The organism is Terribacillus aidingensis (assembly GCF_040703035.1).
GTDB lineage: Bacteria > Bacillota > Bacilli > Bacillales > Amphibacillaceae > Terribacillus.
Map to the genome: position 1 here is coordinate 1,493,521 of NZ_CP159996.1, position 115,343 is coordinate 1,608,863.

The 115,343-nt window shown below is 44.0% G+C and carries 110 protein-coding genes and 1 pseudogene (2 of these 111 only partly in view); 100 read left to right on the plus strand and 11 right to left on the minus strand.

Translation table 11 applies throughout. The features are described 5' to 3' along the window. From rseP to ABXS78_RS08300, 60 genes and pseudogenes are all read left to right on the plus strand, one after another. Positions 1-255: the final stretch of an RIP metalloprotease RseP gene (gene rseP, locus ABXS78_RS08005; protein WP_366249622.1), read on the plus strand. 1,002 nt of this gene lie to the left of the window's left edge; the window shows 255 of its 1,257 coding nt (coding positions 1,003-1,257); the start codon falls outside the window, past its left edge; the stop codon is at positions 253-255. A 15-nt stretch (positions 256-270) separates the two neighbouring features. Further along, complete coding sequence (locus ABXS78_RS08010; RefSeq protein ID WP_366249623.1) at positions 271-1,968, plus strand: proline--tRNA ligase; 1,698 nt, start codon at positions 271-273, stop codon at positions 1,966-1,968. A gap of 80 nt (positions 1,969-2,048) precedes the next feature. Continuing rightward, positions 2,049-6,341, plus strand: coding sequence for a PolC-type DNA polymerase III (locus tag ABXS78_RS08015; protein ID WP_366249624.1), 4,293 nt, complete (start codon positions 2,049-2,051; stop codon positions 6,339-6,341). Positions 6,342-6,619: 278 nt separating this feature from the next. Further along, positions 6,620-7,093, plus strand: coding sequence for a ribosome maturation factor RimP (gene rimP, locus ABXS78_RS08020; RefSeq protein ID WP_095223151.1), 474 nt, complete (start codon positions 6,620-6,622; stop codon positions 7,091-7,093). Positions 7,094-7,107: 14 nt separating this feature from the next. Then, positions 7,108-8,214 (plus strand): transcription termination factor NusA, encoded by a 1,107-nt coding sequence (gene nusA / locus ABXS78_RS08025; protein ID WP_095223152.1) that lies wholly within the window; start codon positions 7,108-7,110, stop codon positions 8,212-8,214. 15 nt (positions 8,215-8,229) lie between these two features. Further along, positions 8,230-8,502 (plus strand): YlxR family protein, encoded by a 273-nt coding sequence (locus ABXS78_RS08030; protein ID WP_095223153.1) that lies wholly within the window; start codon positions 8,230-8,232, stop codon positions 8,500-8,502. Beyond that, the gene (locus ABXS78_RS08035; protein WP_095223154.1) at positions 8,499-8,816 is read left to right on the plus strand and encodes a ribosomal L7Ae/L30e/S12e/Gadd45 family protein; all 318 of its coding nucleotides are present in this window, start codon (positions 8,499-8,501) and stop codon (positions 8,814-8,816) included. Before ABXS78_RS08030 ends, ABXS78_RS08035 begins: the two co-directional genes overlap by 4 nt. Before the next feature lie 4 nt (positions 8,817-8,820). Then, positions 8,821-10,977 carry a translation initiation factor IF-2 gene (infB, locus tag ABXS78_RS08040; RefSeq protein ID WP_366249625.1) on the plus strand — a complete coding sequence of 719 codons (2,157 nt, stop codon included), beginning with the start codon at positions 8,821-8,823 and terminating at the stop codon, positions 10,975-10,977. Continuing rightward, on the plus strand, positions 10,974-11,252 hold the full coding sequence (locus tag ABXS78_RS08045; RefSeq protein WP_095223156.1) for a DUF503 family protein: 279 nt from the start codon (positions 10,974-10,976) through the stop codon (positions 11,250-11,252). The genes infB and ABXS78_RS08045 overlap by 4 nt, the downstream gene beginning before the upstream one ends. A 30-nt stretch (positions 11,253-11,282) precedes the next feature. Then, on the plus strand, positions 11,283-11,633 hold the full coding sequence (gene rbfA, locus ABXS78_RS08050; protein ID WP_095223157.1) for a 30S ribosome-binding factor RbfA: 351 nt from the start codon (positions 11,283-11,285) through the stop codon (positions 11,631-11,633). A gap of 68 nt (positions 11,634-11,701) precedes the next feature. Beyond that, positions 11,702-12,631 (plus strand): tRNA pseudouridine(55) synthase TruB, encoded by a 930-nt coding sequence (gene truB, locus ABXS78_RS08055; RefSeq protein ID WP_366249626.1) that lies wholly within the window; start codon positions 11,702-11,704, stop codon positions 12,629-12,631. After that, complete coding sequence (locus tag ABXS78_RS08060; protein ID WP_366249627.1) at positions 12,618-13,556, plus strand: bifunctional riboflavin kinase/FAD synthetase; 939 nt, start codon at positions 12,618-12,620, stop codon at positions 13,554-13,556. The genes truB and ABXS78_RS08060 overlap by 14 nt, the downstream gene beginning before the upstream one ends. Before the next feature lie 138 nt (positions 13,557-13,694). Next, positions 13,695-13,964, plus strand: a complete 270-nt coding sequence (gene rpsO, locus ABXS78_RS08065; RefSeq protein WP_366249628.1) for a 30S ribosomal protein S15 — start codon at positions 13,695-13,697, stop codon at positions 13,962-13,964. 138 nt (positions 13,965-14,102) lie between these two features. Then, a complete protein-coding gene (gene pnp / locus ABXS78_RS08070) occupies positions 14,103-16,229 on the plus strand; it encodes a polyribonucleotide nucleotidyltransferase (protein WP_095223161.1) in 2,127 nt (708 codons plus the stop codon). 115 nt (positions 16,230-16,344) lie between these two features. Continuing rightward, positions 16,345-17,298, plus strand: coding sequence for a polysaccharide deacetylase family protein (locus ABXS78_RS08075; RefSeq protein ID WP_366249629.1), 954 nt, complete (start codon positions 16,345-16,347; stop codon positions 17,296-17,298). Positions 17,299-17,338: 40 nt separating this feature from the next. Next, positions 17,339-18,553, plus strand: coding sequence for a pitrilysin family protein (locus ABXS78_RS08080; RefSeq protein WP_366249900.1), 1,215 nt, complete (start codon positions 17,339-17,341; stop codon positions 18,551-18,553). 16 nt (positions 18,554-18,569) lie between these two features. Continuing rightward, positions 18,570-18,800: a YlmC/YmxH family sporulation protein gene (locus tag ABXS78_RS08085; protein ID WP_038560328.1), complete on the plus strand. Its 231-nt coding sequence runs from the start codon at positions 18,570-18,572 to the stop codon at positions 18,798-18,800. 149 nt (positions 18,801-18,949) lie between these two features. After that, on the plus strand, positions 18,950-19,828 hold the full coding sequence (gene dpaA / locus ABXS78_RS08090; protein WP_366249630.1) for a dipicolinic acid synthetase subunit A: 879 nt from the start codon (positions 18,950-18,952) through the stop codon (positions 19,826-19,828). Positions 19,829-19,842: 14 nt separating this feature from the next. After that, positions 19,843-20,433, plus strand: a complete 591-nt coding sequence (locus ABXS78_RS08095; RefSeq protein ID WP_095223164.1) for a dipicolinate synthase subunit B — start codon at positions 19,843-19,845, stop codon at positions 20,431-20,433. Between the two features lie 118 nt (positions 20,434-20,551). Further along, on the plus strand, positions 20,552-21,601 hold the full coding sequence (locus ABXS78_RS08100; protein ID WP_095223165.1) for an aspartate-semialdehyde dehydrogenase: 1,050 nt from the start codon (positions 20,552-20,554) through the stop codon (positions 21,599-21,601). A 9-nt stretch (positions 21,602-21,610) separates the two neighbouring features. Beyond that, positions 21,611-22,822, plus strand: a complete 1,212-nt coding sequence (dapG, locus tag ABXS78_RS08105; RefSeq protein ID WP_366249631.1) for an aspartate kinase — start codon at positions 21,611-21,613, stop codon at positions 22,820-22,822. 35 nt (positions 22,823-22,857) lie between these two features. Next, positions 22,858-23,721, plus strand: a complete 864-nt coding sequence (gene dapA, locus ABXS78_RS08110; RefSeq protein WP_366249632.1) for a 4-hydroxy-tetrahydrodipicolinate synthase — start codon at positions 22,858-22,860, stop codon at positions 23,719-23,721. Positions 23,722-23,821: 100 nt separating this feature from the next. Continuing rightward, entirely contained in the window at positions 23,822-24,553 is a 732-nt protein-coding gene (locus ABXS78_RS08115) for an ATP-dependent Clp protease proteolytic subunit (RefSeq protein ID WP_095223168.1), read from the plus strand. Next, on the plus strand, positions 24,550-24,759 hold the full coding sequence (locus ABXS78_RS08120; protein ID WP_366249633.1) for a YlzJ-like family protein: 210 nt from the start codon (positions 24,550-24,552) through the stop codon (positions 24,757-24,759). The genes ABXS78_RS08115 and ABXS78_RS08120 overlap by 4 nt, the downstream gene beginning before the upstream one ends. Before the next feature lie 152 nt (positions 24,760-24,911). Further along, positions 24,912-27,218 (plus strand): DNA translocase FtsK, encoded by a 2,307-nt coding sequence (locus ABXS78_RS08125; RefSeq protein WP_366249634.1) that lies wholly within the window; start codon positions 24,912-24,914, stop codon positions 27,216-27,218. 214 nt (positions 27,219-27,432) lie between these two features. Then, a complete protein-coding gene (locus ABXS78_RS08130; protein WP_366249635.1) occupies positions 27,433-28,512 on the plus strand; it encodes a BMP family protein in 1,080 nt (359 codons plus the stop codon). Between the two features lie 150 nt (positions 28,513-28,662). Then, a complete protein-coding gene (locus ABXS78_RS08135) occupies positions 28,663-30,195 on the plus strand; it encodes an ABC transporter ATP-binding protein (protein WP_366249636.1) in 1,533 nt (510 codons plus the stop codon). Further along, positions 30,195-31,238 carry an ABC transporter permease gene (locus ABXS78_RS08140; RefSeq protein WP_366249637.1) on the plus strand — a complete coding sequence of 348 codons (1,044 nt, stop codon included), beginning with the start codon at positions 30,195-30,197 and terminating at the stop codon, positions 31,236-31,238. Before ABXS78_RS08135 ends, ABXS78_RS08140 begins: the two co-directional genes overlap by 1 nt. Before the next feature lies 1 nt (position 31,239). Next, positions 31,240-32,193, plus strand: coding sequence for an ABC transporter permease (locus ABXS78_RS08145; protein WP_366249638.1), 954 nt, complete (start codon positions 31,240-31,242; stop codon positions 32,191-32,193). A 164-nt stretch (positions 32,194-32,357) separates the two neighbouring features. Further along, on the plus strand, positions 32,358-33,644 hold the full coding sequence (locus ABXS78_RS08150) for a pitrilysin family protein (RefSeq protein WP_366249639.1): 1,287 nt from the start codon (positions 32,358-32,360) through the stop codon (positions 33,642-33,644). Then, complete coding sequence (locus ABXS78_RS08155) at positions 33,637-34,926, plus strand: pitrilysin family protein (RefSeq protein ID WP_366249640.1); 1,290 nt, start codon at positions 33,637-33,639, stop codon at positions 34,924-34,926. Before ABXS78_RS08150 ends, ABXS78_RS08155 begins: the two co-directional genes overlap by 8 nt. A gap of 2 nt (positions 34,927-34,928) precedes the next feature. Further along, positions 34,929-35,642, plus strand: a complete 714-nt coding sequence (locus tag ABXS78_RS08160; protein ID WP_366249641.1) for an SDR family oxidoreductase — start codon at positions 34,929-34,931, stop codon at positions 35,640-35,642. Positions 35,643-35,720: 78 nt separating this feature from the next. Continuing rightward, a complete protein-coding gene (locus ABXS78_RS08165) occupies positions 35,721-35,981 on the plus strand; it encodes a DUF3243 domain-containing protein (RefSeq protein WP_095223178.1) in 261 nt (86 codons plus the stop codon). Positions 35,982-36,144: 163 nt separating this feature from the next. Further along, positions 36,145-36,900: a DUF3388 domain-containing protein gene (locus ABXS78_RS08170; protein WP_095223179.1), complete on the plus strand. Its 756-nt coding sequence runs from the start codon at positions 36,145-36,147 to the stop codon at positions 36,898-36,900. Positions 36,901-36,928: 28 nt separating this feature from the next. Further along, entirely contained in the window at positions 36,929-37,855 is a 927-nt protein-coding gene (locus tag ABXS78_RS08175) for a RodZ domain-containing protein (RefSeq protein WP_366249642.1), read from the plus strand. Between the two features lie 74 nt (positions 37,856-37,929). Beyond that, entirely contained in the window at positions 37,930-38,508 is a 579-nt protein-coding gene (gene pgsA / locus ABXS78_RS08180) for a CDP-diacylglycerol--glycerol-3-phosphate 3-phosphatidyltransferase (protein WP_095223181.1), read from the plus strand. Position 38,509: 1 nt separating this feature from the next. Then, a complete protein-coding gene (locus tag ABXS78_RS08185; RefSeq protein WP_366249643.1) occupies positions 38,510-39,757 on the plus strand; it encodes a competence/damage-inducible protein A in 1,248 nt (415 codons plus the stop codon). Between the two features lie 166 nt (positions 39,758-39,923). Continuing rightward, entirely contained in the window at positions 39,924-40,967 is a 1,044-nt protein-coding gene (gene recA / locus ABXS78_RS08190) for a recombinase RecA (protein ID WP_366249644.1), read from the plus strand. Positions 40,968-41,184: 217 nt separating this feature from the next. Then, on the plus strand, positions 41,185-42,747 hold the full coding sequence (gene rny, locus ABXS78_RS08195; protein ID WP_095223184.1) for a ribonuclease Y: 1,563 nt from the start codon (positions 41,185-41,187) through the stop codon (positions 42,745-42,747). 76 nt (positions 42,748-42,823) lie between these two features. After that, positions 42,824-43,621, plus strand: coding sequence for a TIGR00282 family metallophosphoesterase (locus ABXS78_RS08200; protein WP_366249645.1), 798 nt, complete (start codon positions 42,824-42,826; stop codon positions 43,619-43,621). A 155-nt stretch (positions 43,622-43,776) separates the two neighbouring features. Further along, on the plus strand, positions 43,777-44,037 hold the full coding sequence (locus ABXS78_RS08205; RefSeq protein WP_093726526.1) for a stage V sporulation protein S: 261 nt from the start codon (positions 43,777-43,779) through the stop codon (positions 44,035-44,037). A 104-nt stretch (positions 44,038-44,141) separates the two neighbouring features. Then, the gene (gene miaB / locus ABXS78_RS08210; protein WP_366249646.1) at positions 44,142-45,701 is read left to right on the plus strand and encodes a tRNA (N6-isopentenyl adenosine(37)-C2)-methylthiotransferase MiaB; all 1,560 of its coding nucleotides are present in this window, start codon (positions 44,142-44,144) and stop codon (positions 45,699-45,701) included. Further along, the gene (locus ABXS78_RS08215) at positions 45,701-46,063 is read left to right on the plus strand and encodes a YlbF family regulator (RefSeq protein ID WP_366249647.1); all 363 of its coding nucleotides are present in this window, start codon (positions 45,701-45,703) and stop codon (positions 46,061-46,063) included. Before miaB ends, ABXS78_RS08215 begins: the two co-directional genes overlap by 1 nt. Before the next feature lie 183 nt (positions 46,064-46,246). Continuing rightward, a complete protein-coding gene (locus ABXS78_RS08220; protein ID WP_366249648.1) occupies positions 46,247-46,822 on the plus strand; it encodes an outer spore coat protein CotE in 576 nt (191 codons plus the stop codon). Positions 46,823-46,939: 117 nt separating this feature from the next. Then, the gene (gene mutS, locus ABXS78_RS08225; RefSeq protein ID WP_366249649.1) at positions 46,940-49,534 is read left to right on the plus strand and encodes a DNA mismatch repair protein MutS; all 2,595 of its coding nucleotides are present in this window, start codon (positions 46,940-46,942) and stop codon (positions 49,532-49,534) included. Positions 49,535-49,546: 12 nt separating this feature from the next. After that, positions 49,547-51,379, plus strand: coding sequence for a DNA mismatch repair endonuclease MutL (gene mutL, locus ABXS78_RS08230; protein WP_366249650.1), 1,833 nt, complete (start codon positions 49,547-49,549; stop codon positions 51,377-51,379). A 109-nt stretch (positions 51,380-51,488) separates the two neighbouring features. Then, a pseudogene (locus tag ABXS78_RS08235) lies at positions 51,489-51,884 on the plus strand (M23 family metallopeptidase); the annotation flags it as partial. Positions 51,885-51,938: 54 nt separating this feature from the next. Next, positions 51,939-52,112: a peptidoglycan-binding domain-containing protein gene (locus tag ABXS78_RS08240; protein ID WP_366249901.1), complete on the plus strand. Its 174-nt coding sequence runs from the start codon at positions 51,939-51,941 to the stop codon at positions 52,110-52,112. Between the two features lie 36 nt (positions 52,113-52,148). Continuing rightward, complete coding sequence (locus tag ABXS78_RS08245) at positions 52,149-52,604, plus strand: ferritin-like domain-containing protein (protein WP_366249651.1); 456 nt, start codon at positions 52,149-52,151, stop codon at positions 52,602-52,604. Between the two features lie 64 nt (positions 52,605-52,668). Continuing rightward, positions 52,669-53,619 (plus strand): tRNA (adenosine(37)-N6)-dimethylallyltransferase MiaA, encoded by a 951-nt coding sequence (gene miaA, locus ABXS78_RS08250; RefSeq protein ID WP_366249652.1) that lies wholly within the window; start codon positions 52,669-52,671, stop codon positions 53,617-53,619. 41 nt (positions 53,620-53,660) lie between these two features. After that, positions 53,661-53,894, plus strand: a complete 234-nt coding sequence (gene hfq, locus ABXS78_RS08255; RefSeq protein WP_038560416.1) for an RNA chaperone Hfq — start codon at positions 53,661-53,663, stop codon at positions 53,892-53,894. A gap of 142 nt (positions 53,895-54,036) precedes the next feature. After that, entirely contained in the window at positions 54,037-54,957 is a 921-nt protein-coding gene (locus ABXS78_RS08260) for an AAA family ATPase (protein WP_141234149.1), read from the plus strand. 112 nt (positions 54,958-55,069) lie between these two features. After that, a complete protein-coding gene (locus tag ABXS78_RS08265; protein ID WP_366249653.1) occupies positions 55,070-56,710 on the plus strand; it encodes a spore germination protein in 1,641 nt (546 codons plus the stop codon). Between the two features lie 12 nt (positions 56,711-56,722). Next, positions 56,723-57,835, plus strand: a complete 1,113-nt coding sequence (locus ABXS78_RS08270) for a GerAB/ArcD/ProY family transporter (RefSeq protein WP_366249654.1) — start codon at positions 56,723-56,725, stop codon at positions 57,833-57,835. After that, positions 57,807-58,952 carry a Ger(x)C family spore germination protein gene (locus ABXS78_RS08275; RefSeq protein ID WP_366249655.1) on the plus strand — a complete coding sequence of 382 codons (1,146 nt, stop codon included), beginning with the start codon at positions 57,807-57,809 and terminating at the stop codon, positions 58,950-58,952. Before ABXS78_RS08270 ends, ABXS78_RS08275 begins: the two co-directional genes overlap by 29 nt. Positions 58,953-59,095: 143 nt before the next feature. Then, entirely contained in the window at positions 59,096-60,337 is a 1,242-nt protein-coding gene (hflX, locus tag ABXS78_RS08280) for a GTPase HflX (RefSeq protein ID WP_366249656.1), read from the plus strand. Continuing rightward, a complete protein-coding gene (locus ABXS78_RS08285) occupies positions 60,334-61,587 on the plus strand; it encodes a methionine gamma-lyase family protein (protein ID WP_366249657.1) in 1,254 nt (417 codons plus the stop codon). Before hflX ends, ABXS78_RS08285 begins: the two co-directional genes overlap by 4 nt. A gap of 97 nt (positions 61,588-61,684) precedes the next feature. Next, positions 61,685-62,077, plus strand: a complete 393-nt coding sequence (locus ABXS78_RS08290; protein WP_095223197.1) for a MerR family transcriptional regulator — start codon at positions 61,685-61,687, stop codon at positions 62,075-62,077. A gap of 16 nt (positions 62,078-62,093) precedes the next feature. After that, positions 62,094-63,428, plus strand: coding sequence for a type I glutamate--ammonia ligase (gene glnA, locus ABXS78_RS08295; RefSeq protein WP_095223198.1), 1,335 nt, complete (start codon positions 62,094-62,096; stop codon positions 63,426-63,428). Positions 63,429-63,782: 354 nt separating this feature from the next. Further along, positions 63,783-65,354, plus strand: coding sequence for a polysaccharide deacetylase family protein (locus ABXS78_RS08300; protein WP_366249658.1), 1,572 nt, complete (start codon positions 63,783-63,785; stop codon positions 65,352-65,354). A gap of 272 nt (positions 65,355-65,626) precedes the next feature. On the opposite strand, the gene arr is transcribed toward ABXS78_RS08300, so the two are convergent. Beyond that, positions 65,627-66,043 (minus strand): NAD(+)--rifampin ADP-ribosyltransferase, encoded by a 417-nt coding sequence (gene arr, locus ABXS78_RS08305; protein WP_366249659.1) that lies wholly within the window; start codon positions 66,041-66,043, stop codon positions 65,627-65,629. A gap of 582 nt (positions 66,044-66,625) precedes the next feature. Here arr and ABXS78_RS08310 point away from each other — a divergent pair. Next, positions 66,626-66,898, plus strand: a complete 273-nt coding sequence (locus ABXS78_RS08310; protein WP_095223207.1) for a holin — start codon at positions 66,626-66,628, stop codon at positions 66,896-66,898. A 266-nt stretch (positions 66,899-67,164) separates the two neighbouring features. On the opposite strand, the gene ABXS78_RS08315 is transcribed toward ABXS78_RS08310, so the two are convergent. Continuing rightward, on the minus strand, positions 67,165-67,716 hold the full coding sequence (locus ABXS78_RS08315; protein WP_366249660.1) for a TetR-like C-terminal domain-containing protein: 552 nt from the start codon (positions 67,714-67,716) through the stop codon (positions 67,165-67,167). Positions 67,717-67,859: 143 nt separating this feature from the next. Between ABXS78_RS08315 and ABXS78_RS08320 the strand changes: the two genes are divergently transcribed. Beyond that, positions 67,860-68,618: an SDR family oxidoreductase gene (locus tag ABXS78_RS08320; RefSeq protein WP_095223209.1), complete on the plus strand. Its 759-nt coding sequence runs from the start codon at positions 67,860-67,862 to the stop codon at positions 68,616-68,618. 99 nt (positions 68,619-68,717) lie between these two features. On the opposite strand, the gene ABXS78_RS08325 is transcribed toward ABXS78_RS08320, so the two are convergent. Then, a complete protein-coding gene (locus ABXS78_RS08325) occupies positions 68,718-68,939 on the minus strand; it encodes a DUF2188 domain-containing protein (RefSeq protein ID WP_366249661.1) in 222 nt (73 codons plus the stop codon). A 180-nt stretch (positions 68,940-69,119) separates the two neighbouring features. Between ABXS78_RS08325 and ABXS78_RS08330 the strand changes: the two genes are divergently transcribed. Next, positions 69,120-69,500, plus strand: coding sequence for a hypothetical protein (locus ABXS78_RS08330; protein ID WP_366249662.1), 381 nt, complete (start codon positions 69,120-69,122; stop codon positions 69,498-69,500). A gap of 288 nt (positions 69,501-69,788) precedes the next feature. Here the strand turns inward: ABXS78_RS08330 and lexA are convergent, their stop codons facing one another. Beyond that, a complete protein-coding gene (gene lexA, locus ABXS78_RS08335) occupies positions 69,789-70,418 on the minus strand; it encodes a transcriptional repressor LexA (protein ID WP_095223212.1) in 630 nt (209 codons plus the stop codon). Positions 70,419-70,702: 284 nt separating this feature from the next. Here lexA and ABXS78_RS08340 point away from each other — a divergent pair, with 284 nt between their 5' ends. From ABXS78_RS08340 to ABXS78_RS08395, 12 genes are all read left to right on the plus strand, one after another. After that, positions 70,703-71,362: a recombinase family protein gene (locus ABXS78_RS08340; protein WP_366249663.1), complete on the plus strand. Its 660-nt coding sequence runs from the start codon at positions 70,703-70,705 to the stop codon at positions 71,360-71,362. A gap of 42 nt (positions 71,363-71,404) precedes the next feature. After that, a complete protein-coding gene (locus ABXS78_RS08345) occupies positions 71,405-71,629 on the plus strand; it encodes a DUF896 domain-containing protein (protein WP_366249664.1) in 225 nt (74 codons plus the stop codon). Between the two features lie 126 nt (positions 71,630-71,755). Further along, entirely contained in the window at positions 71,756-73,759 is a 2,004-nt protein-coding gene (gene tkt / locus ABXS78_RS08350; protein ID WP_366249665.1) for a transketolase, read from the plus strand. 159 nt (positions 73,760-73,918) lie between these two features. Beyond that, on the plus strand, positions 73,919-74,317 hold the full coding sequence (gene sirA / locus ABXS78_RS08355; RefSeq protein ID WP_366249666.1) for a sporulation inhibitor of replication protein SirA: 399 nt from the start codon (positions 73,919-73,921) through the stop codon (positions 74,315-74,317). A gap of 43 nt (positions 74,318-74,360) precedes the next feature. Beyond that, positions 74,361-74,582: a YneF family protein gene (locus ABXS78_RS08360; RefSeq protein WP_095223217.1), complete on the plus strand. Its 222-nt coding sequence runs from the start codon at positions 74,361-74,363 to the stop codon at positions 74,580-74,582. Positions 74,583-74,856: 274 nt separating this feature from the next. Continuing rightward, positions 74,857-75,603 (plus strand): nucleotidyltransferase domain-containing protein, encoded by a 747-nt coding sequence (locus tag ABXS78_RS08365; protein ID WP_366249667.1) that lies wholly within the window; start codon positions 74,857-74,859, stop codon positions 75,601-75,603. Between the two features lie 264 nt (positions 75,604-75,867). Next, positions 75,868-76,281, plus strand: coding sequence for a YndM family protein (locus tag ABXS78_RS08370; RefSeq protein ID WP_366249668.1), 414 nt, complete (start codon positions 75,868-75,870; stop codon positions 76,279-76,281). 86 nt (positions 76,282-76,367) lie between these two features. Continuing rightward, positions 76,368-77,063 (plus strand): cytochrome c biogenesis CcdA family protein, encoded by a 696-nt coding sequence (locus tag ABXS78_RS08375; protein ID WP_366249669.1) that lies wholly within the window; start codon positions 76,368-76,370, stop codon positions 77,061-77,063. 54 nt (positions 77,064-77,117) lie between these two features. Beyond that, the gene (locus tag ABXS78_RS08380) at positions 77,118-77,591 is read left to right on the plus strand and encodes a Na(+)/H(+) antiporter subunit B (protein ID WP_366249670.1); all 474 of its coding nucleotides are present in this window, start codon (positions 77,118-77,120) and stop codon (positions 77,589-77,591) included. Continuing rightward, positions 77,560-77,925, plus strand: coding sequence for a response regulator (locus ABXS78_RS08385; protein ID WP_366249671.1), 366 nt, complete (start codon positions 77,560-77,562; stop codon positions 77,923-77,925). Before ABXS78_RS08380 ends, ABXS78_RS08385 begins: the two co-directional genes overlap by 32 nt. Before the next feature lie 27 nt (positions 77,926-77,952). Then, a complete protein-coding gene (locus ABXS78_RS08390) occupies positions 77,953-78,426 on the plus strand; it encodes a cytochrome c biogenesis protein CcdC (protein ID WP_095223222.1) in 474 nt (157 codons plus the stop codon). A 187-nt stretch (positions 78,427-78,613) separates the two neighbouring features. Further along, a complete protein-coding gene (locus tag ABXS78_RS08395) occupies positions 78,614-79,720 on the plus strand; it encodes an ATP-binding protein (RefSeq protein ID WP_366249672.1) in 1,107 nt (368 codons plus the stop codon). A gap of 40 nt (positions 79,721-79,760) precedes the next feature. Here the strand turns inward: ABXS78_RS08395 and ABXS78_RS08400 are convergent, their stop codons facing one another. Then, entirely contained in the window at positions 79,761-79,886 is a 126-nt protein-coding gene (locus tag ABXS78_RS08400) for a small acid-soluble spore protein P (protein ID WP_095217759.1), read from the minus strand. Positions 79,887-80,131: 245 nt separating this feature from the next. Between ABXS78_RS08400 and acnA the strand changes: the two genes are divergently transcribed. From acnA to ABXS78_RS08425, 5 genes are all read left to right on the plus strand, one after another. Continuing rightward, positions 80,132-82,840 carry an aconitate hydratase AcnA gene (gene acnA / locus ABXS78_RS08405; RefSeq protein ID WP_366249673.1) on the plus strand — a complete coding sequence of 903 codons (2,709 nt, stop codon included), beginning with the start codon at positions 80,132-80,134 and terminating at the stop codon, positions 82,838-82,840. Between the two features lie 92 nt (positions 82,841-82,932). Then, complete coding sequence (locus ABXS78_RS08410; RefSeq protein ID WP_366249674.1) at positions 82,933-83,376, plus strand: TlpA disulfide reductase family protein; 444 nt, start codon at positions 82,933-82,935, stop codon at positions 83,374-83,376. A 65-nt stretch (positions 83,377-83,441) separates the two neighbouring features. After that, entirely contained in the window at positions 83,442-85,694 is a 2,253-nt protein-coding gene (locus ABXS78_RS08415; RefSeq protein ID WP_366249675.1) for an AAA family ATPase, read from the plus strand. Next, on the plus strand, positions 85,691-86,110 hold the full coding sequence (locus tag ABXS78_RS08420; protein ID WP_095223225.1) for a thioesterase family protein: 420 nt from the start codon (positions 85,691-85,693) through the stop codon (positions 86,108-86,110). Before ABXS78_RS08415 ends, ABXS78_RS08420 begins: the two co-directional genes overlap by 4 nt. A gap of 2 nt (positions 86,111-86,112) precedes the next feature. Continuing rightward, the gene (locus ABXS78_RS08425) at positions 86,113-86,430 is read left to right on the plus strand and encodes a hypothetical protein (protein WP_366249676.1); all 318 of its coding nucleotides are present in this window, start codon (positions 86,113-86,115) and stop codon (positions 86,428-86,430) included. An 11-nt stretch (positions 86,431-86,441) separates the two neighbouring features. Here the strand turns inward: ABXS78_RS08425 and yidD are convergent, their stop codons facing one another. The 3 genes from yidD to plsY all read right to left on the minus strand — a co-directional run bounded on the left by yidD (position 86,442) and on the right by plsY (position 88,341). Continuing rightward, positions 86,442-86,687 (minus strand): membrane protein insertion efficiency factor YidD, encoded by a 246-nt coding sequence (gene yidD, locus ABXS78_RS08430; RefSeq protein WP_038560509.1) that lies wholly within the window; start codon positions 86,685-86,687, stop codon positions 86,442-86,444. Positions 86,688-86,691: 4 nt separating this feature from the next. Next, positions 86,692-87,624 carry a GTP cyclohydrolase FolE2 gene (gene folE2 / locus ABXS78_RS08435; RefSeq protein ID WP_366249677.1) on the minus strand — a complete coding sequence of 311 codons (933 nt, stop codon included), beginning with the start codon at positions 87,622-87,624 and terminating at the stop codon, positions 86,692-86,694. 114 nt (positions 87,625-87,738) lie between these two features. Next, positions 87,739-88,341: a glycerol-3-phosphate 1-O-acyltransferase PlsY gene (gene plsY / locus ABXS78_RS08440; protein ID WP_095223228.1), complete on the minus strand. Its 603-nt coding sequence runs from the start codon at positions 88,339-88,341 to the stop codon at positions 87,739-87,741. A 153-nt stretch (positions 88,342-88,494) separates the two neighbouring features. Here plsY and ABXS78_RS08445 point away from each other — a divergent pair, with 153 nt between their 5' ends. From ABXS78_RS08445 to ABXS78_RS08520, 16 genes are all read left to right on the plus strand, one after another. After that, positions 88,495-89,562: an ABC transporter ATP-binding protein gene (locus tag ABXS78_RS08445; RefSeq protein ID WP_366249678.1), complete on the plus strand. Its 1,068-nt coding sequence runs from the start codon at positions 88,495-88,497 to the stop codon at positions 89,560-89,562. Then, on the plus strand, positions 89,559-91,079 hold the full coding sequence (locus ABXS78_RS08450; RefSeq protein ID WP_366249679.1) for an ABC transporter permease/substrate-binding protein: 1,521 nt from the start codon (positions 89,559-89,561) through the stop codon (positions 91,077-91,079). Before ABXS78_RS08445 ends, ABXS78_RS08450 begins: the two co-directional genes overlap by 4 nt. Positions 91,080-91,096: 17 nt before the next feature. Continuing rightward, on the plus strand, positions 91,097-91,525 hold the full coding sequence (locus tag ABXS78_RS08455) for a CoA-binding protein (protein WP_366249680.1): 429 nt from the start codon (positions 91,097-91,099) through the stop codon (positions 91,523-91,525). Between the two features lie 87 nt (positions 91,526-91,612). Then, on the plus strand, positions 91,613-93,037 hold the full coding sequence (locus tag ABXS78_RS08460; RefSeq protein ID WP_366249681.1) for a protein adenylyltransferase SelO: 1,425 nt from the start codon (positions 91,613-91,615) through the stop codon (positions 93,035-93,037). 417 nt (positions 93,038-93,454) lie between these two features. Then, positions 93,455-95,407: a DNA topoisomerase IV subunit B gene (gene parE / locus ABXS78_RS08465; protein ID WP_366249902.1), complete on the plus strand. Its 1,953-nt coding sequence runs from the start codon at positions 93,455-93,457 to the stop codon at positions 95,405-95,407. 12 nt (positions 95,408-95,419) lie between these two features. After that, positions 95,420-97,861 carry a DNA topoisomerase IV subunit A gene (gene parC / locus ABXS78_RS08470; protein ID WP_366249682.1) on the plus strand — a complete coding sequence of 814 codons (2,442 nt, stop codon included), beginning with the start codon at positions 95,420-95,422 and terminating at the stop codon, positions 97,859-97,861. Between the two features lie 158 nt (positions 97,862-98,019). Next, positions 98,020-98,484 carry a flavin reductase family protein gene (locus ABXS78_RS08475; protein WP_366249683.1) on the plus strand — a complete coding sequence of 155 codons (465 nt, stop codon included), beginning with the start codon at positions 98,020-98,022 and terminating at the stop codon, positions 98,482-98,484. Positions 98,485-98,502: 18 nt separating this feature from the next. After that, on the plus strand, positions 98,503-99,198 hold the full coding sequence (locus tag ABXS78_RS08480; protein WP_366249684.1) for a response regulator transcription factor: 696 nt from the start codon (positions 98,503-98,505) through the stop codon (positions 99,196-99,198). After that, positions 99,195-100,532 (plus strand): ATP-binding protein, encoded by a 1,338-nt coding sequence (locus ABXS78_RS08485; protein ID WP_366249685.1) that lies wholly within the window; start codon positions 99,195-99,197, stop codon positions 100,530-100,532. The genes ABXS78_RS08480 and ABXS78_RS08485 overlap by 4 nt, the downstream gene beginning before the upstream one ends. A gap of 88 nt (positions 100,533-100,620) precedes the next feature. Further along, entirely contained in the window at positions 100,621-101,256 is a 636-nt protein-coding gene (locus ABXS78_RS08490; protein WP_366249686.1) for a PepSY domain-containing protein, read from the plus strand. Positions 101,257-101,646: 390 nt separating this feature from the next. Then, the gene (locus ABXS78_RS08495; RefSeq protein ID WP_366249687.1) at positions 101,647-101,814 is read left to right on the plus strand and encodes a hypothetical protein; all 168 of its coding nucleotides are present in this window, start codon (positions 101,647-101,649) and stop codon (positions 101,812-101,814) included. A 2-nt stretch (positions 101,815-101,816) separates the two neighbouring features. Then, on the plus strand, positions 101,817-102,038 hold the full coding sequence (locus ABXS78_RS08500; protein ID WP_366249688.1) for a hypothetical protein: 222 nt from the start codon (positions 101,817-101,819) through the stop codon (positions 102,036-102,038). Between the two features lie 121 nt (positions 102,039-102,159). Continuing rightward, positions 102,160-103,206 carry a C45 family peptidase gene (locus ABXS78_RS08505; protein ID WP_366249689.1) on the plus strand — a complete coding sequence of 349 codons (1,047 nt, stop codon included), beginning with the start codon at positions 102,160-102,162 and terminating at the stop codon, positions 103,204-103,206. A gap of 89 nt (positions 103,207-103,295) precedes the next feature. Next, a complete protein-coding gene (locus tag ABXS78_RS08510) occupies positions 103,296-106,859 on the plus strand; it encodes a dynamin family protein (RefSeq protein WP_366249690.1) in 3,564 nt (1,187 codons plus the stop codon). A 58-nt stretch (positions 106,860-106,917) separates the two neighbouring features. Next, positions 106,918-108,420, plus strand: coding sequence for an FAD-dependent oxidoreductase (locus ABXS78_RS08515; protein WP_366249691.1), 1,503 nt, complete (start codon positions 106,918-106,920; stop codon positions 108,418-108,420). A 225-nt stretch (positions 108,421-108,645) separates the two neighbouring features. Continuing rightward, positions 108,646-109,041 (plus strand): VOC family protein, encoded by a 396-nt coding sequence (locus tag ABXS78_RS08520; protein ID WP_366249692.1) that lies wholly within the window; start codon positions 108,646-108,648, stop codon positions 109,039-109,041. A 316-nt stretch (positions 109,042-109,357) separates the two neighbouring features. Here the strand turns inward: ABXS78_RS08520 and ABXS78_RS08525 are convergent, their stop codons facing one another. Continuing rightward, complete coding sequence (locus tag ABXS78_RS08525; protein ID WP_366249903.1) at positions 109,358-109,873, minus strand: DUF6141 family protein; 516 nt, start codon at positions 109,871-109,873, stop codon at positions 109,358-109,360. 84 nt (positions 109,874-109,957) lie between these two features. Beyond that, positions 109,958-110,710 (minus strand): hypothetical protein, encoded by a 753-nt coding sequence (locus tag ABXS78_RS08530; RefSeq protein WP_366249693.1) that lies wholly within the window; start codon positions 110,708-110,710, stop codon positions 109,958-109,960. 477 nt (positions 110,711-111,187) lie between these two features. Between ABXS78_RS08530 and ABXS78_RS08535 the strand changes: the two genes are divergently transcribed. Continuing rightward, positions 111,188-112,363: a nucleoside transporter C-terminal domain-containing protein gene (locus ABXS78_RS08535; protein ID WP_366249694.1), complete on the plus strand. Its 1,176-nt coding sequence runs from the start codon at positions 111,188-111,190 to the stop codon at positions 112,361-112,363. Between the two features lie 132 nt (positions 112,364-112,495). Here the strand turns inward: ABXS78_RS08535 and ABXS78_RS08540 are convergent, their stop codons facing one another. Continuing rightward, positions 112,496-113,806, minus strand: coding sequence for a citrate:proton symporter (locus tag ABXS78_RS08540; protein ID WP_366249695.1), 1,311 nt, complete (start codon positions 113,804-113,806; stop codon positions 112,496-112,498). A 196-nt stretch (positions 113,807-114,002) separates the two neighbouring features. Here ABXS78_RS08540 and ABXS78_RS08545 point away from each other — a divergent pair, with 196 nt between their 5' ends. The 3 genes from ABXS78_RS08545 to ABXS78_RS08555 all read left to right on the plus strand — a co-directional run. Next, positions 114,003-114,869 (plus strand): LysR family transcriptional regulator, encoded by an 867-nt coding sequence (locus ABXS78_RS08545; protein ID WP_366249696.1) that lies wholly within the window; start codon positions 114,003-114,005, stop codon positions 114,867-114,869. 104 nt (positions 114,870-114,973) lie between these two features. Beyond that, a complete protein-coding gene (locus tag ABXS78_RS08550) occupies positions 114,974-115,222 on the plus strand; it encodes an HPr family phosphocarrier protein (RefSeq protein WP_366249697.1) in 249 nt (82 codons plus the stop codon). Positions 115,223-115,241: 19 nt separating this feature from the next. After that, positions 115,242-115,343 carry the beginning of a class I SAM-dependent methyltransferase gene (locus tag ABXS78_RS08555; protein ID WP_366249698.1) on the plus strand. Its footprint extends 669 nt past the window's final position, so 102 of the gene's 771 nt are visible here — the first part of the coding sequence; the start codon lies at positions 115,242-115,244; its stop codon lies beyond the right edge, outside the window.

Here is a 115,343-nt window from a genome sequence, read left to right on the forward strand (position 1 = left end):
GATCAAGTAGTAAAAACGGGATTGATCAATTTGATCCAGTGGACAGCACTGCTCAGTGTCAATCTTGGTATCGTTAACCTCGTCCCGCTACCCGCACTTGACGGAGGACGTTTGTTGTTCATCGGTGTGGAAGCATTGAGAGGTAAGCCAGTTGAACCACAAAAAGAGGCAGTGGTCCATTTCATTGGGTTCGCTCTGCTTATGCTTTTGATGATCGTGGTCACCTGGAATGATATACAGCGGCTATTTTTATGATGCAGAGGTGGAAGAATGCGACAAAGTAAAACATTTATACCAACATTAAGAGAAGTTCCAGCAGATGCAGAGGCGATCAGCCATCAGCTGCTAGTCAAAGGCGGATATATCCGCCAGACTGCTTCTGGAATCTATAGCTATCTGCCGCTCGGCACAAGAGTGCTGCGAAAAGTGGAAGCGATCATCCGTGAGGAGTTGGATCGCACCGGAGCGAGCGAGATGCTCATGCCGGCACTTCAGCCTGCAGAGCTATGGAAAGAGACAGGCCGCTGGAAGGTTTACGGACCTGAACTGATGCGTATGCATGACCGAAACAATCGGGAATTCGCACTAGGTCCTACTCATGAGGAAGTAACGACTAGCTTAGTACGTGATGAATTGAACAGCTACAAGAAATTACCGCTTACGGTATATCAGATCCAGACGAAGTACCGGGATGAACAGCGTCCTCGTTTCGGTCTATTGCGCGGCCGGGAATTTATCATGAAAGATGCATATAGTTTCCATGCGGACTACGAAAGTTTGGATGAAGCCTATGAGACTATCTCTGACGCTTATCATCGCATCTTTAAACGGGTAGGGTTGAATTTCCGAGCAGTAGTGGCTGACTCCGGTGCAATGGGTGGTAAGGATACGCACGAATTCATGGCACTTGCTTCTGTTGGAGAAGATACGATCGCCTTTAGTGATGTATCGGACTATGCTGCCAATATTGAAATGGCAGAAGTAATCGATCAAGGCCAAAAGCCTGATGCCGAACCACTTGCCCTTGAGAAGATCGAGACTCCTAACGTGAAGACAATGCAGCAAGTGGCTGATTATCTTGGTCACACGCTTGAAGAAGGTCTAAAAGCAGTTGTATTCAAAGTGGATGATCGTCTTGTTATGGTTATTTCACGCGGTGATCATGAAATTAACGACATTAAGGTAAAAAACCTTTACCAAGCACAGATTGTCGAACTTGCCGATGAAGCAGAAGTAAAAGAACTGCTTGGCGCCGGGTTTGGTTCTCTAGGTCCAATCAATGTGCATGAAGATATCGACGTTATTGCAGATAACGCTGTTAAATATGTAGCTAATGTAACTTGCGGAGCGAACGAAGATGGCTTCCATTTTAAAAATGTGAACCCAGAACGTGATTTCCAAGTGAAGCAATATGCTGATCTGCGTTTCATCCAAGCAGGTGATCCGTCTCCTGATGGCCAAGGCACAATCCAATTTGCTGAGGGTATCGAAGTAGGACAAGTATTTAAGCTTGGTGAATTCTATGCGGAAAAAATGCAGGCTAAATTCCTTGATGAACAAGGAAAAGCGCAGAACCTAATTATGGGATGTTATGGAATTGGTGTTTCGCGTACACTTGCAGCGGCTGTCGAACAGCATAGCAGGGAAGGTGCGATTGTATGGCCTAAATCCATCAGTCCATTCCAAGTACATCTGATCAGCCTTAACCCGAAAAAAGACGAACAGCGTGAATTGGCTGATCGACTATATGAAAGATTACTTGAAGCGGGCGTCGATGTGTTGTACGATGATCGTAAGGAACGAGCCGGTGTCAAATTCGCAGATAGCGATTTGATTGGTATTCCAGTTCGCGTCACAGTAGGTAAACTTGCCGCTGATGGCCAAGTGGAAGTGAAGTTCCGTGATACAGAACAAGAAGCAGTTTCACATGAGAATGATTTGCTTGATCAAATAGCTGCTTACCTATAAAAATGTACAAGCCCTTGTCAATCCATTGACAGGGGCTTTCGCAAGACCGCAGTAGCAGTAGCGGGGGAGGAGAAGTCACAATGAGTTTAAGCCGTAATGAGAAAATGGACATGCTCCTTGAGCAGATTCAGCTTGATACAGAAACTATCGAAGCTCATTTTAAAGAGAGTCAGCTGGAGAAACTGGAAGTCGATCCGAAAGAAAAGTCCTGGCACTTTCATTTTCAATTGGCAAATCTGCTGCCTCCAACCATATATAAAATATTCACTGCTAAGCTGACAGAAGCCTTCGCGCACATTGCAGCTGTGAATTGGTCGATCCGATGTGTTACGAATACAGTGGAAGCTGAACACATCCAGGATTATTGGAAGGATTTTGTACTAACTTATCCAAAACTGTCACCTGCTTATAAGGATCTTGTCCAAACACAGGTCCCAATAGTTAACGGTAATAAGATTATGTTAACTGCCAGGAATGAAGCAGAAGCTAGTGCCCTGAAAAAAAGACTTGAACCCGCCTTTCAAACGTATTGTGAGAAAATCGGTGCAGGCCTTTATATGCTTACTGTTACCGTTCAAGAACAGAACATGGAAGAACTGACGAAATTCCGTGAGCAGAAAGCAATTGAAGATAGCCTTCTCGTTCAAAAGGCTATCAAGGATTCAGAAGACCGTGCGAAGAAGCAGGATGAGACTCCTCAAGGTCCTGTTATGATTGGTTATGCTATCAATGACGAAATCACACTCATGCGGGATATTCAGGATGAAGAACGTCGTATGGCAGTTCAAGGGTATGTTTTTGATGTGGACATACGTGAATTGCGCTCTGGCCGTCACTTGCTCATCGCCAAAGTAACGGACTACACAGACAGTTTCCAAATCAAAATGTTCTCTAAAGGCAATGAAGATGCTGATAAATTCAAGCAGCTCAAAAAAGGCATGTGGATAAAAGCGCGCGGAAGCATCCAGACAGACAACTTCACAAATGAACTGACGATGATGGCAAATGACATCAACCAGATCACTGTCACGCTTCGCCGTGATGAAGCAGAAGAAGGGGAGAAGCGTGTCGAATTGCATGCGCACACGCTTATGAGTCAGATGGATGCTGTTACATCGGCCAGTCGTTTGATTGAAACAGCCGCCAGATTCGGACATGAAAGCATAGCGATCACGGATCACGCTGTCGTACAGAGTTATCCGGAAGCCTTTGCTGCTGGTAAGAAAAACAATGTAAAAGTTATCTATGGCTTGGAAGCCAACCTTGTTGACGATGGCGTTCCGATTGCATACAACAGCAAGGATATCAATTTGGAAAAAGCCACTTATATCGTATTCGACGTGGAGACGACAGGTCTTTCTGCTTCCTATGATAAGATAATCGAATTGGCTGCAGTGAAGTTCCATGATGGAGAAATTGTCGACCGCTTTGAACGGTTTGCTAATCCGCACCAAAAGCTAAGTCAGACGATTATCGACCTGACAGGCATAACGGATGATATGCTCGTTGATGCACCTGAAATCGAGGATGTACTGAATGATTTCAACGCCTGGATGGGCGACGATGTTTTAGTTGCCCATAACGCCAGCTTTGATATGGGATTTTTGAATCAAGGGTTCAAGCGAATTGGTTTGGAGAAGGCGTCGAATGCGGTTATTGATACATTGGAACTTGCCAGGTTCCTGTTTCCGCAGCTGAAGAACCACCGTTTGAATACGCTATGTAAGTTCCTCGATATCGAACTGACACAGCATCACCGGGCAATTTACGATACGGAAGCTACTAGTTATCTGCTTTGGCGATTATTAAAAGAAGCATTCAATAAAGAAATCATGAATCATAATCAGCTTAACAACTATATGGGGGAAGGAAATGCGTACCAGCGTTCCCGTCCCTACCACTGTACAATTTATGTTCAAAATGAAATCGGCTTAAAGAATATGTATAAGCTTGTCAGCATGTCGCATGTTGATTACTTCTACCGTGTTCCGAGAATTCCTCGTTCGAAGCTTGAACAGCATCGGGAGGGCTTGATCATCAGCTCTGGCTGTGACAAAGGTGAAGTGTTCGAGGCGATGATGCAAAAATCGAAGGAAGATGCAGCAGAAGCCGCAGCTTTCTATGATGTGATTGAAGTGCAGCCCCCAGCTAACTATTACCATCTGATCGAGAAAGAGCTGGTGCAGAATGAAGCACATCTATTTGACATTCTACGCAATCTTGTAGAGTTAGGCGAGGATCTGGATAAACCAGTTGTTGCGACAGGTAACGTGCACTATATCGAAGAGCATGAAAAGCAGTACCGAAACATTCTGATCAAGACACAAAATGGTAACCCGCTCAGCAGGCAGACATTGCCGGATGTCCATTTCCGTACGACAGCTGAGATGTTGGCTTGCTTCGATTTCCTGCCTTCTGAAAAAGCGAAAGAGATCGTTGTGACGAACACGAAAAAAGTGTCTGACATGATGGAAGATGTGAAACCGGTAAAAGAAGATCTGTACACACCTAACATCGATGGTGCAGAGGACGAGATGCGCCAGATGAGCTATGATCGTGCCCGCAGCATCTATGGCGATACATTACCGGAAATAGTCGAGAAACGAATCGAAAAGGAACTGAAAAGTATAATCGGCCACGGATTTGCCGTTATTTATCTTATTTCACACAAGCTAGTGAAGAAGTCTCTGGAAGACGGATACTTGGTAGGATCACGTGGATCCGTCGGTTCGTCATTGATCGCGACGCTCACCGATATTACCGAAGTTAACCCGCTGCCGCCGCATTATGTATGCCCAAGCTGCAAGTATAACGAGTTCTTCAATGATGGGTCTGTCGCCAGCGGTTACGATTTGCCTGAGAAGAATTGTCCGTCATGCGGTGAATCTTTGAAGCGGGATGGACAGGATATTCCTTTCGAAACCTTCCTTGGTTTCAAAGGAGATAAAGTTCCCGATATCGATTTGAACTTCTCCGGTGCTTACCAGCCGCAAGCCCATAACTATACGAAAGTACTGTTTGGGGAAGACAAGGTATATCGTGCTGGTACAATTGGTACTGTAGCAGAAAAAACAGCCTATGGTTATGTGAAAGGCTATGCCAGCGATAATCAGCTTCATATCCGAAATGCGGAAGTGGACCGTCTCGTTCAAGGCTGTACTGGAGTGAAAAGGACAACCGGTCAGCATCCAGGTGGTATAATTGTTGTGCCGGATGACCAAGATATATATGACTTCACACCTATCCAGTTCCCTGCAGATGACCGCAATTCAGAATGGAAAACGACCCACTTCGACTTCCACTCGATTCATGATAATCTGCTGAAACTGGATATACTCGGACACGATGATCCGACCGTCATCCGTATGCTTCAGGATTTGTCCGGTATCGATCCAAAAACTATTCCGACAAATGATCCGGAAGTAATGAAGATCTTTTCCGGACCAGAAGCATTAGGTGTGACGGCAGAACAAATTATGTGTAAAACAGGTACACTCGGCGTGCCAGAGTTCGGAACGCGTTTTGTCCGACAGATGCTGGAGGATACGAATCCATCCACTTTTGCCGAGCTTGTCCAGATTTCCGGACTATCCCATGGTACAGATGTATGGCTAGGCAATGCCCAGGAATTGATCAACAGCGGCATTTGCACATTACCTGAAGTAATTGGCTGTCGTGATGACATCATGGTTTATCTGATGCACCGGGGTCTTGATTCATCGCTTGCGTTCAAGATCATGGAGTCTGTCCGAAAAGGGAAAGGGCTTCAGGATGAATGGATCGAAGAGATGAAGAAGAACAATGTACCGGATTGGTATATCGATTCATGTCTGAAAATCAAGTACATGTTCCCAAAAGCCCACGCAGCTGCATATGTTCTTATGGCTGTACGGATTGCCTACTTCAAGGTGCATCATCCGATTCTCTTCTATGCTGCGTACTTCAGTGTACGTGCTAGTGATTTCGAGCTTGATACGATGATCAAAGGACCAGAAGCAATCCGCCAGCGTATAAACGAAATCAACCAAAAGGGTCATGATGCTTCTCCAAAAGAGAAGAACCTTGTGACTGTACTGGAGCTATCCCTTGAAATGTGTGAGCGAGGCTTCCATTTCCAGCGGGTTGATTTGTACAAATCCAGTGCTACTGACTTTCTTGTTGACGGAGACAGCTTGATTCCGCCGTTCAATGCAATTGACGGACTAGGTACCAATGCTGCGCTCAATATCGTGAAAGTACGGGAAGATGGAGAGTTTCTGTCAAAAGAGGATTTGCGTGAACGAAGCAGGATAAGTAAAACGGTATTGGAGTATATGGATCAGCATGGCTGTCTGGAAGGAATGGCTGACCAGAACCAGCTTTCGCTATTCTAACAGGATTCTTGCCTAAATAAGAAACTTGTGGTATATTATCCAATAGCGGTATTGATACGAACCAGATCAAGAGTGGGATTACCCACTCTTTTTCATACCCATGGATTCGGCATCAAGTTTGTAAGGGGAGCGCCTCTTCGTTTTTTGTAGCAAAAAGCACATGATAAACATTGTTCCCTTGCTTCCATTTCGGGCAAGGGTTTTCTATTGAGAGGCTACACCCTTACCCATTTAAAAGTAATATTCGCCTGAAAGCGTGCAGTAAAGGAGGAAGCATTTTGGCAGCCAATATAACGGAAGTTACGGAAAGCTATCTACAACCGATCGTGGAAGAGCTGCAGCTTGAGTTGGTTGATGTAGAATTCGTCAAGGAAGGCAAGAATTGGTTCCTGCGTGTTTATGTCGACAAAACGGAAGGCATTGATATCGAGGAATGCGCCATCGTCTCTGAAAAGTTGAGTGAAATCCTAGATGAGAATGACCCGGTTGATTTTCCGTACTTTCTGGAGGTTTCTTCGCCAGGAGCGGAAAGACCACTGAAAACGAAACAAGCAATCACAAAAAGCATCGGTAAGACAGTACATGTAAAGCTATATGAGCCGATCGATAACGAGAAAGAGTATCAAGGTACATTGAAGGCGTTCGAAGACGATGTATTGACATTGGAAGTCATGATCAAAGCGAGGAAAAAGGAAGTGTCCCTTCCATATGAGAAAATCGCGAAGGCACGTCTGGCTGTAACGTTTAACTAAAGGGGGATATACGAGTGAGCAGCGAGCTTTTTGATGCCATTACTTATTTGGAGAAAGAGAAAGGGATTAACAAAGACGTCCTGATCGAAGCGCTGGAAGCAGCCTTGATCTCCGCTTATAAAAAGAACTTCAAGTCTGCAACGAATGTTCGTGTTGATTTGAATGAAACAACTGGGTCCATGAAAGTTTTCGCCCGTAAAGATGTTGTCGAGGAAGTCGAGGACAGCCAGCAGCAAATGACACTGGATGAAGCTCGTGCTATTTCTGGTACGTACGATATCGGCGATGTCGTTGAAATTGAAGTGACACCGAAGGACTTCGGCCGTATTGCAGCACAAGCAGCGAAGCAAGTCGTTACACAGCGTGTGCGTGAGGCAGAGCGCGGCGTCATCTTCAGCGAATATGCAGATCGGGAAGAAGATGTCATGACTGGTATCGTCTCCCGTAATGATCCAAGATTCATTTATGTGGACCTTGGAAAAATCGAAGCGAAATTGCCGGAAAGCGAACAGATGTCTACGGAAAAATATGAAATCCATGACCGCTTGAAGGTATACGTGACGAAAGTGGAGAACACGAACAAAGGACCGAGCATCTTCGTTTCCAGGACTCACCCAGGTCTTTTGAAGCGATTATTTGAAATGGAAGTGCCAGAAATTTATGATGGTACTGTAGAGATTCGTTCTGTGGCACGTGAGGCTGGAGATCGTTCTAAGATTTCTGTCTATGCATCCCAAGCGGAAGTCGATCCTGTCGGTTCCTGTGTTGGTCAGCGCGGTCAGCGTGTCCAAGCAATCGTGAATGAATTGAAAGGTGAAAAAATTGATATCGTAGAGTGGTCGGAAGATCCCGTTGAATACGTATCAAATGCGCTTAGTCCTTCCAAGGTCATCTCTGTACTTGTCGATGAGGAAGAAAAAGCGACAACGGTCATCGTACCTGATTACCAGCTTAGCCTTGCAATCGGGAAACGTGGTCAAAATGCCCGCCTGGCAGCGAAATTGACAGGCTGGAAAATCGATATTAAATCTGAGACTGAAGCACGCGAGCTTGGCATATTGACTAAGCAGGATGCAGAAGCTGACGACTTCGACGATTTTGACGACGAAGACACATATTGATAAGGGGCGCTGTATATGAAACAAAAGAAAGTTCCGCTTCGAAAATGTGTGGTTTCCAATGAAATGAAGCCAAAACAGGATTTGATCCGGGTTGTCCGCAGCAAAGAAGGCGATGTCTTTGTGGATGAAACCGGTAAAAAGAACGGTCGCGGTGCGTACGTCTCGAAGGATGCGGCTATCATAGAAAAAGCAAAAAAACAAGATACGCTGGCGCGGCACTTGAATACACAGATCGATGATTCTATTTATGAAGAACTTGCGCGATTAGCGAAAGGTCAGCACTCATGAGTAAAAATTATTTGAATTTGTTAGGCTTAGCTGTACGTGCCGGGCAGTGCACCTTCGGAGAAGATGCCATTGTCCGGGATGTCCAGCGGCAGAAAGCAAAGCTAGTAATAGCTGCCAGTGATGTCGGTCCCCAAACCCTGAAGAAACTTCGCAACAAGACCGATTACTACAACATTGCCTTTCTGCAGGTAGAGGAGGACCGGGATCAATTATCACAAGCGATTGGTAAATCCGGCAGAGTCGCAATTGCCATTTTGGATCAAGGCTTTGCAGACAAATTGAAATCTTTGCTCACTGAATCCACTCGGAGGTGAACGTATGTCAAAGATTCGTGTTTATGAATACGCAAAAGAGAAGAACGTTTCCAGTAAGGAAATCATTACTAAACTTAAAAGTATGAATATCGAAGTATCCAATCATATGTCCATGATTAATGAAACGGCAAAAGACAAATTGGATAAGAGCTTCACAGCAAAAAGCGCGGGTAGCGAGAAAGTAGCGATTAAAACGGGGAACTCAACAAACACAACCAACTCAGCAAATAATAGCGGACAGAACAATAAGCCGAAAAGCAAGAGTGGCGGCGGTCCACAGAACCGCAACCAGCAGCAGCGTAATGGTAATAAAAAACCAGGCAAAGGCGGACAGAACAACAATAGACGCGGCGGCCGGAACAATAACCGGGGTAAAGCACCGCAGCAGAAGCGTCCTGAGATGCCGACTCCAGATAAAATTACCTTCAAAGAGTCTTTGACTGTTAGTGAATTGGCAGCAAAGCTTCATAGGGAGTCCACTGAAATCATCAAAAAGCTCTTCCTTCAAGGTGTCATGGCAACAAAGAACCAGGACTTGGACAAAGATGCTATTGAAATGATCTGTGCAGAATACGATGTTGAAGTAGAAGAAGAAGTAGATGTTGATGTAACAGATTTGGATAACTACAAAATCGAAGATAAAGCTGATGAACTGCAGGAACGTCCTGCCGTTGTTACAATCATGGGACACGTTGACCATGGTAAAACAACTTTGCTTGATTCTATCCGAGATACGAAAGTGACCGAAGGAGAAGCTGGCGGAATTACGCAGCATATCGGTGCATATCAAGTTGAAGAAAATGGCAAGAAGATTACCTTCCTTGATACTCCTGGACACGCAGCTTTCACAAGCATGCGTTCCCGTGGTGCACAAGTAACAGATATCGCGATTCTAGTTGTAGCTGCAGATGACGGTGTTATGCCGCAGACAGTCGAAGCGATCAACCATGCGAAAGCTGCGGAAGTGCCGATCATCGTAGCGGTTAACAAAATCGACTTGGAAGGCGCTAATCCAGACCGAGTGATGCAGGAGCTTACTGAGCATAACCTGATCCCTGAGGATTGGGGCGGTGATACAATCTTCGTTCAGCTTTCTGCGAAAAAACGTGAGGGTATCGACGATTTGCTTGAAATGATCTTGCTTGTAACCGAAGTTGAAGAATTAAAAGCAAACCCGAACCGTTCTGCAGAGGGTACTGTAATCGAAGCACAATTGGATAAAGGTCGCGGTCCTGTAGCAACATTGCTTGTACAGAATGGTACGCTTAATATCGGCGACAGCATTGTTGTCGGTAATACATTCGGCCGTGTGCGTGCAATGGTGAATGATTTGGGACGCCGTGTGAAAACAGCTCCTCCATCCACACCGGTTGAGATCACTGGCTTGAACAGTGTACCGAATGCAGGTGACCAGTTCATGGTATTCGAAGACGAGAAACAAGCTCGTCAAGTAGGGGAAGCAAGACAGCAGAAGCAAGTAGAAGAGAATCGTTCCAGCGGGGCACGTGTCAGCCTTGAGGATCTGTTTAACCAGATCAAGCAAGGGGAAGTGAAAGATATCAACTTAATCGTGAAAGCGGACGTGCACGGTTCCGTAGAAGCGATGGCTGCATCCCTGGAGAAAATCGAAGTGGAAGGCGTTAAAGTCCGCATCATCCACACAGGTGTAGGCGCAATAACGGAATCTGATGTTATATTGGCATCTGCTTCAAATGCGATTATCATCGGTTTCAACGTTCGTCCGGATACCAATGCGAAAAAAGCTGCAGAATCTGAAAATGTCGATATCCGCCAGCATCGCATCATCTATAAAGTAATTGAAGAAATTGAATCCGCAATGAAAGGGATGCTTGATCCTGAGTTCGAAGAGAAAGTCATCGGACAAGCGGAAGTTCGTCAAATTATCAAGGTATCCCGTATCGGTACGATTGCGGGAAGCTATGTAACAGAAGGTAAAATCACACGTGATGCTTCCATCCGTGTCATCCGTGATGGTATTGTAATCGTTGAGGATGAAATTGATTCCTTGAAACGTTTCAAGGATGATGTACGTGAAGTTGCTACAAACTATGAGTGTGGAATCACATTGCAGAACTTCCACGATCTTAAAGAGGGCGACACATTCGAAGCGTATGTAATGGAAGAAATCGAAAGAAAATGATTCTGGCTGCCGTTGTAGAATGTATGATCTATGACGCGCATTCTCTCAAGGATAAGCGTTCGGTCGTAAAACGAATCACTTCACGAATCGGTGGATCCTTCAATATCGCTATCAGCGAAGCAGACTACCATGATTTATGGCAGCGCACTTGCTTTGAACTGGTAACGACTTCTCCTGATCGTGTTCGTGCTGAACGTGTAATGGACCAAGCGCTTGCTTTGATTGATTCTTTTCCGGAGATCGAGAGAACAGCTACTGATAAGCAGTGGCTTTAGCATCCCTCCGAATGATGATGAGGTGATAATATGAGTGAACTACGTGCAAATCGTGTCGCAGAGCAAATGAAAAAAGAACTAGGCGACATCATTTCAAGAAAGATAAAAGATCCGCGAGTAGGCTTTGTCACGGTGACGGATGTCGAAGTGACTGGAGACCTGCAGCAGGCGAAAGTCTACATCTCCGTCCTTGGCGAGGAGAAGCAGAAGCATAATACACTTCTTGGGCTTTCAAAAGCGAAAGGATTCATTCGTTCCGAAATCGGCAAACGCATCCGTTTGCGTAAAACACCGGAACTGGCATTTGAATTCGATGAAGCGGTCGATCAAGGTAATCGGATTGAGCATCTTCTAAAAGAGCTTAATGATACCGACAGATAAGATACAACAGAGAATCCCTTCGCCCTTCATGGGAGGAAGGGATTCTTTTTTTACATAGCAAAAAAGGGGTGCTGACATTGGATGGGATCCTAGCATTATGGAAACCAAAAGGGATGACCTCCCACGATTGTGTGTTCAAAGCACGCAAGATATTACAGACGAAGAAGATCGGGCACACAGGTACGCTGGACCCTGATGTAGAGGGTGTATTGCCACTATGTATCGGCCAGGCGACAAAGATCGTACCTTATTTGACGGATACCTCCAAAACCTATGTAGCTGAGATAACACTGGGTTCTTCAACTGAGACAGAAGATAAAAGCGGTGAGGTAATAGAGGAGAAACCAGTCTCTGAACCGATTTCTTTGCAAGATATCGAGAAGGTACTCGAATCATTCACCGGTGAAATCGAACAGATACCGCCAATGTACTCTGCAGTTAAGGTAAACGGCCGTAAGCTATATGAATACGCGCGGAAAGGAGAGCGCGTGGAGCGACCGATACGGCATGTGACGATTCATGAAATTGTACTGGACCATGCATCTGTAAACGAAGATGGAAGTGTGTTCCGGTTCACAGTAAGCTGTTCGAAAGGCACCTATATCCGTACCCTTTGTGTAGATATAGGAAAAGCACTAGGCTATCCAGCTCATATGAGCGACCTGGTACGGATCCAGGCTGGAGCATTTCGTACACAGGATACAGTCACTTTTGCTAAAATGGAAGAGGCGATGCTTACAGGGAATATGGAACAATTGCTGCAGCCTGTCACGAAAGCGATTGAATTCATGCCGCTGATTGAGGCAGATGATGCAATTGAACTAAAGGTCAGGTACGGCCAGCGACTCTCTCGGCCGGCAGAAGCAAGTCTATACCGGGTGCAAAGAGCTGATCAGCTTCTCGGTATTTACGAGACACATCCTGACTATCCACATTTACTGAAGCCAAAACGAGTATTCGTATCAGGGAAAGCAGGTGGCACAGATGCAAACGATTAAACTGGATTATTCAGAAACAATGAAACTACATGATATGCCTGCTGTAAGCGCAGCAATTGGCTTTTTCGATGGCATTCACCGCGGGCATCAAGAAGTCATCAAGCATGCGATAGATGCTGCTCAGGAAAAACAGCTGAAAAGTGCGGTCATCACCTTTCATCCGCATCCATCCGTTGTGTTGGGTAAAGCGGATACGAGAGAAGATTATCTGACTCCGCTCCATGAAAAAGAAGCAATTCTGGAAAGCATGGGCATCGATTATCTTTATTTGATTGGCTTCACGAAAGAATTAGCTGGTCTTAGTCCCGAGAACTTCATCGAGTGCTTTATCGACGGATTAGCAGTGCGTCACTTAGTATCGGGTTTTGATTTCACATACGGAAAAAAAGGTGCAGGTAATGCGGATACTCTTCAGAAAGCTGCCGAGCAACATGCATTTACGTATGAGGCAGTAGCGAAAGTGGAAAATGCGAAAGAGAAAATCAGTTCCACAAAAATCCGTCAGCTCGTAGCCAAAGGAAATATCGAAGATGCTCTGTATTTGCTTGGTCATCCGCTTACATTGACTGGAGAAGTCATCACTGGTGATCAGCGCGGACGAACAATCGGCTATCCGACGGCGAATATCCGAATCGCAGACGAGTATTTTCTGCCAAAAGTGGGTGTTTATGCTGTAGAAGTGCTTGTAAATGGGGAGACATATGCGGGCATGGCAAACCTCGGCTTCAAACCTACCTTCCAGCAGGACGCAGTCGTGCCGAATCTGGAAGTACACATCCTTGACTTCGATGAGCAGATCTACGGTGAAGATGTGACGGTCTCTTGGCGTAAATTCATTCGGGAAGAAGTCAAATTCAATGGAATTGATGCACTTGTTGCGCAGCTTGATCGAGATAAAGAGCAGATTAGCGCATATTTTGCATAGAATCTTGTCCGGGAGACTTGCAATCTGTCTGTAAAAAGTGTAATCTGGACTATGGAAAACCTTCGCTTGGCAATTTGCTGCTCCGGCGATTGCTCGGGGAATGGGGTTTACAAATAGAATTTTCAGGAGGAATAACAAATGGCAATTACTAAAGAACGTAAGAATCAACTTATCGCAGAATACAAAACACACGACACTGACACTGGTTCACCAGAAGTACAGATCGCTGTATTGACGGAGGAAATCACTACACTTAATGATCACCTTCGTACACACAAAAAAGATCACCATTCACGTCGTGGCCTATTGAAAATGGTTGGTCGCCGTCGTAACTTGTTGAACTATCTTCGCGATAAAGATGTTACACGTTACCGTGAACTAATTCAAAAACTTGGCCTACGCCGATAAGATTGACTAAGAAGCGGGAATTATTCCCGCTTTTTCTATAGGAGAAAACCTATTTTACATAGTGTGATAAACGTTGCCTGGACTGGAGCATAATACAGACAGGGACATGATGCAAGATAAATGAGAGGGGCTTTATTCATGGCAGACCAAAAACAAGTGTTCTCCACTGAAATTTCCGGACAGACTTTCTCTGTTGAAATTGGAGAACTTGCCAAGCAAGCGAACGGCGCTTGTCTCATCCAGTACGGCGATACGTCCGTACTATCGACTGTCACTGGTTCGAAGGAACCGAAGGACCTACCGTTCTTCCCGCTGACAGTGAACTACGAGGAAAGACTTTATGCAGTAGGTAAGATACCAGGCGGTTTCATTAAGCGGGAAGGTCGTCCGAGTGAAAAAGCAGTACTTGCTTCACGTCTGATTGACCGTCCGATTCGTCCTTTATTCCCGGATGGATTCCGTAATGATGTACAAGTAATCAGCATGGTCATGAGTGTGGATCAGGATTATTCTTCTGAAATTGCTGCAATGATCGGTTCTTCCATTGCTATCAGCATTTCTGATATCCCATTCCATGGTCCGATCGCTGGTGTAGTAGTCGGTCGTGTTGATGGTGAATTCGTCATCAATCCAACGAAAGAACAGCAAGAAAAAAGTGACATCGATTTAACTGTAGCTGGAACAAAAGATGCAATCAACATGGTTGAAGCAGGTGCGCAGGAAGTGCCGGAAGACATCATGCTGGAAGCAATCATGTTCGGTCATGAAGAGATCAAACGACTTGTCGCTTTCCAGGAAGAAATCGTTGCTGCTGTGGGCAAAGAGAAGATGGAAGTGAAACTCTTCGATTTGGACAAGGAATTGACAGAAGATGTGAAAAGCCGCTGCTACGATCAGCTGAAAGCTGCAATCGAGGTGCATGAGAAAAAAGCACGCGAAGCTGCAATCACTGAAGTGAAGAACGAAATGGTTGCGTTCTATGAAGAACAAGAAACCGACGAAGATACAATCAAGCAAGTGAAGGGTATCCTTGATAAACTTGTGAAGGAAGAAGTTCGTCGTGCCATCACGAAGGACAAGATCCGTCCTGATGGACGCGGAGTGGATGAAATCCGTCCATTGTCTTCCCGTATCGGAGTACTTCCTCGTACACACGGGTCTGCTTTATTCACACGCGGCCAAACGCAGGCACTAAGTGTTTGTACGTTGGGCGCACTTGGTGATGTACAGATTCTGGATGGTCTTGATACAGAAGAAACGAAGCGTTTCATGCATCACTACAACTTCCCGCATTTCAGCGTCGGAGAGACTGGACCAATCAGAGGACCAGGACGCCGCGAAATCGGTCATGGTGCACTTGGTGAGCGTGCTTTGGAGAAAGTTATTCCAGATGAGAAGGATTTCCCTTATACAATTCGACTTGTATCTGAGATCCTTGAATCGAATGGTTCAACATCACAGGCTAGTATCTGTGCCAGCACAATGGCTATGATGGATGCAGGTGTACCAATCAAAGCACCAGTTGCCGGAATCGCAATGGGTCTGGTAGCTTCTGGTGATGATTATACAATCCTTACCGATATCCAAGGCATGGAAGATGCACTAGGCGATATGGACTTCAAAGTTGCCGGAACTGAAAAAGGTGTAACAGCACTGCAAATGGATATTAAAATCGAAGGCTTAAGCCGTGAAATCCTGGAAGAGGCACTTACACAAGCTCGTAAGGGCCGTCTGGAGATCCTTGGTCATATGATGTCTACAATCAGCGAACCGAAGCAAGAGCTTTCCGCTTATGCTCCTAAGATCCTGACGATGACTATTAATCCGGATAAGATCCGTGATGTAATCGGACCAAGTGGTAAACAGATTAATAAGATCATTGAAGAAACTGGCGTTAAGATCGATATCGAACAAGACGGTACTGTATTCATTTCTTCTACTGAATCTGAGAAGAACGAACAAGCGAAGCAGATTATCAGTGACATCGTGCGCGAAGTTGAAGTTGGCGAAGTTTACGATGGTACAGTGAAGCGAATCGAGAAATTCGGTGCTTTCGTTGAATTGTTCAAAGGAAAAGATGGTTTGGTTCATATCTCTGAACTTGCAGAAGAACGTGTAGGCAAGGTTGAGGATGTCGTCAAGATCGGCGACAAACTGAAAGTGAAAGTCAAGGAAATCGACCGTCAAGGCCGAGTTAACCTTTCTCACAAACAGTTATTGATCGAAGCTAAGAAAGAAAAAGAAGAGCAGGAAACTGCTGAATAATATGTAAGAGAGAAGAAACTGGTTTAGCCAGTTTCTTTTTTTTAGCGGATAAACATGCTATGCTTGTTCTTCCTTGTCCTACCCCCTCATAAGCTAGACTAGAGGAGGGATGGGAATGCACCGGATTATCATTCACCTGGTCGTATTTATCACACTGCTGTTTCTGCTCATCGATAGCGGGCATATGCCTTTTCAGGCAGCGTCTGTCAACCATCATCCAGTTTTTTCTGATATAGCAGTACGAGCAGATGAACAGGAACTGCGGCAGGAAATCGAAGCGGTGCGCGAAGAAGTCGAACAGCCGGCTGAAAACGCGCGAATCGATAAGATATGGAAAAAGGTGCCTGGAAAGGCTGGCATCAAAGTAGATGTCGACGCTTCTTTGGAAAAGATGAAGAAGGCAGGTATATTCGATCGGGAACTGCTTGTAGTGGAAGAAGTCGAACCTGAAATCACACTTGATGAGCTGCCGGCATCGCCAATATACCGTGCCAGGGAGGATCAGGAACAGGTCGCCTTATTGATCAATGTTTCCTGGGGGGAAGACCATATTCCTGCAATTCTGCAGACATTGAAGGATGCAAATGCCAAGGCCAATTTCTTTATCGAAGGTAAATGGGCGAAAGAGCATAACCAGCTAGTCGAGATGATTAAAGAAGAAGGACATGTAATCGGGAACCATGCATATAACCATCCTGATATGAGTCGAATGAGCGAGACTGATTCGGCAGAACAGATAAGCCAAACAAATGAAATCATTCACGCGATAACAGGTGACAAACCAGTCTATTTTGCACCGCCAAGCGGGAGCTTTAATGATGGGACAATACAGGCTGCCAATGAACAGGGGATGGAGACGATTCTATGGTCTGTCGATACCATTGATTGGCAAAAACCGACAGTTCCTGTTATGATGAAACGCGTGACCGAAAAACTGCATCCTGGAGCTTTCATCTTGATGCATCCTACTCCTGTTGTGGAGGCTGGATTAGCTGATATGTTAAAAGCCATTAATGAAAAAGGGTACAGTGTATCGACTTTGGATACGATATTGAATGAAGGAAGATAATGGTACAGCGAGATATACTGCTGATTGGGAGGATTTGAATTTGCTGCAGACGCACACTTGCAAAAATGGACTACGAGTTGTAGTAGAAAACATGCCATCGGTACGTTCCGTTACGATCGGCATTTGGATTTTGACTGGTTCACGAAATGAAGAAGAGAAGAATAACGGTTTGTCACACTTTTTAGAGCATATGTTTTTCAAAGGAACGAAAAATCGATCCGCCAAAGAACTAGCGGAAGCTTTCGATGCCATCGGAGGCATGGTCAATGCTTTCACCTCTAAAGAGTATACATGCTATTATGCGAAAGTGTTGGATACACATAAGGAATACGCACTGGAAGTCCTAGCTGACATGTTCTTTGAATCACAATTTGCACAAGAGGAAATTGTGAAAGAGCAGAAAGTTGTTTTAGAAGAGATCAAAATGGCAGAAGATACGCCGGATGATATTATCCACGACTGGCTGGCAGAAGCTGCTTACGGAAAACATCCGCTTGGATTGCCTATACTCGGTACAGAAAGCACACTAATGAGTTTTACAAGTGAGTCAGTAAGGAATTACAAAGAGTCTCATTATGTGCCGGAGAAGATGGTTATTTCTGTAGCTGGAAATGTGGATGAATCTTTCATCAAGACTGTAGAAGACCAGTTTGGAACATTCCAAGCTGAATCTGCCCATAAAGCGCTTGATGTACCGCCATTTACACCAAATACGATCAGCCGATCCAAGGAAACCGAACAAGCTCATTTAACGATTGGGTATCAAGGTTTGGAACTGGACGATCCGGCTAGCTATAGTCTGATGGTTGTGAACAATGTACTGGGCGGCAGCATGAGCTCAAGATTATTCCAGGATGTGCGAGAAGAGAAAGGTTTGGCTTATTCGGTGTATTCCTACCATAGTACGTACCTGGACAGCGGCATGCTGACTATCTATGCTGGAACGGGTAAAGAACAGCTGGATGAGCTTCAGGAAACGATCCGTTTGACGTTGGAAAAACTGAAGGCTGACGGCATCACTGACAAAGAGTTCCGCAATACGAAAGAGCAGCTGAAAGGGAATTATATGCTTGGGCTGGAAAGTACGAACAGCAGAATGAGCCGAAATGGCCGTAATGAATTGCTGCTCGGCAAGCACCCTTCCTTGAATGAATTGATTGAGAAAATCGATAATGTGACGATGGATGATGTCAATGCTGTCATCCAGAAGATATTCGGCAAGGAACAAGCAAGAGCGATTGTTGCACCAAAATAAAAGGAGCTGATCTGCTTTGCGTTTCAAGGACATAGGTGATAAAGAGATCATTGATGTGAACAACGGCGAGCGTTTAGGTGTGCTTGGTCAGACTGATATAGAGTTCAACCCTGTCACAGGAAAAATCGATGCATTTCTCATACCGAATTACAAATGGTTCGGGTTGCGCAAGGAAGGCAGCGATAATCGCATTGCCTGGGAGGAAATCCAGACAATCGGAAAACATATGATTTTAATACGGACGTAAATGGCCAGTGCATAACGCACTGGCTTTTTTTGTGTTTGCACTATGCCCCAATTCAATCACTCCTTACGGTAATCCTCATATGATAACTCGAAAGCAACTAATCTCTTGATGAAGATCTAATAAAATACGCTGCAGAGCGAGGTGAGAGTTTGACCACTGAATTGACTATCGCTGTTCTTGGCGGTGATGCCCGCTACTTGGAGATGATTCGCAGCTTACAATGCAGTGCGAATGCATCTGTATTTGCGGTGGGCTTCGAACAAATCAGTCAAAGCTTCACCGGCGGTATCCAGCGGGAGTTAGAGGACATAGATCCGCATAGTCTAAATGCGGTTATTCTTCCGATTCCCGGAGTTGGCTCTAATGGACAGATCGAAACAGTATTCTCCGATAAGAATATTCAGCTGACTGAAAGCTGGGTAGATCAACTGCCTAAGGATTGTGTCATTTTTACGGGTATTACAAATGACTATCTGACAGAATTATGCGAGAAACGGAATTTGCGTCTTATTTCCTTGTTCGACAGAGATGACGTCGCAATTTATAATTCGATCCCGACTGCCGAGGGAGCTATCATGACTGCAATCAAACATACTGATTTCACCATCCATGGCTCCAAGGTCGTTGTACTTGGATTCGGTCGTGTAGGTATAAGTGTGGCAAGCAAATTCGATGCACTTGGCGCCAATGTGCAAGTCGGATCAATCCACGATGCTGATATAGCACGGATCAGTGAAATGGGAATGCGTGCCTTTTTCCTCGATCGCCTTCCGGAAATGGTAAAGGATACTGATATCCTGATCAATACAATACCAGCCCTTGTCGTAAAGAAAGCAATCATCGAACAGCTGCCTGCCCAGACACTGATCATCGATCTTGCTTCCAAGCCTGGCGGAGTAGACTTCGACTATGCGAAAAAGCGAGGAATCGAAGCGATCCATGCATTAAGCCTGCCTGGTATCGTCGCGCCTAAAACTGCTGGAAATATTTTGTCCGTCGTCATTAAACAGATTTTAACCAACAGCTGAAGGAGGATTAACTTATGAGTTTAGCAGGAAAACGGATCGGCTTCGGTATTACAGGCTCCCATTGTACGTACAGTGAGATATTTCCACAGATCGAACAGCTGGTGAAACTTGGAGCGGAAGTGGTGCCGGTTGTCAGCAACACGGTTCAATTTACTGATACGTATTTCGGAGATGCGAAGGATCATTTGCAGAAAATAAGCGATCTGACACAAACGAAGATAATCAAAACGATTCCGGAAGCCGAGCCATTAGGTCCGCGGGAACCACTGGATTGCATGGTCATAGCCCCGCTTACAGGCAACAGTATGTCGAAGCTGGCCAATGCACTCACGGATAGTCCGGTTTTGATGGCGACAAAAGCAACCTTGCGCAATGAGAAACCAATCGTACTGGGAATCAGTACAAATGATGCCCTTGGTTTGAATGGAGTTAACCTGATGCGCCTGATGGCAGCAAAATATATGTATTTCGTACCATTCGGACAAGACGACCCGTATAAGAAGCCAAACTCCCTTGTTGCCGATATGACAAAACTTCCGGAAACGATTGAAGCCGCATTGCAATACAAGCAGCTGCAGCCCGTGCTGGTCCAACGTTTTTCCTAAACTCCCTAAACGGTAACCTATGATAGAAAAATTGTGATAGAATAGTGCTAGCGTTAAAATCAAATAGCGTACCAACCAGTATACGTATCCATTTAGATAGACAGGGAGAGGGTTATTCATGACACAGCAAGGTTATCATATCGCAGTAGTAGGCGCGACAGGCGCTGTAGGCCAAAAAATGCTGGAAACTCTCGCAGAACGCAATTTTCCGATCAGCGAGCTATCCTTATTATCATCCAGCAGATCTGCTGGACAGCAAATAGATTACAAAGGCAAAAGCTATACAGTAAAGGAAGCCAAACCGGAAAGCTTTGAAGGTGTGGATATCGCATTATTCTCTGCTGGCGGATCTGTATCCAAAGCATTGGCACCGGAAGCAGCAAAACGAGGAGCGGTAGTTGTCGATAATACAAGTGCATTCCGTATGGATCCGGATGTGCCTCTAGTAGTACCTGAAGTTAATGAAGGTGATTTGAAGCTTCATAAAGGAATCATTGCTAACCCGAATTGCTCCACTATCCAGATGGTGGCGGCGCTTGAGCCGTTGAAAGAAGCTTATGGTCTTTCCCGAATCATCGTCTCTACTTACCAAGCTGTATCCGGAGCTGGAGCAGTGGCAATTGACGAATTAAAAGATCAGGCACAGCAATTCCTGAATGGCGAGGACATGGAAGCAAGCGTCCTTCCAGTCAAAGGAGATAAACGCCACTTCCCTGTAGCATTCAATGCGCTGCCGCAAATCGATGTCTTTCAAGACAATGGCTACACATATGAAGAAATGAAAATGATCAATGAAACGAAAAAAATAATGCATGCAGAGGATCTTCACGTTTCGGCGACTTGTGTACGACTGCCGGTCTTCACTTCCCATGCAGAAAGCGTTTATGTCGAGCTTGGCCAGAACGGTCTCACTGTTAAAGAAATTCAGGAGAAACTGGCTGCAGCTGAAGGGATCGTGCTAGAGGATGATCCAAGTACACAGACTTACCCAACACCGCTTTCTGCAGCTGGCAAGAAAGAAGTATTTGTAGGAAGAGTACGCAAGGATCCGGATCATGACAATGGATTCCACCTTTGGATCGTTTCCGATAACCTTTTGAAGGGTGCAGCGTGGAATAGTGTCCAAATCGCAGAACGCTTGATCCAACATAACTTGCTTACAGTCTGAGGTGTAGAAATGAAAGTGTTAGTCCAGAAGTTTGGCGGTACGTCTGTTAGGGATAATCAGACAGAAGCCATCCAGCATATTGAAAAGGCGCTCCAGGAAGGGAATAAAGTAGTGGTCGTTGTATCTGCGATTGGGCGATATCCTGATCCCTATGCAACTGATTCCTTACTGCAATTGGTCGGTATTCCAGGTGAGACGCATATATCAAAACGTGAGAAGGACTTGCTGCTATCATGCGGTGAGGTCATCTCATCAGTCGTCTTCTCGAATGCGCTTAATGCTAAAGGAATCCGCGCTGCTGCTTTGACTGGGGCACAAGCTGGCTTTATTACCAATGAAGAATTCACAGCTGCCAAGATCAAAGAAATGCGAGTTGAACGTATTTGGGAAGAGCTAGAGACACATGATGTCGTTGTCGTAGCTGGCTTCCAAGGTATGACAGAGGATGGAGAAATCACTACAATCGGCCGGGGCGGAAGCGATACTTCCGCAGCTGCACTCGGCGCTGCTTTACAAGCAGAGTATGTCGATATCTTCACGGATGTAGAAGGAATCATGACAGCTGATCCGCGTGTCGTTGAAGAAGCACGTATGCTGGATGTTGTCACGTATACGGAAATATGTAATCTAGCTTATCAAGGTGCAAAAGTGGTACATCCGCGTGCAGTTGAAATTGCGATGCAGGCAAAGGTTCCGATGCGTGTCAGATCTACAGGTTCGCTATCAGAAGGAACGCTTGTTACATCGTCCAGGGACAATTTTGCAGGCAAGGATATTCCTGACCGGCTGATTACCGGTATCGCGCATCTTGCCGGTATTTCTCAAATCAAGATCGAAACGGATACGGATGCTTATAAAACACAGTCCCGTGTTTTCAAAGCGATGGCCGAAGCAAATATTTCTGTTGACTTTATCAATATTTCGCCAAATGGTGTTGTATATACGATTGCTGCCGAGCAGGTGATGCTTGCGCAGGATATCCTTGGTGAGCTTGGACTTGAGCCGAAAGTTATTAACAACTGTGCGAAAGTATCTCTAGTCGGTGCTGGTATGACAGGTATACCTGGAGTGACGGCGAAAATTGTCCAAACATTGACGGATAAAGAAATCGATATCCTGCAATCTGCGGATAGCCATACAACTATTTGGGTACTGATTAACGAAAAGGATCTTATAGCAGCAGTGAATGCGCTGCATGCGACATTCGAGCTTAGTCTATAAGACATGATAATTGTTGAAGGCAGAGGGGTTTTACGATGAAATTCGGTAAAGTTATTACAGCAATGGTAACTCCATTCGATAATCAAGGTCAGATTGATTTTGATGCAACTACTCGTTTACTCGACTATTTGATTGAGAATGGAACAGAGGCCGTCGTGGTAGCTGGTACAACCGGCGAATCGCCAACGCTTTCCCATAAAGAAAAGCTTTCTTTATTCCGCCATACAGTGAAAACAGTCGATGGACGGATTCCGATCATAGCTGGAACAGGAAGTAACAACACGCAAGCAAGTATCGATCTTACAAAAGAAGCAGAAGAAATTGGTGTCGATGCGGCGTTGATCGTTGCGCCGTATTACAATAAACCAAACCAGCGAGGATTATATGCGCATTTTAAAGCAGTTGCAGATAGTACGAAGCTGCCTATAATGCTTTATAATATTCCAGGTCGCTCTGTTGTAAAGATCGAACCGGAAACTGTTATGGAACTATCCAAAATTTCGAATATCGTTTCTGTGAAAGATTCCACTGGCGACTTGAGCAGTATGACGAAGGTCATTACTGGTACGCCTGATGATTTTAGTCTGTACAGCGGTGATGATGATTTGACTCTGCCAGTAGCTGCTATCGGCGGTAATGGAATCGTATCCGTATCTTCCCACATTGTCGGTAACGAGATGCAGGCTATGCTGCAGGCGTATGAAGCTGGCAACGTCGAAGAAGCTGCACGCATTCATCAGCAGATTCTGCCGGTAATGCAAGGATTGTTCCAAGCACCGAACCCGGCACCAGTGAAAGAAGCGCTGAATCAGAAAGGTATCACAGTAGGCGGTGTCCGTTTGCCGCTAGTCGAACTATCTGAAGAAGAAAAAGAGAATATCAGTAAGCTATTGAAATAAATGACCAAAGAAGCAGGAGGAGTCCTCCTGCTTCTTTGTTTATGTATGTTGCCTCGCTCACTGTCCATACTAAAAGCAAGTATGGAAAGGAGCTAGGACTATGGCAAAGGAACGTAATGATAACCAAGAGAATGAAAACGAAGAATCCGGCGGGAAATCCATCCTAGAAAAAATCCAGCAGCTCGGCCAGACATCGGTTGCCCAGGCACCTGATTCCCGTGTTCACGTGCTGTCTATCATCGGTCAGATAGAAGGACATATGCAGCTGCCGCCACAAAATAAAACAACGAAATACGAGCATGTCATTCCCCAATTGATTGCAATCGAACAGAATCCGAAAATAGAGGGGTTGATTGTACTGATGAATACGGTCGGAGGAGATGTCGAAGCGGGTCTCGCACTTTCAGAGATGATTGCATCCCTCTCCAAACCGTCCGTATCAATCGTTCTCGGGGGCGGACATAGCATCGGGGCGCCTATAGCCGTAAGTACGGACTATAGCTTTATCGTACCAACAGCGACGATGACAATCCATCCAATCAGACTGACAGGCCTGGTCATAGGTGTTCCTCAAACTTTTGAATACTTGGATAAGATGCAGGACCGCGTCATCAGCTTTGTCACTTCTCATTCTTCGATAACCGAAGATAAATTCAAGGAGCTTATGTTTGCGAAAGGGAACCTGACACGTGACATCGGTACGAACGTTGTCGGAACAGATGCAGTTTCCTACGGGCTGATCCATGAAGTCGGGGGAGTACAGCATGCGATGAAAAAGCTGAATGAATTGATGGAGCAGCGAAAAGCATCCCTGAACGGGGAATTGCAATGATTTTGTACACGCCGCTCGCACCGGAAGATATTTTCCCTGTAGAGACAACCCAATTTGAGGCTCACCAAATTATTCAATACAATGGAAAAACAGTTCAAGCTGAACATTTGGGAAACGGTATGTACCGTGTTCACCAGCTTATGTCGACAGATCCTGCCGATTTTCTTGATGAAAACTGTGCACCAGGAAAATTGTTCTCCTTATAAATGAATACGTACGTTCGTCTTTTTGTCAGCTATGTTATACTGAATTCAGATGGCAAATTGACGTACAAAGTAGAAAACCCTTGTCGTTGGCAGGGGTTTTCTTTACATCTAAAGAAGTACATAAGCAATGCAAAACAAGGAGATTCCCTAAAATGGCTAAACGAAAAACAAAAAAACGACAAACTAAGTTCAAGCAAGTAATGAGCTTTGAAGTAATTGGGTTATTATTAGTATTTCTTGCTGTATTCGGCAGCGGCGCAGGTGCAATCAGTGACGGGGCAATACCGAACGCACTTGAGCATTTGTTCCGCTTCTTCTTTGGAAGCTGGTATTTCCTGCTTGCAGTATTTATGGGTGGGGTCGGCATCTACTTGATGGCCAGATGTAAAAGACCGAATCTGCTTCATAAGAAACTGATCGGATTATATGCCATCACCGCTGGTATTTTACTATTCACGCATATCCAGGCGTTTGAGGATAAGCTGAGTCAAGTGGAGCAGCCATCGATCATCAAGACAAGCTGGAATTATTATTTAGCTTATGTGCAGGATACGATCGATCCAGCGGCTCTAGGCGGAGGTATGATAGGAGCAATCCTTTTCGCATTAAGTTATTATCTGCTTTCTGCAACAGGTGCTAAGATCATCGCTTTCTTTCTGGTAGTAATCGGAATTCTGATTTTAACCAATACGTCCCTCAGTTCCTTAGTTCAAAAGCTGTTTGCGCTTCTGAGAAAAGGAGCAAATGCTACATCAGGTAAAATGAAAGACAAGCTCTCGGAAACAAAGGAGCGTAAAAAAACGGAACGACCGAAGAGGAAGCAAAAACGCCAGCAGGTATTAGCAGAAAAGGAAGAAGCAGCAGAGGCAGAACCAGAGCCTATTCATGAGGAACCAATCATCCAGGATTTCACGAATATTGCCTACGCAGATCCTGAGCCAGAAATCATCGAACCAAAACAAGAGAAACCGAAAGAGATAGAAGAAGAATCTACCGATGAGAAAGAGGCACTGCCGGCGTCTGAGCTGGAAAACAGGGATTATCAGCTACCTAGCATCACGTTGCTGAAACAGCCCAAGAAGAATAGCCAAAAACAGGAACGCTCGCAGATTCAGGCTGTTGCACGGAAGCTCGAGCAGACGTTCCAAAGCTTTGGAGTCAAGGCAAAAGTAAGCAAGGTACATGTGGGTCCAGCAGTGACGAAATATGAAGTATATCCGGATACCGGTGTGAAAGTAAGCAAGATCGTCAACCTGCACGATGATTTAGCGCTTGCTCTGGCAGCGAAGGATATCCGGATTGAAGCGCCGATACCAGGCAAATCAGCTGTTGGAATCGAAGTGCCGAATAAAGAAGTGGCAAGTGTATCGCTGCGTGAGGTTTTGGATAACAGTCAAGTGAAAGCCGGATCCAAGCTGAGCTTTGCCCTTGGTCGTGACATATCTGGAGAATCAGTGGTGGCAGAGCTTAACAAGATGCCCCATTTGCTTGTAGCTGGTGCTACTGGAAGCGGGAAAAGTGTATGTATCAACGGCATCATTACCAGTATCCTGATGCGGGCCAAACCGCATGAAGTGAAAATGATGATGATTGATCCGAAAAAAGTGGAGCTGAATGTATATAATGGAATTCCCCACTTGCTGACACCGGTCGTGACGGATCCGAAAAAAGCATCCAGGGCATTGAAGAAAGTTGTAGCCGAGATGGAGCGCAGATATGATCTGTTCTCTGATTCTGGTACTAGAAATATCGAAGGGTATAATGCGTACATCCAAAAGCAGAATGAATTGAATGATGAAGAGCAGCCTTTCCTGCCATTCATTGTCGTACTGGTTGATGAGCTTGCCGATTTGATGATGGTCGCTTCCAGCGAGGTGGAGGATGCTATTACCAGACTCGCACAGATGGCACGTGCTGCGGGGATACATTTGATTATCGCAACCCAGCGTCCGTCTGTTGACGTTATTACTGGCGTCATCAAGGCCAACATCCCGTCACGTATCGCTTTTAGCGTAAGTTCCCAAATCGATTCCCGGACAATCCTGGACGGCGGCGGAGCTGAAAAGCTCCTTGGACGAGGAGATATGCTGTTCATACCAGTCGGTTCTTCAAAGCCGACCCGTATTCAAGGGGCCTTCCTTTCCGATGAGGAAGTGGAGAATGTCGTAAATCATTGTATTGAACAGCAAAAAGCACAATATCAAACAGATATGATTCCAGAAGAAGAACAGGAAGTACAGTCAGAGGTGGAGGATGAACTTTACCATGATGCTGTCTTCTTAGTAACAGATATGCAAAGTGCCAGTGTTTCCATGCTGCAGCGCAGATTCCGCATCGGTTATACGAGAGCGGCTAGGTTGATAGATGCAATGGAAGAGCGGGGAGTAGTAGGACCTTATGAGGGGAGTAAGCCACGGCAGGTGTTGGTTTCCAAGTCGGCGGAGGACAAACTATCGTAGGACACATTTTTCAAGAAAAGTATCAAAAAGTAGGTGAATCAACCCAAAAAAATCGACAATATTCGTGTTTTTGTAAAATAAGTATTTATTTTATGTAAAAAGCATGTTATATTATGTTCGAGTGAAGCGGATTGTAGTAATTATGTCCTATTAATCTACTAATTATGTATCAGGCTTCAACTTAGTTATTAATCTATATTTGGGGGTTACTATCTTGAAAATGCGTCGTTATGCAGTACTTTTAGGTTTGCTTCTTGTCGTAGGTGTCGTGCTTAGTGCATGTGGATCCGGCGGCAGCTCCGAGCAGGGCGGAAGCGAGAGCAACAGCTTTAAAACAGCTATGGTTACAGATACTGGCGGTATTGATGATAAATCATTTAACCAGTCTGCTTGGGAAGGTCTTACACAATTCGGTGCAGACAACAACCTAAAAGAGAAAGAAGGCTATGACTACCTTCAATCTAACAGTGCATCTGATTATGCAACCAACTTGAATCGCCTTGTGCAATCTAATACGGATCTAATCTTCGGTGTTGGATTCAAGCTTGCAGAGGATATCACTAAAGTTGCTGATCAAAACAAAGAAACGCATTTTGCCATCATTGATTCCGTCGTAGAAAAAGATAATGTAGCAAGCATCGTATTCGAAGAGCAGCAGGGCTCATTCCTAGCAGGTGTAGCTGCAGCGACGAAATCTGAATCCGGTAAAATCGGATTCGTTGGTGGAGAAGAAAGTGAATTGATTAAGAAGTTCGAAGCAGGATACGTAGCTGGTGCGAAATCAGTCAATAAGGATATCGAAGTGGATGTACAGTATGCTGGTTCCTTCGGTGCTCCTGACAAAGGTAAATTGATTGCATCCAACATGTACAACTCTGGCGTAGATGTAATCTATCATTCTGCTGGTGGTACAGGTAACGGTGTATTCGCACAAGCAAAAGATTTGAAAAACAATGATCCAGAAGGAAACTACTGGGTAATCGGTGTTGACCGTGACCAGTATGATGAAGGCCAAATTGGGGATAACAACGTGACTCTTACAAGCATGCTGAAAGCTGTTGACGTTGCAGTAGCTGATGTTGCGCAGAAATCCAAAGATGGCAATTTCCCTGGTGGAGAAATCGTATCTTACGGTTTGAAAGATGATGGAATCGGTATTGCAGAAACAAACACAGAAGCATACACAGACGATATCAAAACAGCTGTAGACGAATGGAAGCAAAAGATCATCGATGGTGATGTAACTGCTCCAACTACGGATGACGAACTGAAAGCATATGTAGATTCTCTATAAGAAACCAGAAGGGCTAGAGTACGCACTCTAGCCCTTTATAAAAAAATCTTCAACTGAAGCGTCTATATTAGACAATTCCCCGCTTCATTTGACGATTTTTTTTTGAACAGAATCAAAGAAAGTTCGTAATTCCGAGAAGGAGTGTAAAATATGGAAAATTATGTAATTGAAATGCTGAACATTCGCAAAGAATTTCCCGGAATTGTCGCCAATGACAACATCACGCTTCAAGTGAAAAAAGGAGAAATCCATGCGCTGCTAGGAGAAAATGGCGCAGGAAAGTCCACATTGATGAACGTCCTGTTCGGTCTTTATCAGCCGGAAAAGGGAGAGATCCGCGTTGACGGAAAGAAAGTCGAAATCAATGATCCGAATGTTGCCAATAGATTAGGTATCGGAATGGTGCACCAGCACTTCATGCTTATCGACACCTTCACAGTTGCACAAAATATCGTTCTTGGCAGTGAACCGAAAAAAGGGCTTAAGATTGATATGAAAAAAGCGGTTCGTGAAGTGCAGCAACTTTCAGATCGTTACGGTCTGCAAGTGGATGCCACAGCGAAAATCAGCGATATTTCCGTTGGTATGCAGCAGCGTGTGGAAATCCTGAAAACTTTGTACCGCGGTGCAAATGTGGTCATCCTGGATGAGCCTACCGCTGTATTGACACCACAGGAAATCAAAGAGCTTATCGTTATTTTGCGGACGCTGATCAAAGAAGGCAAGTCTATCATTTTGATCACACATAAACTGAAAGAAATCATGGAAGTTTGTGATCGCTGTACGGTAATCAGGAAAGGGCAGGGTATCGGAACAGTTGTTGTATCCGAAACGAACCCGAATGAACTGGCTTCCTTGATGGTAGGCCGTGAAATACGCTTCTCAACGGAGAAGAAACCAGCCGAACCAAAAGAAACAATTCTTTCCATTGAAGGCCTGACAGTACAGGATTCCCGGCATGTGGACATGGTGAAACAACTGGATCTTGATATCAGAGCAGGCGAAATTGTCGGAATTGCCGGAGTAGACGGAAATGGTCAAACAGAATTAATTGAGGCAATAACCGGACTTCGTAAGAAATCAGCAGGCAAAGTCACATTGAAAAATCAGGATATTACCAATATGCCAGTTCGCGCCATTACGGAAAGCGGAGTAGGTCATATCCCCCAGGATCGCCACAAGCTTGGTCTCGTGCTTGATTATTCTATCGGAGAAAACATAGTACTGCAAACATATTACCAAAAGCCTTTTTCAACTGGCGGCTTCCTGTCCTTCAAACGGATCTTCGATAAAGCAAAAGCCCTGATTGCGGAATACGACGTTCGTACTCCTAGTCATTTATCGAAAGCGCGCACTCTATCCGGGGGTAACCAGCAAAAAGCAATCATTGGTCGTGAAATTGACCGTAACCCGGATTTGTTGATCGCAGCTCAGCCGACACGCGGTCTGGATGTAGGGGCTATTGAATTCATCCATAAGCGTCTGATCGAACAGCGTGACCAAGGAAAAGCTGTCCTGCTCGTTTCGTTCGAACTAGATGAGATTTTGAATGTAAGTGATCGTATTGCTGTTATGTTCGATGGGAAAATCATTGCAACAGTAAATCCGAAGGAAACAAATGAACAGGAGCTCGGATTATTGATGGCAGGTTCGAAGCTTGAGAAAGAAGGGGCGCAAAACTAATGTTTTCCAGCACAAAGTTCAATTTCATCATACCAATCATTTCGGTCATCCTTGGTTTGGTTGCCGGTGCAATCATCATGCTTATATTCGGTTATAATCCGATTCTCGGCTATCAGGCACTATGGAATGGCGTTTTTGACAGCCCGTTCTTCATGTCCGAAACTGTTAACCGTATCACACCATATATACTGACCGGTTTGGCAATCGCTTTTGCTTTCCGTACCGGATTGTTCAATATCGGTGCTGAAGGTCAGGTGCTAGTCGGCTGGGTTGCAGCTGTATGGGTAGGTACTGCTGTTGATGCACCAGCCTTTATCCATCTGCCACTAGCACTTCTTGCAGCAGCTGCTGCAGGAGCACTTTGGGCTTTTGTTCCGGGTATCTTGAAAGCGAAGCTCGGTGTCCATGAAGTTATCGTCAGCATCATGATGAACTATATCGCACTTCATATTACGAACTATCTGATCCGTTCTGTGCTGACAGATAACCAGGAGACAACAGAGCCAGTTAAACAAACTGCCTCTTTGACAAATGATTTCCTGATCGGATTAACAGGATCCCGCTTGCACCTTGGTTTCATCGTTGCACTATTGATGGTGCTGGTTATGTGGGTCATTCTTGAACGCACGAAGCTCGGGTATGAGTTGAAAGCCGTAGGTTACAACCAGCATGCCTCCAATTATGCAGGTATGAAAGTGGAACGAAACATTGTCATCTCAATGCTGATTTCGGGTCTTTTCGCAGGACTTGCTGGGGCAATGCAAGGTCTTGGAAGCTTCGGTAATGCATTCACGAATACAGCATTCTCAAACCTTGGTTTTGATGGTATCGCGGTAGCGCTTCTAGGCGGAAACAACCCGTTCGGCGTCGTATTATCAGCTAGCTTGTTCGGATTTCTTAAAGTGGGATCGCTTAATATGTCCACAGCTGGTGTACCAAATGAAATCATCGAAATTGTCATTGCATTGATCATTCTTTTTGTTGCTTCCGGCTTCATCATCCGCTGGGCACTGCTGCAATTGAAAAAAGGGGAGAAAAAATAAAATGCTGGATATACTTTATTCCATTATTCCGCAAACGCTGTTCTTTGCCGCTCCTCTTATTTTCACCGCATTGGGCGGTGTGTATAGTGAGCGTTCTGGCGTTGTCAATATCGGTTTGGAAGGTCTCATGGTCATAGGGGCTTTCTCTTCGGTAACGTTCAATTTGATGTATGCTGATGCTTTAGGAACGGCCACACCATGGATTTCCATATTGGTTGCTATGGTTGCCGGTATGCTATTCTCCTTGATCCATGCGGTTGCTACGATCACTTTCCGTGCAGATCAGACGGTTACAGGGGTAGCGATCAACATGCTGGCACTTGGATTTGGTGTTTTCATGATCAAACAGATATTCGGAAAAGGCCAAACGGATTTCATATCACAGCCGATTTATACAACGGACGTTCCATTATTGGTCGACATTCCTGTGATCGGTAATATGTTCTTTAACAATATGTATGTTACATCGTATGTTGCTATTGTTCTTTCCTTCCTTGCATGGTATGTGCTTTATAAGACTCCATTTGGTCTTCGTATCCGTGCAGTTGGGGAGCATCCAATGGCAGCAGACACGAATGGTATCAAAGTATATACGACAAGATATATCGGCGTAATCATATCTGGTGCACTCGCCGGAATCGGTGGTGCAGTGTTCGCGATGACTATATCTCAGAACTTCTCTGTATCTACAATTGCTGGTCAAGGATTCATGGCGATTGCAGCAGTTATCTTCGGAAAGTGGAACCCGCTTGGGGCAATGGGAGCAGCTTTGTTCTTCGGCTTTGCCCAGTCTTTAAGCGTTGTTGGTTCATCCATTCCATTGCTTGAAAATGTACCGCAAGTTTACTTGCTGATTGCGCCTTATGTACTGACCATTCTTGCTTTGGTAGGATTCATTGGCCGTTCGGTAGCGCCAAAAGCAAGCGGTGTTCCTTATATAAAAGGAAGCCGCTAAGACGAAAGACCCGATGCTTTTTAGACATCGGGTCTTTTTTGTGCAAACCGATTCGTTTACTTCTGGGCTTTTTTTCATTAATATGGTAATCATAGCGAGGATTGTCGGATATATATAAGCAAAACTAGAGAAGCTATACATAACAGAAGTCAGGGAGGTTCCTTATGAAAATCGCAGGAGAAGAAATCATCACAGGAAAAGGTGCGACGCTGCACCTTATACCGACTAAAAAATATAAGACAATCAGTATAGCCGTTAAGCTACAGGCGCCGCTTGAGCGGGAGACTATCACAGCAAGAGCACTGCTTCCATATGTACTGCAGCAGGGTACAGCCAATCTAACGGATGCGCGTGCATTACGTCTCAAACTCGACGACTTGTATGGTGCTATCCTGTCTATTACTGGTACGAAAAAGGGCGAGAAGCATATCATCACCCTTCGTCTCGATGTTGCCAATGAGAATTATCTGAGCGACCGGACTCCGCTATTCGAAAAAGCAGTTGATCTGCTCCGTGAAATCTTGTTTGAACCAAAAACGGAGAATGAAGCCTTCACAGAGTCTATCGTTTCACGCGAAATGCAAACGCTGAAACAAAAGATGGTTGCTTTGAAGGATGATAAGATGAGCTATGCGAATATGCGTCTTATCGATGAAATGTGCAAAGGCGAACCGTACAGCCTTCATGTGCACGGGTATGAAGAGGAACTGAAAGACATGGATGGCCGCAAGCTGTATGGTTTTTATGAAAAAATGCTGAAGCAGGACAAAATGGATATTTACATTCTTGGAGATGTAGAGAGAGAACTTGCCGAAAAGGCCGTGGAGCCATTCCTGGAAAGAGATATCGCTTCCCATGAAGAAGGAACAGCTTCTGTACATCCAGCTTCTGCTGATGTAAAGGAAGTAATCGAGGTGCAGGATGTACAGCAAGCCAAGCTTCACCTTGGTTATCGGACGAATATCCGTTACGACGATCCTGATTATGCAGCGCTGCAGGTGTTTAATGGATTATTCGGCGGCTTCCCAAGCTCGAAACTGTTCCGGAATGTCAGGGAAAAACACAGCCTCGCTTATTATGCTGCTTCACGATTTGAGAGTCACAAAGGCCTATTATTTGTTTTCTCCGGTATTGATCCGAAAGATTATCAGAAAGCAAAGGAAATCATCGATGCCCAGCTTGCAGCCATGCAAGCTGGAGAATTTGAAGAATCAGAAGTTGAAGAAATAAAAGATTTAATCATCAGTCAAATATTAGAGACAATCGACAACCCGGCAGGTCATATTGAAACGTTATACCAGCAAGTAATGGGGAACAAAAATATTACGATCGAGCAGATGCTGGATACCATCCGACTAGTAAGCCTGGACGATGTACTTCAAGTTGCGAAAAAAGTCCAATTGGATACTGTATACTTGCTGACGAATAAGGAGGCTGAGAAGAATGCATAAGAAACACTACGAACAATTACAGGAATCCATCTACGCAGAAACGCTGCCTAACGGTCTGAAGGTGTTCTTGCAGCCGAAGCCGGAGATGGCGAAAACATATGCGATCTTCTCAACGAATTATGGATCTATCGATCAGACCTTCGTTCCGCTTGATGGCAAAGAGAAAATTACCGTACCAGAAGGTATTGCACATTTCCTGGAGCATAAGCTTTTTGAAAAAGAGGATCGGGACGTGTTTCAGGACTTCACCAAACAAGGTGCATCTGCAAATGCTTTCACTTCCTTCACGCAGACAGCGTATCTATTTTCTGCGACTTCACATATAGAAGAGAATGTGACAACCTTGCTTGATTTTGTGCAGGATCCTTATTTCTCAGATAAATCGGTTGAAAAGGAAAAAGGTATTATCGCTCAGGAAATTCGTATGTATGATGATCAGCCAGATTGGCGCTCTTTCTTTGGTACCATCCAAAGCCTATTCCAATCCCACCCTGTAAGAATTGATATAGCAGGGACTGTGGAATCCATTCAGGAAATTACGAAAGAAGATCTCTACACATGCTATAACACGTTCTATCATCCATCGAACATGACCTTGTTCGTGACAGGTAATATTGATGAAGAGAAAATGATTGAACTTATCCGGGCAAATCAGGATAGCAAGACATTCGCACCACCTGCTAAGATCGAGCGCTTCTTCCCTGAAGAGCCAGAAACTGTGGCAGAAATGAAAAAACAAGTCCGCATGCCGGTCAGTGTGTCAAAATGCATGGTCGGGATAAAAGAGAACACTGATTATGCATCTCCAGAAGCGTATCTGAAACAAGAATTGCTAACGGATATGGTACTGGATTATTATTTCTCCAAGAGCGGCGTCTACTATGAGGAATTATATAAGAATGATCTAATTGATGACAGCTTCGGCTTCGAAACGAGTCTGGAGAAAAACTTTGGCTTCTCCATCATCGGCGGTAATACGAAAGAGCCGGACCGCTTTGCTGATACAGTCAAAGGAATGCTGCAGCGAATGAAAGATCATACCGTTTCCGAAGCGGAAATGGAGCGGATGAAGAAAAAGACGATTGGTCAGATGCTCAGAGCAATGAACAGCTTGGAGTTTGTTTCCAATCGTTTCATCCAGTATCATCTTGCTGGGGTGGATCTGTTCGATATCGTACCAGCAATCGAAAAATTGACTGCGGCCGATGCAAATGATTTTCTGAAAAGCTGGTTCAGTGAAAATCGGTTGGCTGTATGCCAGATCCTGCCGCAGGAGGCATAAGCATGGGCAAGGTTATTTTCATTACGGGCGCAAGCGGAGCTATCGGCTCTGCTTGCGCCCGTCAGCTTGCCAGTGAAGGGCATCAGCTATTGCTTCATTACAATAAAAATGAACAAGCGATGGAAGCACTTTTCCATGATATATCGGAAAGTGTGCTTGGTACAGTCAAAGCTGATTTGACAGAAGAAGCTGATTTTACGAAGCTTCTCCGCTTTCTGTCTTTTCCGATCGATCAGTTCGTTTATGCTGGCGGTATGGCCCATTATGGCATGTTCCAGGATATGACGAACAAAGAGATGGATGACTTGCTTGCAGTGCATGTAAAAGCGCCATGGAGGATATGTCAGCATATTCTGCCGCCGATGCTTGCACGCAGAAAAGGGGAAATCGTCATTGTTTCTTCTATCTGGGGAGAAAGAGGGGCGAGCTTTGAAGTCGCATATTCCAGTGTCAAAGCTGCTCAAATCGGTTTTGTCAAAGGTTTGGCGAAAGAGGCCGGAACAAGCGGTGTACGAGTTAATGCTGTAACACCGGGAGCAATCGAAACTGGGATGAACAGCCATCTATCTCAGGAAGAAAAGATGCAGTTGACAGGAGATATTCCATTGGACCGTTTCGGACAAGTAAGCGAAGTAGCGGATGCTGTCAGTTACCTGCTGAGTGATAATTCTTCCTATGTGAACGGACACGCCCTTCAAGTAAACGGCGGCTGGTGAAATTAAGTCATATTTTTTGTATAAGGAATCCCCTTCTGTCAAAAGCTAAGATGCAAGCTAATGAAGGAGGAATACACCATGTCTGTTCTTGATAATTTTGATTCTTGGAAAGACTTCCTAGGTGATCGCCTGCATCAGGCGCAAAGCAAAGGGATGGAGAACGATACTGTCTCTGGCATTGCATATGAAATCGGGGATTATCTTGCGACGAAAGTAGACGCAAAGAACACAGAAGAAAAAATTCTTCGTGACCTTTGGACTGTCGCATCCCAGGATGAGAAGCAAGCAATCGCTAACATTATGGTAAAGCTTGTCCAAGACAATGGCCACACACGCTGAATAAGCGGCCAACTTCATTGAAGCCTGCTTCTTTCTAAGAAGCAGGTTTTCTTTGTAGCTTCCAATAAAGTTTGTTATGGCTTTTCTAATCTATCGTTTTCCTTTATAGTAATAATAGGTTTTCGTTATATATGACGCTATTTTCCTGTAAAGGAGCTTTTCTATGGAAACATTGGAATGGTACTTGGAATATGAAATCCAGCATAACCGGCCAGGATTATTAGGGGACATCTCCTCTTTGCTCGGTATGTTATCCATCAACATCAAGACGATCAATGGGGTGGAGAACCAACGGCGTGGCATGCTGCTTTCGGCAGAAAAGGAATTACAGATCATTCGTCTCCATTCCATTCTGCGGACGATGGAACATGTACATATCACAAAGTCCAGGGAGCCGAAGCTTCGAGATCGGCTTGCTGTCAGGCACGGAAGGTATATACATAGGGATGTGGATGATAAGAAGACATTCCGTTTTGTCCGGAGTGAAATCGGACTTCTGGTCGATTTCATGGCAGAATTGTTTAAACAGGAAGGCTCTAAGGTAATAGGAATACGTGGGATGCCTCGTGTCGGGAAAACGGAATCGATTGTCGCTGCCAGTGTCAGTGCCAATAAACGCTGGCTATTCGTCTCCAGCACACTTCTGAAGCAAACTGCCAGGAACCAGCTGCTGCAGGATGAATACAATGAGGACAACCTCTTTATCATCGACGGAATTGTTTCGACAAGCCGCGCGAGTGAGCGTCATTGGGAGCTAGTACGCGAAGTGATGAGGCTCCCTGTAGCCAAGGTAATCGAACATCCAGATATATTCGTCCGGGATACGGAGTTTACATTGGATGATTTCGATTATATTATTGAACTCCGGAATCACGATGATGAAAAAATCATTTATGAGCCGGAATTCAGACAGATTTAAGCAATTTTAAAGATGGATGGTGGTATTAATGGACATTGGTGCAAAGCTCCGGGAGGCAAGAGAGTCCAAAGGAATGACTTTGGAAGACGTACAACAGCGCACCAAAATTCAAAAGCGTTATTTGAAAGCGATTGAAGAGAATAACCACAGCGTCATGCCAGGGGAATTCTACACACGTGCTTTCATTAAGGAATACGCGCAGACAGTAGGACTTAATCCAGATGAAGTGCTCGAACCGAAACAACAGCAGCAGGAAGCAACCGCAGCTGCCCCGGTTCAGGAAGAGAGTGAGGCACCTTCCCGCCAGGAACGCAGCCGCGTTCGGGAAAATGACAGGCCTCCCCGCAAGGAACGCAAAGGCATTCCGTACTTATCTTCCATCATCATCGGATTGATTGTTTTGGCAGCTATTATTATTGTCGTCTTCATTTATGCAGGCGGATCTAACGATAATAATGATACTAATTCCGCTAACCAGCAGCAGAATGAAGATCAGGTAACGTCACCTAAGAGTGATCAGTCTGCTGAGCAGGAATCCGATTCTGAACAAGCTGCTGACTCTGAGGAAAAAGCAAATGATGCTGCTGAAGAAGAGCAAGCACAGCAGGAAGAGGAGCAGGCAGAACCAAAACTTTCTGTGGACGAAGAAGGTACTGCCAGTAACCCTGTTACAACTTATACACTGGAAAATGCCGGTGATGAAGTAACATTGAAACTTTCTGCAGAAGATGGAGATGCGTGGCTGCAAGTCGGCGATGGCAATAACGCCGGCAATGTTTACACTGGCACCATCGCTTCCGGAAGTGAACCGGTTGAGCAGGACGTAAGTGATTTAGAGACAGTTTCCATCAGAACTGGTTTTGCCAGAGCAACAAAACTGGAGATCAATGGTCAGGAACTGACTTTCCCGATTGATAATGATGTTCAGACCATTACGGTAAATATTAAGAAATAATGATAAAAGTTAAACCCTTTACGTTATGGAAAGGGTTTAACTTATGTTTATCTGTACATACATAGGAGGCAGACATGAATATACCTAATAAAATTACTTTATCCCGAATTTTCCTGATCCCGATTTTCATTATCCTGCTGGCAGTTCCATTTGATTGGGGAACAATCGATATTGGTGACACAACACTCCCAGTGAACCATTTGGCTGGGGCGATTTTATTCATCATTGCATCATGTACGGACTGGGTGGATGGTTACTATGCCCGCAAATATAATCTGGTAACGAATCTTGGGAAATTCCTTGATCCACTAGCAGATAAGCTACTTGTTTCAGCTGCGCTCATTTTACTGGTACAATTAGACTTAGCGCCGGCTTGGATCACAATCGTCATCATCAGCCGTGAATTTGCTGTTACAGGATTGCGTCTTGTTGCCGCAGGTGAAGGTCTTGTAATGGCAGCTGGTAAAATGGGTAAGCAGAAAACGGCGGTTCAAATTGTTGCTATCAGCGCATTGCTGCTGCATAATTGGCCTTTTTCATATCTCGGTTTTCCGTTTGCTACGATTTGCCTGTATCTTGCACTGATTCTGACGGTCGTGTCCGGAGTCGACTACTTTGTTAGAAACTGGAGTGTCATGAAGGAGTCGAAATAAAATGAAGCAAATCAATGCAGAAGTGATAGCTGTAGGAACAGAGATTCTCATAGGTCAAATCAACAATACGAATGCACAATGGATTTCCAAGCTACTGGCTGATAACGGAATCAACGTATTTTATCACCACGTAGTAGGCGATAACCTTGCTCGTGTGCAATCGTCCTTCGCAAAAGCGCAGCGTGATGCAGACCTGGTGCTCGTAACCGGCGGACTTGGCCCGACAGAGGATGACCTGACAAGGGAAGCCTTTCAGCTCATATCCGGCCTTGAGATGCATGAAGACAAAGTTTCCATGGATCGTATCAAAGAGTTCTTTGTTAAACGAGGCCGTACGATGTCTCCGAACAACCATAAGCAAGCCCGTGTGTTTGAAGGTGCAAAAGTACTGGAAAATACAGTCGGTATGGCGCCAGGCATGCTTGTAGAGCATGATGGAGTGATATGGGCGTTTATGCCAGGTGTTCCTCGTGAAATGAAGCAGATCATGTCTGATCATGTTATGCCTTATGTTCGTGAGAAATATCAGCTTCAATCTGTGTTGCAGTCCCGCTTGCTTCATTTCATCGGAATTGGGGAATCACAGCTTGAAACGGACTTGCTTGATTTGATCCAAGTACAGGAAAATCCAACGATTGCAACGTATGCCTCTGAAGGGGAAGTTGCTGTGCGGCTTACAGCCCGTGCAGAAACGAAGGAAGAAGCTGACCGTTTGATCGATGTCATTGAAAAAGAAGTAATGGAGCGCGTCGGTCAATACTTTTACGGCTATGATGAAACATCTGTTCAGCAGCAAGTGTTCGAGCTGCTGAAGAAACGGCAGTTTACATTGGCCAGTGCAGAAAGCCTGACAGGCGGACTGTTCGCGGATGCCCTCGTTTCCTTGAGCGGCGCTTCCGAGGTCTTCCTTGGCAGCTTTGTCACGTATGCACCTAGTATGAAACAGCACGTACTTGGCGTGAAGGAGGAAACGATTCAGAAGGAAGGCACTGTAAGTGAGCAATGTGCCATTGAAATGGCCGAAAATGCAGTGCGCCTTACGGGAGCCGATATCGGTATCAGTTTCACTGGTGTTGCTGGCCCGGATAGTTCCGAAGGCAAGGAGCCTGGAACTGTCTTTATCAGCCTTCATGAAAAAGGCAAACAGACACGTACTACGGAGCTCTCCATTCGGAGCTCGCGTCAAGGTGTACGGGCGCAAGCGGTGAAGAAAGGCTTCGATATGCTGTTCCATTATTTAAAATCGTGATTTGACACTTGTTTGAAGCGGATAAATGTTCTTTTTACCTGAATGAATTGTCTTTATTGGTGTGTTCGGGAGAAATAAAAAAAGGGAACATTTATTCGCTTTTTGCTTGTTATATCTCAAAAAACAAGTTAGAATAGATATAGATAATCCAAAGGAGGAAATACATTTGAGTGAACGTAAACAAGCCCTTGATATGGCTTTGAGACAAATAGAGAAACAATTCGGGAAAGGTTCCATTATGAAACTAGGCGAAAGAGCAGAACAGAAGGTTTCTACTGTTTCCAGCGGCTCTCTTGCCCTTGATATCGCACTTGGTGTAGGCGGATATCCTAAAGGCCGTGTTATCGAGATTTATGGACCTGAATCCTCTGGTAAAACAACTGTTGCCTTGCATGCAATTGCAGAAGCACAGCGCAATGGCGGACAAGCAGCTTTCATAGATGCAGAGCATGCGCTTGATCCAGTCTATGCACAGAAGCTAGGCGTCAATATCGACGAGCTTTTGCTTTCTCAGCCAGATACAGGAGAACAAGCATTGGAAATCGCCGAGGCGCTTGTACGAAGCGGAGCGGTTGACATCGTCGTTATCGACTCAGTAGCAGCCCTTGTACCGAAAGCAGAGATCGAAGGGGAAATGGGAGATGCTCACGTTGGTTTGCAGGCTCGTTTGATGTCTCAGGCACTTCGTAAATTGTCCGGAGCAATCAACAAGTCCAAAACGACTGCCATCTTCATCAACCAGATTCGTGAGAAAGTCGGCGTAATGTTCGGTAACCCGGAAACAACACCTGGTGGACGCGCACTTAAATTCTATTCCTCTGTCCGTTTGGAAGTACGCCGTGCAGAGACTCTTAAGCAAGGCAATGACATGGTCGGTAACAAAACGAGAATTAAAGTAGTGAAAAATAAAGTAGCTCCGCCTTTCAAACAAGCGGAAGTAGATATTATGTACGGAGAAGGGATTTCCAGAGAAGGGGAACTCATCGATATCGCAAGCGACTTGGATATTGTTCAGAAAAGCGGAGCGTGGTACTCCTATAATGAGGAGCGTCTTGGCCAAGGACGTGAAAATGCGAAGCAGTTCCTGAAAGAGAACCCGGAAATTGCTACAACAATTCAGATGACTGTTCGCGACCACTACAACTTAGATGCAGATAAGAAGCTGCCGGAAGAGGCGCTGTCAGAAGAACAGGAATCATTGGATATGTAAGAAAGAGCCTTCGGTTACAGCCGGAGGCTTTTTATATAGGATAATCTGCTAGTACTTTCCATGTTTTCTTGACAACATGCGAACACAGGATTAAAATTGATTTGTATAATTCTCTTTTTTATTATACTTCTCAAAGGTTACCATAGTTTTTTTATGAAAAACATTGTGCATGCCGACAGACATGTTTGTACAATTTCATAGCAGGGGAGGTGAAATCATGGAACTATTTTACCTAATCATCTCCATTTTGCTTGCTCTAATCGTCGGTGGTGTTGTTGGTTATCTTGTTCGCAAATCTATTGCTGAGAAAAAGATCTCCAGTGCGGAGGAATTGGCGAAGCAAATAGTAGAAGAAGGCCATCGCAATGCGGAAACGTCTAAGAAGGAAGCACTTCTCGAAGCGAAGGATGAGAACTTCCAGCTGCGTCAGCAGACGGAGCAGGAATTACGTGAGCGTCGTCTTGAACTGCAGAAGCAGGAAAACCGTCTGATGCAGAAAGAAGAGAATCTGGACCGTAAAAGCGATACGCTTGATAAGCGTGAAGTTACGTTAGAGAAAAAGGAACAATTATTAGCTGAAAAACAACAACAAATTGAAGAATTGGAAAGCAAAGTGGAAGTCTTGGTGAAAGAACAGCAGCTCGAACTGGAGCGGATTTCCGGCTATACGTCTGATGAAGCACGTCAAATCGTGCTGGATAAAGTCGAGAAGGAAGTTGCCTTCGATGCAGCTGTCATGATCAAAGATGCGGAACATCGTGCCAAGGATGAGGCCGATAAGAAAGCGAAGAGCATTCTTTCCCTTGCACTTCAGCGCTGCGCAGCCGATCACGTTGCGGAAACGACTGTATCAGTCGTGAACTTGCCGAATGACGAGATGAAAGGACGCATTATCGGACGGGAAGGCCGTAACATTCGTACGTTAGAAACGCTTACAGGAATTGATCTGATCATTGATGATACACCTGAAGCGGTCATCCTGTCCGGTTTTGATCCTGTCCGTCGTGAGATCGCACGAATCGCACTCGAGAAACTTGTCCAGGATGGACGTATCCACCCAGCTCGTATCGAGGAAATGGTGGAGAAATCCAGACGCGAAGTGGATGAGTATATTCGCGAGATAGGTGAGGAGACGACCTTCGAAGTTGGTGTACACGGTTTGCATCCGGATCTTGTTAAGATACTCGGAAGATTGAAGTATCGCACAAGTTACGGCCAGAACGTATTGAAGCACTCGACAGAAGTCGCTTACCTAGCAGGATTGCTGGCAGCTGAGCTTGGCGAGGACGTTACCTTGGCAAGACGTGCAGGTTTACTGCATGATATCGGTAAAGCAATCGACCACGAAGTCGAAGGCAGCCACGTTGAAATCGGGAAAGAACTCGCAATCAAATACAAAGAGCATCCGGTGGTCATCAACAGCATCGCTTCCCACCATGGGGATGAGGAAGCAACATCGATAATTGCAGTGCTTGTCGCTGCAGCAGATGCCCTTTCCGCAGCCCGTCCGGGAGCGAGAAGCGAGACACTGGAGAACTACATCAAGCGTCTGGAGAAACTGGAGGAGATCTCAGAATCCTTCCAGGGTGTGGAGAAATCCTTCGCAATTCAGGCTGGACGTGAGATTCGGATCATGGTTAAACCGGATGAAATCAACGACTTGGAATCCATCAAAGTCGCACGGGATATCCGGAAACGTATTGAAAGCGAGTTGGATTATCCAGGACATATTAAAGTCACGGTTATCCGGGAAACACGCGCAGTTGAATATGCAAAATAAGAAAGCGGCCCTGTGCCGCTTTTTTTAATGTTAAACTATATCTAGTACAAGTTGAGATGCAGAAAGGGATTTGATTATGAAGTTATTATTTATCGGAGATGTTGTCGGCGAGCCGGGACGTCAGATGGTGCAAGAATATTTACCGCGCTTGAAGCAGCGTTATCAGCCGCAGCTTACGATTATAAATGGAGAGAATAGTGCGGACGGTAAAGGTATCAATGAGCGGATTTATAAGCAGTTCCTTGAATGGGGAGCACAAGCGATCACCATGGGTAACCATACATGGGATAAGCGGGATATATTTGAATTCATCGATGATGCAAAGTACCTTGTCCGTCCATCAAATTTACCGCCAGGTACACCTGGTAAGGGGATTATTTATGTGAAGGTGAATCAGCATGAAGTAGCAATCATCAATTTGCTGGCAAGAACGTTCATGATGCCTGCAGATGATCCATTCCGTGAAGCTGATCGTCTCATTGAAGAGGCACGTAAACGGACGAATTTGATTTTCGTCGATTTCCACGGAGAAGCAACCAGTGAGAAGCAAGCTTTTGGATGGTATGTCGATGGACGTGTCAGTGCTGTTGTTGGTACCCACACACATACGCAGACAGCTGATGAACGTATATTACCTTCTGGGACAGCATATATTTCCGACGCCGGAATGACAGGGCCATATGAAGCGATCCTCGGGATGGAGCGGGAAGCAGTCATTAAAAGATTCCTTACAGGTCTCCCGGTACGTTTTGAAGTACCAAAAAAGGGTAAATCACAATTAAATGGAGTAGTAATCGATCTGGATCCGCAAACGGGGAAGGCTTCTTCCATCAAACGCATCCTGATTAATGATGACCACCCGTACATGGATTGATCTTTGCTGCTCCTTCACTAGGTCTTTTGTTTACAGTATGAACCAGGACAGGCCGTATCACTTTTTTCAGACATCGCCCGAAATGGGCATATCTACTATGTTGCAGAAATATAGTAAAAAGGAAAGTAGCCCAGTAAACGAAGGAGGTACCAGTGTTGGATATACTAAAAGTTTCAGCGAAATCCAATCCAAACTCAGTAGCAGGCGCACTTGCGAACGTATTAAGAGAACGTGGCTCAGCGGAAATCCAGGCAATCGGAGCAGGAGCACTCAATCAATCAGTGAAAGCTGTCGCCATTGCGAGAGGCTTTGTTGCCCCGAGTGGTGTTGATTTGGTTTGTATCCCGGCATTTACGGATATAATGATCGACAATGAAGAACGGACTGCCATCAAATTGATAGTAGAACCACGATAAGTCCCGCCAAAGGCGGGGCTTTTTTTATTTCCAATACTTGGACACAGCATCATGCATTGGTATACTGGAGACAAACGCAAGAATGAATGGGGGAGAAGGAATAAGTGAATGAAGAACAGCGTAAATCCGTGAGTTTGATAGCTGCAGAACAGTCCAAACAAGTTGAGAAGCCGCTGCATGAGAAGACTACAGACGATTTCGCGAAGTATTTCCAGACGACGTATCAGCCGCCGAATTTGAAGCAGGCGAAGAAGCGGCGCAGAGAAGATGTTACGTTCCATTATGATTTCACGATTCCCCCAGAAATGCAGGAAGCAGGTCTTGGAAAGAAGTTCCTCATCCGTACGTACGGATGCCAAATGAATGAACATGATACCGAAGTGATGGCTGGACTGTTCATGGAAATGGGGTATTCTCCGACAACTGAAACAAATGAGGCAGATGTGATCCTTCTCAATACTTGTGCCATACGAGAGAATGCTGAGAATAAAGTGTTCGGTGAGATTGGTCATCTGAAGCCATTGAAGCTGGAGAAGCCGGATTTGATTATCGGAGTATGCGGATGTATGTCCCAGGAGGAAGCAGTTGTAAACCGAATTTTGAATAAACATCATCATATTGATTTAATTTTTGGGACACACAATATCCACCGGCTTCCGCAGCTCTTGAAAGAAGCACAATTCAGCAAGGAAATGGTTTTGGAAGTATGGTCCAAAGAAGGCGATGTCATCGAGAACCTCCCAAAAGCACGAAAAGGAAAGATCAAGGCATGGGTCAATATCATGTATGGCTGCGATAAGTTCTGCACATATTGTATCGTCCCATACACGCGCGGTAAGGAGCGGAGCCGGCGTCCAGAGGATATCATCCAGGAAGTGCGACAGATGGCGGCTCAAGGATATCAGGAGATTACACTGCTGGGGCAGAATGTGAACGCATACGGTAAAGATTTGCCTGATCTTGATTTTGGCCTTGGGGATCTTATGAATGAGATCAGGAAGATTGATATACCGCGAGTGCGTTTCACGACTTCCCATCCACGGGACTTTGATGATAAACTAATAGAGGTACTAGCCCAAGGCGGGAATCTTCTTGATCACATACATTTGCCTGTTCAATCTGGGAGCAGTGACATACTCCGGCTAATGGCCCGGCGCTATACGAGGGAGGAGTACTTGACTCTTGTAGCGAAAATCAGACGTTCTATTCCAAATGTTACACTTACGACAGATATCATTGTCGGTTTTCCGAATGAGACCGAGGAGCAGTTTCAGGAAACATTAACTCTTGTAGAGGAAGTCGGTTTTGAGGCAGCATATACGTATATTTATTCTCCTCGTGAAGGAACACCTTCTGCCAAATGGGAGGATAATGTCCCTATGGAAGTGAAAAGAGAGCGCCTGCAGCGATTGAACAGAGTGATAGATGAACACGCTGCGAAGTCAATGCGCGCTTATGAAGGCAAGATCGTGCATGTGCTAGTCGAGGGGGAAAGCAAGCGGAACCCCGACGTGCTGGCTGGTTATACCGAGAAAAACAAGCTAGTCAATTTCCGAGGACCAAAGTCGGTGGTCGGCAAGATCGTACCAGTTCGGATAAAACAAGCCAAAACATGGTCACTTGATGGTGAATTAACAGAAACAACAGCGGAGGTACACATATAATGAGTTATTCCACCGAAGATATTCTCAGACAAGCTGAAGTATTGGCTGAAGACATGGGCAATCTGGATGAGATTGAACATTTTCACCAGCTTGAATCGAAGCTTAATGAGAACAAAAAGGTGCAAACATATATCAATCAAATTAAAATGAAGCAAAAGCAGGCTGTCAATTTGCAGGCTTATGGCAAACGGGAAGCCCAGCAGCAGATGGAAAAGGAAATTGATGATCTGCAAGAGAAGATCGACAGCATACCTGTCGTCCAGGAATTCAAAGAATCCCAGGTTATCACGAACCATATTCTGCAGAGCATCTCCCAAAATATCCAGCAGACGGTCTTTCAGGATGAAGAAACGGACAAATAAGTCCGTTTCTTTTTAATTTTTTTATCCTCTTGGGCTCGACAGTCGGCAAGATTCTATAACCTCTTTTTAGGCAGTTGCATAGAATGAAGGAGCGTCCAGCTGTGGTGGGAGATTGGATTTTTTCTGACACCATAGGTGAACACCCTGCATAACATGACTATGTAAAAAGAGGAGGTTTTTGCAATGGGTTTTCTAGAGCAGAATTACCGTGAGATCATTACGAAAGCGGTCATCGGCCGCGGACGTAAATTCAGCAAGAATATCGATCATATCCGACCGGAACACAAACCATCAAGCATTCTTGGCTGCTGGATCATCAACCACCGCTATCATGCAAAAAAGAAAGGCGATAAAGGGGTGGAAGTAGTCGGTTCCTATGATGTCAACGTTTGGTATTCGTACAATGATAATACGAAAACGCACGTTGTTTCGGAGAAAGTCGAGTATAAGGAATTGGTCAAATTAAGCATCAAAGACGAGAACTGTCTTGACGACGATTATGATGTTTATGCGAAAGCAATTCAGCAGCCGAACTGCCTGGAATGCAAAATCGTACAGCACGGACAGAAAATTTTCGTCGAAGTGGAGAAGGAATTCCTTGTGGAAGTTATCGGGGAAACGAAGCTTTGTGTAAAAGTAGATCCTGATGGCTGTCTAGTGGAGGATGTAGAAGAAGACTGGGATTACGAGCTGACGGAAGATGATTTCAAAGATGTAGATCCGGACTTCTTGGATAAAAAGGATGACGATGAAGACTGAACGAGAGCAGATGCTCTCGTTTTTTTTTGTTTTATTCAGAATGACACTGCAAGAAGAAACAGAGAAAATACCTGTGTTATAATAGGACTAATTGCAATGAAACAGGGGAGTAGGAAAATGGCAGGTTACACACCGATGATGCAGCAATATTTAAGAATAAAAGCCGACTATAAGGATGCATTCCTTTTCTTCCGGCTTGGGGATTTCTATGAGATGTTCTTCGATGATGCACTGAAAGCAACGAAAGAACTGGAAATCACTTTAACAAGTAAGAATGCAGGTGTTGAGGAGAAAGTGCCAATGTGCGGCGTTCCCTATCATTCGGCTGATAATTATATAAGAACACTTGTTTCGCGAGGCTATAAAGTAGCCATCTGTGAACAAGTGGAAGATCCGAAGACAGCCAAAGGGGTTGTAAAACGGGAAGTAGTCCAGCTGATCACACCGGGTACTGTCATGGAAAACGGTATGCTGGATGAAAAGGAGAATAATTACCTCGCGGCTGTACATGAAAACAGTGACCGTACATACAGTCTTGTCTATCATGACCTATCTACGGGAGAAAATCGGGCAGCATTGCTTGAAGGCGGCTTTGATAGTCTTTTAAGCGAGCTTTACAACCAGCCGGTACGAGAAATCGTTATTAGCGAAGAGCTGGATCAACAGCTGCAGGAAGCACTGCAGGTCCGCCTTGGTGTCACATTATCCTATCAAGATAATGTCAGTACAAGCACATCTCATGAAAAACTTACTGGAAACGTGACCGATGTAAGATTACTAGATTGCTTCAGTATGCTGTTAAACTATGTGGAACGAACTCAAAAACGGGGCTTGGATCATTTGAAGCCGCTTCAAGTAATGGAGCTTAAACACTTCATGACGCTGGATATGTATTCAAAGCGCAATTTAGAGCTTACAGAGACGATTTTGAAGAAAGGCAAACACGGAAGCCTTTTATGGGTGCTCGATGACACAGTTACAGCAATGGGAGCACGGATGCTGAAGAAATGGCTGGAGCGGCCGTTGCTTCAAAAAGAAGCGATAACTAAGCGTCAGGATTTAGTCCAAGCATTTCTCGATCACTTCTTCGAACGTGATACAATCCGACAGCACTTACAATCTGTTTATGATATCGAGAGACTTTCCGGCCGGGTTGCTTTCGGTAATGTCAATGCCAGAGATCTTCTGCAGCTGAAACGCACTTTGGAGAAACTGCCTGAATTGAAGCAGGTCTTGTCAGGTTTCGAGGAAGAAGAAGTTCAGCAAATGGGCAGGGAGCTTAATCCATTGCCGGAGCTGAGCGAGTATCTTGAGAAAAGCTTGCACGAAGATGCACCGATCGGTGTGCGAGAAGGCGGTATCTTGAAGGACGGTTTCCATGAACAGCTTGATACGTACCGGGATGCTTCAAGAAACGGAAAGCAATGGATTGCAGCGCTGGAACAGCGTGAGCGTGAGGAAACTGGCATCAAATCGCTTAAAGTCGGCTATAACAAAGTATTCGGCTATTATATCGAAGTGACCCGGGCGAATTTGCACCTGCTGCCTGAAGGGAAATACGAGCGCAAACAAACGCTCAGTAACGCAGAACGCTTCATCACGCCGGAATTGAAGGAAAAAGAAGCGCTCATCCTGGAAGCGCAGGAAAAGAGCGTGGAACTTGAGTATAACTTGTTCATGGAAATTCGGGATCATGTCAAAACGTACATCCCTGCTCTTCAGCTGCTTGCAGATCAAATCAGTCAACTGGATGTGCTGCAAAGCTTCGCAGAAGTGAGTGAAAAGCAGCGATATGCTCGTCCGACATTCAATGGTGATCGGTCCGTGGCAATTACAGAAGGGCGTCATCCGGTCATTGAAAAAGTAATGAAAACAGGGCAGTTCGTACCAAATGATGTGCAGATGGGAAATGCATCTGATATCCTGCTGATCACTGGTCCGAATATGAGTGGTAAAAGTACTTATATGCGCCAAGTGGCATTGACAAGCATCATGGCACAAATCGGCTGCTTCGTTCCATGTGAAGCTGCTGATCTCCCGCTGTTTGATCAAATTTTCACTCGTATCGGTGCAGCAGATGATCTTGTGTCTGGTCAGAGTACATTTATGGTCGAAATGCTGGAGTCGAGGCATGCCTTGGAGCACGCCACTGATAGGAGCCTTATTCTGCTGGATGAAATCGGCAGAGGGACTAGCACATATGATGGAATGGCATTGGCGCAAGCCATCATTGAGTATGTTCATAACAATATCCATGCCAAGACATTATTCTCTACACATTATCATGAGCTTACGAGTCTTGAAGAGGACCTGGATAAACTCCGAAATGTCCACGTACGGGCAGAAGAACATGATGGCAATGTTGTCTTCCTCCATCAAATCCGTGAAGGGGCGGCAGATGAAAGCTATGGCATTCACGTTGCGAAATTGGCTAAGCTGCCGGAAAGTCTCATTCAGCGTGCATCCTATATTCTCCGCGAGCTGGAGGGACAGGAAGAAAAGCCGGCTGTAAGCCAACCGACAACACAAGAGCAGGAGGAAATCCAGCTATCATTCTTCTCAGAGCCTGAACCTGAAAAGAAAAAAACGAAACAAGACGATAAGAACGATAAAGTGATAGCGGAGCTCACATCAATCAATTTGATGGAACAAACACCGCTTGAAGCAATGAATCTATTATATAAATTGCAGCAAATGGCAACAAAAAAGTAAGGAGGTTCCCAAATGGCGATTCAATTGATGCCGGATGATTTAGCAAATAAGATTGCAGCGGGTGAAGTGGTCGAGCGACCGGCTTCGGTCGTCAAGGAACTTGTAGAAAACAGTATCGATGCAGGAAGTACAGTCATCAAGGTGGCAGTCCAGGAAGCAGGGCTCACAGAGATCAATATTGTTGACAATGGAGATGGCATGGAGCCAGATGATGTGGAACGGGCATTTTTCCGTCACGCCACAAGTAAGATACGGAATGAGCATGATTTGTTCCATGTCCGCACACTTGGGTTTAGGGGGGAAGCATTGGCCAGTATTGCAGCGGTAAGCCAGCTTGAAATCAAGACGAGCACAGGCGAGAATGCTGGTGTGAAGCTTGTGATGGAAGGCGGTACAATCAAAGAAAGAGGCAAATGCGACGCGCGTAAAGGAACCGAAATGACAGTACGGCATTTGTTCTTCAATACACCGGCCCGCCTGAAGTATATGAAAACCATTCATACCGAACTTGGCCATGTATCAGAAGTAATCAACCGGCTTGCACTTGCTCATCCGGAGATTCGTTTTGAACTGACCCATAACGATAAACCAATGTTCCAGTCATCCGGCCGAGGAGATATGCTGCAGATTGCTGCTCAGATTTATGGTAACTCAGTAGCGAAAAAAATGGTCCGAGCATCACACGAAACATTGGATTATAAGCTGGAAGTTTTCGCTGCCAAACCAGAAATAAATCGTGCGTCACGTCAGTATGTATCGTTTATCGTCAATGGCAGGTACATTCGTAATCCAGTCTTGGCGAAAGCGGTTATGCAGGCATACCATACGCTGCTGCCTATCGGCAGATTCCCTCTCGCCGTTATTTCTATCGAGATGGATCCCGTTCTTGTTGACGTCAATGTGCATCCAGCTAAGCTGGAAGTACGTTTCAGCAAAGAAAAGGAATTATTTGATGCTGTGGAGCAGCTTGTCGGAAAGGCGCTTCGCCAGCAGCGGCTCATCCCTGAAGCTGTCGCACCTAAACAGAAAAAGATACAAGATAAAAGTGAACAGCAAAGTTTCACTTTCTTTGAAAATAAGCCAGTCAAGGAACCGGAAGCCGAACAGGAGCAATGGTTCTTTGACAAAGTGAAAGAAACAGTCCCTCCTATCATCGAGGAGCAGAAGCGGGATCCTGAACCTGTGATATTCAATGATTCATCTCCTGATATAGTGCAGGAACAGGAGTATGTACCAGCAGAGAAAGAAAGTGAGCCGGAATATGCGGTACCGGCTATGTATCCGATTGGTCAGCACCATGGTACGTATATTCTTGCAGAAAATGAAGAAGGACTTTTTCTCATTGATCAGCATGCTGCCCAGGAACGAATCAAATATGAATATTACCGGGAAAAAATCGGCGAAGTGGAAAAGGAACTGCAGGAGCTGCTCATTCCGCTTACGTTTGATTTCACCCAGCAGGAATCATTGATCGTCGAACAACATAAGACGGAGCTAGAGGCGGTCGGGTTGTTCTTTGAATCGTTCGGCGGACATACGTATATCGTTCGTTCCCATCCACAATGGTTCCCGAAAGGCTTTGAAGAGGAAATCATTCGGGAGATCGTCGAACAAGTGATGCAGGAAAGTAAAGTAGACATCCGGAAGTTGCGGGAAGAGGCAGCTATCATGATGTCCTGCAAGCGATCCATTAAAGCAAATCATCATCTGAATTATGATGATATGTTTCATCTATTGGAAGAGCTACGCACATCACAGGATCCGTTTACCTGTCCGCATGGGCGACCAATTATAATCCGTTTTACTTCCTATGAGCTGGAGAAGCTTTTCAAAAGAGTACAATAGGCGCAGGCAACTGCGCCTTTTTTGCTTGTCTAGGTGTTCACCGCTCCGTCAGTCATGGAGCCTGCTTATACTATCCTGTAACCCTAAAATGACAGGAAGGAGGATTCGTATGGCATTATTTATCAAACCGACGGCAGGCAGGCTGACAAACGGCTTCCGAGGTGCGGGATCGGATCATAATGGTGTCGACTGGGCCCAGTCTGGAACGGTGCGTATTGCCGCGGCGGCTGCAGGGACTGTCAGCCGGTCATATGTATCTACATCATATGGAGAAGTTGTCTTTATTGTGCACCAGTTGAATGGTCAGACGTATGAAACAGTATATGCGCACATGCGTTCCGGATCCCGGCAAGTTCGTACTGGTGATACTGTCAGACAAGGACAATTCATCGGCTATATGGGTAACACAGGTGATTCCTCTGGTCAGCATCTGCATTTTGAATTGCATAGAGGCAGATGGAATGAGGAAAAATCCAATGCGGTCAATCCGCTTAATTATATCGGTACAGCAGCAAGCAGTGGACAGCAAACGGCGAGTGTCAGATACCCTGGAAGCTATATTCGGACAGGATCCCGAGGAGAAAATGTTCGCCGCATCCAACGGGCGCTGGGCGTGACAGCAGACGGGATTTTTGGACCGAATACAAGGCAGGCTGTCATCAATTACCAGCGAAATAACGGACTTGGTGTGGATGGCATTGTTGGTCAGGAAACCTGGAATAAATTGTTCTGATTTTGGGCATGCTGACAGCCAGAGGAGGCGTTAGCCATGCACAATCAACATCTTGTAGATTTTCTTAACCAGCAGATAGCCAATGTGAGTGTGCTGCACGTAAAACTGCAGCGATACCATTGGTATGCAAAAGGTCCATACGGCTATGTAATTGAGCAATATACCGAGGCTTTGCACGAACAGCTGGATGATATAAAGAAATGCTTAGGTAAGCGAGTGCTTGCCATCGGCGGCAGACCAATTGCGGTCATGAGTAAATTCCTGCAGGAAGCGACTATCAAGGAAGCGCAGGCCGATGATGAAGATTATGAGGTAGTCAAGACAATGCGTCATGATTACAGCCAGCTGGCACAAGAAATAAAAATCACAGGCATACCGCTTGCGAAGAGGCAGGAAGATGATGCGACCGCTGGTTTGCTTGTTGATATCCTTGGCAGGCTGGAATACGAGGCGATCCGCTTGTCGAAATATCTTATTGATGCCGATCGATAAGCTGTGCGTGGCGCGCACGGCTTTTCGTTTATCTTTCTTTGCAGTGTTATGCTAAACTAATGACATGTTAAAGAAGGAGAATGACATGGACAAGCAGAAAGTAATCGTCGTTGTCGGACCTACAGGTGTCGGCAAGACCCAGCTGAGTATCGAAATTGCCAAGAAATATGGCGGCGAGATCATCAGCGGCGATTCCATGCAGATTTACAGAAGCATGGATATTGGAACCGCAAAAGCAACCAAAGAAGAACAGCAAGGAATTCCGCACCATTTGATCGATATCCGTGAACCGGATGAAAATTATTCAGCTGCTGATTTTCAAGCCGATGTAGAGGCTTGTGTTCAAGATATTGCAAGCCGAGGAAAACTGCCTATCATCGCAGGCGGGACCGGCTTATACATACAGGCTGCTCTTTATGCTTATGATTTTTCAAAAGCAAAACGAGATGACAGCTATCAGCAGAAGCTCGAGCAGGAAGCACAAACCCACGGCCAGCTTCACTTGCACAAACAGCTGCAGGCAGTTGACCCAGTGCAAGCGGAGCGCATCCACCCGAATAATGTCCGCCGCGTCATCCGGGCGCTGGAAATATTCCACCGTACCGGCAAAAGAATGAGTGATCACGAAGAAACCGAGCTGGCTGCTCGCTATGACGCTGCAATAATTGGGTTGGAAATGGACCGGGATCTTCTATATGAACAAATCAATCTGCGGGTGGATAAAATGCTTGCTGAAGGCTTGCTGGATGAAGTGAAAGGCCTGGTCGAACGCGGAATCCGGGATTCCCAATCCATGCGGGCAATCGGCTATAAGGAGTTTATTCCTTATCTGGAAGGGAAAATGGAATGGGAAGATACGGTTTCCCAGCTGAAGCAAAATAGTCGCAGGTATGCAAAACGGCAGTATACGTGGTTCCGCAATAAAATGGATGTGGACTGGTATACAATCACACCTGCAACAAAAAATGAAAAATTTAGAATTATTTTAGAAGAACTTGCAGGAAAGCTGGAATAAAGGTAGAAATAGGAACCGTATAGAAATTAGGAGGGGAATAGATGTCTCAATCTGTTAATATCCAAGACCAATATCTGAATCAGCTACGTAAAGAACGTATGCAAGTCACAGTCTTCCTCACGAATGGCTTTCAAATCCGAGGTACGGTGAAGGCTTTTGACAATTTCACTGTATTGTTTGAAACGGAAGGCAGACAGCAATTAATCTTCAAACATGCGATTTCCACATTCTCCCCAGTAAAGAATGTATCGCTGGATTATAAAGAACAGAGCTAAGTCGAAGCGGGCGCCATATGGCGCTCGTTTTGTTTTGTGGTTGTAAAGCGTACGGCTGCTGAATAAAGTAGAAAAAGACCATTGGGCATTTGTCACGGCCTACCTGTCTTGAGCGTAGACTACAGCAGTGAGGGGTGATCATGTGGAAGCTCAAGTTACGAATGCAAAAGGGAAAATCAATATCGTCCTCAAAAACAGACAGCAGGAGACGGAGCAGCTGCAAAGTGGAACTGTTAAGCGCGATATCGATCCATTCCGTCATATCGACCAAGAATTCTCCGCCTTCATTGGAATGGAAAAGCTCAAAAAAACTATCAAAGAGATTTATGCGAATGTCCATATCAGCGGAAAACGGGAAGCGGCGGGCTTAAAACAAGAAAAGCAAGTGCTGCATATGCTGTTTGAAGGTAACCCCGGTACTGGGAAAACAACAGTAGCCCGTAAGCTTGCATCTGTCTTCCACGACATGAACGTGTTGGATAAAGGTCATTTCATCGAGGCGGAAAGAGCGGATTTAGTTGGGGAATATATTGGACATACTGCTCAGAAAACGCGCGCGCTCGTCCAGCGGGCCATGGGCGGGATCCTGTTTATAGACGAGGCCTATTCGCTGGCCCGCGGCGGAGAAAAAGACTTTGGAAAAGAAGCGATTGATACACTTGTAAAACATATGGAGGATGCCTCCAACCGCTTCATACTTATCCTTGCGGGCTATCCAAGGGAAATGGGTCACTTCATGAGCTTGAATCCAGGTTTGCGATCACGATTCCCTATTCAGCTCGAATTCCCTGATTATAAGTCCGAACAGCTTATGGATATCGCAAAAGGAATGCTTGCTGAAAAAGAGTACCAGCTGACAAAAGAAGCAGAATGGAAGCTTAAAGAAATCATCGTACAGCAAAAAGCTAAACGGACAGCAGATTTTTCGAACGCCCGGTTTGTGCGGAATATCATAGAAAAAGCAATTCGAATGCAAGCAGTTCGTCTTGTACGTCAAGATCACCATCTGTCGACCGAAGAACTGATGAAAGTGACTGTCGCTGATTTGACTCAAGAGGAATGACAGGTACAAAGAAGCTCGAGTGTGTAATGCACTTAGAGCTTTTTTTATGTTGTAAACGTTATTGTATAGCAGTATTTCACTGGGGCACCATACTAAGCAAGGAGTGCACATTATGGGAAATATACTGGATTTTATTGTTCAAAGAGATGTTTGGTTAGGAACAATTATAGTTGTCTTGGTTCCAATTTTGCTGACCTTGCTAAGCAATAAGCTGAAAGAGCTTCGAAAAAAGCCATATACACGTACAGAGCAGCATTTCATGCCGGATAATTTTTCGCTGTCTACAAAATTATCCGTCAATCTGAAAGAGCTGAAAACAATTGTCGGTGACAGCTCTGATATTATTTATCGCCAGTTCAAACTGGGAAAGGATAATCGCAGCTCTGCTATCGTCCTAATTGATGGATTGGTTGATCAGCAGTTGCTGCAGCAATCCATTATGCATCCGCTGCTGCACGCCAAGCAGTCAAAATCAGGGCTGAATCTATTTAAAAGTGAAAGCATAAAGGATTATCTGCTGGATCATGCGATTGAGGTCAGTGATGTGAAAGCGATGAATGACTCCAATCAATTTGTCCGACAGCTTCTGTCGGGGTCTGTACTGCTTTTTGTTGATGGGCTGGATGAAGTTCTGGTTCTTAGCGTGAAAAAATGGCTTTCAAGGAGTTTGAATGAACCGATCACTGAAGCACTTGTTAGGGGACCGCGTTTAAGTTTTATAGAAAATATTAGGGATAATACGGCTATGCTGCGAAGAATGACGACAGACCCAAACTTGACCTTCAAAGACTTTGAGGTAGGGGAGCGGACGAAAAGGCAGCTCACCGTTGTGTATGTGAAGGACATTGCCAATGAAGAGTTGTTGGAAAACGTAAATAATCGAATTCAAAATATGGATATTGATCATGTGGCTGAATCAGGATATATTGAACAGCTAATCGAGGATGACTATCTATCCATCTTTCCGCAAGTACAATCAACAGAGCGTCCGGATCGAGTGATGGGGGCGATCTTGGAGGGGAGGGTTGCCATTTTGCTTGACGGTACCTCCTATGCTTTGATAGTACCGGCAACCTTCTCCACGATGATGCAGTCACCAGAGGATTACTACGAGCGCTGGCTTCCAATGTCGCTCATTCGGATGCTGCGGTATGTAGCGGCATTTCTCAGTATTTTCCTGCCGTCTTTTTATATTGCATTCGTCTCGTTTCATCAAGGATTAATACCTACTGATTTAGCGTTGGCAATAGCCGGAACACGGGTGGGCGTTCCTTTTCCAACGATCATTGAAGCACTCTTAATGGAAATATCTATTGAATTGTTAAGGGAAGCAGGTCTTAGGCTTCCTCGGCCTGTAGGACAAACTGTCGGTTTGGTGGGCGCATTGATCATCGGGGAAGCAGCGGTACAAGCTGGTTTAGTCAGTCCGATTATGGTCATTGTCGTTGCTGCCACAGCCATAGCTTCCTTTGTCTCCCCGCATTACGCAGCAGGCATTGCACAGAGAGCACTCCGATTCATTGCTATGTTTTCGGCCGCTTTTCTCGGACTATATGGGATCAGTTTGTTCTTTTTATCGCTATGTGTCCATGCGGTCAAGCTTCGGAGCTTTGGTGTACCATTTGTTACGCCGGGTACACTTTACAGTAAAGACGACTGGAAGGATTTCTTTTTCCGTATGCCTCTGTTTACCATGAGAAATCGACCTACTGAATATTTTCCGAAGGATCGGGTCAGAAGGAAGAAATATTAGGAGTTGCAGCATATGAAAATGGGAACGACACGGATTACGACGATACAAATGGTTGCGTTGCTTTCTTCAACCTTAATTGCTGTAGGTATTTTTACACTTCCAAGAAATTTAGCAATGGAAGTGGGGACACCGGATTTGTGGGTTTGTGTAGTGCTAGGCGGTATATGTGCTTATTTATCTTGTCTTATCATTGTGTCCCTAAGCCTTCGTTTTGAACGCCTTACATTTTTCGAATTCAACAAGCTGATTGTCGGGAAGTGGCTCGGAACAACTCTTAGCTTTAGTTTTATTGGCTACTCACTAATGATTGGTGCGTTTGAAATCCGTTCTATGGGCGAACTGACACAATTTTATCTGTTAGAGGAGACACCAATCTGTGTCATCATGATTTGCATGTACTGGATTGCATTTTACTTGCTGATAGGGGGCATCAATCCAATAGCGCGGTTGATCGAGTTATTGACCCCTGTTTGCTTGGTTGTATTCATATTGGTGTTTTGTCTTGGTTTTAAAGTCTTTGAATTAAATAATTTGAGACCAATATTTGGTCTTGGCCTAACACCTGTATTAAAAGGTATAACCCCGACATTCCTTACGTTCAGTGGATTAGAGTTTTTACTCGTTTTCATTGCTATGATGCAAAAACCGAAACAGGCAAAAAAAGTTGTATTGATCGGATTGGGAATACCTGTATCTATTTATTTGTTGGCGGTAATCATCATTACAGGGGGATTATCCGTTGAAAGAATGAAGCATCAGAAATGGCCCACTTTTGCCCTTATTCAAGAATATGAATTCGAGGGTATACTGTTTGAACGCTTTGATGCTTTATTTTTAGTCGTTTGGCTTATTCAGATGTTTACGACATATGTTATCTGTCAATATGTTGCCGCAAAAGGTATATCTACGTTGACACGACTTTCATATAAAAAAGCAAACTTTATACTTTTGGCTGCAGTTTATCTTATTTGTTTGATTCCTCAGGATTTAAATCAACTGGAGAAGATGGGGACGATTATCGGCTGGACAAGCTTTGCTTTTTCCTTCATCGTGCCATCCATACTTTTTTTACTTGCAGCAGTAAGGAGGCTGAGGCATGTTGATGTGGAAAAAAACAATACGTAAGTTCTGTATCTGTCTATTCTCTCTCATATTCCTTTGCGGCTGTTGGGACAGCGCAGATATTGAAGACATGTCGTTTGTAATCGGTCTTGGGATTGATAACAGCGAAAATGAAAAGAATTCGATCAAACATACCACGCAGATTGCCGTCACGAAGAAAAAAGGAGAACAGGGAACAGCGCCGCAGGGAAAGATGTATCAAAACGTGATGCTTGAAGGTAGATCGATCCAGGATATCTTACGTAATATTTCTCTTCAGCTTCCGTACCCCGTATACACGGACCATTTGGAATGTATCATCATAACTGAAAAAGCGGCGAGCAAGTATGATTTATCTATTCTACTCGACCAGATGCTGCGTGATAATGTCACTCGTTTGAGCCCAACAGTCGTTCTTAGCAAGCAGCAAGCCAGTGACGTGTTAAACACAAATATAGAAGGTGAGATACCTGGCAGTTACATCAGCAGTATTTTCGAGAATAAAACAAGCACGCTGAAAATTCTCCCGGAAGTACGTTTAGGAAAGGTGGCTGCTAATCTCGCGTCTCAAACCAGCTTTTTGCTGCCAAATATAGAAAAACAAAAAAATACGCTGAAAGTGGACGGGGCTGGGGTAATTAAAGGAAAAGAAAGGAAATTTATCGGTTTCTTGTCAGTGGAAGAGGTAGAGGGGGTAAACTGGCTGACTGGGGAAGGGAAAGCTGGTTTACTGGAATTTGAGGATGAAAAAAAAAATACTATTGTTTATGAGGTACAAAATTATAGGACAAAGGTGAAGCCGAATTTTCAAAATGGGAACCTGTCTTTCCTGGTGCAAATTAAAGCGGAGGGGTGGATAACAGAAGATTGGTCTAAAGTAGCGCACAATTTGACAGAAAGTTATGTGAAAGATCTGGAGCAACTGGGAGCAAATAAAGTCAAAAGGTTATCGGAAAAAACGCTAAAAAAACTTCAGCAGGATTATAAGACTGATGTTGTGAATTTTTCTGAAAGTTTCAGAATCGCCTATCCAAGAGAATATCTGAAAATAAAAAAGGATTGGGATAATTATTTTGCTGAAGCAGATGTGGAGTACGATGTTAGGGTGAAGATTGTCAATACTGGTGATGTAGTGAAATAGTATAAGTCTTCAGATTTGATGCATAATCGGCTATATAATGTAACTAACACCTAATTTAATATTCCATCTTAGAAGCTTTCGCATAAAGCGAAGGCTTTTTCCTTGTCTGATAGGGTATAATGACATATAGAAAGGGTGACAGTATGGAACGTGTATTATTGATGGCAGTCCATCACCAAAATCAAACATTAGAGCGATTCCAATCCTCGCTTGATGAATTAGAAGCATTAACAGAGACGGCAGGAGGCGAAGTGGCAGGGATTGTCACGCAGAAACGGGAACGCCTGCATCCTGGTACATATTTTGGATCAGGGAAGCTGGAGGAACTTGCTGAGCTAGTGGAGCAGGAAGAGCCGCTTCTGGTCATATCAAACGACGAATTGTCTCCAGGACAATTAAAAAATATCAGCAACCGAATTGGGGTTCGGGTCATCGACCGGAGTCAGCTAATTCTCGATATATTCGCAACACGTGCACATACCCGTGAAGGTAAACTGCAGGTGGAATTGGCACAGATGCAATATTTGCTGCCTAGACTATATGGACAAGGTACAGAAATGAGCCGGCTTGGAGCTGGTATCGGAACAAGAGGACCTGGTGAGACGAAACTGGAAACCGACAGACGGCATATCCGCCGCCGAATCGATGAAATCAAGCAGCAGCTGAAAGCTGTCGTTTCGCACCGCTCCCGTTACCGGGAACGACGAAAAGCGAATCAGGCTTTTCAAGTTGCCTTGGTCGGCTATACAAATGCCGGTAAATCGACAATCTTCAACCGGGTGACTGGAAACGACAGTCTGGAGCAGGACCAGCTGTTCGCTACGCTTGATCCAATGACGCGCCGTATGCGCCTTCCATCCGGTTTTCAAGCGCTGCTCACGGATACGGTTGGTTTTATCCAGGACCTTCCGACAGCTCTTATCGCCGCTTTCCGTTCAACACTGGAGGAAGTGACAGAAGCTGATTTTATCATTCATATGGTCAATAGCGCGCATCCAGATCATGAACAGCAGCAGGCGACTGTGCTGAAGCTGCTCCATGAACTCGGAGCTGATCATTTGCCGATTTTGACAGTTTACAACAAAGCAGATTTGCTAACAGAGGATTTCATTGCTAGTGCACATCCATATGTCCAGATCTCTGCATTCAAAGAAGAAGACCGCAGACTTGTAATGGATAAGGTACAGGAAATGATCCAGGAAGCAAGTGAATTTTATGATACAATCGTACCTGCCGCTGGCGGCCGTCTGTTAGACAAGCTTGCGCAGGAGACGATTTTAACAAAAAGGAATTACAACGAGGAAATGGATGCCTATGAAGTGAGCGGGTATGTATTGCCAAATCATCCACTTTTCCATCAGTTGAAAGGAAAGAATGAAGCATGATAAACGAAACAGCAAGAAGAACAGAAGAAGAAACAAGCGCCGAGCGCGCTGGAATAGATTCCATCGTAGAAAAGAATCAGAAACGAGTGATGGATGCATTCCGCAATCAGCGCGTAAGTGACAGTCATTTCAATCCCACAACGGGTTATGGATATGATGACTTTGGTCGGGAGACCCTTGAAAAGGTTTACGCAGAAGTGTTCGGCGGAGAGGATGCACTTGTGCGTCCTCAGATCGTTTCAGGTACACACGCGATAACTACTGCATTATTCGGTGTTTTGCGTCCTGGTGATCAATTGCTTTATATTACCGGAAAGCCATATGACACACTGGAAGGCGTCATTGGAAACCGAGAAGAAGATACAGGGTCATTAAAGGATTTCGGTGTCACATACGATGCGGTTGATCTGACGGAGGATGGTGCAATCGACTATCCAGCTGTGGCAGATAAGCTTTCTGAGAAGACGAAGGTGGTGGCGATCCAGCGTTCCAAAGGATATGCCGACCGGCCTTCTTTTTCTGTTACAGAAATCGGTGAAATGGTTTCTTTCGTAAAAGGGAAGTATCCAGATGCTATCGTTTTCGTCGATAACTGCTATGGAGAATTCGCCGAAACAGAGGAGCCGCTCCATGTTGGTGCGGATTTGATTGCCGGATCACTAATCAAGAATCCAGGCGGCGGTATCGTACGTGCGGGAGGCTATATTGCCGGCCGGACTGATTTGATCGAGTTATGTGCCAACCGTTTGACTGCGCCAGGGCTCGGAAAAGAAACAGGAGCATCACTTGGCATGCTACAGGAGCTGTTCCAAGGATTCTTTCTGGCACCGCATGTTGTTGGGGAGGCGTTAAAAGGAGCCGTCTTTACATCAAGATTTCTTGAGCTTCTCGGCTTTTCGACTTCACCGAAATTCAACAGCAAACGCGTCGATTTGATTCAATCAGTGAACTTCCACTCGGCAGATCAGATGATTGCCTTCTGTCAGGCAATTCAGCATGCATCACCTGTCAACGCTCATGTGACGCCGCATGCAGCACCGATGCCGGGATATGAAAGTGATGTCATCATGGCAGCCGGAACCTTCATCCAAGGAGCCAGCCTGGAATTAACAGCAGATGGACCGATCCGCCCGCCATATACGGCTTTTGTCCAGGGCGGTTTGACTTATGCCCATGTGAAGCTCGCTATTATGGATGCAGCTCAAAATCTATTAGAAAAAGGCTTGATATCAACTAATCAAGCATACTAAAAATTTTCATGTCAACTAAGCTAACACGTGTTGACATTTAAAATTACCTACGTTTATAATAGACGTAGAGTACATAAGGAAAGGGGATGGACGATAAATGAGTGACATGAATCGCCGATCTATGCCCTTGTTCTCTATTGGTATTGTAAAATCACTTACTGCATTAACAGCGAGACAAATCCGTTATTATGAAGACAACGGACTGATTTTCCCAGCAAGAACAGAAGGCAATCAGCGTCTTTTCTCATTCAATGATGTGGATCGACTGCTGGAAATCAAGGAATTGATCGATAAAGGAATCAACCTTGCCGGAATCAAGCAAATGCTGCCATACAGAGAAAAACCGACAGCAGAAATGCTTGAAACACCGATCGAACCGGAAATCTCTGATAAAGCATTAAGACAGATGCTGCGTCAGGAACTGATGGATACCGGGCGATTAGGCAAAGCTTCGTTACGTCAGGGAGAGTTATCACGATTCTTCCATTAATAGAGGAGGAGAAAGAATGGCGAAATTTACTAGAGAAGATGTAATCAAGATTATCAAGGAGGAGAACGTAAAGTTCATTCGTTTACAGTTCACCGACTTGCTTGGCACAATTAAAAACGTGGAAATCCCGCTTAGCCAGCTGGACAAAGCATTGGATAACGAAATGATGTTCGACGGATCTTCCATCGAAGGTTTCGTACGCATCGAAGAGTCCGACATGAAGCTTTACCCGGACTTGGATACATTCGTTGTATTCCCTTGGACGAGCGAAAAAGGCAAAGTGGCACGTTTCATCTGTGATATCTACACTCCAGAAGGAGAGCCATTCGAAGGCTGCCCACGTTACAACCTGAAGCGTAACATTAAAAAAATGGAAGAGCTTGGATTCAGCGCATTCAACATCGGTACAGAGCCGGAATTCTTCTTGTTCAAACTTGATGAAAAAGGCGAGCCGACATTGGAATTGAACGATAAAGGCGGCTACTTCGACCTTGCACCAACTGACCTAGGCGAAACTACTCGTCGTGATATCGTATTGGAATTGGAAGAGATGGGCTTTGAAATTGAAGCTTCCCACCACGAAGTGGCACCAGGCCAGCACGAAATCGATTTCAAATATGCTGATGCACTGAAACATGCTGATGACATCCAAACATTCAAACTAGTAGTAAAAACAATTGCTAGAAAGCATGGTTTGCATGCAACATTCATGCCAAAACCTTTATTCGGTGTAAACGGTTCTGGTATGCACTGCAACATGTCTCTATTCAAAGACGGCAAAAATGCTTTCTACGATGAAAGCGGCGAGTTGAAGCTTTCTGAAACAGCTTACCAGTTTATCGCAGGTACATTGAAGCATGCAGTTAACTTCACAGCGGTTACAAACCCGACAGTTAACTCTTACAAACGTCTTGTACCAGGTTATGAAGCTCCATGCTACGTAGCATGGTCCGGTAAAAACCGCAGCCCGCTTATCCGTGTACCATCCGCTCGCGGAGCAAGCACACGTGTTGAAGTGCGCAGTGTTGATCCATCTGCAAACCCGTACCTAGCAATGAGTGTATTGCTTGCTGCAGGTCTTGATGGAATCAAAAACAACATGGAAGCACCTGCTTCCATCGACCGTAACATCTACGTTATGGACAAAGCAGAAAGAGAAAAGAACGGCGTAGCAGATCTTCCAGCTACACTATACGATGCTCTTGAGCAGCTTAAATCCGACGACATCATCGTCGAAGCACTAGGCGATCACCTATTCGAACACTTCATCGAAGCGAAAGAAATCGAGTGGGATATGTTCCGCACACAAGTTCACCCATGGGAACGCGAACAGTACATGGAAGACTTTTAATGGAGGAAACCCCTGATACCATTGGTGTCAGGGGTTTTTCTTTTCGTTATTTTGTGAGTTTTAATCTACCTCCAAAGCACCCCCATATATTCGCTCATTTTTTCTTATATTCCTCATATTACTCCAATGTGTTCTGTTCTAATTACTTTGAAATATGGAATATATAGCGATGTAATTTCCATGCTGAAGAGATTCAGAGATTCATGGAACACCAAAAGGACCGCCTATGTATTTGATTTAGAGAACTGGTATAGCGTTAATATGGGTCAGATGGGCTACGCAATAAATTTTAACTATATATTATACAAAAATATGGTAAATTTAATGCAGAGATATAATGAATGGGGAGAGGTAATGTTGCGAAAAAAATTTATTGTGTTGCTGCTAATTATAATATTTGTCTTGAATTTACCTAGTGCTTCCTTTGCTGATCGTAAAGATTCAGTTTTAATTGTGTACAGCCAGACGGAGGAAGAACAAATAAAAGATGTGCGTATTTTGGAAACCTTAGTTGGCCAATTCAGAGACGATTACAAAATCATTGAAGATGCAGATATTGGCCAAGAGAATTTAAATGAGTTTGATTATGTTATTTATTTGGGAGCTGGAAGGAAAGCATTGTCAGAGAGCTTGCTGGAAACTTTCAATAATTACGAGGGCCCATTTTTCGCAATTAATCATAATGCAGAGCAATTTAACGAAAAGATGCCTTGGTTAAACATAAATGGGGAAGCCTTGATTAATAAGGTTGAGATCCCAGATAATCAAAGTCAGAACTTGGCAGAGAAACGGATAGTTTATGATGTGACGGGTAATGGTACTGCTGTTTCTTTGGTCGGAAATAAAGTTGACGGCAGTGGCTCGGTTCCTTTACTGCTCAATTCGAATAATATCTATTACTTTGCAGGTCAAAATCTATATAATCCTTTTGAGGAATATATAACGCAGTCACTTATGAATTTCTTTGGTGAAGAAGGAAAAGGAATCACGAAGTATCTACGACTTGAAGATGTGCATCCCATGGTAGATCCTGATCAGTTAAGGGAACAAGCAGAATTCCTTAAAGAAAAGGATATCCCTTACATGGTGGCGGTGATTCCAGAGTATACGAATAACGGTAAAACAGTGCACCTTGTTGATTCACCCAAATTAGTGAAGACGCTAAAATACATGCAAAATAATGGTGCAAGTATAGTTATGCATGGATACAAGCACCAATATCGCAGCTCAGAAACAGGTGAAGGCTTCGAATTTTGGGATGCTGAGAATGATAGGCCTATTTATCAGCCAGCCAATGAAAAAGCCAAGCAGAGGTCGGATTTTCCTACTTATGCAGCATATGAGGCTTTTGTTGAGGAAGGCGAAGAGTATGAAAGGACATATATGGAAAATGCAATAGAAAGCGGAATAGAAGAGTTGGTAGCTCATGATCTCTATCCCGTTGCTTTTGAAGCACCTCACTATGCCATTTCTCAACAAGGATACAAAATAGTATCTGAACATTTTTCTTCTTATGTTGGACAGCTGCAGTTGACTGACTTAACTTGGAAGGGAGAATTTGCACCCCCGTATGAGTCACGACCTGAATTTGTGCATGGTATGACTGTGTATCCGGAAACCTTGGGTTATATTGAAGAAGGTGATGATAAAGCAATAGAGAAAATGCAGGAAAAAATAGAGATGAAATCAAAATATAATCATTCCTATTTATCTGCCTTTTATCACCCTTATTTGGGATTAGAAGGGCTTAAAGAAGTCGTCGAGAATCTAAATGAGGTTGATGGAACATGGCTTGATTTAAAACAGCGGGATAATCGGGTCCAAATAAACGATATCAGTATATTTACAAAAGGCGAGAGTACCAAGTGGAAAAGCCCTTCTTGGCTAGTGACTATGAAAGGAACTTGCTTATACGGAAAAGCCTAATATGGTGTATTCCGGTGCTTTTAGTCGGGGTAACTTTAGTGATTTTCTTAATACGAAAAAGAAAGAAAAAAAGCATATCTCAAGTAGAAAACGCCTCCTAATCTGTCGAATCGTAAGAAGCACATTCAATCCTTGCCAGAGCATAATCCCTATACATCTGATTGGCATCCATATTTTGATGAAAAGTGTGACGAAAGGAAAATGAACAAATTGAGATATTGCCAATACAATATCTCAATTTGTTCATTTCAAGTACTTATAGATATTAAAGATTAATCGTATATTACATTTTTTCCTTCTTCAGTTAACTTTTTTAGAGATGAAAGCATATGATTTATTTCTTCATCAGAATGTCTTTCCCATGAACTTAATTCAGCAATTATTTTCAAAGGAGATTTTGACCTATAAGAACGTGTTGGGTTTCCAGGAAATCTTTTGTCAGTCAAGTTTGGATCATTTTCAAAATCACCTAATGGTTCTACAATATAGATTCTTTCCTTTGATTCAGATCTTGCTAATTCAGCACCCCATTTAGCAGCATTCAATGTTGCAGTAAAATATATATAGTTAGATTTTTTATCCTGGTAATTTGATAAGTACTGTGGCACTAATAAATCCCCAACATTTAGTTCTGCTTTCGTACCATGAAAAAAAGGACCATTATCTAAAGCATCTTTTTTGTCATTCATACCGATACACCTCTTATATTTTTAGATTTGTATATAACAGCATAATGTAGGAATTACAAAAAGAGTAGTCTATAAATAATTTCCAAATAATGATACAATGTAAATAGATAGAAAGATAACGACGATATTTACCTTTTATTTTATGGGATATAACTGGTTAAATTCTGTTCCGCACACAAGTTCACCCAGAGGAACTCGATTAGTGATGGAGAACTTCTAATATCTTTTAAGGAAACCCCGGATACCATTGGTGTCAGGGGTTTTTCTTTATACTATCTAACTTTAGCCCTTAAGGCATCCCACCATTATTCGTGTTCTTTTTTTGTAATCTCATCCTTACCGAAAAGTTCTGTTCCGAATTTTGGTGATAGGAGTAAATCGCTGCCCGTACTAATGCTCAGATACGTGTTGGCAGAAGATCTAGAATACGCGCCATGTTGCAGCAGGTTATTCAGTATTTCTAAGGCTTAAAGGGTTATATATTTTGATTATCCAGTGGCTCTTGGGACATTTCTTTAATTGAAGGAATTCAGTAATGCAGAAAGGAATTAATAAGTACGAATACAGGAGAGGTGATGATAAATGGAAGAAGTAATGACCTTTGCTTCGATTATCAGCCCTATTGTAATTGCTTTAGTGCAACTTATCAAAAAGACAATCACAGTAAACAACAGGTATTTACCATTGATTAGTTTGCTCATAGGTATTCTCGTAGGATTTTTGGCTTGGCCGTTCACTGATTTGGATGTAGTCTTGAGGCTATGGTCAGGTGGCTTTGCTGGGCTTGCAGCATCAGGATTGTACTCATTGGGTAAAAAGACAATTTCAAATAATAATAATGATAAGGCGGCCTAAGGGTTGCCTTTTTCAATTCCTCTCTAATAAGTTTCGTTGTGTCGTTGTTAAAGTGAATATGTAAACAGTGGCCCATTTGTTTGTACGTTTGGTGCGTATTAAGATCGATGATTTAAAATTAGTGGAAAGCTGTAAAGGGAGAAACGTAAAAAAAGATAGGTAAGTATTGAAATAAAATGATAGAAGTTTCTGCGTTTGTTAGGCAAACCCCTGGTATCTCGTCAGGGGTTTTTGCATGTAATATAGATTCGTCTTTTGCAATCATATCAATATAATTTAAGAATATTAACTAAATGTATATTCATTTTATCAGCTGATTCTTGAAAATCACGGCGGTACCACTCGATAATTAAGCCTATGATTGAATTTGACATATAGGAGAATAAATAATCTTTTTCCTCGAGGTAAGCTGTATGTTTATCCTCGATAAGGATTGAGCGTATTTCATCGAACAGCATGTAATAATACTCGGTAGATACTACTTTTGATAAGATTATTTTATAAAACTCTTCATATTTTTTGACGTGATGGAAGATACGGACAGTTTTTGGGTCCAGTTTTTCTCTATCAATATATTCTTTATAGCGATATGGTTCATTATAGGATTTTCGTAGATCTTTCATAATCTCTTCAAAAAGTTCCTTGAATACATCTCCAATTTCTTGATAATGAAAATAAAATGTCCCGCGATTAATATTGGCTTGTTTACAGAGTTCAGTTATTTTTATCTGAGTTAAAGGCTTCTTTTTAAGTAGGTTCGTTAATGACAAGTGTATATTCTGTTTTGTTTTTAAAACACGCAAATCATTTTTATTCAAAGAAGAATCCCCTTTTATTGAACACTTTTTTAAAATTTGTACCATATTGTACAATCTGATTAATTCTGCTGATTGAATGCGATTACAAATATATAATATTATTTTATCGAACAAATGTACAATAACTAAGGGGGACTTGTATTATGAGATTAAAAGATAAAGTAGCAATCGTAACAGGTGCGGCTTCAGGAATGGGGAAAGCAATAGCAGAACTTTACGCAAAAGAAGGGGCAAAAGTAGTTATATCTGACTTTAACTTTGAAGGGGCGCAAGCAGTTGCTGAGGCTATAAAGGAGAAGGGCGGCGCGGCAATTGCTAACCGTACAAACGTCGCAGAGTCAGCGGATTTGGAGCGGTTATTTGCAGAAACGAAAGAAGCATTTGGTAAATTAGATATTTTAGTTAACAATGCGGGTATTATGGACGGGATGGAACCGGTAGGAGAGATTACGGATGAGAAATGGGATCGTGTCTTTGCTGTGAACACCACTGGTGTCATGCGGGCAATGCGTATTGCTACGAATATCTTTTTGGAACAAGGCCATGGTGTGATCGTCAATAATATATCAGCAGGCGGTTTGCGCGGAGCGCGTGCAGGAGCAGCATATACAGCTTCCAAGCATGCAGTAACTGGATTGACGAAAAATACGGCATTTATGTATGCACACTCTGGTATCCGGTGTAATGGTATAGCCCCGGGTGGGGTCGAGACAAACATAAGTGCATCTATGACGAATATCTCGGAATTTGGAGCTGGGCGTCAAATGACTGGTAATGAAACAATGCCGCGTGTCGGGAAACCAGCTGAAATCGCTCAACTTGCTCTTTTCTTAGGTTCTGATGAGTCAAGCTTCGTCAATGGGCAGGTCATAGCAGCTGACGCAGGATGGACTGCATACTAATAGAACGCAGAAGATGTATAACAAAACCTGAAACTATTTCAGGTTTTGTTATTTATTTTAAGATTTTAAATGTCCTTTGCGTTCTATACATGACTAAGTTCAGCCCCTTGGCGGGAATGGATCATTTCCATAAGAATCCCGTTCCCGAATACTTCCGTCTCGTCCGTGAATGAAGTGTTCGCCTTTAGTCTGCTTAGCTAGTTCTTTCCCATAATCCATTGCTTCTTTCTGCGTGACAAAACGGCCTGAAGCACGCTTTGCCCCTTCTTTCTTAACTTGCCAACTGCCATTCCCCTCTGGGGTAGTGTGATAGTTTGACATTATTCCACCTCCAATAATTGGCTCATAAGGTCTATACCACATAATCGCTATATTAATGCAAGTTAGTATGGTTCAAGCAGTTCTCTAAGTTGTCACTTATTTGTGAAATAATGTACAAACTTTTCAGGAGATTGAAAAACGATATGTGAAATAATAGAACTATAACAAGGAGGAGATCTAATGCCAAAACTACGTGTTACGTTATTTCATGAAATATTGGAACAGTTAGAAGCAGACCAACTCCAAGGAACGAAAGCAAGAGAATACCGATGCGCTGTAGGAACATGCACACCATACGATGTCGTACATCACGCAGAAGTGCTGCTGCAGGAAGGGTTCATTTCAGGTGTTGTAACAAACTCTAAGGACTATAGAGATGTTTTTATTGACGATATCTTAGTAAAAGGGCATGAGCTGTTAGCTTTGATGGGTAACCGGCGAATTCTGGATGGTGCCAAGCAGCTGCTGGGGGAGACATACGAAAAAGTGACACCAGGTATCCTTCTCGAAGCATTGAAACTGGCAATAATGAAAAGCACAAAAGGGGAGCTTGCCGTATAGGCAAGCTCCTTATTCATACAATGTGTGTTTAGCGTTTTTTAAGATAATAATCATCCATACTATGTTGTTCTCTGCGGTAGCTTCTGGTATATCCACATTTACACGAATCAGTGACACTATCAATCTTATGACGGCCTCGCAACTTGCAGACAAGCTTGTAAAACAGCTTCACGATACCACCCGCTTTCTAACTTTTGGTAATAGCATAATCTAATATACCCAAAAAGTATGTCGAAAGTAGGCAGAAACTGTGTAAATTCTATGAAAAAAAACCGGCCGAAGCCGATTTTATTGGATGGAGCGATATAAGCCTATTACTTTCCCTAAAATGCTGACATTATCCAAAATGATAGGATCCATTGTACTGTTTTCCGGTTGCAGTCGTATCTGATTTTCTTCTTTGAAGAAACGTTTCACAGTCGCTTCATTGTCCTCAGTCATCGCCACAACAATTTCTCCGTTTTGAGCCGTTTGCTGCTGTTTGACGATTACCATGTCTCCGTCAAGAATACCAGCTTCAATCATACTTTCCCCAACAATGACCAGAACGAATATATTGTCATCCGGACCTACTAAATGGCTAGGTACAGGTACATATTCTTCTATATTCTCCACTGCAGTAATTGGAATACCAGCTGTTACCTTTCCGATAACGGGAGCATAGTTTGCCTCACCGCGGGGAATATCTGTCTGATCATCACTATCCAATGATAATACCTCGATGGCACGCGGCTTTGTCGGATCGCGGCGGATAAGACCTTTCTTCTCTAAACGGGAAAGGTGGCCGTGAACGGTAGAGCTTGATGCCAAGCCAACTGCTTCGCCGATTTCCCTGACGGATGGCGGGTACCCTTTATCGAGTACCTGCTCCTTTATGTATGCTAGAATCGCTTCCTGTCTTTTCGATAGTTTTATCATGTATCGAACACCCCGTGCATATATTTTTATTACATAGAGTATACCATGATAGATTGCAATATACAAACATCCGTTCGAAAAAAAGCCTTGACTAGAACCTATGTTCGTATATAATGGAATTAATAAAGAGAACGCACGTTCTTAAAACACGGAGGGGTCTACCATGTTCAAAAAACTAGCGAAATCAGATCTATTCTATTATGTGCTTTTCGGCTTCACGCTTTTCTTCTTATACTTTACACTTATAATGAGCGTCTAATTAGTCGAACTGAGAGGGTACATCAATGAAAGCAGTCATCTATTGCAGAGTAAGTACAGAAAAGGACGAGCAAGCAAGCTCGATTGAGCGGCAGCGCGAGGAGCTCATCAGTCTTGCTGCGTCCTCCGACATAGAGGTTATCGATATCATCGAAGAAAAGCAGAGCGGTTATGACATCGAACGGCCGGGGATTTTTCGTATGCTGGATTTGTTCACAGCGCGTGAAGCAGACTGTCTTCTCATTCAGGATGAGACAAGATTAGGCAGGGGAAATACAAAGATTGCCTTGTTCCATCATCTTCAAAAGCTAGAGGTCAAGGTTTATACGTTAAGCCAGCACGGCGAATTCCAGCTTTCGGAATCGGATGGTATGGTACTCCAAATCGTTGGTATAGTCGAGGAGTATCAGCGGAAGATTCATAACATGAAAATCAAACGAGGTATGAGAAGGGCAATCGAGGCCGGATATGATCCAAGTAAAAATCTGAGCAATCAGCAAGCTGCACCGGGCAGAGAGCGGATTGACTTTCCGATTCAAGAAGTGATCAGGCTGCGAAATAACAAGCTTACTTTCCAGGAAATCAGCTCTGTTCTGCGCGGTATGGGCTTTCATGTATCGAAGGCAACCGTACATAGAAGGTACCAGGAATATCTTTCGCTTGAATCGGAAGACGCTAGCGGGTAACATAGTGTGTATCAACTTTAATGCTTAAAGGAGCATATACACATGTTAAATAAAGACAAATTAGCACGCCTCAATGCGTTAGCAAATAAAGCAAAGGCAGAAGGACTCAGCCTTAGCGAACAGAAAGAGCAAAAGGAACTAAGACAGGAATATCTGGGAAATGTACGTTCTTCATTCAAAAACCAGTTCAAGTCGATGACAGTTATGGATCGTGAAGGCAATGACGTAACACCAGAAAAAGTAAAAAAATTACGTGAAGAGGAATAAGAAGGGATGGCTGACTCTATGTACAGCCTTTCCCTTCTTTTTCTATATATAAATCCTTGTTTATCGGAAGATTTTTGTATAGGATGAACAAGAGTACATAATTTGCTAGATGAAAGGGATGTTTACATGGTTCAGACTACAGAATTGCTTTCCATTAATACAATTCGTACGTTATCAATCGATGCAATCGAAGCAGCGAATTCCGGCCACCCAGGTATGCCGATGGGTGCAGCGCCGATGGCTTATACGCTTTTCACCGATTTCATGGCTCACAATCCGAAGAATTCCCATTGGTTCAACCGGGACCGTTTCGTATTGTCTGCTGGACATGGTTCCATGTTATTGTATTCCCTCTTGCATTTGTCTGGATACAAAGTATCCATTGATGATTTGAAATCCTTCCGCCAGTACGGATCACGTACACCAGGACATCCGGAAGTCCATCATACAGATGGTGTTGAAGCAACTACTGGTCCGCTTGGACAAGGTATCGCGATGGCTACTGGTATGGCAATGGCAGAGGCGCATCTTGCAGCGAAGTATAATAAAGATGGCTTCCCTGTTGTAGATCACTACACATATGCAATTTGTGGTGATGGCGACTTAATGGAAGGTATTTCGCATGAAACAGCTTCACTTGCAGGCCACCTTGGCTTGGACAAGCTGATCGTGCTGTATGATTCCAATGATATTTCTCTCGATGGTGATCTTCACCACAGCTTTTCTGAAAACGTAGAGGATCGCTTCAAAGCTTATGGCTGGCAAGTTATCCGTGTCGAAGAAGGCAGAAATGTAGATGCAATTCGTGAGGCAATCAAAGAAGCAAAAGCGAATACAACACAGCCAACTTTGATCGAAGTGAAAACAGTTATTGGATATGGTTCTCCGAACAAATCAGCAAAAAGCGCTTCCCATGGTTCACCACTAGGTGTTGATGAAGTGAAGCTTACGAAGGAATATTACAAGTGGGAGCATGAAGAATTCCACGTTCCGGAAGAGGTTTATGGTGATTTCGAAGAGAAAGTCATCAAAAAAGGCGCAGAAGCAGAAAAGGCTTGGAATGAGTTATTTGCAAAGTATGAGGAAGCGCACCCTGAGCTTGCAAAAGAACTGACTACTGCAATCAAAGGTGAATTGCCAGAAGGTTGGGCAGATACGCTTCCAACATATGAAGAGGGCAAAGACAAGACTGCCACTCGTTCTGCTTCTGGTAAAGTATTGAACGCAATCGCTGATGCAGTGCCTAGCTTGTTCGGTGGAAGTGCTGACCTTGCAGGTTCGAATAAAACATTGCTTGCAAAAGAAGAGAATTTCTCCAAAGCCAACTACAGCGGACGCAATATCTGGTTCGGTGTACGCGAATTCGCAATGGGTGCTGCACTGAACGGTATGGCACTTCATGGTGGATTGAAAGTGTACGGTGGTACATTCTTCGTCTTCAGCGATTACTTGCGTCCAGCTATCCGTCTGTCTGCATTGATGGGAACACCTGTGACATACGTATTGACACATGATTCTATTGCAGTCGGTGAAGATGGTCCAACACATGAACCAATCGAACAGCTGCCATCCTTGCGCGCAATGCCTGGCTTGAGTGTTGTCCGTCCTGCAGACGGTAACGAAACACAGGCTGCATGGAGACTGGCACTTGAATCAGATAAGGTTCCAACGGCGCTTGTTTTGACTCGTCAAGATCTTCCAACACTTCCATCCACGCAGCAAGCTGCGTATGAAGGAGTGAAGAAGGGTGCGTACGTTGTAAGCCCTGCCCAGAAGGAAACAGCTGATGTATTGCTTCTTGCAACTGGTTCAGAAGTTCAGTTGGCTGTACGTGCACAAGAAGCACTTCGTGAACAGAACATCGAGGCGTCAGTAGTCAGCATGCCTTCTTGGGATCGTTTCGAGCTTCAGGAGCAGTCTTACAAGGATAGCGTCCTTCCTCCAGCAGTGAAGAAACGTGTTGGTATCGAAATGGCTTCACCGCTAGGCTGGGAAAGATATGTCGGTGATGAAGGCAAAGTAATCGGTATTAATACTTTTGGTGCCTCTGGCAACGGAGATAAATTGATTGAAGCATTCGGCTTTACTGTTGAGAATGTAGTTGAAAAAGTGAAATCCATTTTGGATTAATAGGAAAGACCGGCCGTAAATATTGGGCCGGTCTTTTTCTTTTATGACAAAATTCGAGTAAACCTTTTTAACTTCGTGTCTCTTTGCTACAAGTTCCGAGGGATTAAGCATTGTTCCTAGCGTATACTATTCTTTCAAAGGAGAAGGAGGGACAAGCTTGTGAAAGAATACTTCGTCTATTGGGTGAAACACGAGATTTATTTCCGCTATTTTTATAAATCGGATATCCTCTATCGCTTTTTCCTCTCCAGTCAAGTGGAGAATACTGCATATGTGCAAGAGCAGCTGGATTATATCACTTATGATTTTCCTCCCGGAGCGTCACTTCAGCAAGCGCTTCTTCAGGATGATGGTGTCTATATCGAGACAGATCAGCACTATCTCCGAGTGGTATGCGATTCCTTGACGACGGCCGAAGAGACTGTCTTTTCAGAGCTCCGCCACTTTGATTCTTCCTTCTTTATTATTGAGCCAGCAGCCAACAACTGCGGATGGATTGCGCCTATCATAAAAAATGACCTGCAATCACGGGTTCATCTATTGTATTCTTCCTTTTGATTGTCTATACTAGATTAGAGATATTTTGAAGGAGGAAGCCAATATGAGTCCGATCTGGGTCGTACTTATAGCACTGGCTGCATTGATTATCGGCGTTGCGCTTGGATTTTTCATCGCCAGAAGATACATGATGAACTATCTTAAGAAAAACCCGCCAATTAATGAACAGATGCTTCGTACAATGATGATGCAAATGGGTCAAAAACCATCACAAAAGAAAATCAACCAAATGATGCGCGCAATGAATAACCAACAGGGTAAATAAGCAATTATTTCTATATAGCTTTGACGTTTTAAGTTGGCGATTTGGCATTGCAAACAAGGGATTTGATTGCTGGTAATAGTTAATTGAATCCAGGAACCACTTTTTCTGCTGAGAGATTTAGCAGGAAAAGTGGTTTTTTTGATTTGTTCATATCCTGTTTTATATGGTTGTGTTAAATAATATATTTAACGCGGACCAGGATGAGCAGTTGAAAAATCATAAGTTTTTAATATACATTTCTTGATAACACTAACTGAAGGGGAGTGGTAAAGAGATGCGATCCATTGATTATGATTGGCTTGAAGAAAGAACCATTATAATGGCTCCAACAGGCAGCTATGCTTATGGAACGAATACGGAAGACTCGGATAAAGACTACAAAGGTATCTGCATTCCGCCAGTAAATTACTTCTTAGGATTGGAATCATTCAACGAATATAACAGCAGCGGCGGCAAGAATTTCAAAAATACGAAAGACGATGTAGATATCAATATTATTCATATTACGAAGTTCGTTAAGGACGCAATGATAGGTGTACCAAATAACATAGAAATTTTGTTTTTGAACAAAGATCAGTACTTAAAAATAACAGAACTAGGGCAGCAGCTAATTGATAACCGGCATCTATTCCTTTCTAAAGCAATACAAAAGAAGTTCGGAGGGTATGCTAATTCTCAAATTCAGAAGTTAAAACAAAGAAATGTCAGCAGATCAGGCAGACAGGACTTGATAGACCTTTATGGATATGACACGAAGTTCTTTATGCATAGCGTCAGGTTACTGACAAGTGCTATTGAGATATTAGAGACAGGCGATTTTAGCACCTTTAGACCAAATCGCAGCTTCTTGCTCGACTGTAGGAAGGGTGCATACACTTTTGGTGAAGCTGTAGAGCTTATAGAGCTACTAGACAGTGATCTTAAGAGAGCAGCAGAGCATTCCACACTTCCTGAGAGGCCGGATTATCATGCGATTAATCAGCTTTTGATTCGTATCAATTCGGCGGCAATTGGTAAATAAAGCATTATCTCAATTAAGAAAGAACCTAGAGTCCTGAATGAAATGACCAAAAAGTAAGATAATATTTACATATAGCTTTGCATACTTCAAAAAGCGATTTAGCATTTCGTGAAAACGTGCTGTCATCCTTAGGGGTAGATAGAATGGCCTTTAATGAAGACCAAAGGTATGAAATGTATGAATCTGGCAACACTCTTAATGCAGACAAATAGGTTTGAATCTGCAGCGATAATGGTATTTGAATAAAAAAAGGAGAGATAAGAAATGAAACATGTGAAAGCACTTGTGATCAAATTCATCATGATTTTAGCTGTTTTATGGATTGTTTTCACCCTTATGTTCGATACGGAATTCAGCGATACGCTGCTAATGAGTGTCGTTTTGACAATTGCGGCATATGTGATTGGTGACTTACTCATTTTAAGCAGAGCTGGTGACCGAAGTAAGCCTGACGGTGATTTTACAAAGCGGAACGCAATTGCGACAGTTAGTGACGCAATATTGACTTTCATCGTTCTTTGGTTGTTAGGGGAAGCATTATTGAATCCTGATGATAATGTTGTGATGGCATCTCTGATCTCCGCGGTCGTAATTGGTATCGGAGAATGGTTCTTCCATCGCTATGTTAATAATAATGTGATTGAGGATCATAATGCCCAAACTGTTGGGATGTCCTGAACTGTGCTATAGTGGAGAATAACTAAAGAAAGGAATCCCTTTTGGGGATTCCTTTTGCTTATAAGTTTTTAACAGGAGGAATTCGTATGGAGGTAACAATACTGCTGGCTGTAACGGCTGGGTTCCTTTCCTTTCTTTCACCATGTGTACTTCCTCTTTATCCGGCATTTCTTTCTTATCTGGCTGGTGTCATTCCAGGTTCACCTGATAAAAGAACATATAAAAACGGATGGCTTCAGCATACAATCTTCTTCCTGATTGGCTTTTCAACAATCTTTTTACTGCTTGGCTACAGCGCACTAGCGCTATCTGGATGGCTTTTTACATACCAATCCTACATACGAGTCATCGGAGGGATCATGCTGATTCTGCTTGGTGCAGTGCAGATAGGGCTGCTAGGAGGAAAGTGGCAGTCATCCAAAACTTTGCTGCGTTTTAAAAACAGGCCGCCTGGATATGCTGGTTCGTTCCTGATCGGACTTTCCTTCGCGATGGGGTGGACACCTTGTACAGGCCCTATACTTGCAGGAATCATGACAAGCGCTGCCTTGCAGCCGTTCGGGGCTGTCCCTCTTATGGCAGCTTATGTACTGGGCTTCAGCATTCCTTTCTTCATTTGGGGGTTCTTCGGATCTCGACTGCAACGATTAAAAAGAACCGGAAAAATACTGTATGAAATAAGTGGATATTTCCTGATTCTGATAGGCATTCTGCTTTTATTCGATCTAACGACAAAGATTACTTCCTATCTAGCCAGTTTTTTCTCTTTTTACGGTTTTTAAATCGTGAAAAAAAGAGAGAAGTAGTTTAAAATATGTAGGGAAAGGGTGTCGAATGTGGAATTTTCGCCGAATAATCTTATTTTCAAAACAACAACCGTGCTCATATCTTTCTTGTTGCTCGGATTTTCGGTCTATCTGTTCTTTGCAGGCCATAATTCTCCGGGTGGAGGATTCATTGGTGGACTTGGGACTGCTGCTGCTTTAGTGCTCATGTATATGGCATATGGCCTCAAGGCGGTCAGCAAGATCTTGCCGATCAACTATCGTGTTTTGACAGTAACAGGTGTGCTTATCGCCATCCTGACTAGTGCAGGATCATTCCTATTTGGACAGCCATTCCTGAGCCATACGTTTACATATATCCACTTGCCTGTTTTAGGGGAGCTGGAATTGGCTACAGCGACGTTTTTTGATCTAGGGGTATATCTTACTGTTGTTGGTATAGCTCTGACGATCATCCTGTCAATCGCACAAGATCGTTCAAGCAGTGAGGAGAATGCAAGTGGCAAAGATACTAATAGTAGATGATGCAAAATTCATGCGGAAAACATTGCGTGGCCTACTTACTGAAAATAATTATGAAATTGCCGGAGAAGCAGCAGATGGACACGAGGCTGTGTCTCAATTTCTGAAAACAGAGCCTGATATCGTCTTTATGGATATTACAATGCCGCATATGGATGGGCTTGCAGCTTTAAAAGAGATTATCACGCAGGATCCAAATGCAAAGGTGATCATGTGTTCTGCCATGGGGCAGCAGCGCATTGTTATGCAAGCGATCGAGCTTGGCGCGAAGGACTTCATTACGAAGCCTTTTGAGGATACGAGGGTTATAGAGACGGTTGAACGCATTCTCAATTAAAGAAATGAATTGAAAGAAGGTAAGAGTATGACATTACCTGTTATCATCAGTACCATCCTGGTTGCATGTATGGGCCTTGCAGTTGCAATGGTCCGGATGCGGGCAGCTGCAAGACCGGTAACGGCGAAGAAAATCATCCTGCCGCCGTTATTCATGAGCACCGGTGCACTAATGTTTCTTTTCCCGGTGTTTCGTGTGCCGTGGTGGGAGGTCTGGTTCTCGCTTGGAGCCGGGATCATTTTCTCCAGTCTTTTAATTTTGACTTCCAATTTTGAAGTGCGGGATGAGAAGATATTTCTGAAGCCTTCGAAAGCATTCGCGGTAATCATTGTCGGACTTGTATTTGTTCGGGTATTGTTGAAGGTCGCGATAGGCCAGACAATTGAAATCGGAGAGATGGGTGGGGTATTTTTCCTGCTGGCGTTCGGTATGATCGTCTCTTGGCGGATTGCGATGCTTTGGAAGTACAAACGGCTCGAAAGACGCTTACAAATCACCTGATGGTTGGCAAAAGACTTTCTTCCAGTAAGAAGGTCTTTTTTCATATATTTGTTTTGTCTATACAAGTTTTAGGAAAATCGTGGTATGGACGTTTTGTTTTTTCTATAATTGTAGTAACATACTTAACAAAAGGACTTATACATACATAGATGCACGAATAAGGTCACATAAAAGGGGGCGAAGGAGCTTGAACGAAGACGACTATAAGACAGAGAAAAAGAAAGAAGCGGCTTCATTTAATCCGACAGGCTTTGTTCCACATTCTTTGGCTGAACTTCCCGCACCGATGCTGCAATGGATCGATCAAAACGGATTTGATATAGTTTTCGTCTGTGACTACGAAGGAATGATTCACTATACTTCTTCTTCGATTACAAGGCTGCTTGGCTATTTGCCGGAAGAAGTGGTCGGTACATCTTCTTTAGCATATTTGGATTCATGTGACGTGCCTGTCCTGCGGAATAGGTTCGAGACGACAACAGAATGGCCGCAGCGGTTTCATCTGACTGTACTGGATAACCGCGGCAAGCATATTTGGATGGAAGCGAGTATCTCTTTGACAGAAAATCAGGGTGTACCTTATTATATTGGCGTGGCTAAGGATGTGTCCGATAAGAAAGAAATAGAAGAGATGATGTTCCGCTCTGAGAAGATGAGTGTAGCTGGACAGCTTGCGGCTGGAATTGCACACGAGATTCGTAATCCGCTGACTAGTCTCAAAGGATTCCTCCAGCTTATTCAGGCCGGAATCAGCCGCAAAGAAGAATATTACAAGATCATGGTTGATGAAATAGAGAAAATCGAAACAATCACATCAGAGCTTCTATTCATTTCAAAGCCGGTAGCAGAAAACAAAGAATCGGAAACGATTCATGAAATGCTGCAGGATGTCATCACATTGCTTTATTCCCAAGCTCGTCTGCAAAATGTCCAGATAAGTTTTGAAAAAGGGGAAAACAGCAGACTGCTATGTGACCGATCTCAAATCAAGCAGCTCTTTATCAATCTTATAAAGAATGCGCTTGAAGAAATGCCGCACGGCGGCAAGATTGATATTCGTCAGCGTCAAGTGGACAGAGACTGTATAGTGGACGTAGTGGATGAGGGACCTGGTATTCCGGATGAGGTGCTTGCCAAGCTCAAGGAGCCTTTCTTTACGACAAAGAAAGAAGGGACGGGACTTGGTTTGATGATTTGTACGCAAATACTGGACAAGCATAACGGTGCACTTGATATCCTTCGTAATGAAACGAAGGGGAGTACCTTCAGGGTGTCCCTGCCAATTAGCTTATAATATTTATACATGGCCTCTTTTATAAGAGGCCATGTTTCTTTTACATGTCGTGATGACTATTATGTTTCTGCCTGCTATGATTTTTGTTTTTTACCTTCTTTGACCCGCTTAGAGGCTCATTCACCTTTTCTGGGTGTTTGCGTTGTTTCCCTTTCTGATCTCCCATTTTTTCACCTCCATAGTAGCTATTATTCCTTGTACAGAACCCCTTATGCGAGCGTTATCAAAATCTATAGGTGCAGCGCAAAATGCGCTAGTTTTCCCTATTTTACGCGTGTTTTTTGCTCTTAATTAATTTACTTATGAATCGTTTTCATTTAGAATAAAAAGTGCAAATCGATGTTAGCTCGTGCTGTTCTATCATAAGATTGTGATAGAGCAGGCTAATTCACAAGGGGGTTTGTTCATACGATGGTGGGAAATAATTCATACAACGCAAAGAAACAGTTTGAATTAAACGGAAAGACGTACAATTACTATCAATTGAAAGCGCTTGAAGAGAAAGGGCTCGGAACAGTCTCCCGGTTGCCATTCTCTATCCGTGTACTGCTTGAATCGCTGATCCGTCAGCATGATGGCTTTGCAATCAAGGACGAGCATGTAGAAGGTTTAGCAAACTGGGGGAATGGGAACATCACCGATGTACCATTCAAGCCTTCCCGTGTTATCCTGCAGGACTTTACCGGTGTACCGGCAGTCGTGGATCTCGCTTCTCTTAGGAAAGCGATGGTCGATCTTGGAGGAGATGCAGATCGGATCAATCCGGAAATCCCGGTGGATCTTGTTATTGACCACTCTGTACAGGTTGACAAGTATGGCACGCAGGATGCGCTGAAAGTGAACATGGAATTGGAATTTGAGCGAAACAAAGAACGTTATGAATTTTTAAATTGGGCGCAGAAAGCATTCGATAACTACCGTGCTGTTCCGCCAGCAACCGGTATCGTCCACCAGGTAAACCTGGAATACTTAGCGAATGTTGTCCATGCTAACGAGGATGCAGACGGTTCGTATACTGCTTATCCTGATACATTGGTTGGTACCGATTCCCATACGACGATGATCAATGGACTGGGTGTCCTTGGCTGGGGCGTCGGCGGTATCGAAGCTGAAGCAAGCATGCTTGGACAACCATCTTACTTCCCGGCTCCAGATGTAATCGGAGTGAAATTCGTTGGTACGATGCCAGCTGGGTCCACTGCAACCGACTTGGCGCTTAAGGTGACACAAGTACTTCGTCAGAAGAGCGTAGTCGGAAAATTCGTGGAATTCTTCGGTCCGGGACTTGCGGATATGCCGCTTGCTGACCGTGCAACAATCTCGAACATGGCGCCGGAATACGGAGCAACATGCGGTTTCTTCCCAATTGACGAAGAAACACTGAACTACATGCATCTGACAGGCAGAAGCCAGGAACAAATCGACTTGGTTGAGAAGTATGCGAAGGAAAACAACTTCTGGTACACTCCGGATACGCGCGATCCCGAGTATACGGAATTGGTGGAAATAGACCTTTCTGCATTGGAGCCGAACCTATCTGGTCCGAAGCGTCCGCAGGATTTGATTCCGCTTTCCGGCATGCAGAAATCATTCGTTGATTCAATCACTGCACCATCTGGCAACCAAGGATTCGGACTTGATAAGAGTGAATTCGATAAGTCAGTTGATGTACACCATCCGGATGGCAAGACATCCACAATGAAAACAGGTGCTGTCGCAATTGCTGCGATCACTTCCTGTACAAATACTTCGAACCCGTACGTAATGCTTGGAGCAGGGATTCTCGCAAAGAATGCGGTTGAAAAAGGACTGACTGTGCCAGCGTATGTGAAAACATCCCTTGCACCAGGTTCGAAAGTAGTAACACGTTACTTGGATGATGCAGGTCTGACACCTTATCTTGATCAATTAGGCTTTACGCTAGTAGGGTATGGCTGTACGACATGTATCGGTAACTCTGGACCGTTATCTCCTGAAATAGAAGAAGCAATTTCTTCAAGCGATTTGACGGTTGCATCCGTACTTTCTGGTAACCGTAACTTCGAAGGCCGTATCCACCCGCTTGTACGAGCAAACTATCTGGCTTCACCGCCGCTAGTTGTGGCTTATGCACTTGCAGGTACAGTGGATATCGACTTGGATAACGACCCAATCGGAACGGATAAAGACGGAAACGCAGTTTATTTCAAAGATCTATGGCCTTCTCATAAAGAAATCCGGGATGCAGTTGCTGAAGTTGTTACACCGGAAATCTTCCGTAAGGAGTATGAGGATGTTTTTAATTCCAATGCGAAATGGAATGAAATCGCTACAACAGAAGAACCGCTTTACAAATGGGATGCAGATTCAACTTACATCCAAAACCCTACTTTCTTCGAGAACATCTCTGGAGGAAGCGGCACAGTGCAGCCTTTACAAGGTTTGCGCGTAATCGGGAAGTTTGGCGACTCTGTAACAACGGATCACATTTCTCCAGCTGGTGCGATTGCGAAGGATATGCCAGCAGGTAAATACTTGCAAGATAAAGGTGTCACACCTCGCGAGTTCAACTCCTACGGTTCCCGTCGCGGTAACCACGAGGTAATGATGCGCGGTACATTTGCAAATATTCGTATCCGCAACCAGCTGGCACCAGGTACAGAGGGCGGTTACACAACTTACTGGCCGACAGATGAAGTAATGCCAATCTATGATGCAGCAATGAAATATCAAGCTGATCAAACTGGACTGGCTATCTTTGCTGGGGAAGACTACGGTATGGGAAGCTCTCGTGACTGGGCAGCAAAAGGTACAAACTTGCTTGGTATCAAAACTGTCATCGCACAGAGCTTCGAACGGATCCACCGTTCCAACCTTGTCATGATGGGTGTGCTGCCATTGCAGTTCCAGCCTGGCGAGAGTGCAGATTCACTTGGCTTGACTGGCCGTGAAAGCATCGACGTTTCAATTGATGAAAATGTTTCTCCGCGTGATATTGTCAAAGTAAAAGCAACTGCTGAAGACGGCAAAGTAACCGAATTCGAAGCAGTAGCCCGTTTCGACAGTGAAGTGGAAATTGATTATTACCGTCACGGCGGTATCTTGAACATGGTATTACGCAACAAACTGCAGCATGCATAAGAACTTTGGAGAAGCAGCCGATCCGGCTGCTTCTTTTTTTTGGTTAGTTTGGTCCTCTTTAGCCCAAAATAAACGGCGAAGGGGGAATATTTATGAAGCGAGGATTACTCCTCTTATGCCTTATGCTGTTCATCTTTCCGTCGCTAGTAAAAGCGGAGACAGTGGAATTGGATTCGGTAGAAGCCCTGATCGAAGATTCGGATGGGAAGCCTGTAGTGATCATGTATTGGGCAACCTGGTGCGACACATGTTTGTCTGATTTATCGGAACTGGAGGATTTTCACGCTTCAGCGGGTAAAAAAGTGAGTGTATACAGCATTAATGCTACAAAGAGTGAGCGAAGCGTCAAACAAGTGAAAGCCTTTGTGGAAAAAAGTGCGCTCCAAGTACCAGTTTATCTGGATAAGGACGGTATTGTGGCCCATCAATTTCGGCAAATAGCAGTACCTTTCACTATCATTGTAGACAAAAAAGGTAAGCAGCGGGTCATCCCTGGACCCGTATCAAAGGAACAGCTGAAGGAATGGGTTAAATAAAATCCCTCCAGTTCACCTGTCTGGCTGTAGTATGCTAAAATGATGATAGAAAAGGGGGCATACTTGTGACACAGACAGAGAAAACCCTGACCGAACAAGTAATTGCATGGAGTTCAATGGACATCTCACCGCCTCTATCCGAGATAGAGGCGTTACGTATGGCATCAGAACTTGATGCTGGGGAAGAGGCCTTAAAACAGGGCTTATATCGGATTATAGCTTTTTACCGGATCATGCGCGTGCATAAACAGGATCCAATCAGCAGACAGCTGCTCGCTGCTTCTGAACGGACTCACCCAATCGTTATGGAAATCGACCAATTCGCACAAGTGAATCAATACTACCAAGCGCTGATGAACACGGATTTGCCAGTATGGTCGGTTAGGGAAACGGATTTCGATCCTGCAAAAATGAAGAAATCTCAATCCTTACACAGCCAGCTGACAGATGCAATGCAGGCATATCCTCGAAGAATAGATGGTGCCAGCAAAATAGCATCGGCATACAACCGTTCTTATGAGGAGTTGGAGGATTTACTTGTCCTGCTGGAACAGACAATCGAAACGATTGAAAATAGGAAAACGGGTTCGCCTGTTACAGCGATGAACGCAACAGTTCTGCAACTATTAAAATCACTTACAGCTGTAAAGGATGCGCTGCCTGCTGTTTTGAGCCAGGCAAGCGAGAGCCGACCGCTTGAAGTGCTTGATCAACTGATCGGACTGCAGGATGTGAAGACGTATATTCACGACTATTACCATTATCTCCGTTATCAACAGGAAAGAAAGCAATTCGGATTCCAGATGGTAGATGAGCCAGGTCTCAATATGGTCATCACAGGCAATCCCGGAACAGGTAAAACGACCATAGCTCGTCTGCTGGCGAAGCTGTATCATCAGCTTGGTCTGTTAGAGTCTGATCATGTTGTCGAAGTGAACCGCTCGCATTTGGTTGGTTCGTATCTTGGCCAGAGTGAGGAAAACACGACAAATTATGTGCGTCAGGCTATCGGCGGCGTGCTATTCATAGATGAAGCGTACAGCTTGAAACGGGAAGGGCAGAGCGGAAATGATTATGGACAAGCAGTAATTGACACGCTTGTCTCTAGTATGACTAGCAGTGAATATGGCGGCAAATTCGCAGTTATTCTTGCTGGTTATCCAGAAGAGACACGTCAATTTCTGTTTGCCAATCCTGGCCTTCGCAGCAGGATACCGGATCAGAATTATATCGAGCTTCCGGACTTCGAGACCGAGGAACTGCTGCAGATTGCAGAGAATACAGCACTTGCGAACGATTTCTTCTTTACGGAAGAAGCACTGCGTCTTGTGAAGGATAATATCGAACAAGCACGTGTGGATGATACATTCGGAAATGCCCGGACCGTTCGGGATATTGTGCTGCGGATCATTTTCCAAAAAGGAGCAGATCGTAAACTCACGACGGATTCCTGGATTGATCACATGACGCTCTCAGCACAAGATGTGAAAGATCCAAAACAGAACGAGGATGAGTCAGAGCCATTACAGCAGCTTGAACAGCTGATCGGGCTGCAGTCGATAAAGGAAGAAGTGAAAAAATTATCTTCCTTTGTACAAGTTCAGCAGGCGCGGAAGAATAAAGGAGCTCCTGCAGTTCCGATTCAGCTGCATGCTGTTTTTACCGGTAACCCCGGAACGGGAAAGACGACGATTGCGAAAATCTATGCTGATATCCTAAAAGAGCGCGGATTGTTGAAGCGGGGACATTTGGTTGTTGCTTCACGAAGTGATTTAGTAGCAGGTTATGTTGGCCAGACTGCTGCAAAGACGAAAGCAGTCATCCGTGATGCGCTTGGCGGTGTGCTATTCATCGATGAAGCGTATAGCTTGTTCCGTGGATCACAAGATTTCGGTAAAGAAGCAATCGACACGCTTGTAGATGAGATGACCAAACATAATGAAAACTTGGTTGTCGTCCTTGCAGGGTATCAGCAGGAAATGAAGCAGTTTATCGACAGCAATCCCGGCCTTGCTTCGCGTTTTAAGAAGTATTTCATTTTCCCTGATTACAATAGCGAAGAGCTTGTTGCAATCTTTAAGCATGCAATGGGAAATTATGCGTATACCCTGTCAGAAGAAGCGGAAGCCTTCCTGAAGGATCGTCTCGCTGCTGTAACAGTAGCGGGGAATGCCAGATTCGTTACGAATCTCTTGGACGAAGCAATCCAGTTCCAGTCACTTCGACTTGTGGAAGCCCAAGAGCAGACGGAAATGGATGTGCTGGAGAAGAAAGATATAGAAAATGCTTGGGAAATGGTTAGGAGAAGTGCTTTATGAAGAAATCAACATCAGAAATAAATGTAAGATACGGCGAAACCGACCAAATGGGTGTTGTGTATCACGTGAATTATCTTGTTTGGTTTGAGATAGGCCGGACCGACTTTATTGAAACATTGGGATTACGCTATGCGGCGATGGAGGATGACGGCTTTCTTTCCCCAGTTGTGGATGCGAAATTGAATTTCCATTATCCTGTACGGTACGGAGAAAAGCCGATTGTGGAAACATGGCTACAATCTTATGATGGTATTCGGACGATGTATCGCTATGAAATCAAAAATGAAGACGGTAAGCTTTGTGTTTCCGGAACGTCGACTCATACAGTAGTGAAAAAGGAAACCTTCCGCCCGGTGTCCATTCGTCGCTCTCTGCCGGAATGGCATGCTGCTTATTCGAAAGCTTTGGAAGCATAACGATGGCATTTGGGATCAGGCGTAATGAATTGAAAGTATGGAAGGAACGTGTCCGCCAAGGGGAGATTGCTTTTTTGACCCACTATTGGCTGGACGCGCGATTTCCTGAAGCAAAGACAGTGACAAAGGCAGGCTGTGCCGACCGGCAGAAGCTGATAGATTGGGGAGCGCAGTATGGCTTGCAGGAAGCTTGGATTGACGAGCATGAAGACCTGCTTCATTTCGATCTGATCGGGGATTATCAGCTTCGTATACTTCAAGCCGAACAGCAATGGGAGCAGCTGGAGAGATTTCAGCTCTTACCAATTAAAAAGCAGTAATCCAAAAAGGATTACTGCTTTTTTTCATGATGGTGCTCACATGTGGTACCGGGTACAGGGTCAAATCCGCCCCGATGAAAAGGCTGGCATTTAGCGATTCGCTTAATAGTTAGCCAGCCGCCTTTCCACGCGCCATACCGCTTGATTGCCTCCAGTCCGTATTGCGAGCAGGTCGGATAAAAACGGCAGGATGGCGGTGTTACAGGGCTGATGAATCGGCGGTAGAAACGGATCAAGGCTAAAAATACCTTGTCCATATACTTACTCCTCTTCGTCGCGTTTGTCGTAGCTCAATGTAGCTACAGCGTCATGCAAATGGATGGATTCTTCGTTGCTGCAGGATACAGTGAATTTCTCCACGTAATCAAGCTCATACAAATCAGCTGCAACCAGACGGACCATATCCTCGACAAAGCGCGGGTTTTCATAAGCTGTCTCCGTAACCATCTTCTCATCCGGACGCTTCAGGACTGGGTGAATACGGGCACTAGCATTGCTTTCGGCAGCTTCGAGCAAGTCTTCCTTCCAGTCGCGAACATCTTCATCGAACGTATCTGTGAGCTGTACTTCCATTGAAACAATACCACGCTGGTTATGTGCGCTGTATTCGCTGATTTCTTTCGAGCAAGGGCATAGTGTTGTTACTGTGCCGGAAAGTTTAGCTGTCGTGCGGAAGCCAGTTTGTTTGTCGTAAGCAACTTCCAGCGTTGCATCCGCGTGATTTAATCCTGTCATGCCGGAAGCAGGGCCGCTTCGCTCAAAGAACCACGGAAATGTTACTTTCACACGTGCATCTTCTTGTTTCAAGCGGTCTGCAAGCTCTGCAACGAATAGCTGCAGGCTTTTCACAGAAACAGTGAATCCATTTTTATGATACAAATCCAGCTGTTCAGTGAACCGGCTCATATTTGTACCTTTGCTATCCTGCTGGATGCTGGAAGTGAATTCGAACGTTCCGATCGTAGTCTGCATAGCCGGACGTGTATTGCTGATCACTTGGATCGGATGTTTAACTTTCGCAATGCCAACTGCATCTATATGGAAAAGAAAGTTCTTTTTCGTATTTTGTAAGTCAGCCATATCGGCTTTATTTTCTGGTTTCGTCTTTTTGCCTGGAGCTACGGAGCCAAACAATTTATGACGTTCTGCCTTGGATGGCAGCTGTTTTTTAGTTGGTGTGTGTAGGTGCTGCATAATTGTACTCCTTTCAAAGTCGCATGGACTAGCTTAAAGTATACCCGATGGTAAGCCCGTAATTCAATTGTCTGAACCGAGTAAATCCCGGGGAAATGAAAAAAACAATCCCGCTTACCTGGAATTGTTTTTCACGAGGAAGGACGCTTTCGGTTCTTCACGTCTGATAATCCGGACGATATTCTGTCTATGCTTATAGAGGATGAATATTGCCAGTAATCCGAGAACGATAGTCAGCACGATATCCTGTGCGATAAAGAGCGAGACGATAACGCCTACAACGCCAGCTGTCATGGAAGCAAGAGATACATATTTGCTGATGAGCAGCACGATGACAAAACTTGCAATAATGATGGCAAACAGCAAGGCATTGACACCTAAGATGATTCCAGCTGAAGTCGCGACAGCCTTACCGCCTTTGAACCGGGCGAATATAGGATAAACGTGCCCGATGACTGCTCCAAGACCGATGATCAGCAGATATAAGTCGAATCCGAAAAGAACAGGCAGGATGGTTGCAATTGTTCCTTTTAAGATATCCGCAATCAAAACGATTATTCCAGCTTTCTTACCGAGTATCCGGAATGTGTTCGTTGCACCAAGATTACCGCTTCCGTGCTCTCTAACATCTATATTGTAGCCTACTTTGCCGACAATCAAGGCAGAAGGTATCGAACCGATTACATAGGCGAGCAGGATGAATAACACGTATTCCATATACATTCTCCTTTAACAACAAACGTTCCTATAGCTTGCTTATCCATTTTAGCACGAAGTATCATGGAAGGGCATAACTTTTTACATAGTATAGGATTAATTCCCTAGTTGCAAGGGTAATGAAACACTTAGTACATAATACGAGGTGAAGGCATGATTGAATTCAAAGGTGTACATAAGACGTATCCAGACGGAACGGAGGCTATCAAAAACTTCAATCTGGAAATAAAGGAGGGGGAACTTCTTACACTCATCGGTCCAAGCGGCTGCGGCAAGACGACGACGATGAAAATGATTAACCGGCTTGTCGAACCAACCTCAGGAGAGATATACATAAATGGAAAACAATTAAAAGAATACAACATACACGAACTACGATGGAATATCGGCTATGTATTGCAGCAAATAGCGCTTTTTCCGCATATGACGGTAGAGGAGAACATTGCTGTGGTTCCGGAGATGAAAAAGTGGAAGAAGAAAGATATTCAGAACCGCGCAAAAGAATTGATGCAGATGGTTGGCATGGAGCCTTCCATTTATCTGAAAAAGAAGCCGTCCGAATTATCCGGCGGCCAACAGCAGCGCGTCGGTGTGATTCGTGCTCTCGCAGCTGATCCGCAGATTTTGCTGATGGATGAGCCTTTCAGTGCATTGGATCCGATAAGCAGAGAAGGGCTGCAAAAAGATATCAGGAAATTACAGCAGCAGATTAAGAAGACGATAGTTTTCGTGACGCATGATATCGATGAGGCTACGGCGTTAGGTGATCGGATCTGTCTTATGAATACCGGGGAAATCATCCAGGTGGATACGCCGCAGAAATTGATACTTGAGCCGCGTAATTCCTTCGTTCGCAGCTTTATAGGAGATAAGAAATCACCATGGCAGACTGCGGTGGATATAGTAGCCTCCCAAACTGCCTCGAGAATTCTGACTCAAACAGCATACGAAGAAGGCGATTATGATCATGGTCAAGCCTATATTCTATCAAGTGACGATGGACAAGTACTGTGTGCGGTGGAGCATGGCACACAGCAAAACGTCATGGAAATCCCGAATGACTTGAATGTATTGGAGGCAGTAAAAGTATTTGAAAATACTGGTACTAGCATCCTGCCTATCACTAAAAACAACGAACTGATCGGTACACTTACGCAGCAGGAGCTATTGACGTTCCTAGCGAGTAAGACGGAAGTCAAGAATGGGGTGGTCACGCAATGAACGCATTCTTGCACGTATTCGAGCAGCGAAGTCATTCCTTATGGGCAGCTTTAGGAGAACATCTGCAAATATCGATCATCGCTTTGCTTATCAGTATTGCAATAGCAGTACCGCTTGGTCTTCTGCTGAGTCGCTCCAAAAAACTGGCCGAACCGATTATAGCAGTAGCAGCAGTACTGCAGACGATTCCTAGTCTCGCTATATTGGCATTCTTGATTCCACTGATAGGTATCGGGACGAAACCCGCCGTTGTAGCACTTATCATTTATGCCCTTCTTCCTATACTCCGTAATACATATACCGGTATAGCAGAAGTCGATCCTGCTTTGAAAGAAGCAGCTACTGGTATGGGAATGAACAGTTTCCGTCGTCTTCGCAAGGTAGAGCTGCCGCTTGCGATGCCAATCATCATGGCCGGTATAAGGACAGCAATGGTCATGATTGTCGGGACTACTACTATCGCTGCTTTAATCGGTGCTGGCGGACTCGGGGAACTGATCTTGTTAGGAATTGACCGTGGCGGCGATGTAAACCTAATCCTACTTGGTGCAATACCGGCAGCTTTGCTTGCTATACTGCTGGACTTGGTTATTCGTATTTTCGAGCGCACGAGTCGGAAATTTGGCTTCAAATCACTGGCAGTCTTGCTTCTTGTAGCTATAATCGGAGTCATTACACCGTTTATGGTTGCAAAAGATAATCAGCCAGATCTAGTGATTGGCGGGAAACTCAATGCAGAGCCTACCATTTTGATCAATATGTATAAGCTGCTTATCGAGGATCAGTCTGATCTACAGGTGGAATTGGAGCCGAATCTAGGTAAAACAGATTTCCTGTTTGAAGCATTGAAAAGCGGCAGTATTGATATTTATCCGGAATTCAGCGGTACTGCACTAGTAACATTAGCAGGTGAACAAGCAGAAAGTAACGACGGTCAAGAAGTGTACGAGCAGGCGAAGGAAGCTATGCTTGAGAAGTTCGACATGGCATACTTGGAACCTATGGCGTACAATAATACGTATACACTTGCAGTAAAACGATCTTACGCAGAGGAGAACGACCTGCAGACGATTGCAGACCTTCGAAAAATGGATGGTGAGATGACGGCCGGTTTCACATTGGAATTCAGCGACCGGGAAGATGGCTATTTAGGCATTCAGGACCTTTATGGTGTCGAGTTTGGTAAGCTGAGTACATTGGATCCCGGTATACGTCAACAGGCGATTGAAGTGGATGATGTAGATATTATCGACGCTTATTCGACAGACAGTTATATAAGAGATTTGGACCTTGTCACCCTGGACGACCCTGAAAATCTGTTCCCGCCATATCAAGGAGCGCCGCTGATGCGTCAGGAGACGCTGGATGAATACCCGGAGCTTGCTGACATATTGGGACAGCTTGCGGGTAAGATAACAGATGAGCAAATGACAGAGATGAATTATCAAGTCGATTTCGAAGGGAAGCAGCCAGAGGATGTTGCAAGAAAATTCCTTGAGCAGGAAGGTCTACTCTAAAGAAAGGGGCATGAATAATGACGTTTCAGAATCCAGAGAATGAACAGATTCGTGACATATTAGTAAATGCAAAAACGATTGCGGTAGTGGGGCTGTCTGATTCCCCGGCCCGCACCTCCTATGGCGTGTCTCGGGCGATGCAGCAGGCTGGATATAAAATTATCCCAGTCAATCCGCATGTAACCGAAGTTCTTGGCGAGAAAGCCTATCCAAGCTTAGCTGATGTACCTGGTGAGATTGATATTATCAATGTCTTTCGCCGTTCGGAATTTCTGCCTGGTTTGGCTAGGGAAGCAAGCAAGACCAATGCTCGTATCTTCTGGACTCAACAAGGTGTTTATGATGAAGGAGCGGCCTCTTATTTAGAACAAGAAGGCTTTACGGTCTTGATGGATCTATGTATCAAAGTCGCCCATAGTGTGCTTGTCGGGCCTACCCGCAATTGACTTTACCCCATCTGCTCCCAGCAGATGGGGTTCTTGTATCATTAGCGTATACTAGAACGAATGCAGATTTAAAAAGGAGGAATCAACGTGGGTTTAGATGGTAAATTGGATAGTTCGTATGCGGCACTGCCTGAAGCTTTCTACACACGGATGGAACCGAATCCGGTCAGTGATCCGCAGATGGTGAAATGGAACGAGAAGCTAGCAGCACATCTTGGAATCGAACAGGAAGGTGTTCTAGAAGCCTTGGCAGGTAATGCTTTTCCGCAGGGAGCAATTCCGATTGCGCAAGCATATGCTGGTCACCAATTCGGCAATTTTACTATGCTTGGTGATGGACGGGCTTTCCTTCTAGGTGAATGGCAGGACCAGAAGGGCAAGAAAGTGGATATCCAGCTGAAGGGTGCAGGACGCACGCCTTATTCCAGAGGCGGTGACGGTCGTGCAGCACTCGGACCGATGCTTCGGGAGTATGTGATCAGTGAAGCGATGCATGGGCTTGGTATCCCGACAACACGAAGCTTGGCTGTCGTTGCTACAGGTGAACCTATATACCGGGAAACCGAGTTGCCTGGTGCAATACTCACCAGGATCGCAGCAAGCCATATTCGTGTGGGGACGTTCGAATATGCGAGAAGATTTTGTTCAGAGCTTGAGCTGAAGGCTTTGGCTGATTACAGCATACAGCGTCATTATCCAGAGCTTGCAGATCAGCCTGATAAGTATGTGCGATTTTTCCAAGCGGTAGTGGAGCGCCAGGCTGCACTGCTTGCTAAATGGGTAAGTGTCGGTTTCATCCACGGTGTGATGAATACAGACAATATGACGATCAGCGGGGAAACGATTGATTATGGGCCGTGTGCCTTCCTCGATACGTATGAACCAATGACTGTATATAGCTCCATTGACCTTCAAGGGCGTTATGCATACGCCAATCAGCCGCCAATTGCTGCGTGGAATTTAGCTCGTTTTGCAGAAGCACTGCTTCCTCTTTTTGATGAAGTTCCAGAGAAAGCTGTGAAGAAAGCCGAAGATATTTTGCGTGAGTATCCGCGTATGTACAGAAAGTCCTGGCTTGACATTATGTATCAGAAGATTGGTATAGAGGATGTGAAAGATGGCGATGAAGCTTTAGTGGAGGATTTGCTAAAAGTAATGGAGCAAGCGGAAGTGGATTACACGAATACATTTCGCGCATTAACAACCGGGGACACAGCTTCATTGGAACAAGCAGAAGGCTTCCAATCGTGGAATGAACGCTGGGAGGCTCGCCTGGCTTCGGAAGGAATCGAAGCTGCCCGTGAGAAAATGCGACAGTCTAATCCGAGTGTGATTCCACGCAATCACTTGGTGGAGGAAGCATTGGAAGCTGCAGGAAGCGGCGATTATACGCTGTTCAATCGTCTTTGTGATATCGTCTCCGATCCTTACAGCGATGCACCAATCGATCCAAAATATATGGAAGATCCTCCAGAACCTGAAGAGCCATTTCAGACTTTTTGCGGAACATGATATTCTGCCTGCCTCCTGGCAGGTATACATATATAGGAAGTTAAGATAAAGCAGCGTACAGATAATGATATTTCTCTTAGCTTACCGCCATTATTTATCAAAATCATACCGAAAATAAAACGAAGAGCTATTTTTCGTAAGTTTTGCAAGAAATCATGCAAAATGGCTGAAAATGAAGCGAAAATCGCCTCTAGCAGACGAGGAATTACGTGAAATCCCAAAAAGTGGATTGATTGACTGGCATTATTCTGCTACTTTTAATTAGGCATACACTGGACTCTGCTAGGCATGGGAGCTAGTTTACACAAACATATGTTTGCGTTATGATAAACATAACGTACTGTCTTTTTCCAGCGATAATACTGGAAAAATGACTTGGAAACAGTTTTTTGTTCGAAGAAGGGAGCCGATGTGGCATTGGCAAAACAAGCATCGCATTACTCAGATGACTCTATTCAAGTGCTTGAAGGACTTGAAGCGGTCAGAAAGCGTCCCGGCATGTATATCGGTAGTACTGACAGTCGGGGATTACATCATTTAGTTTATGAAATTGTCGATAATAGTGTGGATGAGGCACTTGCAGGGCATGGTGACAAGATTAATGTGACCATTCATGAAGACAACAGTATTTCTGTTGAAGACTTTGGCCGCGGGATGCCTACCGGCATGCATGCTACAGGAAGACCTACTCCTGAGGTCATATTCACAGTACTTCATGCCGGAGGGAAATTCGGTCAGGGCGGATATTCGACAAGCGGAGGATTGCACGGTGTTGGTGCATCTGTCGTTAACGCTCTTTCCGAGTGGCTCGAAGTAACGATCCACCGGGATGGCAATATCTACTCTCAACGGTTTGAGCATGGAGGAAAACCTGCCACTTCGCTCGTGAAACAAGGTAAAACAAAGAAAACAGGAACCAGCATCCATTTCAAGCCGGATCCGTCCATGTTTTCTACAACTAGCTACAACTTTGACACGCTTGCTGAACGTTTGCGAGAAGCGGCTTTCTTGCTTAAGGGAGTGGCGTTCCATATTGAGGATAAGCGCAGCGATAAGGAAGAAACATATTTGTATCCTGATGGACTGCAGTCCTTCGTTGATTATTTGAACGAGGAGAAAGACACGCTTCATCCTGTGCTTGCTTTCGAAGGCGAGCAGCAGGATATCGAAATCTTCTTCGCATTCCAATTCAATGATGGGTATACCGAGACAATGCTCAGCTTTGTCAATAACGTCCGGACAAAGGACGGCGGTACCCATGAGGCCGGAGCAAAATCCGGTATGACTCGTGTATTCAATGAATACGCACGCCGGAATAATCTTTTAAAAGAAAAAGATAAGAACTTGGAAGGAACTGATATCCGGGAAGGTTTGACAGCTATTGTCAGTGTCCGGATACCAGAAGCACTGCTTCAATTCGAGGGACAGACGAAAAGTAAGCTCGGTACATCCGAGGCTCGCTCTGCTGTTGATGCTCTTGTATCAGAGAAGCTTTCTTACTTCCTTTCCGAAAATCCCGACATTGCCGGTATGCTGGTGAAAAAAGCGATACGTGCAAAGGAAGCGCGGGAAGCTGCTCGTAAGGCTCGCGAAGATGCCCGCAGCGGGAAGAAGAAGAAACGAAAAGATACGCTGTTAAGCGGAAAGCTGACACCAGCTCAATCGCGTAATCCGCAGAAAAATGAACTGTATCTGGTAGAGGGAGACTCTGCCGGCGGTTCTGCCAAGCAGGGACGAGACCGTAAGTTCCAAGCTGTCCTGCCTCTGCGAGGTAAAGTCATAAACACAGAAAAAGCCAAGCTGCAGGATGTTATGAAGAATGAAGAAATTTCAACGATCATTCACACAATTGGTGCTGGTGTCGGAGCTGAATTCGATTTAGAGGATGTGCAGTATGACAAAGTTGTCATCATGACCGATGCTGATACAGACGGTGCACATATCCAAATCCTGCTGCTTACTTTCTTCTACCGTTACATGAAGGAATTGATCGAAGCCGGCAAGGTATTCATTGCCCTTCCGCCTTTGTATAAGATTTCTAAAGGTAAAGGTAAAAAAGAAGTGATCCGCTATGCCTGGAGCGATGAAGAGATGCGTGAAATCGTCCAGGAATTGAAAAATGGCTATACGATCCAGCGTTACAAAGGTCTCGGCGAAATGAATGCCGACCAGCTTTGGGAAACAACGATGGATCCTGCCACTCGCACACTCATCCGAGTAACGATCGAGGACTTTGCTCGAGCTGAACGTCGTATCACGACGCTAATGGGCGATAAAGTTGAACCACGTCGTAAATGGATCGAGAGTAATGTCGCTTTCGGTATGGAAGAAGACGGGAATATCCTCGAAAACGACAAGTTGCACAACTAAGGGGGATTTCTTTTGGAAAACTATTTGGATCTGCCATTGGAGGAAGTCATCGGAGACCGATTCGGCAGATACAGTAAATATATCATTCAAGACCGCGCGCTGCCGGATGCCAGAGATGGACTGAAGCCGGTACAGCGCCGGATTTTATACGCAATGTTCGATGAGCGGAATACGCATGATAAACCATTTCGGAAGGCTGCCAAGACCGTCGGTGCGGTAATCGGTAACTTCCATCCACACGGAGACACTTCGGTTTATGAAGCAATGGTTCGACTCAGTCAAACTTGGAAAGTCCGTAATGTACTAATTGAGATGCATGGGAATAACGGTAGTGTAGATGGCGATCCGCCAGCTGCGATGCGTTATACAGAAACTAGGCTATCAAGCATCGCCTCTGAACTGCTGCGGGACATTGATAAAAATACCGTGGATTTTGTTCCGAACTTTGACGATACGAACGCGGAACCAACTGTTCTTCCGGCTAAATTTCCTAACCTGCTCGTCAATGGATCGACTGGGATCTCTGCTGGATATGCGACAGAAATACCGCCGCATCACCTTGGCGAGGTAATCGATGCTGTTATTATGCGCATGGATAAACCGAATGCAACGGTTGAAGAATTGATGACTGTCATGAAAGGTCCGGATTTCCCGACAGGCGGTATCATCCAAGGAGTAGACGGAATCAAGAAAGCGTACGAAACAGGTAAAGGCAAGATCATCGTGCGCGGAAGAACGAGCATTGAGGATCTCAAAGGCGGCAAACAGCAGATTGTCATCGATGAAATTCCTTATGAGGTGAATAAAGCGAATCTCGTCAAACGAATGGACGAACTGCGTCTGGACCGTAAAGTCGAGGGTGTCGCAGAGGTGCGTGACGAAACAGACCGTACCGGCATGCGAATTGTAGTCGAACTCAAAAAAGAAGCAGATGCCCAAGGTATCTTGCATTATCTATATAAAAATACCGATTTGCAGATTTCTTATAACTTCAATATGGTGGCAATCAAGGATAGAACGCCGCAGCTGTTAGGTTTAGCGAGTTTGCTTGATGCTTATATCGGCCACCAGAGAGAAGTTGTCACGCGACAATCTGCTTATACACTGCAAAAAGCGAAAGACCGGAAGCATATCGTTGAAGGATTGATAAAGGCTATTTCCATTCTTGACGAATTGATTGCTACCATTCGTGCATCCAAGGATAAAGCTGATGCAAAGCAGCAGATCGAGGAAGCTTACGGCTTTACAGAGGCACAAGCAGAAGCGATTGTGAACTTACAGTTATATCGCTTGACGAACACGGACATAACAGCTCTGCAGCGAGAAGCACAGGAGTTGGATGAACAGATCCAAAAGCTCGAAGATATTTTAAAGAACGAAAAGACATTGCTCAAAGTGATCAAACAGGATCTTCGGACAATCAAAAAAACCTATCTTACCGATCGACGCTCACAAATTGAGGATGAAATCGAAGAATTGAAGATTAATTTGGAGGTAATGGTTGCATCAGAGGACGTTCTGGTCACTGTTACACATGATGGCTATATCAAACGGACAAGCCTTCGCTCCTATCAGGCGTCCAACGGTGAGGATTTGGCGATCAAGGAAGAAGATCATCTGATCGGCATGCAGGAAATCAATACTACTGATAAACTGCTCGTCTTCACAAATAAAGGGAAGTTCAGTTTCATGCCGGTGCATGAGCTGCCGGATATCCGCTGGAAGGATCAAGGGCAGCATCTAGCTAATATCGTGAGCATGGATAAGGATGAAAAAGTGATTGCCAGCATTCCAGTGCGTGATTTCAAGCAAGGCGGCTATCTTGTTTTCTTCACAAAAAACGGTTCAGTCAAACGAAGTGAGCTCCAGCTTTATGAAGCGACACGAGCTAATAAATCGCTGACTGCCATCAATTTGAAAGCTGGTGACGAAGTTTGTCACGTGTCTCTGACTGATGGAAGCAAGCAGCTGTTCATGGCCACAAATTCAGGATATGGTTTATGGTTTACCGAAGAAGAAGTAAGCCCGATCGGAATACGTGCAGCAGGCGTGAAAGGCATGCAGCTGAAAGAAGGCGAGTATATTGTCGGTGCCCAGGCATTCGAACTGAAGCATTCGCCAAGTGTTGTTGTCATCACGCATAGAGGCTCGGCAAAACGGATGAAACTGAAGGAATTCGAACCATCCGGCCGAGCAAAACGCGGTGTTGTGATGCTCCGTGAGCTGAAAAAGAACCCGCATCGAATTGTAGGTTTTTATGTATTGGAGCAGAACGCCACAATTCATATGGAAACGAAGGATAAGCAGGATCACGTTCTTGAGCCAATGAATTTGAATGCAAATGACCGTTATAGCAATGGATCTTATGTTTTAGATGCTGACAAGCATGGAGAGGTTATCGCCACATATCCGGAAGCAGTATACGATATTGCGTTTCCGCAAGACAAAGCTTAAGTGAACGATAATAATATTATGTAAACTAGAGAGGCTGATAGCCTCTCTTTTTTCTTTTTTAACTGCACATGACAGTCTTTGTAAGGATAGAATAATTGACAGCCGACGCAATTTACATGGTATAGTTTTACGTATAGCAAAATGAACGGGGGAGCAGAATGGATAATCGAACGTTTAGAGATGCAATGGGGAAATTCGCAACTGGTATTACAATTGTTACGACTGAGGTTGCTGGGGAGATAAAAGGGATGACTGTGAACGCCTTTATGTCCGTATCACTGGAACCAAAGCTTATTGCCGTATCAATCGATAAAAAAGCGTCCTTATATGATATTTTGCAAACAAATCCTACATTTGGAGTTAGTGTCCTGAAAGAGGAACAAAAGGATGTCAGCATGGTATTTGCCAAGCAGAAAGAGCAGGAGAATCCTGTGCCGATCACAAAGCTGAAGGAGGTTCCAGTTGTTGATGGTGCTCTTGTCAATTTAGCGTGTAAAGTCGTGGATAAAGTGATCGCTGGTGATCATGTTATCCTGATCGGAGAAGTGGAAGACTTGGTGCTGCGTGATGGTGATCCTATTCTGTACTTTGGTGGCAGTTACCGAGAAATCAAAGCAACATAAGGAAAGGAAGCAGGGCCTATGGAGCAGACGACAATCCTTGTAGTGGAAGATGAAAAGAATATGGCAAGGCTGCTGCAGCTTGAGCTGGAGCATGAGGGCTTTGCTGTTGATGTAAAATACGACGGTTTGGATGCATTAGAAGCATTTTATGCCAATTCCTATCAATTCATCCTGCTTGATGTGATGCTGCCGTCATTGAGCGGGATGGAATTGCTTCGCCGCATCCGTAAGCAGGATGCGCAAGTTCCTGTCATGCTGCTGACAGCAAGGGATGCCGTGCCTGATAAGGTAAGCGGTTTTGATCTAGGTGCAACAGACTATATGACGAAGCCATTTGAAATCGAAGAATTATTGGCTCGGATACGCGCCCATCTTCGCCATACTGTGACAGCCGCAACAGTACAAGATCCGGTGCTGCAGGTTGGGGATTTAACGCTTGATGAAAAGACAAGAACCGTCATCCGCGGTAAAAATGAAGTTGAGCTGACACCGCGGGAATATGATTTATTATTGTTCCTCATGAAGCATGAAAAACAGGTGCTGACACGCGATCAGCTCCTTGAAAGAGTCTGGGGCTTCCAATATGCCGGTGACACAAATGTGGTCGATGTGTATATCCGGTATTTGCGGAAAAAAATTGATACAGGTGAGAAACGCAAGCTGATTAAGACAGTACGAGGTGTCGGATATACGATCAAGGATGAAGAGAAGTGAAGCTGCGGACAAGGATCCAATTATACATAATTGTTACACTGGTGATCCTGTTGCTGATTGTAAATATGTCCATCTACTTCCTGTTCCGGCAAGTCAGTTTGCATAATAGTGTTGATCGATTGCATGAACAAGGGCGTGCCTTGGCAGAGACTGCTGCCACTGTCGACTGGAAAGATACATCACGTACCAGTTTGTTTCAAGCAGATTTGCCAGCAGAAGGGATGGTACGTTTCATCGGTACCGATGGACAAAGTGAGGGTGTGATAACGAGAGCGGAAAAGTATCGTGAGCTTCCTTTTACGTACACATCACAGGAAAAGGATCAAACGTATTATCATAATGGCAGCTGGTATGCAGAGGTGTCGATTCCTGTTATCCGGGATAATGGCATTTATACTATGCAAGTTGCTGAGGAGTTGGTCAGTCTCCAGCAGACGCTGCAGGTGCTTAAATATTGTCTTACGATAGCTGGATTGATCATTTTGATTCCATCCATACTCGGAGGCAGGCTGCTGGGCAGCTTCTTGCTACGGCCAATCCTGGCTTTGACATCGACTATGCAGGCCATCCGCAAGAGCGGAAAATGGAAGCGTATGGAAACTGAAAACAGAAGCCATGATGAATTGCACGCTTTGAGTGAGACCTTTAATGAAATGGTTGACCAGCTCGAAGAAAACTTTACAAAGCAGCAGCAATTCGTATCTGATGCTTCACATGAATTGAAGACTCCGATCAGCATCATTAAAAGCTATAGTAAGCTGCTGGATCGCTGGGGTGCCGACGACCCTGCTGTCCAGCAGGAAGCAGTACAAGCAATTCATGGTGAGACAGAACGGATGCAGGCTTTAGTCGACCAGCTGCTTATCTTAGCAAAAGATGATCCAGAATTGCTCCAAAAAGAACCGGTCGAGCTTGGCAGTATAGCAGAAACCTGTGCGGCAGCTATGCAAACAGCTTATCAAAGAGAAATCATTGTCCGCTCAGAGACCGATGTAATGGTCTCGGCAGATAGCAATATGCTGAAGCAGGTTGTCTATATATTGTTAAGCAATAGCATCAAATACAGTGACGAGCATATCGAGATAGCTATCAAAGCGGATCACAAGGAAGCCATCCTGCGTGTCACCGACTACGGAGAAGGGCTCGATGAGAAAGATCAGCGGCGTATATTCGATCGATTCTACCGAGTGGATAAAGCACGCACCCGTGAAAAAGGTGGCAGCGGTCTTGGTTTGGCCATTGCTAAACAGCTCGTAGAACTGCATGACGGGAAGATCGAAGTAACTAGCGTCTTGGGTGAAGGCTCTACGTTCACAGTACGTCTGCCAGTGTAATCTCTCATCAAATTCTAATAAAGTACTCACCATTCTTTTAATGGGGAAGCTATATACTGGCTATAGATCATAGCTGGAGGCGATAGAAGTGAAGAAAAAGTGGATTATACCTGCTGCAGTTGTCGTGCTTTTAGTTGCAATCTTTGGTATATATCAAATGCAGGCATCAGCTGGAGAACCGGAGATGACAGTCGATCAAGCACGTCAGCAAGCGGAGAAACAATATAATGCAACCGTAACCGAAATCGAATTGGATCGCAGCGGAAGCGAGCCAAGGTATGATATCGATTTGGAAAATGGAGAAAAGCTCTATGATTTGACACTGAATGGCAATACTGGTGAAGTAATCAGTTTGAAAGAGAGCAGCATACAGAAAACTTTACCAAGTACGGACAATACAGATCAGAGTCAGGCAGCTGGTGATGATCAGCAACAGGGTGAAAACGATCAATCTACTGACGATCAGCAGCAATCAGATAAAGAGCCGACAGCTCCATCACAAAAGCAGGCATCACAGGCTGAAGTGAAAATCACTATGGACGAAGCAATAAAAATCGCGACAGACGAAGTAGGCGGCAGCGTGACTGATGCGGAGTTTGATGAAGAGGACGGACTGCCGGTTTATGAGCTTGATCTCAAAACAGCTGACGATGAAGCGGAAGTTGTCATCAATGCTCAGTCTGGAGAAATTGTAACCATCACATATGATAGTGAAGAAGATTGAAGCAGCGGACAGCTGCTTCTTTTTTGTGTGGATTGTCATAACTAAAATAAACTTCTGCCAATCATCGCTCCCAATCCGGTTTGCCAGAAGTACAAGGTGATCGACATGAAAATAAACCAGCATATTCTAAAGCTTCTAGAAGGTTTTATAAATTGAATTCTGTAAAAAATGCCCCAGATGATAAATGAAAGGATTATCGGAAACCAATCAGAAAATACCATTCCTCCTTCTCCTATGCCAAAAGCAAATAAAACTAAGGAATTAAATGCTAATAATAATACGAAAATGATGATGTCTAACGTTATTCACTTCAGCTATCATTTTATTTTACATAAAATGGATGAATGTTAGAATAAGTATAACGACTCACTAAGACAGGAAAACGTGACAATGAAGATAATTGGGTCATTTGTTGTAATATTTGGTATGGTTTCCGGCATGCTGTTTCGAGAAGAGAATCCTATTGTCTGGCTGCTAATCGGGGTATTGGGATTGGCGGGAGTATCGAGCTGGGGAAGGCCATTATCCAGTTACTCAAACCGTGATGGTAAAGACTGATTATGGGGGCCATTCGTTACACTGCTTCTGCCCTTCTGTTAGCTGGATGCGGAAACCAGGATACAACTTCACTTGAATGTCAGCAAAAAATGGATGGGTCACTAGATGGGCAATATATTTTTTCTGAAAATGAAGAAGAACGTTATAAAACAAACAGTCCTTCGATACCTGATACGCTCCAAGACGGCGATAAAATTACAGATACACATACACCAACATCCTAGAATCATATCCTCTCAGCTTAGCGTTTTTGTGCAATAAAAGGGCGATAAGCATATCATTTCCCTCGTTCCTGCATCGTATTGGATAATAGAAGGATACTATGCAGAAAAGAAGGGTCCGCCTATGAAACAGATACATTCCAATGTTTTCACTTACCGTGGATCACATTATGATTTCGGCGTCATGCAAGGAGAGCGCCTGAAAAATACACCGTTATACGCATACCAGCAAAAACAAAAAGAGCGGAACCGCCGCCGTTTTACGGTTGATCCGGCCGATGCTTTCCGCATGTTCCGCAGCTATCATCCTGGTATTTATGAAGAGCTTACCGGACTCAGTGATGCACTCGGCCTTTCCATCGAGGAAACACTGATGGATTACAGCGGCTTCCAGCAAGAGTGGAGGATCAACTCCGGCTGTTCGATCGTCACGGGTAATGACTTTCTTGCACGTAATTATGATTACCACCCGAAAACATATGAGGGTCGCTTCCTTTTATACCAGCCATCAGACAGAGAATATTTTGCCACAATCGGTCCATCGCAGCGGATTCTCGGACGTATTGATGGCATGAATGAAAAAGGGCTGACTATAGGCTATAACTTTGTGCATCAACGTTTTCCGGAGGAAGGTTTCATTTGCAATATGCTATCGCGTATCATTCTGGAGACGTGTACGACGACAGAAGAAGCAGCTAAAAAGCTGACGCAAATGCCGCATCGCCACTCCTTCAACTATGTGATAAATGATGCATCCGGAGTCCGTCGTGTGGTAGAAGGCAGCCCGCGCGGTACCGCAGTTAGAGAAGCGAGTTATAGTACGAACCATTTTGATGTGCTGACAAAAGAGAACCGTCATCATCTTGTGGACAGTAAACGACGATTTGATGCTATCCAGACGCATTACAAAGAAAATATTGATGCATCAGAGGGTTTTCGTCTCCTGAACGATCCCAAACATGACGTTTTCTCAGACCAGTATCGCAATTGGGGAGGTACAATCCATACCTCTGTCTACAAACCAAAGGAATTGAAGATGGGATTTGCTATCGGAAATCAGCAGCCAAACGAGGTTGATTTCGGCAACTGGCTCAAGGGTGAAGACTTGCCATTCAGTCAGTTTACAGGTGATTTGGACACGGATGTCCGCATTCCTTATATGGGAGAATGAGAAGAAAACCGCATTTACAATGGTAAGTGCGGTTTACCTGTTTTATAATAAAAAATATGAATGCGCATACATACGAGGAGGGATCATCTATGCGGCGAACAGCGGAAACAACTGAATTGTTCAGTTTGTCAGCACTATATCAATATTTCGAAGCAAAAAATGAACCACAATATAGCAAGAAAATGCTTGATTTGGTGGAGAAGGCCGAGAAAGGAACTGCCTTCATCTGTTTCACGGGGCATTTTTCGGCAGGAAAAAGCTCCCTTATTAATGCACTGCTTGGTGACAAAGTGCTTCCAGCGAGTCCGATACCAACGAGCGCCAATATTGTGACCATTCAGCAAGGAGAGCCGAAAGTCTTCGCTTATGGAGCGGATGATACGAAATATGAACTTCCTTCTCCGTACCGCAAAGAAACATTGGATACATATTGCAGAAATAAAGATATTCGCAGAATCGACATACAAGATGACCAAACAGTCCTCCCAGAAAGGGTAGCTTTGATGGATACACCCGGAATCGACGCGAGTGACGATGCAGACCGATTAATGACGGAGTCGGCACTGCATCTCGTAGACAGTATGTTTTATGTAACAGATTATAATCATGTGCAGTCAGAAGTGAACTTGCTGTTTTTACAGCAGCTATCCGAACAAAAACAGCCATTTTATTTGATCATCAATCAAATTGACAAGCATCGGGAAGAAGAACTGGCTTGGGCCGATTTCCAAACTGGGGTCACAAACGTATTTGAACAGTGGCACATTACACCTGAAGCAGTTTATTACACGACATTGAAAGAACTGGATCATGAACATAATCAGCTGAATACGGTGAAAGAAAAGATGGGAGAGCTGCTTGCAGATAGGGAGCTGCTGCATAATGCAGGACTAGAGCGAGGAAAGCAGCGTTTGATTGCTAATTATCTGCAGGAGATGAAACAGGGATTAGCAGAAAAGGAAGCAGCATTAATGGAAAGGCGTCACCAATTGGATAAAGATGCTGTGAATGCGGCAAGTAATTGGCGCGAGAAACAGAAAACAGCAGAAGAAGACGGGCGCGAGACTATCCACCAGACATTAAAGAACGCGAATTTGATGCCTTTTGAAGTACGCGAAGTGGCCGAAGTCTATTTGGAATCGACATTTCCGGACTTTAAAGTAGGTCTGTTTGGCAGTAAGCGGAAGACAGCAGAAGAACGGGAGCAGCGCCGGGCTAAGACAGAGGAGCTTATTCAGCAGCAAATCGAGAAACAGTTGACATGGCGGATTCGCGATAAGCTTAGCGACTGGGCTAGGAAGCATGATCTGTATACAGAGTCCGTACAAGTGCTGCTGCAGGATTTTGCGGTAGAGCTGCCAGCAGATTTGCTTGAGCAGCATGTTCAAACGGGAGCGAGTAAGAATGGTACCTATACATTGGTCTATACAGCTGCTGTCGAGGATCATATCAAGCTAACTTATAAAAAAGCTGCTCTGCAAGTGATGGAAGCAGCCATCCAGACGACTCAAAATGCCTACAAGCAGGCAGAAAAAATGGAAGAACAAGAAAATAGAAAAGCTGCTGAAAATGAACAAATAAATTATGAAATCAGTCAGCTGCAGCATTCCTACGAAAAACTGGCAAGTAAGATTCATCAGACTGATCGGAATATGGATTTAGAGGCTATTGAACAGGCGAAACAGGCAATGGCGAATAGATACCAGCTTAAGGAGAGAGTGGAGCTATTGGAGGCCGCCCCCAATGGACAATCTGTGAAGCTGGAGGCTGAACCGATTGTACAGCGCGATTCATCTACAAAGCTAACAGCAAAAGAGATGGCGCATCACTTGGAAGCTGCGGCATCTGCTCTCAGCGGCGTGGAAGGATTTCAATCAGCAATAGAAGATATCAAGAATAGAAAAGAAAAGTTAGTGCATCAAGATTACACGTTAGTGCTTTTTGGAGCTTTCAGTGCAGGTAAATCTTCATTCGCCAATGCATTGCTTGGTGAAAGTCTGCTGCCTGTGTCGCCGAATCCAACGACAGCATCAATCAATATGCTGAAGCAAGCGACAATTCAACATCCTCACCAGACTGTGCTCGTCAAATGGAAATCCCGCCAGCACATTGAGGCTGATATTGAAGTTCTGAGCGGAAAGAAGCTCGCTATGGGAGATTTCTTATCTGAAAACCCAGCGGATCTCGTACAGGATAAGAGGCATCAAGCATTTCTCCAAGCGGTCCAAACTGGCTATAGTCAGGTACACGATAAGCTTGGTACAGAAGGAACAATTCCCTTCAAAGAGTTCAGTGACCATGTGACGAAGGAGACGTTAAGCTGCTTCATTGAACAGATAACGGTTTATTTGGAAAATACGTTCCTTAAGCAAGGCGTTACTTTAATTGATACTCCCGGCGCTGACTCTGTTAATGCCCGCCATACGGATGTGACATTCCAATTCATGAAGCATGCCGATGCAATCCTTTTCGTGACTTACTATAATCACGCATTCTCAAAAGCTGATGAACAAGTACTTCAGCAGCTAGGTAAAGTAAAAGGGGCTTTGGAGAAAGACAATATGTTCTTCATCGTAAATGCAAGTGATTTGGCTAAAGATGAAGAGGAAGTCAGTTATGTCACCTCCTATGTGGCAGACAATCTGGCAAACTTCCAAATCAGACAGCCACGCCTTTTCGCTTTGAGCAGCTTACTTGGCTTGCAAGAGAAACGGACTTCCCAAAAACTCAATTCAGGGCTTGGCAAGCTGGAAGAAGAATTGAATGAGTTCATCCGCAATGAGCTGACAGAAGTCATTATTCAAGGTGCCAAGCGGGAATTGAAAAGGCAATATGGACAGCTGCAAGCATATGCCAACGCCATGGACTTAGATGAAGAAGCAAAATTAGCGAAAATCCGTCAATATAAGCATGAACAGGAAGAGGTCTTAGTCAAAGCACACCATTATACACAGCCTGTTTTTCAACAAGCCATTTCACAACGTATCGAGAAACAATTGCATTATGTAAAGGAAAGGCAGCTGCTTGAAGCAAATGATTTATTTAAACAGTGCTTTAATCCTTCTTTGATCAGAAGCAATGGAGCATCAGGGAAAGAGGAAGTGGCTCGGCAGATTCACGAATTTGCGGGCCAAATCAAAATGCAGCTGGAACAGGAATACCGTGCAGTCACCATCCGTGTCGACAGAACCGTTAGAGAACAGATGGAGCGGTGGAGGAGCGGATTGGAAAAGGACGTACAAACGGTGAACGAAACGTTGGCACTGGCAGTGTCTGCAGAGGAAAAACTGCTGGAAACAGCACCGCCTGAAACGCAGTTCCGCTTCGAACAAGGAGAATTAACACGTCTGCAAAAACTGTATCGCGGTCCAAAAGCCTTTTTCCAAGGGAACGAGAAAGAGAAGCTGAAAGAGGAACTTCTTAAGCTGATGGAGCCAATGTTAGTTGAAATCTTGCAAGTATATACATCAGCTATGGAAAGCCATTACAAGGAGATCTGGCAGTCGGAAGAAGAACGTCTTCAGCAGAAGGCAGCCAATCAGCTGGCTAGCTATTATACTGGTATGCTACGGGCTTTAACAGACACATCATCCCGTCAGAAGCTCCAGCAAGCGATACAGAATTTCGCTTCACTTCAGCCGGAAGAAGTTTGATCAAGGGCAATCCGGGATACTGTATAACCAAAAGGAATAATCCAGGAGGTTAGCAGTTATGGAGCAAACAAAAAAGCTATTTTCACAGAAGCCATCATCATACTGGCGTAATTCAACGGATTTGCCGACGTATCCAGCTCTGGAAAAAGACCTGGATACGGATGTATTAGTAATTGGTGAAGGTATCGCCGGGATAACGACAGCATATGAACTGACCAAGCGTGGCAGAAGTGTTGTCCTTATCGAAGGGCGAGAGCTGATTTCAGGTACTACCGGATATACGACAAGTAAGCTCACTGCACAGCATGACATCATTTACCACGGCTTGATCGAACGCTATGGCGAGGAAACTGCTAAACAGTATTTTCAAGCAAATCTGCAGGCAATCAATTATGTAAAAGATACAGCAGCTGAACACGGAATTGATTGTGAATTCATGGAGCAAGAAGCTTACATCTATACACAGCTGGATGAAGGCGTGGAAACAATCGAGAAAGAGGTCGAGGCTTACCGTAAGCTTCATATTGATGGGTATCTGACGGATTCAATGCCTCTGGATATCCCAATAAAAGCAGCCGCTGTCATGCGCCAGCAAGCCCAATTCCATCCAGTGAAATACTTAGTAGGCTTACTAAAGGAAATTGAGCTGCGGGGAGGCAGCATTTACGAACAGACATTAGCTGTCTCATTTGATACAGAGTCACGGCCTGTCGTCCATACGGAGAATGGTCACACTATTACAGCGAATCATGTTGTCAGTGCAACACATTTTCCAGTGCAAGTAGAGAATCAGTATTTCTCTTCTAATATGAACCCTAAGAATTCTTACGGAATCGCCATCAAGTCCAAGAAACCGTACCCTGACGGCATGTACATCAGCCTAGAATCGCCAAAACGTTCAATCCGCAGCTTGAAAAAAGGCGATGATCATTATGTGCTTGTCGGAGGAGAGTCCCACGTGACGGGTGATGGTTCTTCTGTGCTGGATCGATACGAAAGAATCTATCAATTTGCTGAAGAACAATTTGGAGTAGAAGAACTCTATCAGCATTGGTCCAGCCATGATCTGCTTACAACAGATCAGTTGCCATTCGTCGGTAAGGTAAGTGACGATGCGCCTGAGATATACACCGCAACAGGCTTCGGCAAATGGGGCTTATCCAACGGTGTAGCTGCAGCTACATTGCTGGCCGATCTGATTGAAGGTAAAGAGAATGAATATGCTGATCTATATAAAGTTGGTCGAGAGATGGAAGAAGCGGAAGCTGTCAGTATCGGTGAGGATGATGTAAATCGCATCAGCAATGAAACGGTTGTCAAACCAGATGATTTGCCTAATGGAAAAGGTGCCATCCTCGAGAAAGATGGTCAGACAATGGCTTATTATCGGGATGAACAAGGAGAGCTGCACGAAATGAGTGCATCCTGTACGCATAACGGCTGTCCTGTTTCCTGGAATAATGCGGATCATACATGGGATTGCTCCTGTCATGGATCACGATTTACAGCTGTTGGAGAAGTCGTTGAGGGGCCGGCGCTGAGGGCATTGGATAGAGAATAACTGGAGATAAGCTGCTGGGGTTCCCGGCGGCTTTTTCAATAGATAAGACATTTTCGTAGCAACGGCAAGTAATCGCATCTCTATTAGAGGAAACATAAGGTGTCACGCAGAAGATATTATTGTGCTTTAACTGGATTTCATGCTAATTCCCAGTATTAGCGGAACCATACATTTCTAATAGGGCTACTACCAAAATGAGAGATTATGAAAGTGAGGTAATTATTAATGGAAAAGGTTACACCGTTCTTAATGTTCCAAGATGGCAAAGCAGAAGAAGCAATGAATTACTACATATCACTCATTGAGGATTCAGAAATTAAAAGTATTACTAGATATGGAGCGAATGAAGCTGGAGATGAAGGGACAGTGATGCTGGCTTCTTTCTCCTTAAAAGGGCAGGAATTTATGTGCATTGACAGCAATGTGAAACATCAATTTTCCTTTACACCTTCTTTCTCCATCTATGTTACTTGTGATACAGAAAAGGAACTGGATGATCTTTATCAGAAACTGAATGAGGATGGACTTGAACGTATGCCGCTAGATAACTATGGATTCAGTAGGAAATTCGGCTGGACGGATGATAAGTTCGGAGTATCATGGCAGTTAAATCTCCCATAACGCATACTAATGGTTGGAGAGATTCACTTGCTGTTGTGTGAAGTGAAAGGAAATGAGATTGTCGACTATTTGAGGCGGGGTGGAGTTTAGGAAGAGCTCTCTTATCTGTGAGGGCGATGTAATGAACGGATCAGCGTAACGCTCCGGAGAAGTTTGGTTGGCCCGTCGGTACGTTCACTATATAGTTCAAAAAGGGGAAAAGATGAGCTGCTTGGTATTCCAGGCAGCTTTTTTATAGGGGCGCAATCGAGATTTAACCCAAATATGCAAATAAGAGAGTGAGTTCGATTAACTACATTCAAGGCAAAAAGTTCTTTCAGAGGTTACTCTTTTGAAATGTGTCCATTTCCTTTATAATTTCGTCTGGTTTATAAGTGCTAATCACTACTGTTTGATATTTTAAAGTCAACTCTATCCCTTGCTTCCCGCTCATTATATAGCCCATTTCTCCTTTGAAATTCACACGAAACCCCCAGCCGCCAAAACGCTTGAATGGACTGTAGTTGATTGATTTATAACTTTCTATGTCCTTATATAAAAAATTTTTATAATGAAAATGGAAAGGCGTAAAGCGAATATAAAGGCCGTCCTCATGCACTTCAAGGATCAGCTTAGTCCATTTAAGCATGACAATAGGAAAAGCGATTCCAAAAATCATCCAAATTATAATTAATACAGCATTTGAAGAAGGCTTATTACCGAAAGGAAGTCCTAGAATAACTTGCCGAATGAATCCGTACCACGTAAAGGCAGCAATTGATAGTACTATAAACCAAAGCAAAGGCTGTCTAGGTTGCTGGACTTCTTTGAAGATTGCATTCTTAGCTTCTATCCTAATCACTCCCTATGAATATCTAGAGTCTTGAATAAATAATAGCGGACTCTTTAAATAGCAGCCCACCATTGGTAAAGATAGTTATTTGTTAATTAAGTCAATGAACTTTTTGACTGCTTCATCGTTTCCGGGATTAACGTAAACATGCTCTGTATTATTAATTATGTCCTCTAAATCCTCTCTCATAGTGTCTTCATCCAATCCTTCTGGTGGAGTGGGTGAGCCACCAAACCAACGTCCTGGCAATGGAACGTTGTACACATAAATCGTGCCATCTCCATTGGAACTATATGTTACAGATCCATCAACTATGCGAGAACCACTAAGCTGAACAACATCTTCAGGATAGCTGACAACGGGAAAATAATCTGGTTCGAGTGGAGTACCAGCTGGAATATGCCGTACATACAACCCGTCAATTTGCTGGTTAGGGCCGAGCTGCAGCCACACTCGCGCGTATTCGATTTCTTCTGCAGAATATCCAGTCAAAGGATCATCTACTTTGTTTTCATATGTATCGGTTGAATCTTCACTAGTTGTTGTTTCTTCAGAAGACTGATTAGGTTCTTCTGTTTCAGAGGAATCGGCAGGGGTTTCCTCTGAGTGGTTTGATGCAGCTATTTCTGACTCTGTTGCTGACCCCGAATTATCTTCCGTTTTGTCTGGAAGATTCTTTTCTTCAGACTCTTCATCTTGCTGATTAGAAGTAGATGCAGTTGGCGTTTCTAAAGACGCTTCTTTTGAATCGACATTGGTGCTTGTACAGCCAGCAAGCACTAGCACAAGTAATATAAGTGCAGGATACGAATACCAGCACTTACCAAGCTTCTTCATATTATCATTCCTTTCTTAGTCATCTATATTGTAACGTAGTTATTGTTCCAAATAAAGGAAATTAGGTAAGGTTTATAGTGGTTTAATATGCTTACTGAACCTTGTAGAGGTGAATCTTTTGCTTGGAAAAGGTCAAACCTAAAACACAGTGTTTTAGGTTTTTCTTTTTGCTGTTTTTTCAGATTTAAGTGAATAATTTTAATGAATTAGTTAAGCGTATTTTAGGAAAAATGTAAATAATAGAACTAATTCTAAAAGAGTTATCATGCATTGGTATATATGTAATAATAGATGCTAATATTTAGCGTTAAGTTAGCTTATAAAACAGATTAAATGATAATCGTGTATTTATAATAAAGATTTTAACAAATTGTGATGGGCGCATTTTTTCACTGCTTTCATTATAAGGAGATTAAAATTGATCAAAGCTAAAATTTCACTGAAGCATTGTGGTCAGTAGAGTTGGAGGTAATGGAATTGTCTATTGTTATTGGGGTTTTAGGAATACTTGTTTTAGTCGCTATAGCTTGGGCCATGTCAAATGATAAAAAGAATATCAATTACAAAGCTGTTGGTATCATGCTAGTTATCCAGCTTATATTAGCTTGGTTTTTGCTGAATACATCCATTGGCAGAACGATTATCAAGAAGATTGTAGATGTATTCACGAAAGTACTTTCATTTGGTCATGAAGGAATCGCATTTTTATTGGGTGATCTATCTACAAAGGGTTATTTCTTCTTTGACGTCCTTTTGATGATTATTTTTGTATCTGCATTATTATCCATTTTAACTTATACCAGAATACTATCAATCGCAATCAAGTATATTGGTGGTTTTGTATCCAAAATAACTGGTCTTCCAAAGATCGAATCATTTGTTGCCGTAAATTCCATGATCTTCGGTAATACTACGGCAATTCTGTCCGTAAAGTCACAAATTCACAAACTTAGTCCAAACCGATTGTTTATTGTAGCTAGTTCATCACTAGTAGCGGTATCTTGTTCCACACTAGGGGCCTATTTGCAGTTGATTCCAGCTGAATATGTTCTAGTAGCACTGCCATTAAACGTTTTCTCAGGTCTGATTTTATCTTCCATTGTTGCTCCGGTTACAAAGGAAGAAGATTTTGAGATAGATGTAAAAGAAATGAACAATGAAAAATCATTCTTTGAAGCCATTGGTAACGGTACTATACTAGGTGGTAAAACTGCTCTGATCGTAGGAGCGATGTTACTGACGTATATGGCTTTACTCGCGATGATTAACTTTATTTTGGATGGCATAGTGGGAATGACATTCCAGGAACTAATTGGTTACGTATTTGCACCGGTAGCATTTATAATGGGTATCCCAACCTCTGAAATCCTTAATGCAGGTTCTATTATGGGAACAAAAGTAGCTGCTAATGAATTTGTAGCAATTACTGACTTCGTTAAAATACTGCCTGACATGTCCACTAAAACTGTAGGTATCGTTTCGGCTTACTTAATCTCATTCGCTAACTTCTCATCCATCGGAATGATCTTGGGAACGGTACAAGCTATAGATCAAAAGCAGGCAAGCTTGCTGGCTAAAGTCGGCTTAAAGGTTCTGCTGGTGGCTACAATGGGATCTATATTGACTGGTACCATTGTAGGGTTGTTCCTGTAAGAGGGATAGTAGATTATAGTATGTGTGCACATTCACTTGGAATTTTTAAAAGTTTGAAAAATGAACTAATAAAAGACTGATATCAATTGCAATTTGATATCAGTCTTTTTTAGTTGCCATAAGTTATGCAATTTATCCAATTGATATACCGCCGAATAGTAATCCAAAAAGAATCATAACCAGAGCGGACAAGATGATCCATATGATTGCAAACTTTTGTAACTTTCCAAGATCTGTCCTTACTAATTCTATCAGCACCCAAAGCGGAGCTGATGTAGGACCGATTAAGTGAATTGTCTGGCCAATTACCGATGCTCTCGCTACTTCTATAGGTGCTACACCATATACATTGCCCGCTTCAGCAAGAACTGGCAAAGCCCCAAAGAAATAAGCATCGTTTGACATAAGCCAACTCAGTGGGAGACCTATTAAAGCTATGAATACTGTGTAGAAACTTCCAAAGTTTTCTGGCAGGACACTTACTATATCCTCAGCCATGCTATCAACCATATGTGTTCCTTGTAATATTCCAGTGAATATCCCTGCTGCTAATACCAAAGACACGACTGGTATGGCGTTGGCCGCGTGTTCTTTCATTACTTCCCGCTGCTTCTGTAAATTTGGATAATTGACAACGAGGGCTATAGCGAAACCGATAATGAAGAGTATGTATAACTCTATAATATCAGCTATTAAGAGTGCCATAAGGGCGAGTGTCAGAAATAGGTTGAAATAGATGACCCATTTTCTAGCTTGTACAGCATTTTGGGCAGTGGAGGCTGTTTCCTCTTGAGTCTTGACCTCTTGGCGGAGCTGTTCATTCGTGAGTCCAAGTCTTTTTCTTTCCATCCTTCCTAGTATAAATGCTGTAATTAATGTCCAGATAATACCTCCAGCCATAATAGGAAGCATCGGAAGGAAATATTCAGAAGCATCTAGCCCTAAAACACTGATTGCGCGCGTTGCAGAACCACCCCAAGGAGTACTTCCTGCTACGATACCTAAAGCCATAATAGCTAGTGTAGCTAGAATTAAGGGGTTGATTCCTAATTTACGAAATACAGGAAGCATTGCGGAACATACAATCATATAAGTTGTTGTTCCATCACCGTCCAAAGCTACAAGGATAGCTAAAATGGCAGCCCCCATACATATTTTTACTGGATCGCCTTTTGCGATTTTTAGAATTGCATTACTTACTGGATCGAAAAGACCGGATTCCATCATAATACCGAAGTACAGTATCGCAAATAGCAATAATACAGCTGTGTCAGAAACAAGCAGGATACCTTCAGCAGCAAATTCACCAATTTGTGATCCGAAGCCGCCAATCACTGCAAATACAATTGGTACAAAAATTATCGCAGTAAACGCTTGCATTTTTCTGAGCATTACAAGAATTGTAAAGACAATTATAGTAAGAAAACCTAAAATAGAAAGCAATGAAATTCCCCCTCTTAGTATGCGCTTTCATAATGGGTATTTAATTTCGTTAAACAAGTTTCCCCTTGTAGTCATCTCCTTTCTGTAAGCGTTGTATTTCCTATAGACTAAGCGTAATATAAGATTAGAAATAAATATAATACTTAATTTCTATTAGTTATCATAATGAAATTAAATAACTGGGAGGGGTTTAAGTTTGGATAAAAGAGAGTGCATTATTTTGATCACAGTATTTGAGGAAAAGAATATAACCAAAGCTGCAGATCGGTTATTTGTTTCACAGCCGACGCTTACATACAAGCTTCAGCAAATAGAAAAACAGTATAATATTAAAATACTTCATCGTGGACGCCATGGCGTCCAGTTTACCCAGCAAGGGGAATATATTGTAGAGTTCGCAAGGTCTACACTGGAACGACTGCAGATGTTGGAGGAAACGCTTTGGAATATGGATGAAGAACTGTACGGAACCATTAAGTTAAGTGTGGCAAGGGCTTATGCTTTATATCGGTTACCGGATGTTTTAAAAGGCTTTTCCGACAAGTATTCCAGAGTAAACTTCAATGTGAGGACAGGATTGAACTTAAACTTGATTCAGCATGTATTCAAGGGAGAATCGCATATTGGTATTGTCAGAGGAGAACATCACTGGAGTTACGAACAAAGGACAATTAGCGAAGAGAAAATGTGTATCCTCTCCAAGGATAAAGTCGAATTAAGTAATCTGCCTAATTTGAAGCGAATAACTTATAACACGGACCCAGCATTGAATATGGTCATTGACAACTGGTGGAAGCAAAATTTCTCTTCCCCACCTAAAATTGGTTTCCATTTTGATAATATGGAGACAGCCAAACGAATGGCCATGAAGGGGCTAGGCTATGCGATCGTACCTAGTATTATCATAAAAGATGAGGAGAACTACATAAGTTTAACTGATAGGAATGAAGAGCCTCTGCTCTGGAAAACGTGGTTTTTGTATAAGAAAGAATCCCTGGAGTTAGCGATGGTAAGGGAATTCATTCAATATCTTGATGATCAGTATGTAACAGGATACAAGTGAAATAAAGAAAATCTATGGTAGTTAAATTGTTATTTCTATTTTTCCTCAGCGCTATATAAAGGTATATTAATTAATAGATAGCGTTTACAAAGAGGAGGGATACTTTGAGTCTTAAAAAGAGCTTAATTCACGCAGTGGTAGATATCAATCACGAAGCATCTAAATACGAGTCGAGTATTGTACTGATCACTGGCAGCCGGGTGATTGATGTGAAGAGCATGCTTGGTTTGTCTCACAGCATTTTAAACTCGGAAGAATATAAATTAGAGATTTATGGTTCGGACGAAGAGGCTGCCAAGCAAGCTATGCGAAAGTTATTTGCTGAGAACGGTTTGGTTGTTACAATCAATTAAAGTAAGAGGGTGAGTGGCTATGTCAGAAGAAAAGAAACTGGTCATGGAGCAATTCTCTAAGAACGCAAAAGAATATGTTCAAAGTGTATCCCACGCGAAAGGTAAAGACTTAGAGTTGATC

Excerpts from the sequence above, each read along its gene's own strand:
- ABXS78_RS08010 (WP_366249623.1), top strand. The coding sequence starts at position 271 with ATGCGACAAAGTAAAACATTTATACCAACATTAAGAGAAGTTCCAGCA.
- ABXS78_RS08015 (WP_366249624.1), top strand. The coding sequence starts at position 2,049 with ATGAGTTTAAGCCGTAATGAGAAAATGGACATGCTCCTTGAGCAGATT.
- ABXS78_RS08030 (WP_095223153.1), top strand. The coding sequence starts at position 8,230 with ATGAAACAAAAGAAAGTTCCGCTTCGAAAATGTGTGGTTTCCAATGAA.
- ABXS78_RS08035 (WP_095223154.1), top strand. The coding sequence starts at position 8,499 with ATGAGTAAAAATTATTTGAATTTGTTAGGCTTAGCTGTACGTGCCGGG.
- infB (WP_366249625.1), top strand. The coding sequence starts at position 8,821 with ATGTCAAAGATTCGTGTTTATGAATACGCAAAAGAGAAGAACGTTTCC.
- ABXS78_RS08045 (WP_095223156.1), top strand. The coding sequence starts at position 10,974 with ATGATTCTGGCTGCCGTTGTAGAATGTATGATCTATGACGCGCATTCT.
- rbfA (WP_095223157.1), top strand. The coding sequence starts at position 11,283 with ATGAGTGAACTACGTGCAAATCGTGTCGCAGAGCAAATGAAAAAAGAA.
- ABXS78_RS08060 (WP_366249627.1), top strand. The coding sequence starts at position 12,618 with ATGCAAACGATTAAACTGGATTATTCAGAAACAATGAAACTACATGAT.
- rpsO (WP_366249628.1), top strand. The coding sequence starts at position 13,695 with ATGGCAATTACTAAAGAACGTAAGAATCAACTTATCGCAGAATACAAA.
- pnp (WP_095223161.1), top strand. The coding sequence starts at position 14,103 with ATGGCAGACCAAAAACAAGTGTTCTCCACTGAAATTTCCGGACAGACT.
- ABXS78_RS08075 (WP_366249629.1), top strand. The coding sequence starts at position 16,345 with ATGCACCGGATTATCATTCACCTGGTCGTATTTATCACACTGCTGTTT.
- ABXS78_RS08095 (WP_095223164.1), top strand. The coding sequence starts at position 19,843 with ATGAGTTTAGCAGGAAAACGGATCGGCTTCGGTATTACAGGCTCCCAT.
- ABXS78_RS08100 (WP_095223165.1), top strand. The coding sequence starts at position 20,552 with ATGACACAGCAAGGTTATCATATCGCAGTAGTAGGCGCGACAGGCGCT.
- dapG (WP_366249631.1), top strand. The coding sequence starts at position 21,611 with ATGAAAGTGTTAGTCCAGAAGTTTGGCGGTACGTCTGTTAGGGATAAT.
- dapA (WP_366249632.1), top strand. The coding sequence starts at position 22,858 with ATGAAATTCGGTAAAGTTATTACAGCAATGGTAACTCCATTCGATAAT.
- ABXS78_RS08115 (WP_095223168.1), top strand. The coding sequence starts at position 23,822 with ATGGCAAAGGAACGTAATGATAACCAAGAGAATGAAAACGAAGAATCC.
- ABXS78_RS08120 (WP_366249633.1), top strand. The coding sequence starts at position 24,550 with ATGATTTTGTACACGCCGCTCGCACCGGAAGATATTTTCCCTGTAGAG.
- ABXS78_RS08125 (WP_366249634.1), top strand. The coding sequence starts at position 24,912 with ATGGCTAAACGAAAAACAAAAAAACGACAAACTAAGTTCAAGCAAGTA.
- ABXS78_RS08135 (WP_366249636.1), top strand. The coding sequence starts at position 28,663 with ATGGAAAATTATGTAATTGAAATGCTGAACATTCGCAAAGAATTTCCC.
- ABXS78_RS08140 (WP_366249637.1), top strand. The coding sequence starts at position 30,195 with ATGTTTTCCAGCACAAAGTTCAATTTCATCATACCAATCATTTCGGTC.
- ABXS78_RS08145 (WP_366249638.1), top strand. The coding sequence starts at position 31,240 with ATGCTGGATATACTTTATTCCATTATTCCGCAAACGCTGTTCTTTGCC.
- ABXS78_RS08150 (WP_366249639.1), top strand. The coding sequence starts at position 32,358 with ATGAAAATCGCAGGAGAAGAAATCATCACAGGAAAAGGTGCGACGCTG.
- ABXS78_RS08155 (WP_366249640.1), top strand. The coding sequence starts at position 33,637 with ATGCATAAGAAACACTACGAACAATTACAGGAATCCATCTACGCAGAA.
- ABXS78_RS08160 (WP_366249641.1), top strand. The coding sequence starts at position 34,929 with ATGGGCAAGGTTATTTTCATTACGGGCGCAAGCGGAGCTATCGGCTCT.
- ABXS78_RS08165 (WP_095223178.1), top strand. The coding sequence starts at position 35,721 with ATGTCTGTTCTTGATAATTTTGATTCTTGGAAAGACTTCCTAGGTGAT.
- ABXS78_RS08170 (WP_095223179.1), top strand. The coding sequence starts at position 36,145 with ATGGAAACATTGGAATGGTACTTGGAATATGAAATCCAGCATAACCGG.
- ABXS78_RS08175 (WP_366249642.1), top strand. The coding sequence starts at position 36,929 with ATGGACATTGGTGCAAAGCTCCGGGAGGCAAGAGAGTCCAAAGGAATG.
- pgsA (WP_095223181.1), top strand. The coding sequence starts at position 37,930 with ATGAATATACCTAATAAAATTACTTTATCCCGAATTTTCCTGATCCCG.
- ABXS78_RS08185 (WP_366249643.1), top strand. The coding sequence starts at position 38,510 with ATGAAGCAAATCAATGCAGAAGTGATAGCTGTAGGAACAGAGATTCTC.
- rny (WP_095223184.1), top strand. The coding sequence starts at position 41,185 with ATGGAACTATTTTACCTAATCATCTCCATTTTGCTTGCTCTAATCGTC.
- ABXS78_RS08200 (WP_366249645.1), top strand. The coding sequence starts at position 42,824 with ATGAAGTTATTATTTATCGGAGATGTTGTCGGCGAGCCGGGACGTCAG.
- ABXS78_RS08215 (WP_366249647.1), top strand. The coding sequence starts at position 45,701 with ATGAGTTATTCCACCGAAGATATTCTCAGACAAGCTGAAGTATTGGCT.
- ABXS78_RS08220 (WP_366249648.1), top strand. The coding sequence starts at position 46,247 with ATGGGTTTTCTAGAGCAGAATTACCGTGAGATCATTACGAAAGCGGTC.
- mutS (WP_366249649.1), top strand. The coding sequence starts at position 46,940 with ATGGCAGGTTACACACCGATGATGCAGCAATATTTAAGAATAAAAGCC.
- mutL (WP_366249650.1), top strand. The coding sequence starts at position 49,547 with ATGGCGATTCAATTGATGCCGGATGATTTAGCAAATAAGATTGCAGCG.
- ABXS78_RS08245 (WP_366249651.1), top strand. The coding sequence starts at position 52,149 with ATGCACAATCAACATCTTGTAGATTTTCTTAACCAGCAGATAGCCAAT.
- miaA (WP_366249652.1), top strand. The coding sequence starts at position 52,669 with ATGTTAAAGAAGGAGAATGACATGGACAAGCAGAAAGTAATCGTCGTT.
- hfq (WP_038560416.1), top strand. The coding sequence starts at position 53,661 with ATGTCTCAATCTGTTAATATCCAAGACCAATATCTGAATCAGCTACGT.
- ABXS78_RS08265 (WP_366249653.1), top strand. The coding sequence starts at position 55,070 with ATGGGAAATATACTGGATTTTATTGTTCAAAGAGATGTTTGGTTAGGA.
- ABXS78_RS08270 (WP_366249654.1), top strand. The coding sequence starts at position 56,723 with ATGAAAATGGGAACGACACGGATTACGACGATACAAATGGTTGCGTTG.
- ABXS78_RS08275 (WP_366249655.1), top strand. The coding sequence starts at position 57,807 with ATGTTGATGTGGAAAAAAACAATACGTAAGTTCTGTATCTGTCTATTC.
- hflX (WP_366249656.1), top strand. The coding sequence starts at position 59,096 with ATGGAACGTGTATTATTGATGGCAGTCCATCACCAAAATCAAACATTA.
- ABXS78_RS08285 (WP_366249657.1), top strand. The coding sequence starts at position 60,334 with ATGATAAACGAAACAGCAAGAAGAACAGAAGAAGAAACAAGCGCCGAG.
- ABXS78_RS08290 (WP_095223197.1), top strand. The coding sequence starts at position 61,685 with ATGAGTGACATGAATCGCCGATCTATGCCCTTGTTCTCTATTGGTATT.
- glnA (WP_095223198.1), top strand. The coding sequence starts at position 62,094 with ATGGCGAAATTTACTAGAGAAGATGTAATCAAGATTATCAAGGAGGAG.
- ABXS78_RS08300 (WP_366249658.1), top strand. The coding sequence starts at position 63,783 with ATGTTGCGAAAAAAATTTATTGTGTTGCTGCTAATTATAATATTTGTC.
- arr (WP_366249659.1), bottom strand. The coding sequence starts at position 66,043 with ATGAATGACAAAAAAGATGCTTTAGATAATGGTCCTTTTTTTCATGGT.
- ABXS78_RS08310 (WP_095223207.1), top strand. The coding sequence starts at position 66,626 with ATGGAAGAAGTAATGACCTTTGCTTCGATTATCAGCCCTATTGTAATT.
- ABXS78_RS08320 (WP_095223209.1), top strand. The coding sequence starts at position 67,860 with ATGAGATTAAAAGATAAAGTAGCAATCGTAACAGGTGCGGCTTCAGGA.
- ABXS78_RS08325 (WP_366249661.1), bottom strand. The coding sequence starts at position 68,939 with ATGTCAAACTATCACACTACCCCAGAGGGGAATGGCAGTTGGCAAGTT.
- ABXS78_RS08330 (WP_366249662.1), top strand. The coding sequence starts at position 69,120 with ATGCCAAAACTACGTGTTACGTTATTTCATGAAATATTGGAACAGTTA.
- lexA (WP_095223212.1), bottom strand. The coding sequence starts at position 70,418 with ATGATAAAACTATCGAAAAGACAGGAAGCGATTCTAGCATACATAAAG.
- ABXS78_RS08340 (WP_366249663.1), top strand. The coding sequence starts at position 70,703 with ATGAAAGCAGTCATCTATTGCAGAGTAAGTACAGAAAAGGACGAGCAA.
- ABXS78_RS08345 (WP_366249664.1), top strand. The coding sequence starts at position 71,405 with ATGTTAAATAAAGACAAATTAGCACGCCTCAATGCGTTAGCAAATAAA.
- tkt (WP_366249665.1), top strand. The coding sequence starts at position 71,756 with ATGGTTCAGACTACAGAATTGCTTTCCATTAATACAATTCGTACGTTA.
- ABXS78_RS08360 (WP_095223217.1), top strand. The coding sequence starts at position 74,361 with ATGAGTCCGATCTGGGTCGTACTTATAGCACTGGCTGCATTGATTATC.
- ABXS78_RS08365 (WP_366249667.1), top strand. The coding sequence starts at position 74,857 with ATGCGATCCATTGATTATGATTGGCTTGAAGAAAGAACCATTATAATG.
- ABXS78_RS08370 (WP_366249668.1), top strand. The coding sequence starts at position 75,868 with ATGAAACATGTGAAAGCACTTGTGATCAAATTCATCATGATTTTAGCT.
- ABXS78_RS08375 (WP_366249669.1), top strand. The coding sequence starts at position 76,368 with ATGGAGGTAACAATACTGCTGGCTGTAACGGCTGGGTTCCTTTCCTTT.
- ABXS78_RS08385 (WP_366249671.1), top strand. The coding sequence starts at position 77,560 with ATGCAAGTGGCAAAGATACTAATAGTAGATGATGCAAAATTCATGCGG.
- ABXS78_RS08390 (WP_095223222.1), top strand. The coding sequence starts at position 77,953 with ATGACATTACCTGTTATCATCAGTACCATCCTGGTTGCATGTATGGGC.
- ABXS78_RS08400 (WP_095217759.1), bottom strand. The coding sequence starts at position 79,886 with ATGGGAGATCAGAAAGGGAAACAACGCAAACACCCAGAAAAGGTGAAT.
- acnA (WP_366249673.1), top strand. The coding sequence starts at position 80,132 with ATGGTGGGAAATAATTCATACAACGCAAAGAAACAGTTTGAATTAAAC.
- ABXS78_RS08410 (WP_366249674.1), top strand. The coding sequence starts at position 82,933 with ATGAAGCGAGGATTACTCCTCTTATGCCTTATGCTGTTCATCTTTCCG.
- ABXS78_RS08420 (WP_095223225.1), top strand. The coding sequence starts at position 85,691 with ATGAAGAAATCAACATCAGAAATAAATGTAAGATACGGCGAAACCGAC.
- ABXS78_RS08425 (WP_366249676.1), top strand. The coding sequence starts at position 86,113 with ATGGCATTTGGGATCAGGCGTAATGAATTGAAAGTATGGAAGGAACGT.
- yidD (WP_038560509.1), bottom strand. The coding sequence starts at position 86,687 with ATGGACAAGGTATTTTTAGCCTTGATCCGTTTCTACCGCCGATTCATC.
- folE2 (WP_366249677.1), bottom strand. The coding sequence starts at position 87,624 with ATGCAGCACCTACACACACCAACTAAAAAACAGCTGCCATCCAAGGCA.
- plsY (WP_095223228.1), bottom strand. The coding sequence starts at position 88,341 with ATGGAATACGTGTTATTCATCCTGCTCGCCTATGTAATCGGTTCGATA.
- ABXS78_RS08445 (WP_366249678.1), top strand. The coding sequence starts at position 88,495 with ATGATTGAATTCAAAGGTGTACATAAGACGTATCCAGACGGAACGGAG.
- ABXS78_RS08450 (WP_366249679.1), top strand. The coding sequence starts at position 89,559 with ATGAACGCATTCTTGCACGTATTCGAGCAGCGAAGTCATTCCTTATGG.
- ABXS78_RS08455 (WP_366249680.1), top strand. The coding sequence starts at position 91,097 with ATGACGTTTCAGAATCCAGAGAATGAACAGATTCGTGACATATTAGTA.
- ABXS78_RS08475 (WP_366249683.1), top strand. The coding sequence starts at position 98,020 with ATGGATAATCGAACGTTTAGAGATGCAATGGGGAAATTCGCAACTGGT.
- ABXS78_RS08480 (WP_366249684.1), top strand. The coding sequence starts at position 98,503 with ATGGAGCAGACGACAATCCTTGTAGTGGAAGATGAAAAGAATATGGCA.
- ABXS78_RS08495 (WP_366249687.1), top strand. The coding sequence starts at position 101,647 with ATGAAGATAATTGGGTCATTTGTTGTAATATTTGGTATGGTTTCCGGC.
- ABXS78_RS08500 (WP_366249688.1), top strand. The coding sequence starts at position 101,817 with ATGGGGGCCATTCGTTACACTGCTTCTGCCCTTCTGTTAGCTGGATGC.
- ABXS78_RS08505 (WP_366249689.1), top strand. The coding sequence starts at position 102,160 with ATGAAACAGATACATTCCAATGTTTTCACTTACCGTGGATCACATTAT.
- ABXS78_RS08510 (WP_366249690.1), top strand. The coding sequence starts at position 103,296 with ATGCGGCGAACAGCGGAAACAACTGAATTGTTCAGTTTGTCAGCACTA.
- ABXS78_RS08515 (WP_366249691.1), top strand. The coding sequence starts at position 106,918 with ATGGAGCAAACAAAAAAGCTATTTTCACAGAAGCCATCATCATACTGG.
- ABXS78_RS08520 (WP_366249692.1), top strand. The coding sequence starts at position 108,646 with ATGGAAAAGGTTACACCGTTCTTAATGTTCCAAGATGGCAAAGCAGAA.
- ABXS78_RS08530 (WP_366249693.1), bottom strand. The coding sequence starts at position 110,710 with ATGAAGAAGCTTGGTAAGTGCTGGTATTCGTATCCTGCACTTATATTA.